At 72.2% G+C, this 89,302-nt stretch carries 87 protein-coding genes and 1 pseudogene; 35 read left to right on the top strand and 53 right to left on the bottom strand.

The genetic code is table 11. The features are described from left to right. Positions 1 to 130: 130 nt before the first annotated feature. Both ACIBUY_RS40480 and ACIBUY_RS40475 read right to left on the bottom strand, forming a co-directional pair. A complete protein-coding gene (locus ACIBUY_RS40480; RefSeq protein WP_365571180.1) occupies positions 131 to 1,363 on the bottom strand; it encodes a PLP-dependent aminotransferase family protein in 1,233 nt (410 codons plus the stop codon). A 92-nt stretch (positions 1,364 to 1,455) separates the two neighbouring features. Then, positions 1,456 to 2,778, bottom strand: a complete 1,323-nt coding sequence (locus ACIBUY_RS40475) for a helix-turn-helix domain-containing protein (protein WP_399155351.1) — start codon at positions 2,776 to 2,778, stop codon at positions 1,456 to 1,458. Between the two features lie 186 nt (positions 2,779 to 2,964). On the opposite strand from ACIBUY_RS40475, the gene ACIBUY_RS40470 reads away from it, so the two are divergent. The 3 genes from ACIBUY_RS40470 (at position 2,965) to ACIBUY_RS40460 (ending at position 5,427) form a co-directional block, all read left to right on the top strand. Next, positions 2,965 to 3,711: a DUF4232 domain-containing protein gene (locus ACIBUY_RS40470; protein WP_399155350.1), complete on the top strand. Its 747-nt coding sequence runs from the start codon at positions 2,965 to 2,967 to the stop codon at positions 3,709 to 3,711. A gap of 74 nt (positions 3,712 to 3,785) precedes the next feature. Beyond that, positions 3,786 to 4,721 carry an NAD(P)-dependent oxidoreductase gene (locus tag ACIBUY_RS40465; RefSeq protein WP_399155349.1) on the top strand — a complete coding sequence of 312 codons (936 nt, stop codon included), beginning with the start codon at positions 3,786 to 3,788 and terminating at the stop codon, positions 4,719 to 4,721. Between the two features lie 13 nt (positions 4,722 to 4,734). Continuing rightward, positions 4,735 to 5,427 carry a nucleoside/nucleotide kinase family protein gene (locus tag ACIBUY_RS40460; RefSeq protein WP_365571168.1) on the top strand — a complete coding sequence of 231 codons (693 nt, stop codon included), beginning with the start codon at positions 4,735 to 4,737 and terminating at the stop codon, positions 5,425 to 5,427. Here ACIBUY_RS40460 and ACIBUY_RS40455 read toward each other — a convergent pair. After that, positions 5,399 to 6,049 (bottom strand): TetR/AcrR family transcriptional regulator, encoded by a 651-nt coding sequence (locus tag ACIBUY_RS40455; RefSeq protein ID WP_399155348.1) that lies wholly within the window; start codon positions 6,047 to 6,049, stop codon positions 5,399 to 5,401. The two genes, ACIBUY_RS40460 and ACIBUY_RS40455, sit on opposite strands and share 29 nt — an antisense overlap. A 164-nt stretch (positions 6,050 to 6,213) precedes the next feature. On the opposite strand from ACIBUY_RS40455, the gene ACIBUY_RS40450 reads away from it, so the two are divergent. Further along, positions 6,214 to 7,659 carry an MFS transporter gene (locus ACIBUY_RS40450; protein ID WP_399155347.1) on the top strand — a complete coding sequence of 482 codons (1,446 nt, stop codon included), beginning with the start codon at positions 6,214 to 6,216 and terminating at the stop codon, positions 7,657 to 7,659. Here the strand turns inward: ACIBUY_RS40450 and ACIBUY_RS40445 are convergent. Continuing rightward, on the bottom strand, positions 7,589 to 8,026 hold the full coding sequence (locus tag ACIBUY_RS40445; RefSeq protein WP_399155346.1) for an ATP-binding protein: 438 nt from the start codon (positions 8,024 to 8,026) through the stop codon (positions 7,589 to 7,591). The two genes, ACIBUY_RS40450 and ACIBUY_RS40445, sit on opposite strands and share 71 nt — an antisense overlap. Between ACIBUY_RS40445 and ACIBUY_RS40440 the strand changes: the two are divergent. Beyond that, positions 8,001 to 8,324, top strand: a pseudogene (locus tag ACIBUY_RS40440) (helix-turn-helix domain-containing protein); the annotation flags it as partial. The gene ACIBUY_RS40445 and the pseudogene ACIBUY_RS40440 sit on opposite strands and share 26 nt — an antisense overlap. Before the next feature lie 215 nt (positions 8,325 to 8,539). On the opposite strand, the gene ACIBUY_RS40435 reads toward ACIBUY_RS40440, so the two are convergent. Continuing rightward, positions 8,540 to 10,126 (bottom strand): FadD3 family acyl-CoA ligase, encoded by a 1,587-nt coding sequence (locus ACIBUY_RS40435; RefSeq protein ID WP_399155345.1) that lies wholly within the window; start codon positions 10,124 to 10,126, stop codon positions 8,540 to 8,542. Between the two features lie 100 nt (positions 10,127 to 10,226). Between ACIBUY_RS40435 and ACIBUY_RS40430 the strand changes: the two genes are divergently transcribed. From ACIBUY_RS40430 to ACIBUY_RS40420, 3 genes are all read left to right on the top strand, one after another. After that, the gene (locus tag ACIBUY_RS40430; protein WP_365571153.1) at positions 10,227 to 11,375 is read left to right on the top strand and encodes a lipid-transfer protein; all 1,149 of its coding nucleotides are present in this window, start codon (positions 10,227 to 10,229) and stop codon (positions 11,373 to 11,375) included. A gap of 61 nt (positions 11,376 to 11,436) precedes the next feature. Beyond that, a complete protein-coding gene (locus ACIBUY_RS40425) occupies positions 11,437 to 11,901 on the top strand; it encodes a Zn-ribbon domain-containing OB-fold protein (protein ID WP_399155344.1) in 465 nt (154 codons plus the stop codon). After that, the gene (locus ACIBUY_RS40420; protein ID WP_399155343.1) at positions 11,898 to 12,671 is read left to right on the top strand and encodes an enoyl-CoA hydratase/isomerase family protein; all 774 of its coding nucleotides are present in this window, start codon (positions 11,898 to 11,900) and stop codon (positions 12,669 to 12,671) included. The genes ACIBUY_RS40425 and ACIBUY_RS40420 overlap by 4 nt, the downstream gene beginning before the upstream one ends. A gap of 7 nt (positions 12,672 to 12,678) precedes the next feature. Here the strand turns inward: ACIBUY_RS40420 and ACIBUY_RS40415 are convergent, their stop codons facing one another. Then, positions 12,679 to 13,254 carry a hypothetical protein gene (locus ACIBUY_RS40415; protein ID WP_365571314.1) on the bottom strand — a complete coding sequence of 192 codons (576 nt, stop codon included), beginning with the start codon at positions 13,252 to 13,254 and terminating at the stop codon, positions 12,679 to 12,681. Between the two features lie 13 nt (positions 13,255 to 13,267). Beyond that, positions 13,268 to 13,408 carry a hypothetical protein gene (locus tag ACIBUY_RS40410; RefSeq protein ID WP_399155342.1) on the bottom strand — a complete coding sequence of 47 codons (141 nt, stop codon included), beginning with the start codon at positions 13,406 to 13,408 and terminating at the stop codon, positions 13,268 to 13,270. Between the two features lie 377 nt (positions 13,409 to 13,785). Here ACIBUY_RS40410 and ACIBUY_RS40405 point away from each other — a divergent pair, with 377 nt between their 5' ends. Continuing rightward, positions 13,786 to 14,325 carry a hypothetical protein gene (locus tag ACIBUY_RS40405; protein WP_399155341.1) on the top strand — a complete coding sequence of 180 codons (540 nt, stop codon included), beginning with the start codon at positions 13,786 to 13,788 and terminating at the stop codon, positions 14,323 to 14,325. On the opposite strand, the gene ACIBUY_RS40400 is transcribed toward ACIBUY_RS40405, so the two are convergent. Together ACIBUY_RS40400 and ACIBUY_RS40395 are read right to left on the bottom strand one after the other, a co-directional pair. Then, positions 14,322 to 16,703 (bottom strand): PQQ-binding-like beta-propeller repeat protein, encoded by a 2,382-nt coding sequence (locus ACIBUY_RS40400; protein ID WP_399155340.1) that lies wholly within the window; start codon positions 16,701 to 16,703, stop codon positions 14,322 to 14,324. The two genes, ACIBUY_RS40405 and ACIBUY_RS40400, sit on opposite strands and share 4 nt — an antisense overlap. 139 nt (positions 16,704 to 16,842) lie before the next feature. After that, the gene (locus ACIBUY_RS40395) at positions 16,843 to 17,658 is read right to left on the bottom strand and encodes a VOC family protein (protein WP_365571135.1); all 816 of its coding nucleotides are present in this window, start codon (positions 17,656 to 17,658) and stop codon (positions 16,843 to 16,845) included. 162 nt (positions 17,659 to 17,820) lie between these two features. On the opposite strand from ACIBUY_RS40395, the gene ACIBUY_RS40390 reads away from it, so the two are divergent. Beyond that, complete coding sequence (locus tag ACIBUY_RS40390) at positions 17,821 to 18,468, top strand: TetR family transcriptional regulator (protein ID WP_399155339.1); 648 nt, start codon at positions 17,821 to 17,823, stop codon at positions 18,466 to 18,468. Between the two features lie 79 nt (positions 18,469 to 18,547). Here ACIBUY_RS40390 and ACIBUY_RS40385 read toward each other — a convergent pair whose 3' ends face one another. From ACIBUY_RS40385 to ACIBUY_RS40375, 3 genes are all read right to left on the bottom strand, one after another. Beyond that, positions 18,548 to 19,027, bottom strand: coding sequence for a nitroreductase family deazaflavin-dependent oxidoreductase (locus tag ACIBUY_RS40385; RefSeq protein WP_399155338.1), 480 nt, complete (start codon positions 19,025 to 19,027; stop codon positions 18,548 to 18,550). After that, positions 19,027 to 20,223, bottom strand: a complete 1,197-nt coding sequence (locus ACIBUY_RS40380; protein ID WP_365571128.1) for an acyl-CoA dehydrogenase family protein — start codon at positions 20,221 to 20,223, stop codon at positions 19,027 to 19,029. Before ACIBUY_RS40380 ends, ACIBUY_RS40385 begins: the two co-directional genes overlap by 1 nt. A 76-nt stretch (positions 20,224 to 20,299) precedes the next feature. Further along, complete coding sequence (locus ACIBUY_RS40375; RefSeq protein ID WP_399155337.1) at positions 20,300 to 21,766, bottom strand: hypothetical protein; 1,467 nt, start codon at positions 21,764 to 21,766, stop codon at positions 20,300 to 20,302. 105 nt (positions 21,767 to 21,871) lie between these two features. On the opposite strand from ACIBUY_RS40375, the gene ACIBUY_RS40370 reads away from it, so the two are divergent. Both ACIBUY_RS40370 and ACIBUY_RS40365 read left to right on the top strand, forming a co-directional pair. Next, complete coding sequence (locus ACIBUY_RS40370; RefSeq protein WP_399155336.1) at positions 21,872 to 23,041, top strand: thiolase C-terminal domain-containing protein; 1,170 nt, start codon at positions 21,872 to 21,874, stop codon at positions 23,039 to 23,041. Between the two features lie 181 nt (positions 23,042 to 23,222). Continuing rightward, the gene (locus ACIBUY_RS40365; RefSeq protein WP_399155335.1) at positions 23,223 to 23,615 is read left to right on the top strand and encodes a hypothetical protein; all 393 of its coding nucleotides are present in this window, start codon (positions 23,223 to 23,225) and stop codon (positions 23,613 to 23,615) included. 18 nt (positions 23,616 to 23,633) lie between these two features. Here ACIBUY_RS40365 and ACIBUY_RS40360 read toward each other — a convergent pair whose 3' ends face one another. Next, positions 23,634 to 24,197 carry an NADPH-dependent FMN reductase gene (locus tag ACIBUY_RS40360; RefSeq protein WP_399155334.1) on the bottom strand — a complete coding sequence of 188 codons (564 nt, stop codon included), beginning with the start codon at positions 24,195 to 24,197 and terminating at the stop codon, positions 23,634 to 23,636. Between the two features lie 131 nt (positions 24,198 to 24,328). Between ACIBUY_RS40360 and ACIBUY_RS40355 the strand changes: the two genes are divergently transcribed. Continuing rightward, a complete protein-coding gene (locus tag ACIBUY_RS40355) occupies positions 24,329 to 25,027 on the top strand; it encodes a pyridoxal 5'-phosphate synthase (protein ID WP_399155333.1) in 699 nt (232 codons plus the stop codon). Here the strand turns inward: ACIBUY_RS40355 and ACIBUY_RS40350 are convergent. From ACIBUY_RS40350 to ACIBUY_RS40340, 3 genes are read right to left on the bottom strand one after another with little or no spacing between them, the layout of a single operon-like run. Then, complete coding sequence (locus ACIBUY_RS40350) at positions 25,005 to 25,940, bottom strand: GNAT family N-acetyltransferase (RefSeq protein ID WP_399155332.1); 936 nt, start codon at positions 25,938 to 25,940, stop codon at positions 25,005 to 25,007. The genes ACIBUY_RS40355 and ACIBUY_RS40350 overlap by 23 nt on opposite strands. Before the next feature lie 42 nt (positions 25,941 to 25,982). Continuing rightward, positions 25,983 to 26,435, bottom strand: coding sequence for a Zn-ribbon domain-containing OB-fold protein (locus tag ACIBUY_RS40345; protein ID WP_365571105.1), 453 nt, complete (start codon positions 26,433 to 26,435; stop codon positions 25,983 to 25,985). Then, on the bottom strand, positions 26,435 to 26,884 hold the full coding sequence (locus tag ACIBUY_RS40340) for a DoxX family protein (RefSeq protein WP_399155331.1): 450 nt from the start codon (positions 26,882 to 26,884) through the stop codon (positions 26,435 to 26,437). Before ACIBUY_RS40340 ends, ACIBUY_RS40345 begins: the two co-directional genes overlap by 1 nt. Positions 26,885 to 27,032: 148 nt before the next feature. Between ACIBUY_RS40340 and ACIBUY_RS40335 the strand changes: the two genes are divergently transcribed. Both ACIBUY_RS40335 and ACIBUY_RS40330 read left to right on the top strand, forming a co-directional pair. After that, positions 27,033 to 28,202 (top strand): NAD(P)/FAD-dependent oxidoreductase, encoded by a 1,170-nt coding sequence (locus ACIBUY_RS40335; RefSeq protein ID WP_365571099.1) that lies wholly within the window; start codon positions 27,033 to 27,035, stop codon positions 28,200 to 28,202. A 142-nt stretch (positions 28,203 to 28,344) separates the two neighbouring features. Continuing rightward, positions 28,345 to 29,880 carry a flavin monoamine oxidase family protein gene (locus ACIBUY_RS40330; protein WP_399155330.1) on the top strand — a complete coding sequence of 512 codons (1,536 nt, stop codon included), beginning with the start codon at positions 28,345 to 28,347 and terminating at the stop codon, positions 29,878 to 29,880. 73 nt (positions 29,881 to 29,953) lie between these two features. Here ACIBUY_RS40330 and ACIBUY_RS40325 read toward each other — a convergent pair whose 3' ends face one another. Further along, positions 29,954 to 30,874, bottom strand: a complete 921-nt coding sequence (locus tag ACIBUY_RS40325) for a zinc-binding dehydrogenase (RefSeq protein WP_399155329.1) — start codon at positions 30,872 to 30,874, stop codon at positions 29,954 to 29,956. 129 nt (positions 30,875 to 31,003) lie between these two features. On the opposite strand from ACIBUY_RS40325, the gene ACIBUY_RS40320 reads away from it, so the two are divergent. Continuing rightward, positions 31,004 to 31,591 carry a TetR/AcrR family transcriptional regulator gene (locus ACIBUY_RS40320; protein ID WP_399155328.1) on the top strand — a complete coding sequence of 196 codons (588 nt, stop codon included), beginning with the start codon at positions 31,004 to 31,006 and terminating at the stop codon, positions 31,589 to 31,591. A 4-nt stretch (positions 31,592 to 31,595) separates the two neighbouring features. Here ACIBUY_RS40320 and ACIBUY_RS40315 read toward each other — a convergent pair whose 3' ends face one another. From ACIBUY_RS40315 to ACIBUY_RS40300, 4 genes are all read right to left on the bottom strand, one after another. After that, positions 31,596 to 32,297: a hypothetical protein gene (locus tag ACIBUY_RS40315; RefSeq protein WP_365571087.1), complete on the bottom strand. Its 702-nt coding sequence runs from the start codon at positions 32,295 to 32,297 to the stop codon at positions 31,596 to 31,598. Continuing rightward, the gene (locus ACIBUY_RS40310) at positions 32,290 to 32,865 is read right to left on the bottom strand and encodes a SigE family RNA polymerase sigma factor (RefSeq protein WP_365571084.1); all 576 of its coding nucleotides are present in this window, start codon (positions 32,863 to 32,865) and stop codon (positions 32,290 to 32,292) included. Before ACIBUY_RS40310 ends, ACIBUY_RS40315 begins: the two co-directional genes overlap by 8 nt. Before the next feature lie 131 nt (positions 32,866 to 32,996). Beyond that, on the bottom strand, positions 32,997 to 33,596 hold the full coding sequence (locus tag ACIBUY_RS40305; protein WP_365571081.1) for a hypothetical protein: 600 nt from the start codon (positions 33,594 to 33,596) through the stop codon (positions 32,997 to 32,999). A gap of 235 nt (positions 33,597 to 33,831) precedes the next feature. After that, positions 33,832 to 34,212 (bottom strand): hypothetical protein, encoded by a 381-nt coding sequence (locus ACIBUY_RS40300; RefSeq protein WP_399155327.1) that lies wholly within the window; start codon positions 34,210 to 34,212, stop codon positions 33,832 to 33,834. A gap of 90 nt (positions 34,213 to 34,302) precedes the next feature. Here ACIBUY_RS40300 and ACIBUY_RS40295 point away from each other — a divergent pair, with 90 nt between their 5' ends. The 3 genes from ACIBUY_RS40295 to ACIBUY_RS40285 all read left to right on the top strand — a co-directional run bounded on the left by ACIBUY_RS40295 (position 34,303) and on the right by ACIBUY_RS40285 (position 38,087). After that, a complete protein-coding gene (locus ACIBUY_RS40295) occupies positions 34,303 to 34,836 on the top strand; it encodes a hypothetical protein (protein WP_399155326.1) in 534 nt (177 codons plus the stop codon). 50 nt (positions 34,837 to 34,886) lie between these two features. Further along, positions 34,887 to 37,127: an acetate--CoA ligase family protein gene (locus tag ACIBUY_RS40290; protein ID WP_365571072.1), complete on the top strand. Its 2,241-nt coding sequence runs from the start codon at positions 34,887 to 34,889 to the stop codon at positions 37,125 to 37,127. 153 nt (positions 37,128 to 37,280) lie between these two features. Beyond that, positions 37,281 to 38,087: an enoyl-CoA hydratase/isomerase family protein gene (locus ACIBUY_RS40285; RefSeq protein ID WP_399155325.1), complete on the top strand. Its 807-nt coding sequence runs from the start codon at positions 37,281 to 37,283 to the stop codon at positions 38,085 to 38,087. 9 nt (positions 38,088 to 38,096) lie between these two features. On the opposite strand, the gene ACIBUY_RS40280 is transcribed toward ACIBUY_RS40285, so the two are convergent. Further along, positions 38,097 to 38,942, bottom strand: a complete 846-nt coding sequence (locus ACIBUY_RS40280) for a hypothetical protein (protein WP_399155324.1) — start codon at positions 38,940 to 38,942, stop codon at positions 38,097 to 38,099. 143 nt (positions 38,943 to 39,085) lie between these two features. On the opposite strand from ACIBUY_RS40280, the gene ACIBUY_RS40275 reads away from it, so the two are divergent. Next, positions 39,086 to 39,715 carry a flavin reductase family protein gene (locus tag ACIBUY_RS40275; RefSeq protein WP_365571063.1) on the top strand — a complete coding sequence of 210 codons (630 nt, stop codon included), beginning with the start codon at positions 39,086 to 39,088 and terminating at the stop codon, positions 39,713 to 39,715. Between the two features lie 235 nt (positions 39,716 to 39,950). Here the strand turns inward: ACIBUY_RS40275 and ACIBUY_RS40270 are convergent, their stop codons facing one another. Further along, entirely contained in the window at positions 39,951 to 41,270 is a 1,320-nt protein-coding gene (locus ACIBUY_RS40270) for an MFS transporter (protein WP_365571061.1), read from the bottom strand. Between the two features lie 71 nt (positions 41,271 to 41,341). On the opposite strand from ACIBUY_RS40270, the gene ACIBUY_RS40265 reads away from it, so the two are divergent. After that, a complete protein-coding gene (locus ACIBUY_RS40265; RefSeq protein WP_399155323.1) occupies positions 41,342 to 42,331 on the top strand; it encodes a GlxA family transcriptional regulator in 990 nt (329 codons plus the stop codon). Between the two features lies 1 nt (position 42,332). On the opposite strand, the gene ACIBUY_RS40260 is transcribed toward ACIBUY_RS40265, so the two are convergent. From ACIBUY_RS40260 to ACIBUY_RS40240, 5 genes are all read right to left on the bottom strand, one after another. Then, positions 42,333 to 43,553 carry an MFS transporter gene (locus ACIBUY_RS40260; RefSeq protein ID WP_399155322.1) on the bottom strand — a complete coding sequence of 407 codons (1,221 nt, stop codon included), beginning with the start codon at positions 43,551 to 43,553 and terminating at the stop codon, positions 42,333 to 42,335. A gap of 32 nt (positions 43,554 to 43,585) precedes the next feature. Then, complete coding sequence (locus ACIBUY_RS40255) at positions 43,586 to 44,236, bottom strand: SnoaL-like polyketide cyclase (protein WP_399155321.1); 651 nt, start codon at positions 44,234 to 44,236, stop codon at positions 43,586 to 43,588. Between the two features lie 217 nt (positions 44,237 to 44,453). After that, positions 44,454 to 45,503, bottom strand: coding sequence for a Zn-dependent alcohol dehydrogenase (locus ACIBUY_RS40250; RefSeq protein ID WP_365571052.1), 1,050 nt, complete (start codon positions 45,501 to 45,503; stop codon positions 44,454 to 44,456). Further along, positions 45,500 to 46,702, bottom strand: a complete 1,203-nt coding sequence (locus tag ACIBUY_RS40245; protein WP_365571049.1) for an acyl-CoA dehydrogenase family protein — start codon at positions 46,700 to 46,702, stop codon at positions 45,500 to 45,502. Before ACIBUY_RS40245 ends, ACIBUY_RS40250 begins: the two co-directional genes overlap by 4 nt. Before the next feature lie 33 nt (positions 46,703 to 46,735). Beyond that, on the bottom strand, positions 46,736 to 47,650 hold the full coding sequence (locus tag ACIBUY_RS40240) for an SDR family oxidoreductase (RefSeq protein ID WP_365571046.1): 915 nt from the start codon (positions 47,648 to 47,650) through the stop codon (positions 46,736 to 46,738). 101 nt (positions 47,651 to 47,751) lie between these two features. On the opposite strand from ACIBUY_RS40240, the gene ACIBUY_RS40235 reads away from it, so the two are divergent. Continuing rightward, complete coding sequence (locus ACIBUY_RS40235; RefSeq protein ID WP_365571043.1) at positions 47,752 to 48,678, top strand: cyclase family protein; 927 nt, start codon at positions 47,752 to 47,754, stop codon at positions 48,676 to 48,678. Positions 48,679 to 48,840: 162 nt separating this feature from the next. Here ACIBUY_RS40235 and ACIBUY_RS40230 read toward each other — a convergent pair whose 3' ends face one another. The 4 genes from ACIBUY_RS40230 to ACIBUY_RS40215 form a co-directional block, all read right to left on the bottom strand. Further along, complete coding sequence (locus ACIBUY_RS40230) at positions 48,841 to 49,338, bottom strand: ATP-binding protein (RefSeq protein WP_365571040.1); 498 nt, start codon at positions 49,336 to 49,338, stop codon at positions 48,841 to 48,843. A gap of 476 nt (positions 49,339 to 49,814) precedes the next feature. Then, positions 49,815 to 50,675 carry an acyl-CoA dehydrogenase family protein gene (locus tag ACIBUY_RS40225; protein WP_365571037.1) on the bottom strand — a complete coding sequence of 287 codons (861 nt, stop codon included), beginning with the start codon at positions 50,673 to 50,675 and terminating at the stop codon, positions 49,815 to 49,817. Positions 50,676 to 50,677: 2 nt separating this feature from the next. Continuing rightward, positions 50,678 to 51,826, bottom strand: coding sequence for an acyl-CoA dehydrogenase family protein (locus ACIBUY_RS40220; RefSeq protein ID WP_365571035.1), 1,149 nt, complete (start codon positions 51,824 to 51,826; stop codon positions 50,678 to 50,680). A 10-nt stretch (positions 51,827 to 51,836) separates the two neighbouring features. Continuing rightward, positions 51,837 to 53,039, bottom strand: a complete 1,203-nt coding sequence (locus ACIBUY_RS40215; protein WP_365571032.1) for an amidohydrolase family protein — start codon at positions 53,037 to 53,039, stop codon at positions 51,837 to 51,839. 138 nt (positions 53,040 to 53,177) lie between these two features. On the opposite strand from ACIBUY_RS40215, the gene ACIBUY_RS40210 reads away from it, so the two are divergent. Next, positions 53,178 to 54,710 (top strand): class I adenylate-forming enzyme family protein, encoded by a 1,533-nt coding sequence (locus ACIBUY_RS40210; RefSeq protein WP_399155320.1) that lies wholly within the window; start codon positions 53,178 to 53,180, stop codon positions 54,708 to 54,710. Positions 54,711 to 54,786: 76 nt separating this feature from the next. Here the strand turns inward: ACIBUY_RS40210 and ACIBUY_RS40205 are convergent, their stop codons facing one another. Then, on the bottom strand, positions 54,787 to 55,284 hold the full coding sequence (locus ACIBUY_RS40205) for an EF-hand domain-containing protein (RefSeq protein WP_365571027.1): 498 nt from the start codon (positions 55,282 to 55,284) through the stop codon (positions 54,787 to 54,789). 157 nt (positions 55,285 to 55,441) lie between these two features. Next, entirely contained in the window at positions 55,442 to 55,816 is a 375-nt protein-coding gene (locus tag ACIBUY_RS40200; RefSeq protein ID WP_365571024.1) for an STAS domain-containing protein, read from the bottom strand. 350 nt (positions 55,817 to 56,166) lie between these two features. Between ACIBUY_RS40200 and ACIBUY_RS40195 the strand changes: the two genes are divergently transcribed. Next, positions 56,167 to 56,739 (top strand): sigma-70 family RNA polymerase sigma factor, encoded by a 573-nt coding sequence (locus ACIBUY_RS40195; RefSeq protein WP_365571021.1) that lies wholly within the window; start codon positions 56,167 to 56,169, stop codon positions 56,737 to 56,739. Continuing rightward, the gene (locus tag ACIBUY_RS40190) at positions 56,736 to 58,025 is read left to right on the top strand and encodes a zf-HC2 domain-containing protein (protein WP_399155319.1); all 1,290 of its coding nucleotides are present in this window, start codon (positions 56,736 to 56,738) and stop codon (positions 58,023 to 58,025) included. Before ACIBUY_RS40195 ends, ACIBUY_RS40190 begins: the two co-directional genes overlap by 4 nt. 174 nt (positions 58,026 to 58,199) lie before the next feature. Here the strand turns inward: ACIBUY_RS40190 and purU are convergent, their stop codons facing one another. After that, complete coding sequence (purU, locus tag ACIBUY_RS40185) at positions 58,200 to 59,078, bottom strand: formyltetrahydrofolate deformylase (protein WP_365571015.1); 879 nt, start codon at positions 59,076 to 59,078, stop codon at positions 58,200 to 58,202. 79 nt (positions 59,079 to 59,157) lie between these two features. Then, entirely contained in the window at positions 59,158 to 59,658 is a 501-nt protein-coding gene (locus tag ACIBUY_RS40180; protein ID WP_365571012.1) for a hypothetical protein, read from the bottom strand. A 117-nt stretch (positions 59,659 to 59,775) separates the two neighbouring features. On the opposite strand from ACIBUY_RS40180, the gene ACIBUY_RS40175 reads away from it, so the two are divergent. Continuing rightward, the gene (locus tag ACIBUY_RS40175; RefSeq protein WP_399155318.1) at positions 59,776 to 61,047 is read left to right on the top strand and encodes an ABC transporter substrate-binding protein; all 1,272 of its coding nucleotides are present in this window, start codon (positions 59,776 to 59,778) and stop codon (positions 61,045 to 61,047) included. 25 nt (positions 61,048 to 61,072) lie between these two features. On the opposite strand, the gene ACIBUY_RS40170 is transcribed toward ACIBUY_RS40175, so the two are convergent. Further along, positions 61,073 to 62,536, bottom strand: a complete 1,464-nt coding sequence (locus ACIBUY_RS40170; RefSeq protein ID WP_399155317.1) for a hypothetical protein — start codon at positions 62,534 to 62,536, stop codon at positions 61,073 to 61,075. A 186-nt stretch (positions 62,537 to 62,722) separates the two neighbouring features. Further along, positions 62,723 to 64,114: a transcriptional regulator gene (locus tag ACIBUY_RS40165; RefSeq protein WP_365571006.1), complete on the bottom strand. Its 1,392-nt coding sequence runs from the start codon at positions 64,112 to 64,114 to the stop codon at positions 62,723 to 62,725. 319 nt (positions 64,115 to 64,433) lie between these two features. Here ACIBUY_RS40165 and ACIBUY_RS40160 point away from each other — a divergent pair, with 319 nt between their 5' ends. From ACIBUY_RS40160 to ACIBUY_RS40150, 3 genes are all read left to right on the top strand, one after another. Beyond that, a complete protein-coding gene (locus ACIBUY_RS40160; protein WP_365571003.1) occupies positions 64,434 to 65,120 on the top strand; it encodes a bifunctional DNA primase/polymerase in 687 nt (228 codons plus the stop codon). Positions 65,121 to 65,200: 80 nt separating this feature from the next. Then, entirely contained in the window at positions 65,201 to 66,004 is an 804-nt protein-coding gene (locus ACIBUY_RS40155; protein WP_365571001.1) for an ABC transporter ATP-binding protein, read from the top strand. Further along, positions 66,001 to 67,599: a transporter gene (locus ACIBUY_RS40150; protein WP_399155316.1), complete on the top strand. Its 1,599-nt coding sequence runs from the start codon at positions 66,001 to 66,003 to the stop codon at positions 67,597 to 67,599. Before ACIBUY_RS40155 ends, ACIBUY_RS40150 begins: the two co-directional genes overlap by 4 nt. On the opposite strand, the gene ACIBUY_RS40145 is transcribed toward ACIBUY_RS40150, so the two are convergent. Beyond that, positions 67,596 to 68,156, bottom strand: a complete 561-nt coding sequence (locus tag ACIBUY_RS40145) for a TetR/AcrR family transcriptional regulator (protein ID WP_399155315.1) — start codon at positions 68,154 to 68,156, stop codon at positions 67,596 to 67,598. The two genes, ACIBUY_RS40150 and ACIBUY_RS40145, sit on opposite strands and share 4 nt — an antisense overlap. 61 nt (positions 68,157 to 68,217) lie before the next feature. Here ACIBUY_RS40145 and ACIBUY_RS40140 point away from each other — a divergent pair, with 61 nt between their 5' ends. After that, positions 68,218 to 68,559 carry a hypothetical protein gene (locus ACIBUY_RS40140; protein ID WP_399155314.1) on the top strand — a complete coding sequence of 114 codons (342 nt, stop codon included), beginning with the start codon at positions 68,218 to 68,220 and terminating at the stop codon, positions 68,557 to 68,559. A gap of 287 nt (positions 68,560 to 68,846) precedes the next feature. Here ACIBUY_RS40140 and ACIBUY_RS40135 read toward each other — a convergent pair whose 3' ends face one another. Further along, positions 68,847 to 69,383: a DinB family protein gene (locus ACIBUY_RS40135; RefSeq protein ID WP_365570989.1), complete on the bottom strand. Its 537-nt coding sequence runs from the start codon at positions 69,381 to 69,383 to the stop codon at positions 68,847 to 68,849. Between the two features lie 140 nt (positions 69,384 to 69,523). On the opposite strand from ACIBUY_RS40135, the gene ACIBUY_RS40130 reads away from it, so the two are divergent. Then, positions 69,524 to 70,921 (top strand): PAS domain-containing protein, encoded by a 1,398-nt coding sequence (locus tag ACIBUY_RS40130; protein ID WP_365570986.1) that lies wholly within the window; start codon positions 69,524 to 69,526, stop codon positions 70,919 to 70,921. A 19-nt stretch (positions 70,922 to 70,940) separates the two neighbouring features. Here ACIBUY_RS40130 and ACIBUY_RS40125 read toward each other — a convergent pair whose 3' ends face one another. Next, on the bottom strand, positions 70,941 to 71,705 hold the full coding sequence (locus ACIBUY_RS40125) for an SIS domain-containing protein (RefSeq protein ID WP_399155313.1): 765 nt from the start codon (positions 71,703 to 71,705) through the stop codon (positions 70,941 to 70,943). Between the two features lie 248 nt (positions 71,706 to 71,953). Between ACIBUY_RS40125 and ACIBUY_RS40120 the strand changes: the two genes are divergently transcribed. Next, entirely contained in the window at positions 71,954 to 72,646 is a 693-nt protein-coding gene (locus ACIBUY_RS40120; protein ID WP_365570980.1) for a metal-dependent transcriptional regulator, read from the top strand. A gap of 472 nt (positions 72,647 to 73,118) precedes the next feature. Further along, positions 73,119 to 73,982 (top strand): alpha/beta fold hydrolase, encoded by an 864-nt coding sequence (locus ACIBUY_RS40115; protein ID WP_399155312.1) that lies wholly within the window; start codon positions 73,119 to 73,121, stop codon positions 73,980 to 73,982. A gap of 116 nt (positions 73,983 to 74,098) precedes the next feature. Here the strand turns inward: ACIBUY_RS40115 and pdxH are convergent, their stop codons facing one another. Continuing rightward, a complete protein-coding gene (pdxH, locus tag ACIBUY_RS40110; protein WP_399155352.1) occupies positions 74,099 to 74,737 on the bottom strand; it encodes a pyridoxamine 5'-phosphate oxidase in 639 nt (212 codons plus the stop codon). 273 nt (positions 74,738 to 75,010) lie between these two features. Here pdxH and ACIBUY_RS40105 point away from each other — a divergent pair, with 273 nt between their 5' ends. Then, a complete protein-coding gene (locus tag ACIBUY_RS40105) occupies positions 75,011 to 76,111 on the top strand; it encodes a citrate synthase 2 (protein ID WP_365570972.1) in 1,101 nt (366 codons plus the stop codon). Positions 76,112 to 76,328: 217 nt separating this feature from the next. Here ACIBUY_RS40105 and ACIBUY_RS40100 read toward each other — a convergent pair whose 3' ends face one another. The 10 genes from ACIBUY_RS40100 to ACIBUY_RS40055 form a co-directional block, all read right to left on the bottom strand. Next, on the bottom strand, positions 76,329 to 76,931 hold the full coding sequence (locus ACIBUY_RS40100) for a TetR/AcrR family transcriptional regulator (RefSeq protein WP_365580460.1): 603 nt from the start codon (positions 76,929 to 76,931) through the stop codon (positions 76,329 to 76,331). Further along, positions 76,919 to 77,662 carry an enoyl-CoA hydratase family protein gene (locus ACIBUY_RS40095; RefSeq protein WP_399155311.1) on the bottom strand — a complete coding sequence of 248 codons (744 nt, stop codon included), beginning with the start codon at positions 77,660 to 77,662 and terminating at the stop codon, positions 76,919 to 76,921. The genes ACIBUY_RS40100 and ACIBUY_RS40095 overlap by 13 nt, the downstream gene beginning before the upstream one ends. Before the next feature lie 9 nt (positions 77,663 to 77,671). Further along, entirely contained in the window at positions 77,672 to 79,237 is a 1,566-nt protein-coding gene (locus tag ACIBUY_RS40090) for a 4-coumarate--CoA ligase family protein (RefSeq protein ID WP_399155310.1), read from the bottom strand. A 77-nt stretch (positions 79,238 to 79,314) separates the two neighbouring features. Then, the gene (locus ACIBUY_RS40085) at positions 79,315 to 80,481 is read right to left on the bottom strand and encodes an acyl-CoA dehydrogenase family protein (RefSeq protein ID WP_399155309.1); all 1,167 of its coding nucleotides are present in this window, start codon (positions 80,479 to 80,481) and stop codon (positions 79,315 to 79,317) included. Next, positions 80,478 to 82,373 carry a biotin carboxylase N-terminal domain-containing protein gene (locus ACIBUY_RS40080; protein ID WP_399155308.1) on the bottom strand — a complete coding sequence of 632 codons (1,896 nt, stop codon included), beginning with the start codon at positions 82,371 to 82,373 and terminating at the stop codon, positions 80,478 to 80,480. The genes ACIBUY_RS40085 and ACIBUY_RS40080 overlap by 4 nt, the downstream gene beginning before the upstream one ends. Before the next feature lie 8 nt (positions 82,374 to 82,381). Then, positions 82,382 to 83,989: an acyl-CoA carboxylase subunit beta gene (locus tag ACIBUY_RS40075; protein ID WP_399155307.1), complete on the bottom strand. Its 1,608-nt coding sequence runs from the start codon at positions 83,987 to 83,989 to the stop codon at positions 82,382 to 82,384. Then, positions 83,986 to 85,698 carry an acyclic terpene utilization AtuA family protein gene (locus tag ACIBUY_RS40070; protein ID WP_399155306.1) on the bottom strand — a complete coding sequence of 571 codons (1,713 nt, stop codon included), beginning with the start codon at positions 85,696 to 85,698 and terminating at the stop codon, positions 83,986 to 83,988. Before ACIBUY_RS40070 ends, ACIBUY_RS40075 begins: the two co-directional genes overlap by 4 nt. After that, the gene (locus tag ACIBUY_RS40065) at positions 85,695 to 86,495 is read right to left on the bottom strand and encodes a TIGR03084 family metal-binding protein (protein WP_399155305.1); all 801 of its coding nucleotides are present in this window, start codon (positions 86,493 to 86,495) and stop codon (positions 85,695 to 85,697) included. Before ACIBUY_RS40065 ends, ACIBUY_RS40070 begins: the two co-directional genes overlap by 4 nt. Positions 86,496 to 86,631: 136 nt before the next feature. Beyond that, entirely contained in the window at positions 86,632 to 87,303 is a 672-nt protein-coding gene (locus tag ACIBUY_RS40060; RefSeq protein WP_399155304.1) for a VOC family protein, read from the bottom strand. A 38-nt stretch (positions 87,304 to 87,341) separates the two neighbouring features. Continuing rightward, the gene (locus ACIBUY_RS40055) at positions 87,342 to 87,701 is read right to left on the bottom strand and encodes a MerR family transcriptional regulator (RefSeq protein ID WP_365580441.1); all 360 of its coding nucleotides are present in this window, start codon (positions 87,699 to 87,701) and stop codon (positions 87,342 to 87,344) included. Positions 87,702 to 87,823: 122 nt separating this feature from the next. On the opposite strand from ACIBUY_RS40055, the gene ACIBUY_RS40050 reads away from it, so the two are divergent. Then, positions 87,824 to 88,270, top strand: coding sequence for a hypothetical protein (locus tag ACIBUY_RS40050; RefSeq protein WP_399155303.1), 447 nt, complete (start codon positions 87,824 to 87,826; stop codon positions 88,268 to 88,270). Positions 88,271 to 88,277: 7 nt separating this feature from the next. On the opposite strand, the gene ACIBUY_RS40045 is transcribed toward ACIBUY_RS40050, so the two are convergent. Further along, positions 88,278 to 89,144 (bottom strand): GNAT family N-acetyltransferase, encoded by an 867-nt coding sequence (locus ACIBUY_RS40045; RefSeq protein ID WP_365580436.1) that lies wholly within the window; start codon positions 89,142 to 89,144, stop codon positions 88,278 to 88,280. Between the last annotated feature and the right edge of the window lie 158 nt (positions 89,145 to 89,302).

Genomic DNA, 89,302 nt, shown 5'->3' with positions numbered 1-89,302 from the left:
CGAAGGGGGCACCTCCCTGCTCGAGGTTGTTCGAGAGCTTGGGGGCGCGTGCCAGACGTCGTGAGGCTGGGGGCACCTCCCAGCGTTAGCTGGGGGAGGGAGTTTGAAGACACGCCCTAGCCGCCGGCCGCTAGCCGTTCAGGGCGCGACCGAGGCGCCTGAGGCCCTCCGCGATTCCCTGCGGTGTCTGCGTCACGAAGCAGAGCCGCAGGGTCGTGGGGTCGGGGGCCGCGGCGTAGAACGGGGCGCCGGGGACGTACGCGACTTTGTGCTCAACCGCCTTGCTCAGCAGGGCGGTTGAGTCGTTTCCGGGGGCGTCGGGGCCGTCGGGGCCGTCGGGGAGCTTCACCCACAGGAACATGCCGCCCTCGGGGCGCGTCCACGTGGAGCCTTCCGGCAGGGCGTCGGGCAGTCCGGCGAGCAGGGCGTCGCGGCGCGTGCCGTACTCCTTGGCGACGCGGGCGACGTGCGCGTCGAGGTCGACGGTCGCCAAGTACCGTGCCGCGGCGAGCTGGTTGACGGTGGGGGTGTGCAGGTCGGCGGCCTGCTTGGCGACGGCGCAGGCGCGCAGCAGTTCCCGGGGTGCGCGCAGCCAGCCGAGGCGCAGGCCCGGGGCCATGACCTTGGAGAAGGTGCCGAGCAGGACGGTGCGGTCGCGGGCGCCTTCGTAGGTCGCGATCCAGGGCACGCGTGCGCCCTCGAAGCGGAGTTCGCCGTACGGGTCGTCCTCGACGATCCACAGTCCGCGGCGGGCCGCGATCCCGGCGATGGCCGCGCGGCGCTCGGCCGGCAGGGTGCGCCCGGTCGGGTTCTGGAAGGTGGGGACGGTGTAGAGCAGCTTGGGCCGGTGCTCGGCGACGAGCGCGTCCAGGGCGTCCGGGTCGATGCCGTGCTCGTCGCAGGGGACGCCGACGATCCGGGCGCCGGTGGCACCGAAGGCCTGAAGTGCCCCCAGGAATCCGGGAGTTTCCGCCAGGACGACGTCACCGGCGTCGAGCAGTGCGGCGGCGAGCAGCGAGAAGCCCTGCTGTGAGCCGGTGGTGATCAGCAGGTCGTCGGCGTCGGTCGGCAGCCCGCGGACCGTGTTCCGCGCGGCGAGCGCCTCGCGCAGGTTCGGTTCGCCCTCGGTGGTGGCGTACTGCAGGGCCCGCTGTGCGTCGTGCGTCAGGACGTGGTCGAACGCGGCCGCGATGCCTTCGGTGTCGAAGAGTTCGGGCGCGGGCAGGCCGCCGGCGAAGTTGATGAACTCGGGCCGGGCCGTCACCGCCAGGATGTCCCGGATGGGCGAGCCGCCGGTGGTGGTGGCGCGGGCGGCCAGGGGCGGGGTGGGCGCGGTGACGGCTGTGCTCACGGCTGTGCTCACGGGGCGGCTCCTTCGAGGCGGGCGGGCAGTTGCGGTGACCCTAGGAAGGTCGGTGCCCTCTGCACACACCATTTCGCCATCCGGACAGTGGGCTACTGCTCCTCCCGCTTGATCCATTCGCTGCCGCCCAGCGGGTAGTCGTAGCCGGGGCGGTCCGTGTTCGCGCTGGTGCGGAACGGGGTGCCGTCGTTGTTGATCCGCACCGTGCCGTGGCGGTCGCCGCTGGTCCACTCCAGGCTCAGGTTCCAGCGGACGTCGCGCCCGGTGGTGTGCGCGTTGACGTAGAAGACCTCCGGGTCGGACTCGCTGACCTTGTACGGGAAGTCGCGCTGGCCGTTCTTGGCGGTGACGGTGGGCCTGCCGTTGTCCAGGTCGACGTCGAACGACTTGGTGCCGACGCCGCCGCCGCAGCCGACGCCCATCGAGTAGTCGTTCCAGGCGAGCGGGGCGCCGGTGCTGACGACGTTGACGTACAGCTTGGTGAGGACGACGGTCTCCTTCCCCGTGCCCTGCACGGTGAGGGCGACGCGCTGCTCCCCGGAGGAGACGGCCCCGTACGAGGCGGCCCAGCGCGGTGCGTCCTGTTCGGTGGGGGCGGGCGGGCCGACCTGTCCCGGTTCGCTGTCGACGAGGAAGTGCTGGCTGCACGGGTTGTCGTAGACGTAGGGGCGGGTGGAGACGGTGAGGGGCGTGGCCGCGGCGTCGCCCGACCCGGTGGAGGGCGCGGCGGGGCCGGTGGTCGTGCCCCGCTTCGGCGCGGAGGTGGAGGGCGCGGCGGAGGCGGACCTCTTGGCGCCGGAGGCGGACGGCGACGCGGTGGCACCGTGGGTGCGGCCCGCCGGCCCCGAGGTGCGCGCTGTCGCCCCGACCGCCTTCTGGTCGTCGGCGTCGCCGCCCCCGGTGTGCAGGTTCACGGCGAGCGCGACGGCGCCGAGCACGGCCGCCGCGGCGATGGACGCGATCAGCGCGGTGCGCCTGCGGCGGGACCGGGGCCGGGGCCTGGGTTCGGGAACCCCGGGCAGATCGGTGGCGACCGAGGGCTCCTCGGGTGCCTCCACCACGGCGGGCTCGGTCACGGCGGGCTCCGTCACGGCAGCCTCGGTCACTGCGGGCTCCACCACGGCGGGCTCCACCACGGCGGGCTCGGTCACGGCGGCCTCGGCAGTAGCCCTGCGCCCCCGCGCCGCGTCCGCCAGGATCCACCGCCGGTGCAGCTCCACCAGCTCCTGCGGGGACGCCTTGCACAGTCGGGCCAGGCGCTCCACGGGCGCGTAGTCCGTGGGCACCGCCGTGCCGTTGCAGTAGCGGTGCAGCGTCGACGTGCTCATGTGCAGTCGCTTGGCGAGCGTCCCGTAGCTGAGCCCGGAGCGGTCCTTCAACTCCCGCAGCAGCGCCGCGAAATCGTCCCCGGCCACTGTTCCTCCATCCCCCCGCGTCCCGGCAAAGCATTCCAGGGCACGTGCGTTTCACCTGGTCAGAGCCCGTTTCGGCGTTCCAGCGTCCCCAACTGCCCGGCGATCGTGGCGACTGGGACGGATCACCCCACAAGCTCCAGTCATCCAAGCACCACACCGACCCGGACTTCGAAGGGGCTCAACGACATGACCGGCGTCCGCACCTCCCGCATCCGCACCTCCCGCATCCGCCGCACCCGCCTCGCCACCGCCGCCGCGACCGTCGCGATCGCCGCGTTCTCCCTGACCGCGTGCAACGACGGTTCGGGCGTCAAGGACGAGGGCCCGTCGGTATCGGCGCCCGCGTCCGACTCCCCGTCCCACTCCCCGTCCACGCCCCCGTCGGCCTCGGCCTCGGCGTCCGCCTCCCCCGCGTCCGACGGCAAGCCCGCCCCGGCCACGTCGCAGCCCGGCACCGCCAAGCCGAAGCCCAGGCCGACGACGCCCTCCGACGCCACCGCCGGGCGCCGCGTCTGCGACGGCTCCCACACCAGGACGACCGCGGCCCCGGTCAACCGCCCCGTGAACCACATGCTCCTCACGGTCACCAACACCGGCTCGACCGGCTGCGACCTCTACTACTACCCGGCGGTCAGGTTCGGCGAGGCCCAGTCCGTGCCCCCGGTCATCGAGGAGTCCCAGCCGCAGGCCGTGGTCTCGCTCGAGCCCGGCCAGTCCGCCTACGCGGGGGTCGCCCTGTCCGCGACGGACGGCAGCGGCTCCAACGGCTACACCGCCAAGACCCTCACCGTCTCCTTCGCGGGCCGGGACGGCCTCGCCGACTACGACGGCCCGGCGGCGCGGCCCGCGCTCCCCGCCAAGGGCGTCTACGTCGACGACTCGATCAAGGTCACGTACTGGCAGTCGTCGATGGACAACGCGCTGACCTGGTGACTTACCTTCTGGTCAGCACCCCACCAATTAGTGGGTACTTGTGGGCAATTGGGGCACGCCGAAGGATGACACCCATGACCACTCCCATGACGACTCCCATGACAACACCCGCCACAGCGCCCCTGAAGAACCACCGGTCCACCGCGTCCACCGCGTCCACCGCGTCCGTCCTGGGCCTCGGAATGATGGGCTCCGCCCTCGCCGCGGCCCTGCTCGAGGCGGGTCACGCGACGACCGTGTGGAACCGCACCGCCGCCAAGGCGGACCCGCTCGTCGCGCGGGGCGCCACCGCGGCCGGGTCCGTCGAGGAGGCCGTCGCCGCGAGTCCGCTGCTCATCGTCTGCCTGACGACGTACGACGACGTGGCCAGGCTCCTCCACGACACCGACCTGACCGGCAAGGCCGTGGTGAACCTGACCAACGGAACCCCGGACCAGGCAAGGGAGTTCGCGGCCCGCGCGAAGGCCGCCGGGGCCGCGTACGTCGACGGCGGCATCATGGCCGTACCGCAGATGATCGCGACGGACGCCGCGTACGTCTTCTACAGCGGGGACGAGGCGGCGTACGAGGAGCACCGTCCGACGCTCGCGGCGTTCGGCGGCACGCGCTGGACGGGGACGGACCCCGGCCTGGCGGCGCTCTGGGACCTGTCCCTGCTGACCGGCATGTACGGGATGGTGGCGGGCGCGCTGCAGGCGTTCGCGCTGATCGGGTCCGCGGGGGTGGCGGCGGCGGAGTTCACGCCGCTGCTGACGGGCTGGGTCGAGGCCATGCTGCGGGGCTTCGTGCCCGGCACGGCCGCGGCGGTCGACTCCGGGCAGCACCTGACGGACGTCTCCAGCCTGGCCGTGAACCAGGCCGCGTTCCCGAACCTGCTCGCCGCGTACGGGGCGGCGGGCGTCTCCACCGAGCTGTTCGCCCCGTTCCAGGACCTCCTGGACCGTTCGATCGAGGCGGGGCACAGCGCGGACGGCATGTCCCGCCTGGTGGAGCTGCTGAAGCAGAGCTGACAGGCTGCGGCCCATGGAGCCGTTGGTGTCGTACGTCGATGAACTGGCCGCCCGCGCAAGGACCCTGGCCACCCCGGGCGGCCCCCGCCGCGTCATCGGGATCGCGGGCCCGCCCGGCGCGGGCAAGTCCACGCTCGCCAGCGCCGTGGTGGAGGCGCTCGGCGGCCTGGCGGTACTGGTCCCCATGGACGGCTTCCACCTGGCCGATGCCGAACTGGCCCGCCTGGGCCGGGCCGACCGGAAGGGGGCGCCCGACACGTTCGACGCGTACGGGTATGCGGCGCTGCTCGCCAGGATCCGTTCCCCGCGCGAGGGCGAGACGGTCTACGCGCCGTGTTTCGAGCGGGAGTTGGAGGAGCCGGTGGCGGGTGCGCTGCCCGTGCCGCCCGGCGTCCCGCTCGTCGTGACCGAGGGGAACTACCTGCTGCTCGACGAGGAGCCGTGGTCGAGTGCGGTGCGCCCGCTGCTCGACGAGGTGTGGTGGGTGGCCGTGGACGACGGCGTGCGCGTCGACCGGCTGATCGCCCGGCACGTGGAGTTCGGCAAGTCCCCCTCCTTCGCCCGCGACTGGGTGCTGCGCTCGGACGAGGCGAACGCCCGCCGGGTCGCCCCGGGACGCGAACGGGCGGACGTGGTCGTGGAATTGAACACCGACACCGGCACCGGCAGGCTCGCCCTCACGCCAGGTCGGGCCAGCCGCGCTTGAAGTACGTGAACGCGGCGGCCAGGGAGTCGCGCGGCGCCGGGTCGCCGGCGACGAGGTCCGGCAGCTCCAGGACGTAGCGGGCGAGGAGGCGCAGGCCGACGTCGTCCGGGCTCTTGCCCGACTCCTCGGCGATGACCTCGGCCAGCGGCGCCTCGCAGTTCACCCACAGGGTGCGGGCGTAGCGGCGCAGCGCGGGCGTGCTGACGACGAGGTCGAGGCGGCGCCGGAACTCGTTGTCGAGGTCGTCGGCGAACATGCCGCGCCCGGCCAGGAACGTGCGCAGCGCGTCGAGCACCGACACCCCGTCCCCGCGCTCGCGCACGGCCGCCTTCAGTGACGCCTCGCGCTCCTCGCTGTCGCCGAGGACCAGCGCTTCCTTTCCGCCGGGGAAGTGGGCGAACAGGGTGGTCAGGGCGGTGTCGGCGGCGGCCGCGATCTCGGCGACCTTGACGTTGTCGTACCCGCGCTCCAGGAAGAGCCGCAGGGCCGCGTCGGAGAGCGCCTTGCGGGTGGCGGCCTTCTTGCGCTCGCGCCGCCCGGGTTCCGGCGCCTTCTGAGCCGTCGCTTTCTGAGCCGTCGCCTTCTGAGCCGTCGCCTTCTGCTCCTGAGTCTTCTGCGTCATGCCTCCACCTTACCCGGCACTCCCCTAGTCACTTCAAAGTCGTAGCGATTGCGTTTTCATAGTCGCTATGGTTTTCTGAAATGGAGGCAGCCACAGTCACCTCACTCACCCGAGCGCAGCTGCTCAGCCGCTCAGACGCTCAGACGCTCAGAAGGGAGCCCGCCATGACGTCCACATCCACATCGACATCCATCAGCCCAGCGGAGAAGACGGGGGCGGGAGCCCTCTCCAAGGCCGCGTTCTGGGTGATCCTGGCGCTGGTCCTGCTGGCCGACGCGCTCGACATGATCGACTCGACGGTCACCAACATCGCGGCGCCGACGATCGTCCACGACATCGGCGGCGGCGAGGCCCTCGTCAAGTGGCTCGGCTCCGCCTACGCCCTCGCGATGGGCATCCTGCTCGTCATCGGCGGCCGGCTCGGCGACAAGTTCGGCCGGCGCCGCCTGTTCCTGATCGGCATGACGGGCTTCACGCTCGCCTCCGCGGTCTGCGGCCTGTCCCCCGACCCGGCGCTGCTGATCGTGGCCCGCGTCCTGCAGGGCGCGTTCGGTGCGCTGCTGATCCCGCAGGGCATGGCGATCATGACGCGGAACTTCTCGAAGGAGCAGATGGGCAAGGCGTTCGCGCTGTTCGGCCCGCTGCTCGGCATCTCCTCGGTCGGCGGCCCGATCCTCGCCGGTTTCCTGATCGACGCGGACATCGCGGGCCTGTCGTGGCGCCCGATCTTCCTGATCAACCTGATCCTCGGCACGATCGGCGTCTTCGCCGCCGCCAAGCTCCTCCCGCGCGACGAGGGCGACCGCTCGCTCACGGTCGACGGCCGCGGCTCGGCCCTGCTCGCCGCCACCATGTTCGGCCTGATGCTGGGCCTGATCGAGGGTTCCAGCAGCGGCTGGAACGCCCTGGCGATCGGCTCCCTGGCCGTGGGCCTGCTCTTCCTGGTCCTGTTCTTCCGCCGCCAGCGCGCAGCCGCCGAGCCCCTTATCAAGGCGTCCCTGCTGAAGAACAAGGGCTTCACGTCGGCCCTGATCCTCGGCCTGCTCTTCTTCGCGGCCACCTCGGGCCTGATCTACGTGATCTCGCTGTTCATGCAGCAGGGCCTGGGCGCGGACCCGTCCGCCGCGGCGCTCGGCCTGCTCCCGCTCACGCTCGGCATCATCGCCGCCGCGTTCGCGACGATGGGCGGCCTGACGAAGAAGCTCGGCCGCGACGTCATCCCGCTCGGCCTGCTCCTCACCCTCGCGGGCGGCGGCTACCTGCTCGCCCTCGTCCTCGCTCAGGGCACGTCACTGTCCCTGTGGGCGACGGCCCCGGCGGTCTTCCTCACCGGGCTCGGCATGGGCTGCTGCTTCGGTACGGTCTTCGAGTTCGCCCTCGGTGACGTCACCGCCGAGGAGGCGGGCAGCGCGTCCGGCTCCCTGACCGCGATCCAGCAACTGGCCAACGGCATCGGCTCCGCGCTCGTCACCACGGTCTACTTCCACGCGGGCGCCCCGGCCCACGCGATGACGGTCTCCCTGATCGTCGTCCTCGCGGTCACCGCGCTCTGCCTCCCGGTCTCGCGCCTGCTCCCGCGCCGGGCGCCCGAGGACCCGCACGGCCACTGACACCCCGAACGCGAACTCGGCCCAGACCGCCTTCCCCGGGTTCCGCTCCCCCACCCCCACCGATCCGCACAGGCGGCGACGAGCAACAGGCCCGGCCTCCCACCCCGTCGCCGCCCTTCCGCATCCGCGGGGTACCGGGCCCACTGTCCTGCACCTCTACTCTCAACACGCCTCCCCCGTACGAGAGTTGGAGCCGGTAGCCGCGCCCGGGCGGCACGCCGTGCAGCAGGGCATTGGTCGCCGGTTCACTCACACACAGGAGTACGTCGTCGCTCCGCTCATGCGCGGCGAGGCCCCAGCCGGCCAGCGCCTGGCGTGCGCACCGGCGCGCGGCGGGGACGATGAAGACGGTCGGCCGCCAGCTCAAGACGGCCCGCCAGGCCGCGGGTCACACCCAGGCCCAGCTCGCCGACCTTGTCCGCATGGACGAGGAGACGATCGCCTCGATCGAGCAGGGGAGACGAGCGCTGCAACCGGACTTGGCGGAGGCGCTGGACGAACTCCTCGACACCAAGGGGACGTTGGCGGCCGGTGTGGCCAACATGCCGGAGGTGGACCAGTTCCCGCTGTGGGCGGAGGAGTACATGCGGCAGGAGCGGGAGGCCATCGCCCTCTCGTTCTACGCGAACCAGGTGCTGCCCGGCCTTCTCCAGACCGAGGCGTACACCCGGGCCGTGCTCCAGGAGCGTGTCCCGGCGTACGACGAGGAGGAGATCGATCGGCGGCAGGTGAATGGAAGATCCGCACCGCCCCACCGTCGCGAAGCGACGGACCTCCACCCCCACCGGCCAGGTGAGCCGGCCACGAAACCCCAACCAGGGCACCCGCGTAACCGCCAGCTGAAACTTGGGCCCCATGCGCTTCATGACAGCGACGGTGGTCAGGCGCCCCGCAGTTCCCCCTTCACCACCTTGCCGGAGGCGTTGCGCGGCAGTTCCGCCACGAACGCGACCTCCCGCGGCACCTTGAAGTTCGCCATCTCCCGCCGCGCCCACGCGATCAGGTCGTCGGCGGTCAGGACGGACCCGCGCCGCCGCACCACGTACGCCTTGCCGACCTCGCCGAGCCGCCCGTCCGGCACCCCGACGACCGCGACGTCGGCGACGTCCGGGTGCAGGCCGAGCAGCTGCTCTATCTCCGCCGGGTACGCGTTGAAGCCGCCCACGATGAACATGTCCTTGATCCGGTCGGTGATCCGCAGATAGCCCTCCGCGTCCATCACCCCGACGTCGCCCGTGCGCAGCCAGCCGTCCGGCGAGACCGCCTCGGCCGTCGCGGCCGGGTCCTCGAAGTACTCGCGCATGACGTTGAACCCGCGGACCAGGACCTCGCCGGGCTCGCCGGGGGCCGCCGAGTCGACCCGCACCTCGGTACCCGGGATGGCCCGCCCCGACGTCGCCGCGATCCGCTCGGCCGGGTCCCCGCGCCGGCACATGGTGACGATGCCGCTGGCCTCGGTCAGGCCGTACGCGGTGAGCACGGCCTCGATGTGCAGCTCCCCGTGCAGCCGCTCGACCAGGCGCAGCGGCACCACGGCGGCGCCGGTCACGACGAGCCGCAGCGCCGACAGGTCGTGGGCGTCACGGCCGGGGTGGTCGAGCAGGGACTGGTGGAGCGTGGGCGGTCCCGGCAGGACCGAGATGCGTTCGGCCGCGATGTTGGCGAGGGCCGTGTCCACGTTGAAGACGGGCTGCGGGACCATCGTCGCGCCGCGCATCAGGCAGGCGATGATCCCGGCCTTGTAGCCGAAGGTGTGGAAGAAGGGGTTGATGATCAGGTAGCGGTCGCCCTCGCGCAGCCCGGCAAGATCCGCCCAGATCTCGTACCCGCGCAGCGTCTGCGCGTGCGTGATGACAGCGCCCTTGGGCCGCCCGGTGGTGCCCGAGGTGAAGATGATGTCCGACGGTGAGGACGGTGCGACGAGGGCCGCGCGCTCGCGCACCTCCTCCCCCGTGACCTTGTCCCCGGCCGCCAGGAACTCCTTCCAGGTACGGAACCCGGCCGCCTCCGGCGCACTGTCGGCGAGCACCACCACCTGTTCCAGGTGCGGGAGTTGGGCTCCTGCCTCCTGTGCGCGGCGCAGCGAGGCCACGTACGACGTACCGAGGAAGGTGCCGGTGACGAAGAGGAGCCGGGACCTGGAGCGGGCCAGGATGTCGGCGGCCTCGGCGCCCTTGAAGCGGGTGTTCAGGGGGATCAGGACCGCGCCCGCGCTGACCGCGCCGAGCGCCGAGACGATCCAGTCCAGGGTGTTGGGCGCCCAGATGGCGACCCGGTCGCCCGGTTCGATGCCGGTGGCGAGGCAGGCGGCCGCGGCCCGCTCGACCCGCTCGCCGAGCTCCGCGAACGTGATCCTGGTGCGCCCCTCGACGACCGCCTCAAGGCCGCCGAAACCCTCGGCCGCGTCCCACACCAGCTCCGGGATCGTTCCCCACCCTCGATCCGTCTCGCCATCCGTCGTACGCATCGAACGACCTCCCACCACGCCGTAGCTGACTATCCGTCAGATTAGCTGTAGCCTGACGCGCTGTCAGCACAGAGATCCAGGTGTCCAGGTGGGGGTACCCATGGCGGGACTGAAGGACGCGACGGCGATCGTCGGCATAGGCCAGACGGCGTTCGCGAAGCAACTCCCCGAATCCGAGAAGACGTTGGCCTGCCGCGCGATCCTCGCCGCGCTCGACGACGCGGGGATCGCGCCGTCCGAGGTCGACGCGTTCTCCTCGTACACGATGGAGGAGACCGACGAGGTCGAGGTCGCGAAGGCCGTCGGCGCGGGCGACGTCACCTTCTTCTCCAAGATCGGCTACGGCGGCGGCGGTTCGTGCGCGACCGTCGCGCACCTGGCCGCCGCGGTCGCGACGGGCCAGGCGAGTGTGGGCGTGGCGTGGCGCTCCCGCAAACGGGGCAGCGGGCCGCGCCCCTGGAAGAACACCACCGTCCAACTCCCCACGCCCGCCCAGTGGACGCGCCCCTACGGCCTGCTGCGCCCCGCGGACGAGATCGGCATGCTGGCCCGCCGCCACATGCACGAGTACGGGACGACCCGCGACCACCTCTTCAACGTCGCCCTCGCCTGCCGCAACCGCGCCAACCAGAACCCGGCCGCGATGATGTACGAGCGCCCCCTCACCCGGGACATGTACATGAACTCCCGCTGGATCAGCGAGCCGCTCTGTCTCTTCGACAACTGCCTCGAGACAGACGGTGCGTTGGCGTGCGTCATCGTCTCCGCCGAGCGCGCCCGCGACTGCCGCCAGAAGCCGGTGTACGTCCACTCCGCCGCCCAGGGCCTGCCCGCCCAGCACCACGGCATGGTCAACTACTGGAACGACGACCCGCTCACCGGCCCCGCCTGGACGGCGGCCCGCCACCTGTGGAAGAACTCCGACGTCACCCCCGAGGACGTCGACGTCGCCCAGATCTACGACGCGTTCACCCCACTCATCCCGCTGTCCCTCGAGGGCTACGGCTTCTGCGGACGCGGCGAGGGCGGCTCCTTCACCGAGGGCGGCGCCCTGGAGATCGGCGGCCGCCTGCCGATCAACACCGGGGGCGGCGGCCTGTCCGAGGCGTACGTCCACGGCTTCAACCTCATCAACGAGGGCGTGAAACAGCTGAGGGGCGTCAGCACGGCCCAAGTGCCGGGAGCGGAAACGTGTTTGGTGACGGCGGGCGAAGGAGTGCCCACCTCTGCGCTCCTGCTGAAGTCATAGGGGGCGCGAGGAACTGCGCGCCCAGCCACGACGAAAGCCGCACCCCGAAGGGATCAGCAACATGGCAGACGCGACCGACAACACATCAACAGGTCTCCTGACTCCGACCCCGGACGACGACGGCGCCCCCTTCTGGGACTACGCCGCCCAACACGAACTCCGCGTACAGGCCTGCGCCAACCCGGAGTGCGGCCGACTCCGGTTCCCCCCAAGGCCCTGCTGCCCCCACTGCCAGTCCTTCGACTCGGAGTGGCGGCAGATGAGCGGCCACGGAAGGATCTGGTCGTACGTCGTCCCGCACCCGCCCCTGCTCCCGGCGTACGCCGCGTTCGCCCCCTACAACGCGATCATCGTCGAGCTCGCGGACGCACCCCACATCCGCCTCGTCGGCAACCTGGTCACCTCGGCCGACGCGCCCCTCAACTCCATCGACCCGGACCGCATCCGGATCGGCGCCAGGGTCCAGGTCGTCTTCACCGAGGTCGACGGCATCACCCTCCCCCGCTGGGTCCTGGAGCGGCCATGACGCTGCGCACGGAGACCGACAAGGAGACCGGGGTGGCCGTGGTCACCCTGGACCGCCCGCACCGCCTCAACGCCATCGACGCGCAGACGGCGGCCGAACTGGCCGCCACCTGGCGGGAGTTCAGGTTCGACGACGACGTACGGGCGATCGTGCTCACCGGCTCAGGCGACCGGGCCTTCTGCACGGGCATCGACCGGGACACGGACGTGCCCCAGCCGGACTCCCCGTACTCGATGGACGATCCGCTGCTCACGATCGGCCCGAAGGCGAACGACCTGTGGAAGCCGGTGATCGCCGCGGTGCGGGGGATGGCGTGCGGCGGCGCGTTCTACCTGCTCGGCGAGGCGGAGTTCCTGATCGCGGACGAGACGGCGACGTTCTTCGACCCGCACACCACGTACGGCATGGTCAGCGCGTACGAGACTGGCTATCTGGCGCAGCGCATGCCGCCGGGCGAGGTGGCGCGGCTCGCGCTGATGGGCGCGGCCGAGCGGATGTCGGCCCGGCGCGCGTACGAGACGGGCCTGGTCTCCGAACTCACGTCGCCCGGCGGCGCGTTGGAGGCGGCCGTCCGCTGCGCGACGACCGTCGCCGGACATCCGTCGGCCGCGGTGCAGGGCACGGTGCGGGCGCTGTGGGCGGCCACGGAGACGGCGCGGGCCCACGCCTTCGCGCAGGCCCCGCACCTGATCACCCTCGGAAATCTCCCCGCGGACCGCCAGGCGGAACTCTTCAACTCCCGTACGCCGCAGGGGTTCCGCACCCGCTGACCGCGACTCAGTAGTGCACCAGCGCCTCGGGGTCGACCTCGCAGCGGTCCACGACGGCGTCCGGGTCGTCACCGCCGACCGGCACCTTGGTGGTCACCTTGCCCTTCGCGGGCACCTTGACCTCGTGGAACAGCGCGTTCACGGTGCTGCCGTCCGCGGCCACGAAGGAGACGTGGACGTCGAACCGCACGCTCTTGCCGTTGGGGTTGGAGACCTCGACGGTGGCGTACCGCTTCTTCGCGTCCGCGCACGTGATCAGGCGCGCCGTGCCCTCGCGCGTCGACGACCCGCTCCCCGTCGCGGAGGAGCTCGGCGTGGACCGGTACCCGGGCCGCCGGGTGTAGCCGCTGCCCCCGGACGACGTGTACGAGTCGTCGTCATCGTCGTCGTACGTGGACCCGGAACTACCGCCTGAGGTAGACGAGTTGGACGATCCGGACGAACTGTCGTGGTTCTGCGACGAGCTGCTGCACCCGCCGCCCCCGCCGCTGCTGTGTCCGCGTCCGTGCCGCCCGGTGGTGAACCCCGTCAGGGCGAGCCCCAGGAGCACCGCGACGGCCGTCAGTCTGATTCCCCGTTTCATCACGCGGGGGACCTTACCCGCCCCGCAGCTCCTTGATTCTGGGCGCCCGGCTCTTCACCGGGTCGAGGACGGTGCCGCGCGCGTCGCCCAACTGCTCGCGGATGTACGTCTCCACGTCGTACTCCCACAGCCCGACGACGCGCCCCCGGTCCACGACGAGGTACGCGGGGCCTTGAAGCCGGCGTACTCGGCATGGGGAGTTCGGCCGGCAGGAGCAGGCCGTCGCCGACGTCCACCAGGTCGAGCTCGGCCAGTGCCTTCTTCGCCACGGCCGCCGTGACCCCGGAGAACCAGCGGAAGTGCGCGAGCGGGGCGGGCGCCGCCCACGCGAAGTAGCGGCGGGCGAGCTCGACGGGTGCGGCCTACGGGTGCGGTCTGCCCCGCGTCCCCCGTCGCCTTCTTGATGCCCGCGGGATCGAGCGGGACGTCGCCGAGCGCCGCGACGACCGTCCCGCGCGGGGCCAGTCTGCCGCGTGGCAGGGGTCCCGGACCCGGCGTAGCGTCGAAGGGCGAGAGCAAGGAGGAGTCCGGATGACCGCGCGCAATGTCGTCGGGTCGGTGCTCGCTCTCCTCGGAGCGACGGCCGCCGTCTCCAGCCCCTTCCGTGCCTGGTACGACGGCCGTCACGGACGCGACTACCGCCTCGGGGACCTCTTCTCGGGCAGCGGCGTCACGGACGTACGGGCCGAACTCTTCGGCTCCCTGTTCCTGCCGTTCGTCGTGGCCGCGCTCCTCACGCTGGTCGGCGTCGTCCTGCGCTCCCGCCTGACGGTCGCCTTCGCCGGGGTCGTCGTACTCGGCTTCACCGTCCTGTGGATGGTGCGGGTGGCCCAGGCCGAGGGCGAGCTGGTCCTCACGGCCAACGGGAACGGGATCGGTGACGGGGTCGCCAACGCGCTCGGCGGCGGGGTTCTGCTCCTCGTGGCCGCGCTGGTGATGAAGGGCCGGGGCAATCAGGGGCGCGGGGCTGTTCCGATCAGCGGCTCCGCCGCGGGGCGCGACCGGCCCACCACGTGGGAGAGCGTCGAGCCGAACCCCGACAAGGCAGACGGGACCGACGCTCCTGCTTAGCGGCTCGTCCCGGTCCCCTTCTCCGCGTCCAGGGCGTACACACAGCGGTCCTTGCTGCAGGCGTACACCACACCGTCCCGCACGACCGGCGTACCCGTGATCTCCCCGCCGGTCGCCAGCTTCCAGCGGAGCCGCCCGTCGTCCGCCTTCAGCGTGTACAGCAGATGGTCCGTCGACCCGAAGTGGATCCGCCCGTCGGCGACGACCGGTGAGCCGACGATGTCGCCGCCGGACTGGAAGCGCCACTTCGGGGTGCCGGTCACCGCGTCCAGGGTGTAGAGCCCCTGGCCGCTGCCGACGTGGACGTGGCCGTGCGCGACGAGGACCGGGTCGATGGACGCGGGCCTGGCCTCGGTCGCGATGCGCCAGCGGTCGCGGCCGTCCGTCGCGTCGAGGGCGTAGACGGTGCCGAGGTGGTCGGCGAGGTAGACGCCGCCGCCGGTGACGGCCGGGCCCGGCGCGAACGCGGGCGGGCACAGGAACACCGCGGGCGCCTCGAAGTGCCAGCGCACATGGCCCGAGCCGGTCTCGATGGCGAGGACGCGGGTGCCGGCCGCGACGTACACGTAGCCGTCGGCGGCGGGGGTGAGCCGGACCGGGACGCCGCCGCAGGACGCCGCGTCGCCGATCGGGTACGACCAGCGCTCCTCGCCGGTGCGGGCCTCCAGGGCGCGCAGGCGGGCGTCCTGCCAGACGAACACGGTGCCGTCGTGGACGACGGGGCCCGCCTCGGGCGCCTCGAAGTCGGTCTGGCAGCCGGTGATCTCCCACAGCATGTCGCCGTTGACGGCCTCGCGGGCCTGGACGCCGCCGCCGCGGGTGCCGGTGACGACGGTGCCGCGGTCGGCCTGGAGCGCGTACACCCAGGAGTCGGTCTGCAGGCGCCACAGGTCGGCGCCCTCGCGGGCGTCGAGGGCCCACAGGGTCGGGCCGTCGGAGGCGTGGATGCGGCCGTCGGCGACGGCCATGGACCAGGCGACGTCGCGGGTCTTGAAGCGGCGCCGGCCGGTGGCCACGTCGAGGGCGTGGACCTCGAAGGACGTGACGTAGACCTGGTCGCCCGCGACCGTCGGCGTCCCCCACACGTCGTTCGACATGCGGAACCGCCACGGCCGCCAGGCGGCGCCGCTCTCGGCGGCGGGCGCGGGCACGACGGGCGCGGCGGGCGCGACAGGTCCGGTCGGGTCCGCCGTGCCGTTGACCGCGGGCCTGGCCGCGCGGGACCAGGACGCGGCGAGGACGGACTCGGCGGGCGGCGCCTTGACGGCGGCGGCGCGCGCGTCGGCGACCCGCGGCCCGGGCCCGATCGGCACCTGCGCCCCGGCCAGGTGGACGGGCCCGTCGGCGGCGAAGCCGGTGCCCGACGCGACCGGCGTGGGCCGCCAGCCGTCGCCGGAGGCGGGCCCCGGCGGCTGCGGCGGCATCGCGGGCACGGGCGCGCCGTGGCCCGGGGTGCGGCCGGTCGGCGGCTTCACCGTGGGGCGGCCGCCGCGGCGGGACTCGATGAGGGCGACGGACCGCTCGGGCAGCCAGGCGGACGCGGTGCCGCTGTCGTCGCTGCCGGAGCCGAAGAGGTGCGGCGCGAGCTGGGCCTGGAGGTCGGCGGGAGACGGCCGCATCGCCGCCTCCATGTGCATGCACGTCTCGATGAGGGGGCGCAGCTCCGCCGGGAGCCCTTCGAGGTCGGGGCCCTCGCGCAGCAGCATGAAGACGGTCTCGACGGGGTTCGCGCCGTGGAAGGGGGCGTGCCCGGTGGCGGCGAAGACGAGGGTGGAGCCGAGCGAGAAGACGTCGCTCGCACCCGTCACGCTGCGCGAGTCCTTCGCCTGCTCGGGCGACATGTACGCGGGCGTGCCCACCGCCACGTTCGTCATGGTCAGGCGAGTGTTGGAGACGCCGGACGCGATGCCGAAGTCGATGACGCGGGGCCCGTCCTCGACGACGAGGACGTTCGACGGCTTCAGGTCGCGGTGGACCAGGCCCGCGCCGTGGATCGACTGGAGGGCTTCCGCGACGCCCGCCGCCAGCCAGCGCACCGCCTGGGCCGGGAGCGGCCCGCACTCATTCACTATTTCTTCGAGGGAGGGCGCGGGCACGTACGCGGTGGCGAGCCACGGCACGGCCGCACGCGGGTCGGCGTCGACGACGGCGGCCGTGTAGAAGCCGGACACCGCCCGGGCCGCCTCGACCTCGCGCGTGAAACGCACCCGGAACAGCTGGTCCTCGGCGAGTTCCGTACGCACCGTCTTGATCGCCACGCGCCGGCCGGACGCCGAGCGTGCCAGATAGACCAGACCCATGCCGCCCGCGCCGAGCCGTCCCAGGACCTCGAACGGACCGATCCGCCTCGGATCGTGCTGCGTCAGCTGATCCACCACTTGCCTGCCACCTCCCCGTACGGGCCACCGCAGTCACGGCCCCCGTCAGCGTCTCACCACCGAAGCGCCACGGCGGCACGCACCCCGATTGTTCCTGTCGGAGGCGCCCGTGGCGAACCCGGGGGCAAAACGGGGTGTCTCAGGCGCGAAGCGGCGCCCCCGCGGCCTCCCACAGGGCGAATTCCGCGCCCTGGTCGTCGCGGAGGACCGCGATCCGGCCGTACGGGCTGTTGCGCGGCGCCACCAGGACGTGTCCGCCGAGCCGGGCGGCCTCGGCGCAGGCCGCTTCCGCGGCGGTGACGCCGAAGTGCAGCAGGAAGCGCGGGGCCTCGCCGGGCGTGTGCAGGCGGGTCAGGCCCGGGGGGCCGGTGCGCGGCGCCTGGCCCTCGGGCGCGGACGGCCGCCAGTGCCGCAGGCCGGGCTCGGGGACGTCTGCGTCGTGACCGGCCGCGTCATCCACTCCATGACCGGCCGCGTAACCGAAAACGGCTTCGTAGAAGGGGTCGCTGTCCGCCGTGTCCGGTGTCCGCAGCTGTACGTGGCTCAGCGCGCCCGGGGCGCGGGTCCGCTCGAACCCCTGGTGACTGCCCGCCTGCCACAGCCCGAAGGCCGCGCCCTCGGGCCCGGTGGCACGGGCGACGGTGGCCACGGCCCCGTCGGACACCGGGCCCGCGACCACGCGTCCGCCCGCCGCGGTGACGCGCTCGACGGCTGCGTAGGCGTCCCGCACCGCGAAATGGACGCTCCAGGCGGCCTCCCCGGGTGCCTCCCCGGGGGCGAGGGCGCCCACCGCGCGGTCCTCGCCGTACGCCGCCGTGTAATAGCCGCGCTCGGCGCCCGCGCCCTCGTCGAAAGTCCACCCGAAGAGGTCTCCGTAGAAGCGCTTGCCCGCCTCGACGTCGGGGAGGCGGGCGTCGGCCCAGCACGGGGCGCCCTCGGGGAAGTCCGGGTACATGGAGCAACGCTAGCCAGGACCGTCGAGGGGCCGTGACCTTGATTCGAACGTCTGGCCAGTTTCCGCCGGTCCCGGCGGGTCATTTGACCGGAGGTCACCGCGGCCAACCCCATTTGCAGTCGGCCAGATCGCGCTCCGATCACCCCTCGGTAAGCTGACGGCATGACAGGACAAGTACGTACCGTCGACGGCCGTGTCGCCGGACGGCGTGGTCAGGCAACACGTCAGAAGCTGCTCGACTGCCTCGGCGAGATGCTCAGCTCCTCGCCTTATCGGGACGTCAAAGTCATCGATGTGGCACGAAAGGCGGGCACTTCGCCCGCGACGTTCTACCAGTACTTCCCGGACGTCGAAGGCGCCGTCCTGGAGATCGCCGAGCAAATGGCCACCGAGGGCGCGGGGTTGACCGAACTGGTCGCCGACCGCTCGTGGATCGGCAAGGCCGGCTGGGGCACCGCCCAGGAACTCGTGGACGGTTTCCTGGAGTTCTGGCGCAAGAACGACGCGATCCTGCGCGTCGTCGACCTCGGTGCCGCCGAGGGAGACAAGCGCTTCTACAGGATCCGCATGAAGATCCTGAACTCGGTGAACAACTCCCTTGCCGACGCGGTCAAGGACCTCCAGGACAAGGGCAAGGTCGACAAGGACGTCAGCCCGGCGGCCGTGGCCGGTTCGCTGGTCGCGATGCTCGCGGCGGTCGCCTCGCACCAGAAGGGCTTCCAGAGCTGGGGCGTCAAGCAGGCCGAACTGAAGCCGAACCTGGCGCTGTTGGTCCATCTGGGCGTGACCGGAAAGAAGCCCACGAAGTAGTACGACCCGTACTCTCTTCTCCCTGGTCCTGTCGTGCGGCGGCGGTTCACGTGGTCATCGTGAACCGCCGCCGTTGCAGTTACCCGCGCCTGTCCAGGCGGAACAGCCTGATCTCCCGTTCCACGCGCGCCTGATAGGCCGCGTACGGCGGCCAGAACTTCAGCGCCGCCGCCCAAGCCTCCTCCCGCTCACGGGAGTTGAGCAGCCGGGCCGTGACGGGAATGTCCCTGCCCTTCCAGCTGATGCTCGCCTCGGGGTGCGCCAGCAGGTTCGCCGTCCAGGCCGGATGTCCCGGGCGCCCGAAGTTCGACCCGATCAGCAGCCAGGTGCCGGTCTCCTCCTCGGGCATGCAGGCGAGCGGGGTGCGCCGCTCGATCCCGCTCTTCGCGCCCCGCACGGTCAGGATCACCCCGGGCAGCATCTGCGCGCTGAGCAGCACCTTGCCCCGGGTGAGGCGGTGCACGGCGCGGTCGAGGGCGGGGATGACGTGCGGGGCGACGCGGGCGAAGCCCTTGGTGGAGGACACCTTCTGTACGAGCTTCACGCCGGGCGGCGGCATCAGGCCGTCACCTCGAACAGCTCGGCCGCCTGCGCCGCGCGGGCCCGCAGCAGGTGGACGGGCCCGAAGAGCAGCTCGTCCCCCGCGGCCCGCTTCAGGTACAGATGGGCGTCGTGCTCCCAGGTGAAGCCGATGCCGCCGTGCAGCTGGACGGCCTCGCCCGCGGCGGTGCGCAGCGCTTCCAGCGCCTGGGCGAGCGCGAGCCCGCCAACTCGTTCCTGGGAGCCGTCACTTGCCGCCCACGCGGCGTAGTACGCAGCCGAACGCGCCGCCTGCACCTGGACGTACACATCGGCGAGCCGGTGCTTGACCGCCTGGAAGGAACCGACGGGCCGCCCGAACTGCTCGCGCTCCTTGACGTACTCGACGGTCCGCTCAAGGGCCCGGTCGGCGGCGCCGACGGCCTCGGCCGCGAGCAGCGTGGCGACGGTGTCCCCGGCGGCGGCGAGCGCCCCCGGCACGTCGGCGTCCTCGGCGCCCAGCAACTCGGCGTCCACGTCGCGCAGTTCGATGCGCGCCTGCGGCCGCGTCTCGTCGAGCGACGTCTGCCGCGTCCGTACGAGTCCGGTGGCGTCCTCGCGCACGAGGAACAGGAGGGTGCGGGAGCGGGCGAAACCGCCGGTGTGCGCGGCGACGAGGAGCAGCCCGGCGCTGTGCCCGTCGAGCACCTGCTCGGCCTGCCCGTACAGCCGCCAGCCGTCCCCTTCTTCGGCCTCCGCGGCGCGGGTGGCCTGCACGCCGCCCGCGCGGCCGCCGCCCGCCCAGTCGCCCGCGTTGTCGGCGACGAGGCCGAGGGCGGTGGCGAGGCCGGTGCCGGGCACGGCGAGCGCAGCGGTCAGGGTGCCGTCGGCGATGCGCGGCAGCAGCGCCGCCCGCTGCTCCTCGCTGCCCAGGGCGGCGATCAGTGGAGCGGCGAGGCCACTGGTGGCGAACAGCGGGCTGGGTGCGAGGACCCGGCCCAACTCCTCGACAGCCAGCGCGAGTTCGACGGCACCGGCGCCGACGCCCCCGCGGTCCTCCGGCAGCGCGAGCCCCGGCAGCCCGAGCTCGCTGCTGAGGGTGCCCCACAGGGCACGGTCGTGCCCCGCCGGGGTGCGCCCCGCAGCCTTGACGTCGTCCGGGGTACAGCGTTTGGTGGTGAGTTCGCGCAGGGTGCGACGGATCTCCTGCTGCTCCTCGGTGAACCTGGCGTCCATGCGAGCCCCTTTCTGACGGGGCGTCATATTAGGGCGGGGGCCGACGGATGGACAGCCCCGCGCACCGTCGATCCCCTCACGCACGCGACTTCCCGCGCCGCCCGAACCAGCCGCGACGCGTCTTGTGCCGGGCGGGGGGTGCGGCGGGCGGCGCCGGTGGCGGGGACTGCGCCTCGGCCTCGGCCCCGAGCCGCTCCGCCAGCGACGAGCGTCCGGCCCGGTCCAGCTCCCGCACCAGGGCCTCGCCCTCACCGCGCGCCCTGACCTGCGCGAACAACCCCAGGGCCAGCGCGCGGGCGACGCCCGGGTAGCCCGCGGAGTACGAGCTCTCCAGCCGGTCGAGGATCGCGGCGATCTCCGGCACGGTCCTGGCGGCGGCATGGGCGACGAAGGCGTCCCCGGCCCGGCCGGCCACGGCACCGCTGTCGGTGTCGGCCTCCAGCGCGACGTCCCAGCACGCCTGCCAGAAGGCCACCGCGACGTGGGCGACGCGGCGGGGGCCGTCCAGCGCGACGGCCGCGTTCACCCGCTCCACCGCCTCTTCGTCCCCGCCCTGCTGCAGGAGCAGCAGCAGCCGGCCCGGGTCGAGCCGTCCGCCGGGTGCGCGCACCGTCGCGGCGAGGAACTCCCGTGCCTGCGCGCCGTGTCCGGCCTCTTCGAGCAGCTTCAGCAGGCGCAGCAGCGTCGGTGCGGTGAGGCTCTCCGCGGCCTCGACGAGCCGGTCGAGGTGCGCGCCTTCGCCCTCGGGCCTGAGCGCCGCCACCACGGCCCGCAGGATGTTGTCCCGCAACTCGAACTCGGCCTCGGCCCGGCCCTCTTCGACGTGGCTCACCCATTGCTGGAGGGAGAAGCGGATGACGTCGTACGCGTCCTCGGCCCTGCCGCGCGGGGAGAAGAAGTCCGCGAGCTGCGCGGCGCCCATGAGCCGTACGGCGCCGGTCCCCAGCAGACTCTTGGCGAGTGCGTCGTGCCCGAGCCGCCTGAGGTCCGCGAGGTACCCCACGGCGTCGAACTCCGGCGTGTCCCACAACGCCGCGAGCACCACGCGCCCGTCGCCGGACGGCCCCAGGGCGTTGAGCACCGCGGCCACCTCCGCCACCGGCCGCCGGACCGTGGCCCGCAGCACGGCCCGCGCCTCGTCCGTCCGGCCGTCACCCTTCAACTCCTCACTGACGACGACGAGTTGCCGCGCCGGAAGATCCGCCACCTGCGCCACGAGGACGGCGAGCCACTCGCCCCCGGACCCCCCACCCAGGCCCTGCAGTTCCCGTACGACCGCCAGCACGAACCGCGGCTCCTGCCAGGCGGCGCCGTGCAGTTCCTCGGCCACCGCGGCGGGGTCGAGCTCCGCGAGCCGCCGCACGAGGTCACGGGCGTACTGCACGGGCGTCACCCCGGCCCGCGGCGCGGCGCTGTGCAGATGCACCTCGCCGATCGAATGGGCCTGCACCAGGTGCTGGTGGCTGCCGCCCTCGACGCGGTTGCTCACCTCCGCCGCCCGCTCCCCGCCCCCGGCCTCCGGCTCGCGCTCCTGCCCGGCCATCCGCGCCCCCTCGCTCCCAGCTGCCCGCCCCTCGAACTGCGTACAGGGCCGCCATGGTGCCGCATCCCTGGTGCTCCACGGGGCATCTGACATACCGTCAGATGCATGACTGGTAGCCCTCACAAGGTCGCGATAGCGGGCATCGCCCTCTCCGACTGCGGCCGCGTAGACGAAGCCACCCCCTACGCCCTGCACGCCCAGGCCGCCCGCAGGGCACTGGCCGACGCGGGCCTGCCGCCCTCCGTGATCGACGGTTTCGCGAGCGCCGGCCTCGGCACGCTCGCCCCCGTCGAGGTCGCCGAGTACCTGGGCCTGAAGCCGACCTGGGTCGACTCGACCTCGGTCGGCGGCTCCACCTGGGAGGTGATGGCGGCGCACGCGGCCGACGCCATCGCGGCGGGGCACGCCCGCGCGGTCCTCCTGGTGTACGGCTCGACGGCCCGCGCGGACATCAAGGCGAAGCGGCGCACGTCCAACCTGTCGTTCGGCGCCCGCGGCCCGCTGCAGTTCGAAGTCCCGTACGGGCACACGCTCATCGCCAAGTACGCGATGGCCGCGCGTCGCCACATGCACGAGTACGGCACGACGCTCGAGCAGCTCGCCGAAGTGGCCGTACAGGCCCGGCAGAACGCCGCCGCGAACCCCGACGCCATGTTCCGCGACCCGATCACGGTCGAGGACGTCCTCGACGGGCCGATGATCGCGGACCCGTTCACGAAGCTGCACTGCTGCATCCGCTCCGACGGCGGCGCGGCGGTTCTCCTGGTCGCCGAGGAGCTCCTCAAGGATTGCGCCAAGTCCCCGGTCTGGGTGCTGGGTTCGGGCGAGCACGTGTCGCACACGACGATGTCGGAGTGGGACGACTTCACGGTCTCCCCTGCCGCGGTGAGCGGGCGCCTGGCCTTCGAACGGGCGGGGGTCACGCCCGCCGAGATCGACATCGCGGAGATCTACGACGCGTTCACCTACATGACGCTCGTGACACTGGAGGACCTGGGGTTCTGCGCGAAGGGCGAGGGCGGCGCGTTCGTGGAGAAGGGACGCCTGCTGCGAGACGGCGAACTCCCCACGAACACGGACGGCGGCGGAATGTCCGCCCAACACCCGGGCATGCGGGGCCTGTTCCTGCTCGTGGAGGCGGTACGGCAACTGCGCGGCGAGGCGGGCGCCCATCAAGTCCGCCGCCCGGACGGCTCGTTGCCCGCACTGGCGGTGGCCTCGGGGACGGGAGGCTGGTTCTGCTCGGCGGGGACGGTGGTGTTGGGGCGGGACTGACGCCCCAGCACTGCGGAGACAACTCGGTTTCGCGCCACACCTGTTGCTACGGGAGATTCGATCGGCGCCGCGCAGTTGCAACCTGTTCCACTACTGTCTCCAGGGATCACCGGGGCGACCGTGTCCATGCACGACGAATCCCGCCGCCGGTGACGCCTCCATGCCAACGGGGAGCAGGAACATGAGATTCAAGCGCAGCGCTGCCATCACGTTCGGAATCGCGGCAGCCGTGTCGCTCGGCTTCGGCCCGCAGGCCCAGGCTTCGCAGAACAGCGGCTGGGTCTACACGAGCACCCGCAGCGGAAACGTCTACTTCGATGCCGACCTGAACGGCCAGCCCGGCATCGAGAAGGTCACGGTCTGCGACAACAAGTCCGACGGTCGTGGCATCGAGGTCCATCTGACTCGAGACGACGCCTCGAGCGTCCTCTATCTCCGCGACCCGTCCAACGACGGACACTGCGTGTCACTCAGCGGCAACTTCTACAAAGAAGAGTCGTACGTCCGGATCCACGTCTACGAGTACTGGGGCAACAACGAGGCGAACATCGGAGAAGGCTCGGCCATCGCCTGACAGATGGGCCGGCCCCGGTCAGGACCGGCGCTGCGGGGCGAGCGCTTCCGTCAGGGTGATCACTTCGGTGAGCACCTGCTGGAGCGCGGCCTCGTGGCGTTCGGCGGGCGCGAACGTCCTGAACTCCTCGAAGTCGGTGTGCAGCGACAGATGGACCTGGGAGTGCACGGCCGCCAGCTGGACCGCCCCGGCGATGTGCCGCAGGTGGTCGAGGGCGCGGGCGCCGCTGACGTTGCTGCCGTAACCGACGAAGCCCGCGGCCTTGTTGTTCCACTCGTTGTAGACGAAGTCGATGGCGTTCTTCAGGGCGGCCGGGATCGACCGGTTGTACTCGGGCGTGACGAAGACGAACCCGTCGAGCTCGTCGATCTTGGCGGCCCAGGCGCGGGTGTGGTCGTGCGCGTAGTCGCCCATGCGCGGAGAGCGCGGCTCGTCGAACAGCGGCAGGTTGTAGTCGGCGATGTCGACGAGCTCGAAGTCCGCGTCCTGGCGCGTACCGGCCGTCTTCTCGACCCACTGCGCGATCTGCGGCCCCATGCGGCCGGGCCGGGTCGAGCCGAGGATGATGCCTATGGTCGTCACGAGCTTCTCCTGAATGCGAAGGGGCGGGGCGGGGGCGGGGCGGGTGGGCCGACCGGGTCGGTGCGACGCGGGTGAGGGCGATCATTCAAGCATCCGCGGCCGCCGAGACCGCCGCCCGCGACAATCACCTCATGAACCAGGTGAACCCCTCCCCCGGCGCACCCGAGCCCGGCCTCCAGGCCCTCCTGAGATCCCTGCGCGTCTGGGACACCGAGCTGCCCGCGTTCGACCCGGCGGCGACGCCCGACACCCCGCTGCCCCTCTTCACGCAGTGGTTCGCGCAGGCCGTGGCCGCCGGGCAGCGCGAGCCGCACACCCCGTCGCTCGCGACCACCGACGCGGACGGCCGCGCCGACGTCCGTACGGTGATGCTGCACGGCGCCGACGAGGACCACGGCTGGCACTTCGCCTCGCACGCGGGCAGCGCCAAGGGCCGCCAGCTCGCCGCGCACCCGTACGCCGCGCTCGGCTTCTACTGGCCGGTGCAGGCCCGCCAGGTCCGCCTCCGCGGCCCCGTCCGCCCCGCGCCCGCCGAGGTCGCGCACGCCGATCTGCACGCCCGCTCGACCGGCGCCCTCGCCTCGGCCCTCGTCGGCCGCCAGAGCGAACTCCTGCCCTCCTACGAGGAGTTGGAGCGCGCGTCCGACGCCGCCTGGGAGCGGGCGCAGCGCGAGCCCGACGCGGTCGTCGCCTCCTGGACGGTGTACGAGCTGGTGCCCGACGAGGTCGAGTTCTTCCAGGGCGATGCCCGGCGACAGCACATCAGGCTCAAGTACCGCCGTCAGGAGGGGAGTTCGAGCGGCTGGGTCAAGGAGCTGCTGTGGCCGTGACCCCCGCACCGGCAGCGGCGGTGAAGGTCAGCACCGAGAAGTCGCGCACGGGCCGGTAGCCGAGCCGCTGGTACAGGGCGTTGCTCGTCGCGTTCGCGAGGTCGGTGAAGAGCACCACCGCATCGGCCCCCGCGGCGAGCGCCGCCCGGCTCACCTCGAAGGTCGCGGCCCCGCCGTAGCCGCGCCCGCGCAGTTCCTTCGGCGTGTACACGGGGGCGACGCGCAGACTGCCGCCGACGAGCCGGGTGACCCCGGCCAGCGCGACGGGCGTACCGTCGGGCGCTTCCCAGAGCGTCACTCCGCCGTACGCGATCCGGGAGTCGGCCCAGGCCAGGGCCTGCTCGTCGGTGACGCCGTCCTCGATGCCGCCCGCGGCCTCGTCGCTGAACTCCTTGAACCAGCGGGCCACCAGCTCCCGATCCCCGGGCTCGGCCACCCGCGCCCGGCCCGCCGGTGCGGGCCCGGGCGGCGCCAACTCCCCCAACCGGTAGAGCCGTTGCGCCATGCCCTCGGTGACGGAGGCGCCCGGGTGGCGGCGCAGCCAGGCGTCGGCGACGGCGCGGGTGGCCTCGACCGTGCCGTTGACCCCGCCGGGAGCGTCCGCCGCGTCCCCGTCGAGGGCGTCGATCAGCGCCTCGGCCGCCTCGGGCCCGACCGGGCTCACGTACGGCGCGAACGGCGGCGTCCAGAGGAAGGCACCCGTCACACGGTCGCCCTCCGCCTCGCTCCACACCCCGAACCGCGCGCTCACACCGTCGAACCGCACATCACCGGCGAGCAGCCCGGCCAGCACGCTCAACGGCACCGTGTGCAGCGCGGGATCGGCCCGCAGGAAGGCACCGGCCCGCCGCTCGAACTCCCGCGGGTCACCGGTGAGGCACCACGCACCAGAACGCTTCTCCGTGTCCACCATCCGCCCATGCTGCCCAAAGGCACGGCCGCCACGCAGCCCGATTTACGCCGCGCCACTCCCCGCCACTCCCCGCTGCTCCGCGGCCGGCCGGAACACCGGCACACCCTCACGAAAGGCGACCACAAGCTCCATCCCCACCCGCAGCAGCGCCTCCTCGCACTCCACGACCTCGGTCATCATCCGGGGCCCCTCGGCGAGGTCGACGACGGCGGCGACGTAGGGCGTGCGCGTCCCGAAGGGCGGCAGGTCGTTGCGGTGCACGACCGACCACGTGTACAGCGAGGCCCGCCCGCCGGCCTCCCGCCACGCGACGTCCTCGCTCCAGCAGTACGGGCAGAACTCCCGCGGGTAGTGGTGCGTGCGCCCGCACGCCGCGCAGTGCCGCAGCAGCAGCCGCCCCTCGGCGGCCGCGTCCCAGTACGGCTGGGTGAAGGCATCGGGCTCGGGCCGGTCGAACCGCACGGCGCCGGCCTGAGTGGTGGTCGTGTCTGCCATCAGAACCATCCGATCGCGTGGTCGAGTGACCAGGCCTGCCAGGACATGGCGAACAGCGCGACGAGCGAGATGAGCCCCATCATCGCGTTCTGCCCCTGCTCGGCCCAGTCGTGGATCATGAGCACGAAGTACAGAAGATTGAGCAGCAGCCCGCCGACCAGGGCGATCGGCGTCAGGAATCCCACCACCAGACCGAGTCCCAGGGCGAGTTCGGCGTACACGACGACGTACGCCATCGTCTTCGGCCGCGGCTTGACGACGACGTCGAACCCGCTGCGCACGGCGTTCCACTTGTGCTTGGCGGCGACGTCGGCGGCCCACGCGATCCCGGTCCCGCGCTCGAACCAGCCCTTCTTGTCCTTGTGCCGCCAGCTCTCCAGCCACCACACACCGAGTCCGATGCGCAGCACGGCGAGCCATTCGGCGCCACTGAGCCCTATCGCGTCCATGTCCGGTCCCTCGCTCAGTTTCTGACGGTACGTCAGTTCAGCGCATCCGGCGCCGCCTCCGCAAGAGCCCGTACGCCGTGATCAATTCGCAACCGGTTTCGTGATTGACCGGTCCCGATCAACCGACGGCGTCATTACGCTCCCGCTCATGACCGAGCCCACCTCCGCACCGGCCCGCAGCCACGAGCGCCCGCCGGTGTACGTCGTCGGCGGCGGCCCCGGCGGACTCGCCGCGGCCGCCCGCCTGAAGGCGCACGGCGTCCGGGCCGTCGTCCTGGAGAAGTCCGACCGGGTCGGCGCCTCCTGGCGGGGCCACTACGACCGCCTCCACCTGCACACCACCCGGCGCCTCTCGGCCCTGCCCGGCCTGCCGATCCCGCGCCGCTTCGGCCGCTGGGTCGCCCGCGACGACGTCATCCGCTACCTCGACAAGTACGCCGAGTTCCACGACCTGGAAGTCGTCACCGGAGTCGAGGTCACCCGCATCGACCGCGCACCCGACGGCGGCACCGGCTGGCTGCTGCACGCCACGGGCGGCCGGGAGCTGACGGCGGCCGCGGTCGTCGTGGCCACCGGCTACAACCACACGCCGCGCCTGCCGGACTGGCCGGGCGCGTCCTCGTACACCGGGAAGCTGCTGCACGCGAGCGAGTACCGCAACCCCGCGCCCTTCGCCGGCCAGGACGTCCTCGTCGTCGGCGTCGGCAACACCGGCGCCGAGATCGCCGTCGACCTCGCCGAGGGCGGCGCCTCCCGGGTCCGCCTCGCCGTGCGCACCGCCCCGCACATCGTGCGCCGCTCGCAACTGGGCTGGCCCGCACAGCTCACCGGCATCCTCTGCCGCCGCCTCCCGGTACGCCTGGTCGACAAACTGGCGGGCCCCCTGGGCAAGTTGAGCGTCCCCGACCTCTCGGCCCACGGCCTCCCGCGCCCCGACACGGGCCTGTACTCACGGGTGCGCGAGGGATCCATCCCGGTCCAGGACGTCGGCTTGATCGACGCGGTGCGGTCGGGCAAGGTCCAGCCGGTCGCGGCGGTGGAATCCTTCGAGGACGCGGAGGTGATCCTCGCCGACGGTACGCGGGTGACGCCGGACGTGGTGATCGCGGCGACGGGGTATCGGCAGGGCCTTGAGCCCCTGGTCGGCCACCTTGACGTGCTGGACCCGGCGACGGGGCGGCCGCGGGTGCACGGGGGCAGGACGGCGGACTCGGCGCCGGGCCTCTATTTCCAGGGCTACACCAACCCGATCTCTGGAATGTTCAGGGAGATGGCCCTGGACGCGGACCGGATCGGAAAGACCCTGGCGAAGGGATGACCCCGCCAGGACGCGGGGCGGTGTCAATGTGCGGCTGCGCCGCGTGCGCGCGCCCGGCCACGACGAGACGTGAAGGCACCCACAAACACCCACCCCCTACGGCGAGTTGACCAGTCCACCAAGGCGAGACGGAGTACGACGCATGCCACGCGAAAGACACCCGCTCAACCTCAACCCGCTCAGCAGAAACACCAGCCTGACCCGGCGCCGAGCCCTCTTGGGCGGCGCCGCAGCAACCGCCCTGGCGGCCACCGGCACGACTCAGGCCCAAGCCGCCGAGGCCGCTCAGGCAGAGCGCGACGTGGACGTCGCGATAGTGGGCGCGGGCCTCGCCGGCCTCACCGCGGCCCGCGACCTCGCGGCGGCGGGCAAGAAGGTCCTGGTCCTGGAGGCGAGGAACCGGGTCGGCGGCCGCGTCCTGAACCTCAGCCTCCCCGGCGGTGGGATCACCGAAGGCGGCGGCGAGTTCATCGGCCCGACCCAGGACCGCATCAAGGCCCTCGCCGACTCCCTCGGCGTCGCGACCTTCACCACGTACAACACGGGCAAGAACGTCCTGTTCAAGGACGGCAAGCGCACCCCGTACGCCACCGACGGCCTCCTCGGCTCCGTCCCGCCCATCGACGCGGCGGGCCTCGCCAACGCCGCCGTGGTCCAGGGACTCCTCGACGACATGGCGAAGAAGGTCCCGGTGGACGCGCCGTGGACGGCGGAGAAGGCGGAGGAGTGGGACCGCCAGACGTTCGAGACGTGGCTGCGGGCGAACGCCGTGATCCCGTCGGCCCGCTTCCTGATGGAGGTGGCCTGCACGTCCATCTTCTCGGCGGAGCCGCGTGAACTCTCGCTCCTCTTCGTCCTGTTCTACATAGCGAGCGCCGGGAACGAGTCGACCCCCGGCACCTTGGAACGCCTCACGGAGACCGCGGACGGCGCGCAGGCCACGCGTTTCGTGGGCGGTTCGCAGCAGGTGCCGCTGAAGCTGGCGGCGCAGCTCGGCGCGGACCGGGTCCAACTCTCCGCGCCTGTACGCCGGATAGCACGCCGCTCCGACGGCCGCTACACGGTCACCGCCGACGGCATCACGGTCACCGCGTCCCACGTCGTGGTCGCGGTCCCGCCGCCGCTCGCGGCCCGCATCGACTTCGACCCGCTGCTCCCGGCCGCCCGCGACCAGCTCTCGCAGCGCCTCCCGATGGGCTCGATCGGCAAGGCGATCGCGGTGTACGCGACCCCGTTCTGGCGGGCCGACGGCCTCAACGGCCAGGTCGTCTCCGACACCGGCGTCGTCCGCTCCACCTTCGACAACTCGCCGCCCGACGCGTCGTACGGCGCCCTGATGGGCTTCATCGAGGCGGACGAGATGCGTGCGTACGACGGCGCGAGCGAGTCCGAGGTGAAGGCCGAGGTCCTCAAGGACTACGTCCGCTACTTCGGCGACAAGGCGGCCACCCCCACCGCGTTCGTCCTGCAACGCTGGAACAACGAGGGCTTCTCCCGAGGCGGCCCCGTCGCCTACGCCCCGCCCGGCGTCCTCACCCAGTACGGCAAGGCGCTGCGCACGCCCGTGGGCGGGATCCACTGGGCGGGCACGGAGAGCTCCGCGTACTGGAACGGGTACATGGACGGGGCGGTGCGGTCCGGGGAACGGGTGGCGCGGGAGGTCGTCGCCGCGTTGTAGGCCGGGCCCGGGCAGTGGAGAACCGGTCGCTGTCGGCTGTGTCAGTCAGTCAGCCAGTCGCTCACTCACTCAGTCAGTCGGCCGCCGCCGGCTCCACGTCCAGGACCGCCTTGCCCGCGATGCGCCGGTCCAGCAGCGCTTGACCGGCCTCGGCGACGCGCTCCCAGGAACCGCGCCAGTCGACCTCCGGGGACAGTCTCCCCGTTGCCATGAACTCCAGCAGGGTCGCCAGGTCCGGGCCGACCTCACGGACGTCGCCGAACGTGGTCATCGTCTTGGACGGCCCGATGGAGGACAGCGAGTAGGGCGCGAACACCGCTGGTTCGCCGGAAGCCCAGCCGATGTTCTGCACGCCCCCGCCCGGCGCGAGGAGTTCCCAGGCCGCCGCCAATTGTGGGCCGCCGACGTTGTCGAGGATGAGGTCCACCGGCCGGTCGATGCCTTCCAGGCCGACCACCACCTGGTGGGCGCCCAGCCCGGCCAGGCCATCGGCACGCGCCGGCGATCCCACCGAGGCGATCACCTGGGCACCGCCCAGGGCCGCGAGCTGGACCGCGTAGCGGCCGACACCGCCGGCAGCGCCGGTGATCAGTACGCGTCGCCCCAGGATGGAGCGGGAGCGCAGCGTGCGTAGCGCGGTGATGCCGGCCATCGGCAGCGCGGCGGCGTCGGCGAGATCGACCCGGGCGGGAACTTCGGCCACCGCGGTGGTGTCCACGGCCATCCGCTGGGCCCACGCGCCGGTCCCGAACGCCGCGACCCTGGCTCCTACGGACGGCCCGGTGCCGTCCGCCGCCGCCCGCACGACGACACCGGCGGCGTCATAACCGTGCACGGTCCCGGCCGGAAGCCGCCCGGCGAACGCCACCTCGCCGCGGTTGAGCGAGAGGTGCCGGACATCGACCACCAGTTGATGCGGTGCCGCCTGGGGTTCCGCGACCGTCCCGAGGCGCAGGGATCCGGGAGCGTCGGGATCTACGACGAGCGCGCGCATGGCGATGAGGCCTCTCTGTAGGGAGCGACTATACGGACCAGCAGTCCGCTTAACGCACGCTATTATGCGGACCAACAGTCCGTCTAGCCGTCCGTCTAGTTGTCCGTCTAGCTGAGAGACGCCGAGCCAATGCCTGAACAGCGGGCCGAACGCGCCGACGCGGCCCGTAACCGCCACGCCGTCCTCCGCGCGACCGAGCAACTCCTGGCCGAGGGCGGCGGGGACCACGTGTCGCTCGACCGCGTCGCCGCACTTGCCGGAGTCGGCAAAGGCACCGTCTTCCGGCGCTTCGGCAACCGCGCCGGACTGCTGCAGGCGCTTCTGGAGGAAAGGTCCCGCGAACTGCGCGACGCGGTCAGGAACGGACCCCCGCCCCTGGGCCCCGGAGCGCCCGCACCGGAACGGCTGCTCGCCTTCCTGGACGCGCTCGGCGCGATCGCCGAAGGCAACGCCACCTTGCTGTCCGCGCACGGGCAAGCCTGCGCCGAGGACAAGTACGACGACCCCAGCTACCAGCTCTGGCACCACCACCTGAGCACCTTGTTCACCGACGGACGCCCTGCCCTCGGCGCCGCCCCCGACGCCGACTTCCTGGCCCACGCCGTACTCGCGGTCTTCGACGGCGACCTGATCCGCCGCATGACGCCCCCCGACGACCCGCGCCGCTTCACCCGCGCCACCCAACAGATGGCCATGGCACTGCTCCACCGCGCCTGAGGCATCAGCCGCCGGACGGAACCCCGGACTGCTCCTGCACGACCCGGATCCACTTCCACCCGTGCTCGACCCACACCGTCAGACCGGGCCGGGCGGGGTCCGAGCCCTTGAAGACCTGGGAGGGCTCGGCGCCCGCGGCCTCCCCCGCAGACAGCCCGCACTCGGTCAGGGCGTCGATCAGATCGGAGAGGTCGGACATGCGGTCATAGGGCGTCGTGTACTCCAGGTACACCTGCCGGGCCACCGCCCCGCCGGTCCCGGTGTAGTCCCAACTGCCGCCCTGGTGATCCAGAGTTGACGCCGGGGCCACTTCGCAGGCAGCCGGGCCGAAGCCCACCCGCGCCGGCGGCCAGGCGTCCTCCGTCGCGCCCTGGGCCTTCGGAACCCAGTGCCAACTCCCGTACCGGGGAAGGTCCTTGGCGGGGCCGAGCTGAATGGTGCCGTCCTTCTTGTACGGAGTCGTCCTCGGGAAGTCCTCCGCCGCGCTCGCCGACGCCGCGGGGCCCACCTCCCGCCCCTCCCCCTGCCCCTGCCCCTGGCCGGGATCCGGCAAGCCCCACAGCACCCCGGCCAGCACCGCCGCGGCGACGCCCCCGGCCCCCAGAATCCTGCGGCGGGTGGTGCGGCGTGCGCCGCGTGCGCGGACGGTGGCCGCGTCGGGCAGGGTCAGTGTCACGTCATCGAGCAGTTCATCGACCTCAGGCATGATGCGTGGCCTCCTTCACGGCGATGTTCGGGGACGGCGGCGGCGCGATGTCGCCCAGGCGCTCGCCGAGGAGCTTGCGGGCGCGGCTGAGGCGGGTGCGTACGGCACCGCTGGAGGCGCCCGTCTCGCGGGACACCTGTTCGACCGGCAGGTCGAGGAGATGGTGCAGCACGATCACCTGACGCTGCTGCGGGGTCAGCTCGCGCAGCGCTTCGATCAACGCGACGCGGTCCGCGGAGAGTTCGGGCAGGTCGGCCTGCGGCCCGTGTCTGCGATGCGCGAGCAGCCGGCCCCGCGCTCTGCGCCACGTACTGATCGCGAGCCGCGACGCCACGGTACGCACCCACGGCAGCGGGTCGCCTTCGCGCACCAGCCGGTCCCAGCGCTGCCAGGCCCTGACGTACGCCTCCTGCACGGCGTCCTCCGCCTCGGCCAGGTCGCCGGTCATGGCGTACACCGTGGACACGAGGCGTTTGGCGGTGGCGGCGTAAAAGGCGTCGAAGCCACCGGCGCCCCGCTGCGGCCCCGCATCATCACCGCCCGGGCCGCGGTTGTCGTCCGTCGTCATACGTCCCCCATGAGCGTCTCGTCTCGCCTCCGGTTGTGGTTCTCTTTCCCTTCAACACGCGTGGCGGGGCGAGGATGTTACGCAGGGATTCGGCGCGAGCCCGCGTGCCTGGTCATGACTGCGGGGGCCGGTCAGTGCAGGACCGGGCCCGGAACTGAGTTCTTGGTCATGGTGGTCCAGCACTCCTCCACGCTCCGGGTACCGCGGACGTGTTCCGGCTGCAGCGGGCGTGGGGCATCCGCCACTGTCACGGGCTGCCCGAGAGCGGGGGACATTCGCGTGCCGACCTTGCCCCCGAAGGGGAAGTAGAGGCGGTTGTAGCCGTCTTGGTGGCCGGAGAAGACATACATCCCGCCCTCGCGCGGTACGACGGCTCCACCCTTGTCGGTGAGAGTGCCGTCGTCGTTGACGTAGGCGGTGGTGCTGACTGCGACCGTGCCTGAAGCGGTGCCTTTGAAGGTCTTGTCGACGCGGACCCGCCACAACTGCCCGACCTCGCCCGGCTGGTCGGTGCGCGCCTGAGACGCGAGGGCGACGATCACGCCGTGGAAGATGTCGGTCGAGGCGTGGGCAAGGTACTCGTCCTTCGACACGTCGTGCGCGAGGAGCCCCTGCTCCGTCGAAGCCGTCTGCACGGTGTCGCTGTTCAGCGCGGTGGTGACGGTATATGCCGCCGCACCGAGGACGACGGCGGCTGCCGCCACGATGACCGTCTTGCGAAAGCGCTCCATCAATTCCCCCAAATCCTGTGGTGGTCGCCGCGGTCCCGGCGCGCAGGCGCTTGTCCGTAGGCGTGCTCGATGACGGCCGTTATGAGTGTGTCGCCGCCGTGGTCGGGGTCCTTGTGGCAGAGCCCCAGCGCGTCACCGAATCAGTGGGACTGCGCGCCGCCCCACCAAGCACCGTGACGCGCTCGCCCCAACGGGGGACGCAGTCGCGCATCCCCCGCCTCATGCCCCTCACGGGTCAGTGGTCGGAGTGGTCGGAGTGGTCGGAGTGGTCCTCAGGAGTCTCGCCGAGCGTCTCGTCGTCGCTGTCGGGTACGAGCAGACGGGCACCGCGGCTGTGGGCAATGCGTTTCACGTCGTGCAGCGACTCGGTCAACCTGGCGGCGAAGAAGCGGAGTTGAGGCATCGTGGCCGCCCTGCCCCCGAGGAGGTCGGCCGCGTGATCGAGCAGATCACCTGCCATGCTCAGCTGGACAGACTCGACGTTGTCGGCGATGCGGGACAGGTGGCTTGTGCCGGTCTCGTCGGTGACCGGGTAGCACGGGTTGCCTTCCAGGTTCGACCAGGGGAGCAGCCGAGGCCGGCTGACTCCAGCCGCGTCGCGGCTCCAGTGGATCACGCCGCCACCTCGACGCCATGGATACGACGCGGGCCTACGTCGACACCGTGCACGGCGAGCCAGAGGGGCGCGGCGGCGAGCGCGCTGGCGATGCGCCTCCGCGCGACGGTAAAGCTCGGCGCGGCGCTCGTGAGCGAGGACGTAGGGGCGGCCGTGGCGGCTATGGATCGGGCGGAGTCGCAGGGCAAGATCTTCGGCTCGTACGACCCTTCGTCCCTCAACTACCAGATCAGCCAGGTGCGTTACGAGCTTGGCGACACCCACGGCGCCGTGGAAGCACTCCAGCAGTCGGACCGCCTACTGGACGGCGTCTACCGCCGCACGCGAGTTCGCCAGCGCACCTACCTTGCCGAGCGGCAACTCGCGATCGGCCACCTGGAAGCCGCCTGCGCCACCTGGCACCAGGCCCTCGACGACTACCCCCAGGTCCAGTCCGGCCGCGCCGAAGACCGCATCAGAACGATGTTCACGGCCCTGCGCCCTCACCTAAAGAACCGTGCCGCCCGCGAACTCCACGAACGCGCCCGGCTGCTCACCCCCGTCGCACTCCAGGCGCGAGAGAGAACCACCTCCATCCCACTCTTTCCATGCAGCCCTGTTCCTGACGGAGCGTCAGTTCAGTAATCTGACTACGCGTCAGTTAATTCTGGAGGCCTACAGGAGCGGGCGGACCGATGCTTGGATCGACGTACGGCACCCTGACCACCGACTCCCGCCGGGCCCGCGTGATCGCCTGCGGTGAGCAGCCCGGTCCTGCTGTCCACGGCAGGACCGGCGGGGCAGCCGGGACCAGTACCGATGAAGTGGACGTCAGCGGGCGGCCGTTGCACGCCGACGTGCCGGACCTGGACCGGTTCTTCCGGCCCGAGTCCGTCGCCGTCGTCGGTGCGTCGGACGCCGAGGGGCGGCCCAACACCGGCATCACGCGGCAGCTCATGAACTGGGCGGAGCGGGTCGGCGCCCGCCTGTATCCCGTGCACCCGACGCGCGAGACCGTCTTCGGAGTGCCGTGCTCGGCCTCCGTCGCCGACCTGCCGGAACAGGTCGACCTGGCCGTGCTCCTCGTCGGCGACCCGGTGCCCGTCATCGAGCAACTCGCCGATACGAAGGTGAAGTTCGCGGTGGCCTTCGCCTCCGGGTTCGCCGAGACCGGCGAGGAGGGGGCCCACGCCCAGGCGCGGCTCGCGGCCGCCGTGGAGCGTTCGGGGCTGCGCCTGCTCGGACCGAACACCAACCTGAACGCCTTCGAGAAGTTCCGGGACGACCTCGACGGGCCCGCGATCGCGCTCATCACCCAGTCAGGACACCAGGGCCGGCCCGTCTTCACGATGCAGGAGCTGGGCGTACGGCTCTCGCACTGGGCGCCGACCGGCAACGAGGCCGACCTGGAGACCGCGGACTTCATCTCGTACTTCTCGCAGCGGCCGGAAGTCGGTGCCATCGCCTGCTACGTGGAGGGGCTGAAGGACGGACGGTCCTTCCTCCTCGCCGCCGACCGGGCCGCGCGCGAGGGCGTACCCGTCGTCGCGGTGAAGGTGGGGCGGACCGAGACCGGCGCGCGCACCGCCGCCTCGCACACCGGCAAACTGACCGGCGCCGACACGGTCGTGGACGCGGCGATGCGACAGTTCGGCGTGATCCGGGTCGACGGGCTCGACGAACTCCAGGACACCGCCGCCCTGTTGGCGCGGGCCAAGCGGCCCCAGGCCGACGGCGTCGTCGTCTACTCCATATCCGGCGGCACCGGCGCCCACTTCTCCGACCTGGCGACGGCGGCGGGCCTGACCCTGCCCACCCTCTCCGAGGCCAAGCAGAGCGAACTGCACCAGTGGATCCCCGAGTACCTGAACGTCGCCAACCCCGTCGACAACGGCGGGCACCCCGTCGGCGACTGGCGCGGGCGCAAGATCATCGACGCGATCCTCGCCGACCCCTCCGTCGGCGTCCTCATCTGTCCGATCACCGGCCCCTTCCCGCCCATGAGCGACAAGCTCGCGCAGGACCTGGTGGACGCGGCCGAGCAGAGCGACAAGCTGGTGTGCGTGGTGTGGGGGTCGCCGGTCGGCACCGAGGACGCGTACCGCACGACGCTCCTCGGATCCTCCCGCGTCGCGACCTTCCGCACCTTCTCCAACTGCATCGGCGCCGTCCGCGCCTACCTCGACCACCACCGCTTCACCGCCGACTACCGCTCCCCCTTCGAGGAGGCGCCGCGCACCCCGTCGCCCTCCTTCCGCAAGGCGCAGGCCCTGATGCGCCCCGGCAAGCAGCTGAGCGAGCACGCGGCGAAGCAGCTCCTGCGGGCGTACGGCATCCGCGTACCGCGCGAGCAGCTGGTGACGAGCGCGGCCGCCGCCGTGCGCGCCGCCTCCCTCGTCGGCTACCCGGTCGTCATGAAGGCGTCCGCGCCACAGCTCGCCCACAAGTCCGAACTGGGCTTGGTCAAGGTCGAGTTGACCTCGGCGAGTCAGGTGCGGGACGCGTACCGCGAGCTCACCGACATCGCCCGTTACGAGAACATCGACCTCGACGGCGTCCTCGTCTGCCAGATGGTCGAGCGGGGCGTGGAGATGGTCGTCGGGGTCACGCAGGACGACCTGTTCGGCCCGACCGTCACCGTCGGCCTCGGCGGCGTCCTCGTCGAAGTCCTCCGCGACACCGCCGTGTGCGTACCCCCCTTCGGCGAGGACCAGGCCCGCGCCGCCCTCGACCAACTCCGCGGCCGGCCCCTGCTCGACGGGGTCAGGGGGGCGCCCCCGGCGGACATCGACGCGCTCGTCGAGGTCGTCCTGCGCGTCCAGCGCATGGCCCTCGAACTCGGCGACGAACTGGCCGAGTTGGACATCAACCCGTTGATGGTGCTGCCCCGTGGCCAGGGGGCGGTGGCACTGGACGCGCTTGCCGTGTGCCGGTGACGGACCCGCGCCCCTGAGATGGCGCACGGAGTGCGCATTTCAGGGGCGCGGGGAACTGCGCGAGAAGCCCCACGTACCCGCACCCGGCCACGTACCCCCACCCGGCAGACGCTCCCCCGCCCACCAACCCCGAGACCCCCGAAACGGAACCCCATGACCGACACCCCCCTCGACCGGCAGGTCCTCCACACCACCGAGAAGGGCGTCTCCTGGATCACCCTGAACCGCCCCGACGCCATGAACGCCGTCACCTGGGACCAACGCGAACGCGTCATGGCCCTGCTCGCCGACGCCTCCGCCGACCCGGACGTACGCGCCGTCGTCCTCACCGCCACCGGCAAGGGCTTCTGCGCGGGCGCCGACCTGCGCGGCGGGCCCGCGGCCCGGGAGGAGAAGGTGGCGGGTGACGTCTCCCGTACGATCCGGCGCGGCGCCCAGCGCCTGATCGCCGCGGTCCTCGACTGCGAGAAGCCGGTGATCGCGGCCGTCAACGGCACCGCGGCCGGCATCGGCGCCCACCTCGCCCTCGCCTGCGACCTGGTGCTGGCCGCCGAGTCGGCCCGGTTCATCGAGGTGTTCGTCCGCCGCGGCCTGGTGCCCGACGGCGGCGGCGCCTATCTGCTCCCCCGGCTGATCGGCCCGCAGCGCGCCAAGGAGCTGATGTTCTTCGGCGACGCCCTGTCCGCCGCCGACGCGGAGCGGCTCGGCCTGGTCAACCGGGTCGTCCCTGACGGGGAGTTGGCCAAGACGGCCCGCGACTGGGCCGAACGCCTCGCCACGGGACCGACCCGCGCCCTGGCCCTCACCAAGCACCTGGTGAACGCCTCGCTCGACTCCGACCGGGCCACGGCCTTCGCCGCGGAGGCCACGGCGCAGGAGCTGAACATGACGACGTACGACGCGAACGAAGGGGTGGCCAGTTTCGTCGAGCGGCGGCATCCGGAGTTCAAGGGGCGCTGACGACGGGGTTCAGCGGCGCAGGATGCGCACATCCGGGGTGTCGAGGTCCCCGAACGGGACGTACAGCTCGGGGTGTTCCGCAGTGCCGCCGACGGTCCAGATCACGCCATCGCCGCACGAGGAGACCTCCACCTCGACGCCCTGCTCGAGGCGACCGCCGCCGCCGCTCGTGCCGGGCAGCCATATCCCGCTGCCGTCGCACCGTTCGACCTCGTCGCGCTCCCATACGTACGCGTACGGGACGTCCGACAGCTCCGCCCGCCTGTCGGCGGTCAACCGCAGCTCGGCCCCGTCACCGCGCCACACCCCGACGAGCTGGGCGTTCGTGAGCTTCGGCGGCTCGTACTCCCGCAGGAGCCCGGTCACCGAGGCGCCGATCAGACCGCCGAGGGCCAAGGCGGCGAGTCCCGCACCGCCGAGCACCGAACGCAGCCACAGGCCGCGCCGCCCGTACGGTTTCCGGCGTCCTCTCACTGCGCCCAGCGCGGGCAGCACGCCGATCGCCGTACACATCAGGGCGCTCGTGGCGTACGACCACAGGTGCAGCGCGGTCGGGAGGACCGCCCACACCAGGCCCACGCCCAGGAGGGCGAGCCCCCGCCACATCCACACCGGGCCCCGCATGCGCCGCCGCGCCAGGTCGGCGAGGGCGAGCGCGGGCCGTACCTGCGCCGCCGCCTGGAGCCGGCCCAGCAGCACGAAGACCGGCGGCGAGAACACCAGCACGCACAGCAGCCCGACCGCCGCGAGGCCGCCCCCGAGGGTCTGCCCGTAGTCGTTCTCGGTGGTCGTCTTCACCACCCATGCGGTCAGCCCGATGGCGGGCCACTGCGCGGCGCCGACCGCCGCCGCCACCTCGGACTCCCCGATCGATCTTCGACTGCCCTGATCTGCGCTTTCCCGCTTTCCCCACCCCATGGCGCAGAAGATAGACGAGCCCGCGCAGGACCTGCCCCGCACCCCTTCCAATCTGACACCCCGTCAGCTCTACTGGAGTCATGATGGGACACGCAGGGATGGCGGCCACCGTCGTCCAGTACCTCAGGTCGGTCGGTGCGCCCACGACGCAGGGGCCCCGGTCCGGGACAGTGGCTCTGCCCCGCCCCGAGTTGCGTGCCGTCGGCGACGACGAGCGCGCGCCACTGGACCCCGCCGAGTTCCGCCGGGTCCTCGGCACCTTCGCGACCGGCGTCACCGTCGTCACCGCCCCGGGCGCGGAGCCCGGCGAGGGTCCGGCCGGGTTCGCCTGCCAGTCGTTCTCGTCGCTCTCCCTCGACCCGCCGCTGGTGGTGTTCATGGTGGCGCGTACGTCGACGACGTGGCCGCGGATCGCGCGCGCGGGCGTGTTCTGCGTGAACGTACTGGGCGCGGACCAGGACGAGTTGTGCCGTGCCTTCGCCGTCAGCGGGGCCGACAAGTTCGCCGGGGTCGCCTACGAGGCGGCGCCGGTGTCCGGTGCGCCGCGGCTCGAGGGCGCCGCGGCGTGGGTCGACTGCGCCATCCACGCCGTGCACACCGGGGGTGACCACCTGATCGTGGTGGGGCGGGTGACGGCACTCGGCGCGGACGGCTCCGCCGCGGGGCCGCTCATATTCCACCGGGGTCGTTTCGCGAGCCTGGGGGATTAAGGGGGTTCGTCGTCGGCTGACGGCCGGTGGGGGCTGGTCGCGCCCCGCGGCGGAGCCGCTGATCGATACAGCCCCGCGCCCCTGAGATGCGCACTTCGTGCGGCATCTCATCGGGGAAGGCTGCGCGCAGCGCATGCCTTCAGGGGCGCGGGGCTGTGTCATCAGCGGCTCCGCCGCGGGGCGCGAGAAGCCCCACCGGCCCGCACCCGGCAACGCCACCCGAGCCCCGCAGACGCTAAGCCGCCGCCACCCGCAACGGCGCCACCCCACGTCGCCGGATCACCAGAGCCATCAGCGCCGCCACCGCGCACAGCGCCCCCGCCGCGTACCAGATCAGGTCGTACGAGCCGGTCGCGTCGCGCACCACGCCGCCCAGGAACGCGACGACCGCGGCGCCCACCTGGTGCGAGGCCAGGACCCAGCCGAAGACGATCGCGCTGTCCTCCCCGTAGTGCTCGCGGCACAGGGCGATGGTCGGCGGGACCGTGGCCACCCAGTCGAGGCCGTAGAAGACGATGAAGAAGAGCATCGGCGGGTGCACGTTCGGCGCGAGCAGCATCGGCAGGAACAGCAGGGAGATGCCGCGCAGCGCGTAGTAGACGGCCAGCAGGCGGCGCGCCTCGAAGCGGTCCGTGAACCAGCCGGAGGCGATCGTGCCGACCACGTCGAAGACGCCGATGACCGCGAGCAGGGAGGCGGCGGCCGGGACCGGCATGCCGTGGTCGTGGGCGGCGGGCACGAAGTGCGTCTTGACGAGGCCGTTGGTGGAGGCGCCGCAGATCGCGAACGTCCCGGCGAGCAGCCAGAAGGGGCCCGTCTTCGCCGCCTTGAAGAGAACCGTGACCGCACGGCGGCCCGCACCCGTCACCGGCGCCGGCTTCGGCACGAACTCCTCGGACCCGTAGGGCTTGACGCCCACGTCGGCCGGGTGGTCGCGCAGCAGCAGCCACACGAACGGGACGACGGCGAACGCGGCCAGGGCGACCGTGACCGCCGCGGGCCGCCAGTTGTGGTGGTCGACGATCCAGGCGAGCAGCGGCAGGAAGACCAGTTGACCCGAGGCGCCGGCCGCGGTGAGCAGGCCCGTGACCAGGCCGCGCCGGGCGACGAACCAGCGGTTGGTGACGGTCGCCGCGAAGGCCAGGGCCATCGAGCCGCTGCCGAGGCCGACCAACACGCCCCAATACAGGACGAGTTGCCAGGCGGCCGTCATCCACACGGTGAGCAGCGAACCCACCGAGATGACCATGAGGGCGAGGGCGACGACCTTGCGTATGCCGAAGCGGTCCATGAGCGCGGCGGCGAACGGCGCGGTGATGCCGTACAGCGCGAGGTTCACCGACACGGCGAACCCGATGGTGCCGCGCGACCAGCCGAAGCCCGTCTGCGGGTCGTGCAGCGGCTCGATGAGGAGTCCGGGCAGAGAAGCGAAGGCGGCGGCGCCGATGATCGTCACGAAGGTCACCGCGGCGACGGCCCAGGCCCGGTGCGGGCGTCGTCTGCCGCGGTCGGCCGGTCCGGTGCGGGGTGCGGGGTGCTGCGTCTGCGTCGTCACGCCTCACAGAATCCGGCAAGCGGCCCGCCCGAACGAGTGGCCCGAATGACAGTATTCGCTAGGATCGGGCCATGACGTCCGCGCCCCAGTCCGCCCCGCACCGGGTCACCGTGCTCGCCCTCGACGGCGTGATCCCCTTCGAACTGGGCATCCCCCAGCGGATCTTCGGCCGCGCGCGGGACGCGGCGGGGCGCCCGCTGTACGAGGTGACGACCTGCTCGGCCCGCGGTCCGGGCCGGGTCGGGACCGACGCCGACTTCTCGATCCTCGTCGAGCACGGCCCCCGGGCACTCGCCACCGCCGACACCGTGATCGTTCCGGCGTCGTACGAACTCGGCCCGGTCTACGAGCACGGCCGCCTCACCCCCGACCTCGAGGCCGCCTTCGCCCGGATCCGGCCCGGTACGCGCCTGGTCTCCATCTGCACCGGAAGCTGGGTGCTCGCCGCCGCCGGGTACCTCGACGGCCGGCCCGCGACCACGCACTGGGCGGATGCGGACGCCTTCCAGCGGATGTTCCCCGCCGTACGCGTCGACGCGGAGGTCCTGTTCATCGACGACGGCGACGTGCTGACCTCCGCCGGGGTCGCCGCCGGGATCGACCTGTGCCTGCACATCGTGCGCCGCGACCACGGCGCGGCCGTCGCCAACGACGTGGCCCGCCGCACGGTCGTGCCCCCGCACCGGGACGGCGGACAGTCCCAGTACATCCAACGCCCCGTCCCCGAGGCCCAGTTGGCGACCACCACGGCCGCCAGGGCCTGGGCCCTCGCCCGGCTCCACGAGCCGATCCAGCTGCGCGACATGGCCGAGCAGGAGTCCATGTCCGTCCGCACCTTCACGCGCCGCTTCCGTGAGGAGGTCGGCATCAGCCCCGGCCAGTGGCTGACCCAGCAGCGGGTCGAGCGGGCCCGCTGTCTGCTGGAGTCCTCCGTGCTCTCCATCGACCAGGTGGCGCAGGACGCGGGGTTCGGCACGGCCCAGTCGATGCGGCAGCACCTGCAGGCGGCGCTCGGGGTGACGCCGACGGCGTACCGCCGCACGTTCCGCGCCGCGGGATGAGTCACTGCTGCTGATCGACGCGGCGCTGCCCGGACCCTCGCTCGCCGGGCGCCGCCGGCGGTGCCACGGCGCTGCGATCCGCCCCCTGGTACACCGCCCCGACCACGGCCAGGACCACCGTCACCCCCACCCCCGCAAGCACCGCCCCCTGAGCGGACACCACCCGCAACAGCCCTCCCGCCAGCGCCCCGCTGCCCGCGTAGCCGGCCCCCACCGCCGCGTACATCACGGAGTAGCCCGCCGCGAGGGCCCCCTCCGGGAGGATCTCCCGCAGGGCCAGGTTGCGGGTCAGCATCGCGCCCGCCTGGAAGAATCCGGCCACCGCGAGCGCCACCGCGATCACCGCGGCCGACGGCACGAGCGCCACCACCGCCACGCACCCGGCGACGGTGAGCAGCAGCACGAGCCCCTGGGTCGCGAGCCGCCCCGGCCACGACCTGAGCCCGTACACGAACGCCCCGACCGACGATCCCACGGAGAACCCGGCGAGCAGCGGACCCGCCAACCCGACGCCCAGGCCGCGCTGTTCGAGCAGGGCGGGCAGGATCAGCTCGGCCATCGCGAGCAGCGACAGGCTCGCGGCCCCGGTGACATAGACCGGCCAGGCCCGCAGCAACACCCGTGCGCCCGCCCGCGGTTCGCCCGCGCCGGCCGACCAGCCCGCCGGCAGCAGCCAGAGCCCGGGCACCGCCACCGCCATGAGCCCGGCCGCGAGGAGCAGCGGCACCCGCGGGGCGACGGACAGCGCGAGGCCCGCCGTCGCCGCGGGTGAGAGCGCCCACACCCCGAAGGTCAGCACCGACTCGAAGGACAGCGCCTGCGCGACGGCCCGCTTCGGGACGAGGCCGGTGAGCAGCGCCCGAAGCCCGCCGGGCGCGGCCGCCGGGGCTCCCCCGGCGAGGCACGCGAAGAGCGCGAGCAGCGGCACGGGCGCCGCGGGCAGGGCGCCGAGCGCACCGAACCCGACGGCTCCCACGGCGAGCCCGACGGCCAGCTGCGGCCGCGCCCGCTCGGCCCGTATCCGCATGCCGAGCAGGGGTGCGCCGACGATCTCGCCGACGACGTACGCGGCGGCGAGCAGAGCGCCCAGCGTGTATCCGCCGGGCCGCTCGCGTACGAGGAAGACGAGGGCCAGGGGCGCCATGGCGACGGGCATCCGCGCCCCGACGGCGACCCCGGCCCAGGCCAGGACGGACTTGCGGGCGAGGGCGCGATAGCTCATCCCCCGAAGCCTAGAACTCGTGTCAAAAGCCCTCAGTGCGCGACCGGGCAGCCCCCGGTGAGCTTGCCCAGGAAGGCGTTCGGGTCGTAGAAGTGCTCGACCTCGAGGAGCTTGAGGTCCTCGTCGACCTTGGCGATGCTCACGCCGAACATCTCGATCTTCTCGCCGGTCGCCCCGAATCCCTTGTACGAGCCCTCGAAGGCGCCCCAGTGCCGCCACTTGAAGGCGATGACGGGCGGCCCGGACAGCACCTCGGTGACCTCCCAGAAGAACCCGCCGGGGAAGGCGGTGTGGAAGACGTGGTGGGAGGACTCGAAGGACTCGGAGCCCTGTGCGTAGAAGATGCTGTCCCCGATGAGGATGTTGTAGCTGCCGCGCTCCGCGATGTCGGCGGAGTCGGCCCACGGCCCGCCGTTGACCCGCGTACGGAACTTCTCCGCGACCATCGACACCCAGGTCGCCGGGTCGTGCTTGTGCGAGACCTCCATCTCGAAGACCTGCACGACGCCCTCGACGATCGCTTCGAGGGAGCCGGGGGCGTGCTCGGTGGTGCGCTGTCCCGGCATCACCGTGTGGGAGAGGTGGTAGTCGGGGGCGCCCTCGCGCCAGTCGGCCGGGTCCGCGGCGTCGATGACCGCGGACCGGCCCTGGAGCCACAGCGGGGGCAGAGCTGCTTCCGGCATGGGTGTGCACCCTTCAAGGAGGTGAGCGCGAAACGAACAGGTTCGGTCGCCATGAGGCAGGCATGCGACAGGCATGCGATCGACATGCGACAGAAAGACGACCGAGCACATACTGATTCGCTCACACTTTCTACACAACCCGTCCGCGCTCAATCCACAGCCGTAACTCCCCACTGTTTACTGGCACTTAACAGCCCACGCCCTCCCCACGCACCGCTCAGAACGTGAGCACCCCGCGCGCCACCCGCCCCGCCTCCGCGTCCTCGACCGCCTTCCCGAAGTCCTCGACGGGGTAGGTCCGCGTCACCAACTCGTCGAGCAGCAGGCGCCCTTCGGCGTACAGGTCCGCGTAGAGCCGGATGTCGCGCTGCGGCCGCGAGGAGCCGTACCGGCAGCCGAGCACCGACTTGTCCAGGAACAGCTGGGCCGGGACGAACGACGCCTCCGCGTCGGCCGCCGGCATGCCGAGGAGCACGGCCTGGCCGTGCCGGTCGAGCAGGTCGATCGCGGCCCGCACCAGCTCCACCCGGCCGACGCACTCGAAGACGTGGTCGGCCCCGTCCGGCAGCACGCTGCGCACCTCGGCGACGTCCGTGAGGAACTCGGTCGCCCCGAACTGCCGCGCGACCTCCTCCTTCGCCGGGTTGTTGTCCACCGCGACGATCCTCAACGCCCCAGCGATACGGGCCCCTTGGAGCACGTTGAGCCCTACGCCGCCGGTGCCGATGACGACGACCGAGTCGCCGCGGTCGACCCGGGCCCGGTTGAGGACGGCGCCCACTCCGGTGAGCACGCCGCAGCCGATCAGGGCCGCGGAGGTCAGCGGGATCTCCTTCGGGATCTTCACCGCCTGGACGGCCTTGACGACGGTCCGCTCGGCGAACGCGGAGTTCGACGCGAACTGGTAGATCGGCTTCCCGCCCCGCGAGAACGGCTGCCCCGGCATCCCGATCGCCTTGCGGCACATGGTCGGCCGACCCCGGTCGCACTCGGCGCAGGCCCCGCAGTTGGCGAGCGTCGACAGCGACACGTGGTCGCCCGGCACCACGTGCGTGACCCCGGCGCCGATCGCCTCGACGACACCGGCGCCCTCGTGCCCGAGCACGACGGGCCGCGGGAACGGGATCGTCCCGTCGATCACCGACAGGTCGGAGTGACAGAGCCCGGCCGCGGCGACGGCGACGAGCACCTCCCCGGGTCCCGGCTCGCGTATCTCCAAGTCGTCCACGACCACGGCCTGTTGGCCGTCGAACAGAACACCCCTCATGACGCCGGTTCCTCCCTGGGCAGGCCGAGCACCCGCTCGGCGATGATGGTGCGCTGGATCTCGTCCGAGCCGCCGTAGATGGTGTCGGCCCGGCTGAACAGGAACAGCCTTTGCTGCTCGTCGAGTTCGTAAGGAGCGTCGGCCGACCAGTCGCCGGGCCCGACCGCGGCGGCGGGCCCGCGCACCCGCAGCGCGAGCTCTCCGAGCCGCTGGTGCCAGCCGCCCCACAGCAGCTTGGCGACGCTCGGCGCACCGCCCGCGCCCGCTTCGTCGGATCCGCCGAGCGTGCGCAGCGCGTTCCACCGCATGGCCTTCAACTCGGCCCACAGCCGTACGATCCGCTCGGCGATCACCGGATCGCCCACGGCCCCCGACTTCACGGCATCGCGCACGACACCCCGCAACTCCTCCTCGAATCCCACCTGTTGGGCCAGGGTCGAGACTCCCCGCTCGAAGGCGAGCAGCCCCATGGCGACCCGCCATCCCTGCCCCACGTCACCGACGACCTCCTCGGCGACGGCCCCGTCGAAGAAGACCTCGTTGAACTCGCTCGTGCCGGTCAGCTGCCGGATCGGCCGCACCTCGATGCGCCCCGGCTGGTCCATCGGCACCAGCAGGAACGAAAGGCCACGGTGGCGCCGCGAACCGGCCTCGGTCCTGGCGAGCACGAAGCACCAGTCGGCCTCGTGGGCCAGCGACGTCCACACCTTCTGCCCGCTGACCCGCCACCGCCCGTCGCCGTCCCGCTCGGCGGCGGTGCGCAGGGATGCCAGGTCGGAGCCGGCGCCGGGCTCGCTGTACCCCTGGCACCACAGCTCCTCGCCGCGCGCGATCGGCGGCAGGAACCGCCGCTTCTGCTCCTCGCTCCCGTACGCGAGGAGGGTGGGGGCCAGCAGGTTCTCGCCGATGTGCCCGTAGCGTCCCGGCGCCCGCACCCGCGCGTACTCCTCGGCCCACACGACCTGCTGGGTCAGCGTGGCGACACGATTGCCGTACGAGCCGTCGCCCCACCCGAGTCCGATCCAGCCGCCGCTGCCCAACTCCTGTTCCCAGGCGCGTCGTTCGGCGGCGCCTTCGTGCTCACTGCCGGGCCCGCCCCGCCCCACGGCGCCCGCGAACCGCCCGACGAGATGCCCCTCGAGCCACTGCCTGGCCTCCCGCCGGAAGGCACCGTCCTCAGCCCCGAACCCGAACTCCACGCGCCCACCGCCTAGTTGAAGGACCGCACGCGGTCACTGATTGGGCCGTTCCTTGGCGGCGGCGGCCCGCGCCATCTCCTCGAGCACCGCCAGCATCGGCATCGGGTCGGTCCCGACGGTCCCCGGCAGGAAGTCCGCGATCTTCTCGGGCGTCCAGGACCCGCCCTCCGCGTACCCGGCGCGCAGCTCACGCGGCTGCGCCCACACGGCGATCTTCGGCCCGGCGACGGTGTAGACCTGCCCGGTGATCTTCTCCTCGCGGGCGCGGTCGCTCAGCAGATAGACGACCAGGGCCGCGACGTCCTCCGGCTCCCCGATCTCCTTCAGCTCCATCGGCACGTTGGCCGACATGCGCGTACGGGCGACGGGCGCCACCGCGTTGGCCGTGACGCCGTACTTGTTGAGCCCCAGCGCGGCGCTGCGCACCAGCGAGATGATCCCGCCCTTGGCGGCGCTGTAGTTGGCCTGCGCGACGGACCCCTGGTGGTTGCCGCTGGTGAACCCGATGAGCGTCCCGGTCCCCTGCTTGCGCATCACGGCAGAGGCGGCACGAAAAACAGTGAACGTGCCCTTCAGATGGGTGGCGACGACGGGGTCCCACTCCTCCTCGGACATGTTGAAGAGCATCCGCTCGCGCAGGATCCCGGCGACGCACACGACCCCGTCGATCCGGCCGAACTCCTCGACGGCCGTGTCCACGATCCGCTGCCCGCCCGCCATGCTGGACACGTCGTCGGCGACGGCGACGGCGGAACCACCGGCCGCTTCTATCTCCTTGACGACGCCGAGCGCCACGTCGGACGTCGGCTCGCCGCCCTCGATGGATACGCCGTAGTCGTTGACGACGACCTTCGCGCCCTCGGCGGCGCAGGCGAGCGCGACGGCCCGCCCGATGCCGCGCCCCGCCCCCGTCACGGCGATGACCTTGCCTGCCAAGAAGTTCCCCACGTCCGGCCCCTTCCCGCGGTTTCTGACGACCCGTTAGATTTCCCTCGGGTTCGGATTCTACGACCCGTCAGATACCGGAACACAAGACCCGGGAGGACCCGATGCCCCTGCCCGCCGAGTTCCACGACATCGCCAAACGCGTGAACAACTGGGGGCGTTGGGGGGATGCGGACGAGATCGGCACCCTGAACCTGATCTCGGACGAGGTCGTGCGGGAGGCCGCCGCGGAGGTCCGCACGGGCCGCCGCGTCCCGCTCGCGCTGCCCCTCAAGGAGGACGGCGTCCAGTCCGGGATGATCCCCGGCCGCATCAATCCGCTCCACTCCATGGTCCAGATCAACCAGGAGATCTTCGGCCCCGGCACGGTGGCCTGCAGCGACGACGCGGTGACGATGGGCCTGCAGGCGGCCACGCACTGGGACGCCCTCACCCACGTCTCGCACTCGGGCAAGCTCTACAACGGCCGCCCGGCGGACACCATCACGGCGCACGGCGGCGCCCGGTTCAGCGGCATCGACAAGGCCCCGTACGTCGTCTCGCGCGGCGTCCTGCTCGACGTGGCGGCGGCCAAGGGCCTGGACCGGCTGCCCGGCGACCACGCGGTGACGCCCCAAGACCTGGACGAGGCAGCGGAGTTCGGCCGCGTCGAGGTCCGCGCGGGCGACATCGTCCTGGTCCGCACGGGCCAGATCCAGGTGTACCTGGCCGGCGACAAGCACGCGTACGGCTACCCGTCACCGGGCCTGTCCGTGCGCACCCCCGAGTGGTTCCACGCCCGCGACGTCGCGGCGGTCGCGAACGACACCCTGACCTTCGAGATCTTCCCGCCGGAGATCGAGAACCTCTGGCTGCCGGTGCACGCCCTCGACCTGGTCGAGATGGGCATGCTCCAGGGCCAGAACTGGAACCTGGAATCTCTGTCCACAGCCTGTGGAGAGATCGGCCGCCACAGCTTCCTGCTGTCGGCGATGCCGGAGCCCTTCCAGGGAGGGACGGGAACCCCGGTGGCGCCGGTGGCGGTCTTCTAGGCCGGGAGCACGGCGAACCGCGACCCGATATTTCGCCGAGGGCCCCCGTCACAAGGGCCCTCGACAATCCCCTCGCAGCGCGAATCGCTGACCACAAGCGTGATCAAACGGACACGCGGCGTCAACACCCTTCCGGGTATTTGCGGTTAATGCGCAGAATGTTCAGGCGCTCACAGAAGCATTGGGCAGGAGTGAACCCGGCGCACTCACGCCGGAGGCCCAGCCGCCCCCGGCGGCACCGGCGGCAGCGCACCGGTCGATCTCGCACCAGATCGTCTTGCCCGCGCCCTCGGGCCGCCAGCCCCAGCGGTCGGCGAGCCCGTCGACGAGCTCCAGGCCGCGCCCGTTCGTCTCGTCGCGGTCCGCGTGCCGGGGTGCCGGGGGCCTGGCGCAGGAGTCGGCGACCTCCACGCGCACGGTCCCGAGACACGCCTCCCGGACGTCGGAACCGTCGGGCAGCACCATGCGCAGCACGGCCGGATTCCCGGTGTGCACCACGGCGTTCGTCACGAGTTCGGAGACGATCAGGATCAGCGTCTCGGCGATCGGCTCATCGGGCTCTATCCCCGAGCCGGCGAGCCGCGAACGCGCCCACCTGCGGGCCCGACCCACCTCTGCGGGGTCGGCCCCGACCTCCAGCTGAACCTGAAGCACCTGCACCGCTCACACCATCCGAATCCGGCGGGACCGTTGGAGTTCTGCCTCGCGCCACTGACCATCCTGGCCACCGAGTGGGATCACGGTCCGTGATCTCCTTGCTGCACAGCATGGTTGACGTACAGTCACCACAACAAGCGCTTCGGGCATATTCCAGCGCGAAGGAGTACGCGTGCGGCATACTGTGCGACGCGTCTCGCGGGGGGTCGAACAGGCGGGCGCGATACGCCGCCCTGCCCTGTGAGCGGCGCGCATCCCGGCCCCCGGAGCCGCCTCGGAGGCAACACCGGAACCTTCGCTCGGGTTCAGCACCACTCGCATCTGCCACAAGGTACCGGAGCCGGAGGCCGACTCCGCGCCGTGACGAGCCCCGCGAAGGACACAACCCGATATCGACGCACCGTCACTGTGCGTGCACCATTCGCTAGAGCCCGGATCCAGAACTGCCGCAGCCGCTCTACGAAGTGGCTGCGCAGCCGCTAGAGAGCTGCCGCGAGAACCTCCTCCGCGGCCCGTGCGCTGCCCCCCAACTCGGCCCGCACCCAGGCCCGCTTCAGATGCAGATGGACATCGGCTTCCCAGGTGAAGCCCATGCCGCCGTGCACCTGGAGGCAGTCGCGTGCGCCCTGCACGGCGGCCTCGTCGGCGAGGAGTTCGGCCGCGGCGATCTCCACCGGGTCCCGGGTGACGGCCGCGGCGTAGACCGCGGCGCGGGCCACTTCCACGCGCACCAGCATCTCGGCACAGAGGTGTTTCACGGCCTGGAAGGCGCCGACAGGTTGCCCGAACTGCTCGCGCTCCCGGGCGTGTTGGACCGCCATGTCGAGGGTGCGGCCCGCCGAGCCGAGCTGTTCGGCGGCGTACAGCAGGGTGGCCTCTGGCGGGGGTGCGACCGGTTCGCCCGGCACCCGGTGCAGCGGGGTGAGCGGGTCGACCGAGGTGAGCGGGACGGCGCCCGTCACCGCGCCGCGCACCGCGTCGGCCTCGTCGAGCCAGGGCACGAGCCCGCCGTACGGCCGCGTCACGACCGCCTCGCCCGTAGCCGCGCCGGCCACCTCGCCGGCCGCGAGGAACGTGGCGACGAGCGGCCCCGGCACCAGCGCCCGCCCGCACTCCTCGAAGACCACGACGGCCTCCGGCAGGCCGAGTCCGACCCCGCCGTCGGCCTCCGGCAGGCACAGCGAGAACAGCCCGGCGGCGCCGAGCTCGCGCCACAGGGCCCGGTCCACCACGGGCCGCTCCACGGCGTCCCGCAGCGCGTCCCGGCCGAACCGCCCGGCGAGCAGGTCCCGCGTGCCGTCCTTCAATGCCCGCTGTTCCACGCTCAGTTGGAAGTGCACGGTCAGCGGCCCCCCTTCGGTCCCTTGGGCAGGCCGAGGATGCGCTCGGCGACGATGTTGCGCTGGATCTGCGACGTACCGGCCGCGATCGTGTACGACAGCGACGACAGCCGGTCGAGGGTCCACTCCTGGTCCACGTCCAGGGCGCCCGCGCCGCCGAGCACCCGGGCCGCGACGTCGTAGAGCCGCTGGCGCGCGTGCGAGTACCGCAGCTTGAAGACGGAGCCGCCGACGCCGGGGACGCCGCCACTGGCCTGCGACTCGCTCACGTTCCACTGGGTGAGCCGCCACAGGGCGCCGAACTCGGCGCTCAGCAGCGCGAGTTCGCGGCGCAGCACCGCGTCGTCCCAGCGGCCGCTCTTCCTGGCGTGTGCGGCCAGCTCGCCGAGCGTGCGCCGACAGGCGACGACCTCCCCGACGAAGGCCGTGCCGCGCTCGAACGACAGGGTCACCATGGTCACGCGCCAGCCGTCGTTCTCCTCCCCGACCCGGTTGCCGACCGGCACCCGCACCTCGTCGAGGAACATCTCGGCGAACTCCGTCGAACCGGCGAGCGTGCGCAGCGGCCTGACCGTGATGCCCGGTGCGTCCATCGGCATGGCGAGCCAGGTGATGCCGCGGTGCTTGGCGGCGGACGGGTCGGTACGCACGAGCAGTTCGCACCAGTCGGCGACCTCGGCGTGCGAGGTCCAGATCTTCGAGCCGGTGATCACGTACTCGTCGCCGTCGCGCACGGCCCGCGTGCGCAGGGCGGCCAGATCCGATCCGGCGTCCGGCTCGCTGAAGCCCTGGCACCACACCTCGTCGCCGCGCAGCACCGGCTCCAGCCAGCGCGCCCGCTGCCGCTCGCTGCCCTCGGCGGCGATGGTGGGCCCCGCGTGCAGCAGCCCCACGAAGTTGGCTCCCACGTACGGGGCGCCCGCCTTCTCCGTCTCCTCCAGGAAGATCAGCCGGGTGGTCGGCGAGGCGTCCCAGTGCACGCCCCCGTACCCGGCGTCGTACAGCCTGCGCTGCCAGCCCGTGTCGTAGGCGCGCCGCCCCGGCCAGTCGCCGGGCGACGGCTTCGGCGGGAGCGTGGGCAGCACACCGCCCAGCCACTCCCGCAGCCGCGCCCGGAACTCCTCTTCCTCGTCCGTGTACGTGAGGTCCATGGAGGGCGGCCTACTTGCCGTGCTTGTCTAGGTCCAGGCCGAGCATGCGGATGGCGTTGCCGCGCATCAGCTTGTAGACCGTCTCGTCGTCGAGGCCCTTCACGTGGTCGAGGGCGACCTCCTTGGTGTTCGGGAAGGTCGAGTCGACGTGCGGATAGTCGGTCTCGAAGGTCGCGTTGTCCCGCCCGACGACGTCCAGCGAGGCGACGCCGTGCTTGTCGCGGAAGAAGCAGCAGAACATCTGCCGGTAGTAGTACGTCGACGGCGGCTCGGGGATCAGGTCGCGGACGCCGCCCCACGCGCGGTGCTCCTCCCACACGTCGTCGGCGCGCTCGAGGGCGTACGGGATCCAGCCCATCTGCCCCTCGCTGTACGCGAGTTTGAGCTGCGGGAACTTCACGAGCACACCGCTGAAGAGGAAGTCCATCATCGAGGCCATGGCGTTGTTGAAGCTGAGCGAGGCCTGCACGGCGGGCGGCGCGTCGGGGGACGCGGCGGGCATCTGGCTGGACGACCCGATGTGCATGTTCACCACCGTGCCGGTCTCCTGGCACACCGCGAAGAACGGGTCCCAGTACCCGGAGTGGATGGACGGCAGCCCGAGATAGGTGGGGATCTCCGAGAAGGTGACCGCGCGGACGCCCCGGGCGGCGTTGCGCCGGATCTCGGCGACGGCGAGGTCGATGTCCCACAGCGGGATGATGCACAGCGGGATGAGCCGGCCGCCGCTGTCGCCGCACCACTCCTCGACCATCCAGTCGTTGTACGCGCGCACGCAGGCCAGGGCGACTTCCTTGTCGTGCGCCTCGGCGAAGGTCTGGCCGCAGAAGCGGGGGAAGGTGGGGAAGCAGAGCGAGGCCTCGACGTGGTTGAGGTCCATGTCCGCGAGCCGCGCCTTGGGGTCCCAGCACCCGCGCCGCATCTCGGCACGCGTGATGCCCTCCAGCGTCATGTCGTCGCGGTCGAAGCCGACGGCGGCGATGTTGCGCTTGTACGGGAACTTCAGGTCCTCGTAGATCCACCAGTCCGTGGGCGGCCCGTCCGGGTCCATCGTGATCTGGTACTTCCCCGCCACATAGGCGAGTTCACCGATTCCCGCGGTCAGCGCCTTGGGACCGCGGTCCCGGTACTTCGCCGGCAGCCAGGTCTCGAAGAGATGGGCCGGTTCGATCACGTGGTCGTCGACGCTGACGATGCGCGGCAGTTCCGTCATGAGCACCCCTAGTTTTCTGATGGCCCGTCAGATTCCAGGCTAGCCGCGCGCCTCTGGACCGACAAGAAGTGCGGGCTTACGCTCTGAGCCATATCTGACGAACCGTCAGTTCGCTTACGTCTGTTGGGGGTCACGGCAATGACGGACACCGCGCACGCCCTCGGAGCCGCACGCACGCTCTGGGAACTGGTCGAACGCCGCGCCGCCCTCACTCCCGACCGCCCGGTCCTGCTGCAGGGCGAACGGACGCTGACCTTCGGTGAGTTGCGCGACCGCGGCGAGCGGGTGGCGGCGGGCCTGCACGAGAGGGGCGTCCGCCCGGGAACAGTGGTGGCCTGGCAACTGCCCACCCGCATCGAGACGGCCCTGCTCGCCTTCGCCCTGGCCCGCATCGGCGCGGTCCAGACGCCGATCATCCCGTTCTACCGGGACAAGGAAGTCGGCTTCGCGCTGCGGGAGTCGAAGGCGGAGTTCTTCGCGACGCCGGGCACCTGGCGGGGCTTCGACCACACCGCGATGGCCCGCGGGCTCGGCGCCCGCGGCATCTTCGAGGCGTACGAGAACCTGCCCGAGGGCGACCCCGCGGTCCTGCCGCCGCCGCCCGCCGACGGCACGACGGTGCGCTTCATCTACTGGACCTCGGGCACGACCTCGGACCCCAAGGGCGTGCTGCACACGGACCGTTCCCTGATAGCGGGCGGCTCGTGCCTGGCCCACGCCCTGCACCTGTCCGCCACGGACGTCGGCTCGATGGCGTTCCCCTACGCGCACATCGCGGGCCCCGACTACACGGTGATGCTGCTCCTGTACGGCTTCCCGGCCGTGATGTTCGAGCAGTTCGCGCTGCCGGACGCGCTCGACGAGTACCGGCGGCACGGGGTCACCGTGGCGGGCGGCTCGACGGCGTTCTACTCGATGTTCCTGGCCGAGCAGCGCAAGGACCCGACGCGCAAGGTGATCCCCACCCTGCGCCTGCTCGCGGGCGGCGGAGCGCCGAAGCCTCCCGAGATCTACCACGCGGTGGTCCGCGAGATGGACGTCCAACTCACCCACGGATACGGCATGTCCGAGGTCCCGATGATCACGATGGGCGCCCCGGACGACACACCGCAGATGCTGGCGACGACGGAGGGCCGCCCGCCCGAGGGCATGGAGATCTGCATCGTCGACGCGGACGGCAAGCAGGTCCCGGCGGGCGTCGACGGCGAGGTCCGGCTGCGCGGCGAGGCCGTCTGCCAGGGCTACCTGGACCCGAAGCAGACCGCGGAGGCCTTCGACGCGGACGGCTTCCTGATCACCGGCGACCTCGGCCACCTGCTCCCCACCGGACACCTGGTCCTGACCGGCCGCGCCAAGGACATCATCATCCGCAAGGGCGAGAACATCTCGGCGAAGGAGATCGAGGACCTGCTGCACGAACACCCCGCGGTCCAGGACGCGGCGGTGATCGGCCTGCCGGACGCGGAGCGGGGCGAACGGGTGTGCGCGGTGCTCGAACTGCACGACGGGGCCGAGGAGTTGACCCTGGACACGGTGACGGCGTACCTGCGCGGCCAGGGCCTGTCGACGTTCAAGCTGCCCGAGCAGGTGGAGGTCGTGGCGGCGCTGCCGCGCAACGAGACGCTGCGCAAGGTGCTCAAGTACCGGCTCAGGGAGCGTTATTCGGCGTAGCGGGAGCAGTCGGCGCAGCGGGAGCAGGTGGTGGGCGTAGCGGGATTCGGTGGAGCGGGGCGGGGCCCCGCTCGCTTCACTCGGGCACGGTGAAGTACAGCGCGAAGCCCCGTACGACCTCTTCCTCCGAGATCCGCCCGTCCCCGTCCGCATCCAGCGCCGCGACGGCGCCCGCGGCGACCTGGGCCTCGACGCCCAGGATGCCCAGGACCCGCCGGGCCGCGTCCGCGCCGACCCCGGGGCCCTCGGGGTCGGCCACGGCGATGGCCGCCCGCAGGAACGGGCGGGCGATCTCGGCGAACCGCTCCGGGCTGTCCCGCAGCCGCTTCACGGCCCCGGTCACGAACTCCTCCCGGGTCACCCGCTGGTCCCCGTCCACATCGGCGATCCCGGCCATGCCCTGCCAGAACGCCTCGGCTCCCGCGAACAGCGCCTGCCCCTTGTCGCAGCGGGCCGGCGTCTCGAACTCGGCGAGCAGCGCCTTGGCCGCGACATAGAAGTCCTCGCGGTCGATGTATCCGTTGCCGTCCTGGTCGAAGCCGGCGAACCGGGTCGCGATCCTCCGCTCGTCCATGCTCATGGGCCGCCTCTCGCATCGGGCTCTCGCATCGGGTGGGTGCTCCGCGTCGGAGCGTACGTCGGACTCGGCCACGGGCGCCCGGAACCGCGGCGTTTGTGTCAGGACCAGCGGAATTCCGGTACAAGGCTGTGCCACCGCGGGGTCGGACGGGTCAGGCCGACATCGGCTCCGCGTCCTCGATGACGGCCGCCGCGACATCCGGGTACACGTCGAAGAGGCGCCGCACGCCGAGCGCGCCGAGCACCCGGTTCACGTGCGAGCCGTCGACCGCGCCCTGGGCGGGCAGGATCAGCCGGAGCCTGCCCTGGCAGGAACGCATCAGCCGCCGGGCCGCGATCAGCACGCCGACCCCGCTGGAGTCGCAGAACAGCACGTCGGACAGGTCGAGCACGACGCTGTGCCGGCCGTCCGCGACCGCGTCGTGCACCCGCTGGCGCAGCGCGGGCGACGTCACCAGGTCCATCTCGCCGGTCACCCGCACGACGGCCCAGTCGCCCCGCACTCCTTGCGTCACTTCGAGTGCCACGCGCCACGCCTCCCGCGTTGATCCGGAACCACTTCCTACGTTTCGTCTGCCACGCGGCTGCCCTGCCGCATCACGCTGAAACACCTCCGCACACTTATCACATATGGCCTGATTAAGACTGGGGTGGTCCGGGCTGATCGACTTGAACCGCTCTTCAGTCGAAATCGTTCAGATCTCGGGAGTCGGGTCCGGCGGCATCCTCGGGGCCACCCCTGATGAGGCCCCCTTATCACTCACCACCGCACAGGACGAACAATGCGGCAAAGGGTCGTGCTCGGTCGGCGTCGCGGACTACATTCGGTAAGAAAGCGCAACGACACGGCAGTTCGGGCAGTCGGTGAGGGGGCCCCATGCCCAAGGACACTCCGTCCCGCTGGGACCGGAGGATGCAGCAGCGGCTCGCCCACGGCGAGGCCGCCGCTCTCGGTGAGCTGTACGACCGCTTCGCGTCCCTCGTGCACGGTCTGGCCCACCGCGTCCTGGACGACGAGAGCGCCGCCGACCAGATCACCCGCGAGGTCTTCACCCAGATCTGGGAGAACCCCGAGGCGTACGACCCCAAGCAGGGCCCCCTGCGCTCCTTCGTCGCCACGCTCGCCCACCACCAGGCCGTCCAGCGGCTGCGCCAGACCGAGTCCGCCGCCCTCGTGCGCACCGGCCTCGGCAGCACGGAGGAGCTGGAGCGCAAGGTCCGCCGCGCCTCCGCCGCCGCCCGCGCCGACTACATCGTGACGTCCATGCCCGCCCCGCTGCGCGCCGCCCTCGAACTCGCCTACTTCCAGCGCCGGGACTACCGCCAGACCGCCGCCGACCTCGGCGTCACCGAGGACGAGGCACGCCGCCGCCTGCGCCTGGGCCTGCAACTGCTGTCCACGGCGAACGACAGCGGCACGACACCGGGCCGCTACGGGAGCACGGCGTGAGCGGGGCACAGGGGCCCGGCCGCTTCGACCCGTACGACCCCGACAGCCGGGGCGGCCGGGGCGGCACGGGACCCGAGGGCGGGCAGCACAGCGAATCGGCGCCGCGGATACCGACACCGCGCAGCTCCGTCGAGGACACCGCCGGCGCCCTGCCCGACACCCGGGTGGCACCGCCCATGCCCCTCATCCTGGAACACCGCGTCCTCAAGTCCCTGCTCGGCGCCTGGGCCCTCGCGGCCTGCTCGCCCGAGGAGACCACCGCCGTCGAGGACCACCTGGGCCACTGCGGCTCCTGCGCCGAGGAGGCACTGCGGCTGCGCGACGCCGTCGGCCTGCTGCACGCCGAGGACTCCCTCGACCTCGACCCGCTGCTGCGCTCCCGCGTCCTCGAGAGCTGCCTGGGCCGCCGCCCGGCCCGCATCCCGGTGCCCGCCTGGGCCGCGCCGTACGACGCCGAGGCCGCCCGGCTCGACGCGCTCCTGAAGGACTTCGGCGACGGCGAATGGCACGCGCCGGTGCGCCTTCGCTGGTACGAGGGAGAGGAACAGGTCAGCCGCCGCACGACCGTCGCCGGGGTGATCGCCCACCTCACCAGCGTCGACGGCCTGGTCGCCCGCGCCCTCGGACTCGACGACCCGCTCGGGGTGCCCGCCCGGGACGGCCGCGGCCCGACCGCGCGCACGGAGGCGTACTGGCAGGCGTCCCACTTCCCGCCGACCCGCGCCGTCCGCACGCCCTGGCGCGAGCAGTCGCACGCCCTGATCCGCACGGTCTCCTTCACGGGCTCCGACCCCTCCGACACGGACGGCTCGGGTCAGCTCCCCGTCTCGTACGGCGACTTCGAACTCGCCCTGCGGGACGCGATGATCGACCGGGCCTTCGAGTGCTGGATCCACGCGGGCGACATCGCCGACGCGGTCGACTACCCGTACGAGCCGCCGCCCCCGCGCCACCTCAACCGCATGATCGACCTCGCCGCCCGAATGCTCCCCGCCTCCCTCGCCGAGCGCCGCCGCGCCGGCCTCGCGGCCCCGGCCCGGGCGAGTGCCTCCGGCCGGACGCTGCGGCTCGAGGTCGAGGGTGCCGGGGGCGGCGAGTGGCTGATCGCCCTCGACGACACCGGCTCCGCCTCGGAACAGGTGGCTCATGTCGCCCTGGACGGCGTCGAGTTCTGCCGCCTCGCCGCGGGCCATGTGTCACCGGACGAGGCGGCGGCGGGCCAGGTGGGCGACAGGGAGGCGATCAGGGACGTGCTGTCGGCGACGGCGGCGCTGAGCCGTATGTAGGTCGGACGGCCACGCGTCTGCCGAGTTGCTGTCCGTTGCCGAGCGCGGCTCTCGTCGTGGCTGGTCGCGCAGTTCCCCGCGCCCCTTCAGGGGCGCGGGGAACTGCGCGAAGCAGGACCACGGCCCGCAGTCGGCAGCGGACAGTCACCCGGCAGACGAGGAGCCGAATCGGCCTCAGGCGAAGACGACCGTGCGCCGCCCGTTCAGCAGGATGCGCCGCTCCGCATGCCACTTGACGGCCCGCGCCAGCGCCTGGCACTCGACGTCGCGGCCGATCGCCACCAGCTGATCAGGCGTGACGTCGTGCCCGACCCGCTCGACCTCCTGCTCGATGATCGGCCCCTCGTCGAGGTCCGCGGTCACATAGTGCGCGGTGGCCCCGATGAGCTTGACGCCTCTGGCGTGCGCCTGGTGGTACGGCTTCGCGCCCTTGAAGCTCGGCAGGAACGAGTGGTGGATGTTGATGATCCGCCCGCTCAGCTGCTTGCACAGGTCGTCCGAGAGCACCTGCATGTACCGGGCGAGCACGACGAGCTCGACGCCCTCGGCCCGCACCAGCTCGAGCACCTGCGCCTCGGCGTCGGCCTTGGTCTCCTTCGTCACCGGAATGTGGTGGAAGGGGATGTCGTACGAGCCCACGAGCTCGGCGAAGTCCGTGTGGTTGGAGACGACGGCGGCGATGTCGACGGGCAGCGCCCCGATCCGTGCCCGGAAGAGCAGGTCGTTCAGGCAGTGGCCGAACTTGCTCACCATCAGCACGATCCTCATCCGGTCCGAGGCCCGGTGGATCTGCCAGTCCATCTGGAACGAGTCCCCGATCGCGGCGAAGCTGGCCCGCAGCTTCTCCGCGGTGACGGGGGCGTCCGCGCTGAAGTGGACGCGCATGAAGAACAGCCCCGTGTCGTGGTCACCGAACTGCTGGCTGTCCTCGATGTTGCAGCCGGTCATGAAGAGATAGCTCGACACGGCGTGCACGATGCCCTGCTTGTCGGGGCAGGAGAGGGTGAGGACGTACTGCTCGGAGCCGGTGGCGACAGGTGCGGGCGCGTTCATGCAGAAAAGGTTCGCACACTACGGGCCGGCGCGATCCGGCGTCCCGAGGTGCGGACTGCCGGGGCCCGCCCGGCAGGGACTATGCCGCCCGCGTCATGATCCGCAGCACTTCCAGCGTCTGCGGTGCCGCCGAGGGATCGTCGCCGTCGCTGGTGGCGAGCCTCACGTGCGCGTCCCGGGCCGCCCGCACCGCCTCGTCCCACGCGGGGTGGTCCATGTACGCGGACACGGGGGCGTCGGGCCCGACCTGGTGCATGATCCGCAGCACCCGCAGCACCGCCGAGTCGACGAGCGCGGCCTCCTGCGAGTCACGGAAGATCGTGCCGACGTACTTCTCGGCCGACCAGTTGTCCAGCCAGGTGTCCTCGACGAGGCGGTAGACGGCGTCGGTCACATCCCCGTACCCGGGCGTACCGGCGAGCCAGACGTCCCGCTGGAACCCGGGGTCGGAGAGCATGTGCAGCGCGGAGCGCACATTGCTGCGCCAGCGCCACCACGGCATGTCGTTGAGTGGCATGCCGCCCATTTTCGTGGAGCGACGGCCGCGGCGGGAAGAGTTCTCCGAGCTTTGCACGGTCATCGATCGTACGTCCCGCCCTCCGGGGCCTCACCGGGCCCCCGTAATTCACCTCCGCGTCACCACATGTTGACCACGGGTCACACAGGGGTTAGGGATGCGGCGGAATCGTGCAGGTCCATGACCGGCCGGCGCCACACCACGCTCAAGCACACCGTCCGTATTGCCGCTGCCACCGTCACCGGCGCGAGCCTGGTGACCGGCTGCGGGCTGATCCCCGGGGCCACGGGGGGCTCCGGGGCCCAGCCCGTCACGGTGATGACCTGGGCACCCGAGGGGACGTACGCGACGAACATGCCGGGCATGCCCGCCATGGCGCAGGCGTACGGGCGCTGGGTCAACGCCCACGGCGGCATCGCCGGTCACCGGGTGAAGGTCGTCACCTGCAACGACCACAACGACACCGTCGGCGCCGCGCGGTGCGCGCGGGCCGCCGTGGACCAGCACGTCGTGGCCGTCGTCGGCTCCTACAGCCAGCACGGCCGGGCGTTCCTGTCACCGCTGGAGTCCGCGGGCATTCCGTACATCGGCGGCTACGGCGTCAGCGACGCGGAGTTCACCAGCCCGCTGTCCTACCCGGTCAACGGCGGCCAGGCCGCCCTCCTCGCGGGCAACGGCGAACAGCTCGCCGACTCCTGCGACCGCACCGTCCTGGTCCGCCCCGACACCATCGCGGGCGACGAGCTCCCGCCCCTGCTCAACACCGGCCTCTCGCTGCGCCACCGGCACGCCGCCACCGACCTGCGGGCCGCCGAGGACGCCACCGACTACGAGCGCCAGGCCCAGCAGGCCCTGACCGCGGCCGCCGCGGACCCACAGATCCGGGGCTGCGTCGCGGCCGTGCTCGGAGACCGTACGGATACGTTCATGGACTCGTTCCGGCGGCTGCGCTCGGACTATCCCTCGGTGCGCACGGCGACCGTCCTCGGCAGCGTCGACCAGTCCGTCATCAACCGCACCGGCGGCGCGAACAGCCCGTACGAAGGGGCGTCCGTCACCGGCTGGTACCCGGCGGCCGGCGACGGACGCTGGAAGCCGATGCGCAAGGCCATCAACGAGGAGGCCTTCGACGACAACCGGATCGACCCGGCGGACACGGGCGTGCAGACGACCTGGATCGCGTACACCGTGCTGAAGCAGGTCATCGAGTCGCTCGGCGACGGCGAGGTGAGCGCGCACTCCGTGCGCATCGCCCTCGACAAGGGCATGAAGGTGACGACGGGCGGCCTCACGCCCGACCTGCGCTGGGACTACGACCACCTGTCCGCGGCCGGTGACTTCCCCCGCCTGGTCAACGCCCGCGTCGCCTTCCAGAGGGTGGAGGGCGGCCGCCTGGTGTCCACCCGCAGGGGCCTGGTGGACGTGACGGACACCCTGGCGAAGGCTCCCTAGCCCCAGCCCCTGCCTACCTGCCTACCTACAGCTGCACGCTGGAGCGCTGCGTCAGTCCGTACTTCGACGCGATCGCGTTCCACAGCTTCGACGCCTGCGCCTTCTGCTTGGAGGCCGTGACGCTGGACCTGTCGCCGGCGTGCCGCTGCGGCGTCACCTTGGCGCGCCCCTTGTTGCAGCCCTTCTTCCCGGCGACCTGGTCGCCCCACGACGCGTAGTGGCTGTCCGCCGACGCGGACGCCTTCCACGCCTGGGTCAGGGCCGAGGTCAGCGCCGCGTGGTCGGGGAGCTTGTCCACCGTCAGGGCGTTGAGCTTCGTCACGAGGTCGTTGCGCTGGGTCGCCGCGTCCCGCAGGTCCTTGGAGGACTGGGCGAGGACCTTGCAGCCGCCGATGTTGGCGACGGCCGTCACCACGGCGTGCCGGCTGTTGCCCGACTCGGCGAGCAGCTTGTCGAGCGCGACGGCCTGGTCCTTGGCCGGGTCGGCGGCCGGGGTCGACGGTCCTGACGAGGCCGCGGGCGAGGAGTCGGAGACCGTCTTGGTCTGGTCCGCCTTCTTGTCGTCGTCACCGCCACTGCTGAGGAGCGCGCCCGCGCCGATGCCGACGATCAGGATGCCGACGCCGATCGCCGCGATCAGCGGCACCTTCGACCCGCTGCGACCGCCGCGCCGCGACGGCTCCGGCTCGTCGTACGCCGGCCGCTGCGGCAGCAGGGGCTGCTGCTGCGGCGCCTGCTGGGAGTGCTGGGCGTGCTGGCCGTACGAGGCGGGCTGCTGGTGCGGGATCTGCTGCGCGTGCGGGTCGAAGCGCGGCATCTGCTGCGTGGCCGCCGACGAACCAGCCGCACCCTCCGGCTCCGTACGGAACAGGGCGTCGAACTCCGCGGGCGGCTGCCGGTCCTCCGGTGCGCCGGGGCGCACGCCGTAGGGCGCGGCCTGCGGCTGGGCGGGCACCGGCGGTATGTACTGGGTCGCCTGGTTGTCCGGCATGCCCTGCACCGCGTCGGGCAGCGCGCCCGGCATCGGCTGCTGCTGCACCCGGCCCAGGTACTGCGTGGCGTCGGCGGCGGGCGCCTCGGGCGGCAGCGGGGCCGCGGGCTGCTGCCCGAGGGGCGCGATGTACTGCGTGGCGTCACCGTCGAACCCGGCCTGGTAGCCGCCCGGCGCGGCGGGCGGCAGCGGGGCCGCGGCCTGCTGCTGCGGGGGCAGCGCCTGGGCCTGCTGCTGCGGAGGCAGGGGCGCGGCCGCCTGCTGCGGCGCGGCCGACTGGCCCCACTCGTACGTCGGCATCGGCCCCGCGGCCTGCGCCTGCTGCGACTCGGGCCCCCACGGCTGGCCCCACGGGGCGGCGCCGGTGGGCCCCGCCTGGTCGCCGAACGTGCCCGGCAACAGGGGCTCTCCGCCGTCGGCGGGCAGCACGACGCCTTCGTGCGCCTGCCGTTCCGCCGGGAGGTGCGGATCTTCGCCCTGTCCGCTCTGCTGCGCCACCGGGACTCCTACGTATGGGGGGCCGTTATCGACTGCGGAATCGTCGGCTCACGCTACCGGGTCCTCGCACGCGCTTGCTACGCACCTCAATTCACGGAAGGGGCCCGGAAGCTTCCCCCGTGACGGGAGTAACAAAACCGGGCCCCTGCACGCTGTTGTACTTCTGCCTCTCCGTTTCCTCTCCGGCTACGCGGCCGCCTGCAGCTCCATCCGCGCCCCGAACTCCCGCACCACGGCCTCCTCGCGGAACGGATCGAGCCGGTCCTTGAAGTCCTCCAGGTACTCCGCGCCACGGTTGGACCGCAGCGTGCCGAGCAGTTCGACGGCCCGAAGTCCCGTGTGACAGGCCTGTTCCACCTCGCGCTGCTGCACCTGGGCCGTGGCGAGGAGCACGAGTCCGATGGCCCGGCGGCGCACCCGCGACTCGGGGTGCCCGTCCAACGACTCCTGCGCGCACCGCGCCGCGTCCCGCGCCTGCCCCAAGTCCCGGTGGCAGTGGGCGAGTTCATCGGCGAGATAGGCGTGGTCGAAGTGCGCGATCCAGACCGGGTCGTCACCGGAGCCGGTGCGCCCGTCGGCCTGCTCCATGGCGGCGACGGCCTTGCCTCCCGCGGCCTGCGCGGACCTGGCGTCCCCGAGCAGCGCATGGCCGCGCGCTTCGGCGGCGTGGAACATCGCCTCCGCGCGCGGCGTCACGCGCCCGCGCGCCCCCTCCTGAGCCGCGCGGGCGAGCTGGGCGATCTCGCGCGGGTTGCCGAGCTGCGCCGCGAGATGGCTCATGGACGCGGCCAGCACGTACCCGCCGTAACCGCGGTCCCCCGCCGCCTGGGCCAGCCTGAGTGCCTGGATGTAGTAGCGCTGGGCGAGACCCGGCTGCCCGGTGTCGACCGCCATGTACCCGGCGAGCTCGGTCAACCGGGCGACCGCGGCGAACAGTTCACGCCCCACGGCCTCCCGGTACGAGCCGGCGAGCAGCCCGCTCACCACACTGTTCAGGTAGTGCACGACGACCGGCCGCACGTGCCCGCTGCCGTACTGGTGGTCGAGGTCGGTCAGCGCCTGCGTCATCGCCCGCACCGCGGCCACGTCCGAGGGCCCCACCCGCGGCCCGGCACTGCGCGCCACCTGCGAATCGGGGACCGAGATCAGCCAGTCGCGGCTCGGCTCGACGAGCGCGGAGGACGCGACGGACGACCCGGACAGGAAGTCCCTGCGCCCCACGTCACTGCGCCACAGCTCACACACCTGCTCGATGGCGCCGAGCACGGTCGGCGAGAACTGCAGTCCGACGCCGGACGCCAGGTTCTTCCCGTTGGCCATCCCGATCTCGTCGATGGTGACCGTGCGGCCCAGCTTGCGGCCCAGCGCCTCGGCGATGATGCCGGGCGCCCGCCCGCGCGGCTGCTGCCCGCGCAGCCAACGGGCCACGGACGTCTTGTCGTAGCGCAGATCGAGCCCGTGCTCCGCCCCGCACATGTTGACCCGGCGGGCCAGGCCCGCGTTCGAGCAGCCCGCTTCCTGGATGAGCGCCTGCAACCGTTCGTTGGGCTGTCGCGCGACGAGTGGCCGTGCGGCCATGGCGTACCCCCTGCTGTGCCCGTCCGGGTGTCCTACGGATCGGTGACCGGTGGACCGGTGACCTGCGGATCAGTGACCAATGGATCAATGCCCAGCAGACAAAAGGAAGATGCATCCCAAACAGGTACGGAAAACGTGATCTCCGCATCTCGCCCAGGTGACTCCCCCTCGTCCACAGAGGTGGCTACCCGCGCCCCGCTGCCGCCTCCCGTGCGCGCCCCCACCCATGCACCCATGCGCCCCACATGCGGGAACGATGCTCCCGCCCCGCCCGTACGTGCGCCCGTAACCCCACATGACGGCGGGAGTTGAGAACTCCGTGGAAGAGACCATCGCAGGCACCTCGGACGTCACCTCACCCGCCACCGCTGCCGGCCAGATCCCGCAGCAGCGCGGCGAATCCCTCCTCGACACGGCCGTGCGCTACGCGGAAGAGCGGCACTGGGACGTGTTCCCCGGCACCTGGCTGGAGTTCGACGAGGGCGTCCAGCGCTGCTCGTGCGGCGACCTCCAGTGCGCGGCACCCGGCGCCCACCCCGCGCGCCCCGACTGGGCCACGCAGGCCACCGGCAGCGCCACGGTCGCCCGCCGCCTGTGGTCCAAGCAGCCCAAGTCCTCGATCCTGCTGCCCACGGGCCGTACGTTCGACGCGATCGACGTGCCGGAGACCGCCGGGTTCCTCGCGCTCGCCCGCATGGAGCGCATGGAGCTCACGCTCGGCCCGGTCACCTGCACCCCGGACCGCCGCATGCAGTTCTTCGTGCTGCCCGGCGCCACCCTCAAAGTTCCCGACCTCGTGCGCAAATTGGGCTGGCCCCCGGCCTCCCTGGACCTGGTCGCGCTCGGCGAGGGCGGCTACGTCGCGGCGCCCCCGACCCGCTTCGGCAGCCAGGGCGCCGTCCAGTGGGCCTGCCGCCCGACCGCCGCGAACCGCTGGCTGCCCGACGCGGAGGAACTGATCTCCCCGCTGGCGTACGCGTGCGGGCGCGAGGGACGCCGCAAGTAGCGCCTCTGGGGCGCCTCCTGAGGACGATGCCCCGGCCGACGTAGGGTTCCGCTCACGGACGGACGAAGGGCGGACCCCAGGTGACCGAGGCAGCGGCAACAGCAGCCGTACGCGTGCACGACCTCTGGAAGTCCTTCGGACAGCAGCCCCCCAACTACGCGGTCGCCGGGATCGAACTCACCCTGCCCGCGGGCAAGTTCATCGGACTCGTCGGGCCGAACGGGGCGGGCAAGACCACCACCCTCTCCATGGTCACCGGACTGCTGCGGCCCGACCGCGGCACGGTGCACGTGGCGGGCCACGACGTCTGGGCCGACCCCGCCAAGGTCAAGGCCCGCATCGGCGTGCTCCCCGAGGGCCTGCGCCTCTTCGAGCGTCTTTCGGGGCGCGAACTCCTCGCGTACACGGGCAGGTTGCGCGGCCTGCCCGGCGCGGAGGTCGACCAGCGCGCCGCCCAGCTCCTCGACGTGCTGGACCTGGCGGGGGCCCAGCACAAACTCGTCGTCGACTACTCGACCGGCATGCGCAAGAAGATCGGCCTCGCCGCGGCCCTCCTCCACAACCCCGAAGTCCTGTTCCTGGACGAGCCGTTCGAAGGCGTCGACCCGGTCTCCGCCCAGACGATCCGCGGCGTCCTGGAACGCTTCACCCGCTCCGGGGCGACGGTCGTCTTCTCCTCGCACGTCATGGAACTCGTCGAGTCGCTGTGCGACTGGGTCGCGGTGATGGCGGCGGGCCGCATCCGCGCGCAGGGACCGCTGGCGGACGTGAAGGGGGGCGCAGGGTCGTTGCAGGAGGCGTTCCTGGAACTGGTGGGGGCCAACGAACGGAGCGGCGAGGGCACCCTGGACTGGCTGGGCGGCAACCCCGAGGCCTCGGCATGACGGGCGGCGCCCCGTCCCTCACCGGGACCCTCATCCGCCTCAAACTGGCCCTGCTCCGCAACGGCCTCCGGCAGTCCTCCGGTCGCCGCGCCGCCTACGTCGCCTCGGTCGCCGTCGTCCTCCTGATCGCCGCCCTCCAACTGCTCGGCCTGATCCTGCTCCACGGCAACGACCACGCGGCCACCGTCGGCACCGTCCTCACCGCCGTCCTCGCCCTCGGCTGGGCCGTGCTCCCCCTGTTCTTCCCGAGCGGCGACGAGACCCTCGACCCGACGCGCCTCGTGATGCTGCCGCTGCGCCCCGACCCGCTCGTCCGGGGCCTGCTGGTGTCGTCACTCATCGGCATCGGGCCCCTCTTCACGCTCTGCCTGGCGCTCGGCGCGGCGTACGCGGTCGCCCGCACCGGAGCGGCCGCGGCCGTCGCCGTGCTCGCCGTCCCGCTCACCGTCCTCACCTGCGTCGCCCTCGCCCGCGCCGTCGCCGCCGCCAACATCCGCCTGCTCACCAGCCGCAAGGGCCGCGACCTCGCCGTCCTCAGCGGCCTCGTCGTCGCGATCGGCGCACAGCTGGTCAACTTCGGGGCGCAGCGGCTCGGTTCGGCGGGCGGGGTCGCCGCGCTCGACCCGGTCGCGGACGTGCTGCGCTGGGTGCCACCGGCGTCGGCGATCGCCGCGGTGGACGCGACGGCCACGGGCGCCTACGCCACGGCCGTGGCCCAACTGGCGCTCTGTGCGGCGGGTTTGGCGGGCCTCCTCGTCATCTGGCGACGTGCCCTGACGCGCCTGATGACGAGCCCGGACGGCTCGACGCTCCAGGCCGCGGAACCCTCCCGCCGCACGCGCCGCACCACCGGCGCCCTTCGCCTGCTCCCCTCCGGCCGCACCGGCACGGTCATGGAACGCAGCCTGCGCTACGTGTGGCGCGACCCGAAGACGAAGGCGGCCTGGATCACGTCCCTCGCGATCGGCCTGATCGTCCCGGTCTTCAACGCCCTCCAGGGCACGGGCTCCGTCTACTTCGCGTGCTTCGCCGCCGGGATGCTCGGCATCCAGATGTACAACCAGTTCGGCCAGGACACGTCGGCGTTCTGGATGGTGGCGATGACGATCGCGTCACGGCGGGACGCGTACGAGGAACTGCGCGCCCGAGCCCTGGCACTGCTGGTGATCACCCTCCCGTACGCGGCTCTGGTCACCCTCGTCACGACGGCGATGCTCGGCGCGTGGAGCGACCTCCCCGAGGTCCTCGGCCTGTCCTTCGCCCTCCTCGGGGCGATGCTCGCGACGGGCGCCTGGTCATCGGCGCGCTTCCCGTACTCGATCCCGCAGGAGGGCTACAAGAACGTCGCCCCCGGGCAGGCGGGCCTCGCCTGGATCTCGATCTTCGGCGGCATGGTGGCGGCGGCCCTGCTCTGCGCCCCGTTCCTGGCCCTGACGATCACCCTGCACGCGACGGGCGCGGACGCCTGGACCTGGATCCTGCTGCCCGTCGGCACGGCGTACGGGGCGGCGGTGACGCTGCTCGGCCTGCGCCTGGCGGCGCCGCGCACGGCGGCCCGGCTGCCGGAGATCCTGGCGGCGGTCAGCAAGGGCTAGGTCGTGTCCGCAAAGCCCCTGGGAACGGGCAGCCCGCGCAGCAACGTATCGACGTAGACCTCGAACGCCGGCTCGTCCGGGCCTTCACCGGCCGCCGCCAGCCAGCGCACCACACCGGGTCCGAACACGTCCCAGCTCGCCTCGGCCCGCTCCTCGTCGGCGCCCGCGGCGCGGAACGCGGCGATCGCCCGGCCCCGAAGCCGCGCGAAGGACTCCGCGTGACGGCGGTGCGGACGGGCGACGTGGGCGGCGTACCCGGGCACGGCCAGGAACTCCTCGCGCATCGACCAGGCGAGGCGCGCCAGCCAGTCCCGCCAGTCGTCGGGCCCGGGCTCGCCCTCGGGCAGCACCCGCTCGACCATCACCTCACTGACCAGGTCGAGCACGCCGTCGCGATCGGGCACCCACCGGTACAGGGACGAGTGCGACACCCCGAGCCGCGCCGCCAACTCCCGCATGGTGAGCGTCTGCACGCCCCCTTCGAGGACGGCGTCGACGATCCGCTCACGACTCAGCCGCGGCGGCCGCCCGGGCCCGTTCTTTCCGGTGCTGTTCATCGCGGCAAGGTTATGCGACCAATTAACGACCGCTGGTCACTAATGACGCTAGGCTCAGCCCATGGACGTACGAGAGATAGATGCGGCCCGACTTCCCATGCCCGAGGCCCAGGACCTGATCCTGCGGGAACTGCGCGAACTCACCGACAGCGCGGCCCCGTTCGCCGCCGTCCTCCTCATGCCCGCGCCGGCGGAGCGCCCCACCGGCGCCCCCGCCACGGACCGGGTCCGCACCCTCAAGGAACTCCGCCCCGCTCTCACGGCCCACTGCCGCGGCCTGGCCTTCGTGGCCCGGCGGCCCGAGGCGATCCACAGCGGCGAGACCCTCTGGGGCTGCCCGACGACGGCCACGCAGGACGCGGCGGCGGCACGCGCATGGGCGCGGGACCGCATGGGCCACTGAAACGCAGACGACCCGCGAGCCATGGTTCCTCCCGTACGAGACGGTCGGAAGCCGGCCGGACGTACCGGCGGCTCGCGGGTCGGGTGACTGCTTGGGAATGGGGCCGACTGCACGCACATCACACGTGCTGGTCCGGCGCCGAATCCGAGATGCGACGTCGGGCCGTCAGCCCGCAGTCACCTCACGCGTCCGGAATGCATACATCTGCCGAACCACCTCCCTTCTTGTGTACGCCACAGCCTAAAAAGACGCCCCCCACGGTTCAACCGGTTTTTCGAGAACGTGCCCTACGCCCCCGCCACCCCGTCGATCGCCTCCCTCAGGAGATCCGCGTGGCCGTTGTGGCGGGCGTACTCCTCGATCATGTGCGTGAGGATCCAGCGGAGTGAGACGTGGGGGTCGCCCGTGTAGGACGCCTCCTGGGGGGAGAGCGTGCCGAGGGTGTCGAGGGGGGTGTCCGCCGTGAGTTCGCGGGCGCGGGTGATCTGGGTGCGCCATTGGGTCAGGGCCGCGGGGAGGTCGTGGTCGGGGGTGAGGGTGAAGCCGTCGGGGCCTGCCGAGGGGGTCACCAGGGGGGCCTGTTCGCCGGCCAACACCCGTTGGAACCAGTTGCGTTCGACCTCCGCCAGGTGCTGGACCAGGCCGAGGAGCGTGAGGGCGGTGGAGGGGATCGGGGCCTGGCGGGCCTGGGCGTCCGTCAGGTCGGACACCTTCAGGGCGAGCGTTTCGCGGTGGAAGTCCAACCAGGCTTCCAGGGTGGTGCGTTCGTCGGCGTGCGGGGGCGGAACGGGGCGGCCGTCGGGGAGAGTTGTCGTGGGCTGCATGCTGGGCATGTGTACTCAACAGATTCGTTGAAGTTGACCGAACTCCGTGTGGGATGCGTCACGTTCGAGTTGAATGATCTGAAGCAGTACGAGGACTGCGCGGTATTCGTAGCGCCGACACAGCCTGCAGGGGGTGCCAGGTGAGTGCTTCCCGGCGTAGTGGGACCACCGATGCGCTCGGGCCCGAAGAGCCCGAGGAGCCTGAGGGAACCGAAGGGGCCGAAGGGCCGGACGGGGCCGATCTGTTGGCCGCGTTGCTGGACGGGATGGACGCCGCGCTGTGTGCCTTCGATGCCGACGGGGTCGTGACCCATTGGAACCGGGAGGCGGAGCGGATCCTGGGCTGGTCCGCGGCGGAGGCCGTGGGGCGGCAGGGGTTCGCCGGCTGGGCGGTGCGGTCCGCCGACGCGGACGAGGTGCAGGGGCGGCTGCTGGCCGCCATGCACGCGCCCGGGCGGCAGGTGCACGAGTTCGCCCTGGTGACCAAGGACGGCGGGCGCGTTCTCGTACGTACGCAGTCCGCTGCCGTGCGCGGCGGGGACGGGAAGCCCGCCGGGGTGTACTGCGCCTTCAGTGAGGTGCACGCACAGATCGACCTGGAGCGGTCCATCGCGTTGAGCGAGGCGCTGTTCCAGGACGCGGCGTGGGGTGTGGTGCTGGTCGACGCCGATCTGCGGCCCGCCGTCGTCAACGCGCATGCCGCGCGGGCCCTCGGGTCGGGCCGGACCGCCGTACTCGGGCGTCCGCTGGGCGAGTTGGTGTCCCAGGGCGTGGAGGAGCTGGAGAGCGCGCTGTCGCACGTGCTGGCCGAGGGTGCGCCGCCCGCGCCCATGGAGGTGTGGGTGACGCTGCGGCTGCCCGGCGAGGGGGGCGCCAAGCAGGAGCGGCGGTGCTGGCGGAGCGGGTTCGTGCGGCTCGCCTCGCCGCTCGCGGAGGAGCCGGTGCCGCTCGGCGTCGCCTGGCTGTTCCTCGATGTCACCGAGGCGAAGCAGACGGAGCAGGAGGCCTCTCAACTCCGTTTCCGGGCCCACCAGTTGCACCGGGCCGCGCGGGCCGCCGCCGAGTGCGAGGATCCCGGCGAGGCGGCGACGGTGCACCTGGACTTCTCGCTGGCCGGGTTCGCCGATCACGCGCTGATCGACCTGGTGGCGAACGAGGAGCCGCTGCGTCTGGTGCGGGCGGCGGCGACGCCGGCGGGGGCGCCGGGGCCGAGTCTGCTCGTGACGCGGGGCGCGGTGCCCGTGCGGTACGGGGAGGGGCATCCGGCGCTGCAGTGCGCGGAGCGGACCGGGTCGGTGCGGGCCGGTGCGCCGGTGACCGCGCGCGCCGGGGAGTGGGCGGCGGCCCGGCAGTGGCCCGAGGGGTCCGTGTACGCGCTGTGTGCGGTGCTGCGCAGCCGGGGGCGGACGCTCGGGGTGGTGACGTTCCTGCGGGGGACGAGCCGGGCGCGGTTCGAGCAGGGGGACGCGATGTACGCGGAGAGCGTGGCGGTCCGGATCGCTGCCGCGGTGGATCTGGCCTTGATGGGGGCCGGGTAGGGGCTTCCGGGCGGGGTGCTCAGTGCTGGTAGAAGATGCGGTCCCGGTACTCGGCGAAGACCCGGCCGTTCCAGTCGTGGCCGCCGTCCACGTTGCCGGAGCGGAGCAGGGGCGGCTGGATGCCGCGGTCGGCGAGTGAGGTGGCGCAGGTGGCCAGCGTGGCCTGCATCAGGGCGCTGGTGGTGACGGTGGACGCGGAGGCGAAGGGGGCGTCGACGCCTTCGTAGGTGAGTTCCGCGTCGCCGATCTGGATCTTCGAGTCCAGGACGACGTCGCAGTGGTCACGCAGGTACGTGCCCGAGACGTGCCGGGATTTCGGGGCGTCGGGCCCGGTGGCGTAGGCGAGGGAGGTCACGCCGATGACCTTCAGGCCGAGCGCGCGGGCGTTCATCGCCATCTCGACGGGCAGGGCGTTGCGTCCGGAGAGGGAGATGATCACCAGGGCGTCGCCGGCCTTGGCGGGGCTGGTGTCGAGGACGGCCGCGGCGAGGCCGTCGACCCGCTCCAGGGCGGAGCCGAGGGTGGCGGGCATGACGTCGACGCCGACGGCGCCGGGGACGGCCAGCAGGTTCATCAGGGCGAGGCTGCCCGCGCGGTAGACGACGTCCTGCGCGGCGAGCGAGGAGTGTCCGGCGCCGAAGGCGAACAGGCGGCCGCCCCCGGCGACGGTGTCGGCGAGCAGGGTGCCGGCCGCCGCGATGTTCCCGGCCTCTTCGTCGCGGACCCGCTGCAGCAGGCCGATCGCGGCATCGAGGTACTGCGTGGCCGGCTTGCTGTCGCTCATCGGCGTAGCCCCTTGCGTCGTCGTACGTCTCTGCGTGTGCCGCGGATCACGGTGCGGTCTGGACCAGCCCCCTGTCAATACGCCCTGAGGGGCCTGTCGCGGCCCTGCCGGGGCCCTGCCGGGCCGCTGTTTCCCTGGCGCGGCACGGTTGTCAGCGGTATGCGTCAGAATTGGGGGCAGGGCCAGCACGAGCGACGCGGCGAGCCAGTGGGGCCGTCGCGGAGCACAGAGCTACACGAGGGGCACGTATGTCCGGACTGATCGACACCACGGAGATGTACCTCCGCACCATCCTCGAGCTCGAAGAGGAAGGTGTGGTCCCCATGCGCGCCCGGATCGCCGAGCGGCTCGACCAGAGCGGCCCGACGGTCAGCCAGACCGTGGCCCGTATGGAGCGTGACGGCCTGGTGGCCGTGGCCGCGGACCGGCACCTGGAGCTGACCGACGAGGGGCGCCGGCTCGCGACCCGCGTCATGCGCAAGCACCGGCTGGCCGAGTGCCTCCTCGTCGATGTGATCGGCCTGGAGTGGGAGCAGGTGCACGCGGAGGCCTGCCGCTGGGAGCACGTGATGAGCGAGGCCGTGGAGCGGCGCGTCCTGGAGCTGCTGCGCCACCCGACGGAGTCGCCGTACGGGAACCCGATCCCGGGTCTTGAGGAGCTGGGCGAGAAGGACGGGGCGGACCCGTTCCTGGACGAGGGCATGGTCTCGCTCGCGGACCTGGACGCGGGCACGGACGGCAAGACGGTGGTCGTGCGCCGCATCGGTGAGCCGATCCAGACGGACGCGCAGCTGATGTACACGCTGCGGCGGGCGGGCGTGCAGCCCGGTTCGGTGGTCAGCGTGACGCAGTCGCCGGGCGGGGTACTCGTGGGCAGCAGCGGTGAGGCGGCGGAGCTGGAGGCGGACATCGCCTCGCACGTCTTCGTGGCCAAGCGCTGAGCATTCGTCGCATGGTCAACTGGCCCCGAGGGGACGGGAGTTGACCACACCTGCCGGATTTCCCCCCGCTCACCTGGGCGGGACGGATTCTCTGCGCAGAATCGCAGCAACCATCCCCATTGCGTGCCAGGCTGTCCCCCGAGGCATATGACGCGGCGGGCGGCGCGGCGGCGGGAGGGTACCCATGGGGGCGCTTATCCGGACAGAGGGCCCCGGCGCCTTGCGGCGCCGGGGCCTGTCCTCCCCTGTGCTGACCCGGAGCCCCGAGCTCCCAGGGTCATCCCCTTCGGACCGATTTCCCCGAGCGGTCCGCCTCCCGAGGAAGAGATCCCCTCGGCGGCGCGTGTCATTCCTTGAGCGCTGTCACTCAAACGAGGGGTGTTGCCGGAGAGCGCCACGCTTTCGAAAAAGAGTTCGATAGCGTGCGCGGGTACGCGACTGCAGGCGCGACCACGAGGGGGTGCCAGGGCCAATGGCGCGGCGCATCGACGTGACCGGCGCGGGCGGGATCCGCCTGGCCGCCTGGGAGTTCGCCGACCCGCCCAAGACGGGCGAGGTCGGGCGCACGCCCGGAGTCCTGTTACTGCACGGCCTGATGGGCCGGGCGTCCCATTGGGCCGGCACCGCGCGCTGGCTGGCCGAGCGGCACCGTGCGGTCGCCCTGGACCAGCGCGGGCACGGGCAGAGCGACAAGCCGCCGCAGGGCCCGTTCGACCGCGAGGCGTACGTGCTGGACGCGGAGGCGGCACTCGTACAGCTGGGGCTCGAGCCCGCGGTGCTGATCGGCCACTCGATGGGCGCGCTGACCGCCTGGCAGCTGGCCGCGCGGCGGCCCGATCTCGTCCGGGGCCTCGTCATCTGCGACATGCGGGCATCGGCGCTCGGGGCCGCCTCCCAGCGGGAGTGGGAGGACTGGTTCAAGGCGTGGCCGCTGCCGTTCGCGACGCTGGCGGACGTACGGAAGTGGTTCGGGGAGGACGACCCCTGGGTGGAGCGGCCCAATCCGGCGCGCGGGGAGTTCTACGCGGAGGTGATGACCGAGTCGGCGGACGGCTGGCGGCCGGTGTTCTCGCGCCGCCAGATGCTCGAGGCGCGGTCGACGTGGGTGTACGACGCGCACTGGGAGGAGCTGGCCGCCGTGCAGTGCCCCGCGCTCGTGCTGCGCGGGCTCGACGGGGAGTTGGGGCGGGCGGAGGCCCAGGAGATGGTCCGGGTCCTGCCCAGGGGGGTGTACGCGGAGGTGGCCGATGCGGGTCACCTCGTGCACTACGACCAGCCGGAGTCCTGGCGGGCGGCGATCGAGCCATTTCTGGACGGGGTGTTGGCTGAGCTGTGAATCGCCGTGGCTCTGCCGGTACGCATGCCGGCTGACGGCTGGTGGGGGCTTCTCGCGCAGTTCCCACGCACCCGCAGTCGCGCACCCGCGTCAAACCCCGAGCTGCTGGGCGGCGCCTACGGGCTCAGCCTCTCCACCCGCCAGGCGCTCGGGCCCGTCGACACGAACCGCAGCCTGTCGTGGAGGCGGTTCTCGCGGCCCTGCCAGAATTCCACCGTGTCCGGAGTGATCCGGAAGCCGCCCCAGTGCGGGGGCACCGGGACCGCCGAACCCGCCGGGTAGCGGCGGGCCAACTCCTCGTACCCCGCGTCGAGTTCGCCCCGCGAGGTGAGGACGGACGACTGGGCGCTGGCCCACGCGCCGAGTTGGGAGCCGTGCGGCCGGGAGTGGAAGTACGCCTCGGTCTCCTCCCGGGAGGTGCGCACCGCCGTGCCGGTGACCAGGACCTGCCGGCTGAGCGGGTGCCAGGGGAACAGCAGCGCGACGTGCGGGTTCGCGTCGAGGTCCCGGGCCTTGCGGGAGCCGTAGTTGGTGTAGAAGACGAAGCCCTCGTCGTCGTACGACTTCAGCAGGACCGTACGGGAGCTGGGGCGCCCGGCGGCGTCGGCGGTGGAGACGACCATCGCGTTCGGCTCGACGAGCGGTGAACCGGGGGCCGCGGCCTGCTGGAACCAGCGCGTGAACTGTTCCATGGGGTGCGCGGCGAGGTCGGTCTCGAGGAGGCCGCCGCCGCGCGGGTGGTACTGCTCGCGCATCGCGGCGGGGTCGGGGGTGTGGTCGCTCACGGCGTCATCCTGCCGGACAAACGGCCCTGAGCGCGCGCAGGGTGAAACATGGCACTCAGTGCCGTGAAGTCTCGCCAACTGTGGCACCGAGGGCTATCTTCCAAGAGCCGAAACGGTTGAGCAGGATGCCGTACGGGGCATCACGGGTGTGACCGCCCCGGAGCGCGAGTGGTGGACGAACCGCCGCGTATCCGATGCCTTCAGTCCCATCAGTACAGTCCACGCCTCAAGAGGAGCCGCCTGATGTCCGACTTCGTGCCCGGCCTTGAAGGAGTCGTCGCGTTCGAGACGGAGATCGCCGAACCGGACAAGGAAGGCGGCGCCCTGCGGTACCGGGGCGTCGACATCGAGGATCTGGTGGGCCACGTGTCGTTCGGGAACGTGTGGGGGCTGCTGGTCGACGGCGCCTTCAACCCCGGACTGCCGCCCGCGGAGCCGTTCCCCATCCCCGTCCACTCCGGCGACATCCGCGTCGACGTGCAGTCCGCGCTCGCCATGCTCGCCCCCGTGTGGGGCCTGAAACCGCTGCTCGACATCGACGAGAAGAGGGCCCGCGACGACCTGGCGCGGGCCGCCGTCATGGCCCTGTCGTACGTCGCCCAGTCCGCCCGGGGCCAGGGCCTGCCGATGGTGCCGCAGAGCGAGATCGACAAGGCCTCGTCCGTCGTCGAGCGGTTCATGATCCGCTGGCGCGGGGAGCCCGACCCCAAGCACGTCGCGGCCGTCGACGCGTACTGGACGTCCGCCGCCGAGCACGGCATGAACGCCTCGACGTTCACCGCCCGGGTCATCGCCTCGACCGGCGCCGATGTCGCCGCCGCGCTGTCCGGTGCGGTCGGTGCCATGTCCGGGCCACTGCACGGCGGTGCCCCCTCGCGCGTCCTCGGCATGATCGAGGAGATCGAGCGGACCGGGGACGCGGAGGCGTTCGTCCGCAAGGCCCTCGACAAGGGTGAGCGGCTGATGGGCTTCGGGCACCGGGTGTACCGCGCGGAGGACCCGCGGGCCCGCGTACTGCGGCGTACGGCACGGGAGTTGGGCGCTCCGCGGTTCGAGGTCGCCGAGGCGCTGGAGAAGGCGGCCCTGACCGAGCTGCACGCCCGCCGGCCCGACCGGGTGCTCGCCACGAACGTGGAGTTCTGGGCGGCGATCGTGCTGGACTTCGCCGAGGTGCCGGCGCACATGTTCACGTCGATGTTCACGTGTGCGCGTACCGCCGGTTGGAGCGCGCACATTCTTGAGCAGAAGCGAACGGGGAGGCTTGTTCGCCCTTCGGCCCGGTATGTGGGGCCGGGGACGCGCCCGCCGCGCGAGATCGAGGGCTTCGCGGATATCGCCCAGTAGCTCGGGGGCTTCTGCCGTCGCGCGACCGCGGCGCCGTTGTGGTTGCGCGCGCAGTTCCCCGCGCCCCTGAAATGCAGGCGCTGCGCGCCGCATTTCCCCGATGAGATGCCGCACCGAAGGTGCGCATCTCAGGGGCGCGGGGCTGTGTCATCAGCGGCTCCGCCGCGGGGCGCGAGAAGCCCCACCGGACCCGCACCCGGCAACCGGACCACCGAAGCTACGGCGCGCTGCCGAGCACCCGGTCCACCACCCCGGCCCACTCGGAGACGACCCGTTCGCGCCGCGCCCCGTCGTCCGTCAGCAGGTTCGCGAGACCAAGACCCCGGGCCATGTCCAACAACCCCTGCACCGTCTCCCGCACCCCGGGAACGGACTCGTCCGCGCCGAGCAGCTCGACCGCCATCCGATGCGTCTCGCGGCCGACCCGCGCCTCCAACTCCGTGACCCGCGTGCCCAGTTGGGGTTCGTTCGACGCGGCGACCCACAGGTGCAGGGCCGCCCGGAACAGCGGGCCCGTGTACAGGTCGACCAGGGCCGCGACCGCCTCCGCCCGCCCCTGCGGACGCAGGGCCCGCAGTGCCACCGACCGTTCCTCCGCGACGTACTCGACGGCCGCCGTGAACAGGTCCTCCCGGGTCGGGAAGTGGTGCTGGGCGGCGCCGCGCGAGACTCCGGCGTGCTCGGCGACGACCGAGACCGTGGATCCCGACCAGCCGCGTTCGGCGAGGCACGCCACCGCGGACTCCAGGAGTCGGCGGCGCGTCGCGCGCGAGCGGTCCTGTTTGGGCTGGGCCGCGGCGCGTGGGGTCACAACACCCATGAGGGGTCCCGTCGTTCGAGGAAGGCCGTCATCCCCTCCCGGGCCTGGTCGGAGGCGAACAGTCGCGCCGACAGTGCCGCCAGCGCCTCCGCGTCCCGGTCGAGGGCTTGAAGGACCTTAACCGTGAGCAGCGCCTTCGTCTCGGCCAGCCCCTGCGGCGAGGACCGCCGCAGCCCGTCGAGGACAGGAGAAAGGGCCGTGTCCACGTCGTCGGCGTGCGCCGTGACGAGCCCCAGCCGCACTGCCTCCGCCGCGTCGAACCGCTCCCCCGTCAGGTAGTAGCGGGCCGCCTGCCGTGGGTCGAGGCGCGGCAGCATCGGCAGGGAGATGACGGCGGGCGCGACCCCGATCCGCACCTCGGTGAAGGCGAAGGAGGCGCGGGCGGAGGACGCCGCGATGTCGCAGGCGCCGACGACCCCGAGACCGCCCGCCCGTACGTGGCCGTCGATCCGGGCCACCACCGGCTTGCGCAGGGTCACGATCCGGCGGAGCAGGCCGACCAGTGCGGCGGGCTCCGGCGGATCGCGCAGGTCGGCGCCCGAGCAGAACGTGGTGCCGGTGTGGCCGAGCACCACCGCGCGGGTGTCGGCGTCCTTGTCGGCCCGGCCGAGGCGTTCGGCGAGTTCGCCGACGAGGGCCGAGGAGAGCGCGTTGCGGTTGGCGGGCGAGTCCAGGGTGAGGGTGGTGATGCCGCGCGTGTGGGCGTACTGGACGAGGTTTCCGGCTGGCATGGACTCCCTTTAGCTTTCCCTGAGTTGGCGGCGCAGGATCTTGCCCGACGCCGCGCGCGGCACCCCGTCGATGAACGCGACGCGGCGGACCTTCTTGTACGGGGCGACGCGTTCGGCGACGTACGCCATGACGTCCGCCTCGCTCAGGTCGGGGTCGGTGCGGACGACGAAGGCCTTCGGGATCTCGTTGCCGTCGTCGTCCGTGACGCCGATGACGGCCGCGTCGGCGATGCCGTCGTGGGTGAGCAGCAGGGCCTCCAGGTCCGCGGGGGCCACCTGGAAGCCCTTGTACTTGATGAGTTCCTTCACCCGGTCCACGACGAACAGCCAGCCGTCGTCGTCGACCTGGCCGACGTCGCCGGTGTGCACCCAGCCGTCCCGGTCGATCATCTCGACGGTGGCCTGGGGGCGGCCGAGGTAGCCCTTCATGACCTGCGGGCCGCGGATGAGGACCTCGCCGGGTTCGCCGGGGGCGGCGTCCTTGGCCGGGTCGTCGAGGGACAGGAGCCGCATCTGCGTGGAGGCGATGAGCTTGCCGACGGCGCCCGGCGGCGGGTTCTTCGCGGCGAGCGGGACGACGTGGGTGCCGGGTGAGAGTTCCGTCATGCCGTACGCCTGGCCGACGGGCGGCAGGCCGAGGCGGCGCGAGCAGGCCTGGGCGAGCTCGGCGTCCAGGGGGGCTGCGGCGCTGATGACGTAGCGCAGCGAGGAGAGGTCGTAGCCCTCGACGGCCGGGTGTTTGGCGAGGGCGAGGACGATGGGCGGCGCCACGTACAGGGCGTTGATGCGGTGCTTCTCGATCGCGGCGAGGAACGTGTCGAGGTCGAAGCGGGGCAGCACGACGACGGTGGCGCCCTGCCGCAGCGGGGCGTTCATCAGCGCGGTCAGGCCGTAGATGTGGAAGAAGGGGAGGACCGCGAGGAGGCGGTCGCCGGGGCCCATCGGGATCAGGGGTTCGAGCTGGGCGAGGTTCGTGGCGATGTTGCGGTGGGTGAGCATGACGCCCTTGGGGACGCCGGTGGTGCCGGAGGAGTACGGCAGTGCGGCGACGTCCTCGGCCGGGTCGATCGTCACCGCCGGATCGGGTGCCGTCGTGGCGAGCATGTCGAGGAGGGAGCGGTGGCCTGACTCCCCCGCGGGGTCGCAGACGAATATCTCCCTTATGCCGCCCGCGAGTTCGGCCGCGGCGCGCGCGGCCGCGAGCAGCGGCGTGACGGTCACGATCCAGCTCGCGGCGGAGTCCCGCAGCTGCTTGCCGAACTCCTCGGGCGTGGCCAGCGGGTGCACGGTCGTCACGGAGGCGCCCGCGCGGGTGGCGCCGTAGAACGCCACCGGGTACGCGATCGTGTTCGGGCTGTGCAGGGCGACGACGTCGCCCTTGCGCACGCCCGCCTCGGCCAGACCCGCGGCCACCTTCCGGTGGAACTGGTCGAGTTGGACGTACGAGAGGGTCGTCCCGGCCACTCCGTCGACGAGGGCGGGGGCGTCGCCGCGTGCGGCCGCACCCCCGAGCACGGCGTCGTGGATGGGCTCGTCGACGACGGCTACGTCCCCGTACTCACTCACGTACACCATGCTGAACTCCTCATCGGTGCGGGCGGGTTGGCTCGGCTCAGAACATCTCAGAACAGCTCGGAACGGCTCGGAACGGTTCAGTACGACTTCGGCAGTCCCAGGGTCTGGTGGGACACGTAGTTGAGGATCATTTCCCGGCTCACCGGGGCGATGCGCGCCACCCGCGACCCGGTGATGAGGGAGGCGAGGCCGAACTCGCGGGTCAGGCCGTTGCCGCCGAGGGTGTGCACGGCCTGGTCGACGGCGCGGACGCAGGCCTCGGCGGCGGCGTACTTGGCCATGTTGGCGGCCTCGCCGGCCCCGATGTCGTCGCCCGCGTCGTACAGCCGGGCCGCCTTCTGCATCATCAGGCGGGCCAGTTCGAGCTCGATGTGGACCTGGGCGAGCGGGTGGGCGACGGCCTGGTGCGCGCCGATCGGGGTCTGCCACACGGTGCGGTCGCGGGCGTACTCGACGGCGCGGGCGAGCGCGTAGCGCCCCATGCCGATCGCGAACGCGGCCGTCATCACGCGCTCCGGGTTGAGCCCGGCGAAGAGCTGCAGCAGTCCGGCGTCCTCGTCACCCACCAGAGCGTCGGCGGGCAGGCGCACCTCGTCAAGGGTCAGCTCGAACTGCTTCTCCGGGGCCTGGAGTTCCATGTCGATCCGGTGGCGGGTGAACCCCGGGGTGTCGCGCGGGACGATGAAGAGGCAGGGCTTGAGCTTTCCGGTGCGCGCGTCCGACGTACGGCCCACGATGAGGGTCGCGTCGGCGATGTCGACGCCGGAGATGAACACCTTGCGGCCGGTGAGGACCCAGGATCCGTCGTCCTCGCGGCGGGCGGTGGTGGTGATGCGGTGCGAGTTCGACCCGGCGTCGGGTTCGGTGATGCCGAAGGCCATGGTGCGGCTGCCGTCGGCGAGCCCCGGCAGCCAGGCCCGCTTCTGCTCGTCGGTGCCGAACCGGGAGATCACGGTGCCGCAGATCGCGGGCGACACGACCATCATGAGGAGCGGCGACCCGGCTGCCCCCAACTCCTCCAGGACTATGGAGAGTTCGCTGATGCCGCCGCCTCCACCGCCGTACTCCTCGGGCAGGTTCACGCCGAGGTAGCCGAGCTTGGCGGCCTCGGCCCACAGCTCCTCGGGGTGGCCCTGGGCGGCGGTCACCCGGGTCATGTAGTCGCGGCCGAACCGTTTGCCGAGCGCGGCGACGGCGGCGCGCAGCGCCTGGTGCTCTTCGGATTCGAGGACGGGACTGTTCACGACTGTTCCTCCTGGACTACGGCGAGCAGGGCGCCGACCTCGACCTGGCGGCCGACGGCGGCGTGCAGAGCGGTGAGCGTTCCGGAGGCGGGAGAGGAGATGCGGTGCTCCATCTTCATGGCCTCCAGCCAGATCAGGGGCTGTCCTGCGGTGACGGCGGCGCCCTCGGCGAGCCCTTCGGCGACACGGACGACGGTGCCGGGCATGGGGGCGAGCAGGGAGCCGGGGGCGCGCTGCTCGCTCGGGTCGGTGAAGCGGGGCAGGGCGGTGAGGGTGACGTCGTTGACGTACACCCGGTCTCCGTGGGTGGCCAACTCGAACTTCCTTTGCACACCGCCCACTTCGAGCACGACGCGGCCAGGGGTCGCCCGTACGACGCGTACGCCGTCGGCCGCGAGGCCCTCGCGGGTGTGCCGGTAACGGACCTCGTGCTCGGTGCCGTCGGGTTCGCTGCGGTAGCGCCTGGTCTGCGGCTGGGAGTGGAGGTTGCGGAAGCCGCCGAAGCGGTGACGGCCCGCCTGGGCCAGGGCTGCGGCCAGGGGGGCGTACGGGTCGGGGGCCGGGGTCGTCAGCTCGGCGAGGTGCCGCTCGTAGAACCCGGTGTCCATCCCGCCGCCGGTGAACTCGGGGTGCCGCAGCGACCGTACGAGCAGGTCGCGGTTGGTGACGGGCCCGTGCACCGCGGCCCGCTCCAGGGCTCCGGCGAGCGCGCGGACGGCGGCGCTGCGGGTGGGTGCGTGGGCGACGACCTTGGCGATCATGGCGTCGTAGTGCACGCCGATGGAGTCGCCGTCGGTGTACCCGGTGTCGAGCCTACAGCTTCCATCAGCCGCTCCGCGGCGGGTGCCCGGTACGGACAGCCGGTGCAGGGTGCCGGTCTGCGGGGCGAAGGCGGCGGCCGGGTCCTCGGCGTACAGGCGGGCCTCGACGGCGTGCCCGCGCGGCGTCGGGGGTTCGGGGTCGAGGGCCTCGCCCTCCGCGACGCGCAGTTGCAGGGCGACGAGGTCGATGCCGAACACGGCCTCGGTGACGGGGTGTTCGACCTGGAGGCGGGTGTTCATCTCCAGGAAGTGCGCGGTGCCGCCGTCGGCGCTGTCGCCGTCGGTGACGAGGAACTCGACGGTGCCCGCGCCGACGTAACCGGTGGCGCGGCAGGCCCGCTCCGCCGCCTCGTACAGGAGATCCGATACGCCGGATACGAGCCCGGGCGCCGGGGCCTCCTCGATCACCTTCTGGTGGCGCCGCTGCAGCGAGCAGTCGCGCGTGCCGAGCACCCACACGGTGCCGTGCGCATCGGCGAGCACCTGCACCTCGACGTGCCGCCCGCCCTCGACGTACGGCTCGACGAACACCTCCCCGTCCCCGAACGCGGACAGCGCCTCGGCGCGGGCCGCCACCAACTCCGCCTCCAGCTGGGCGAGTTCCCGTACGACGCGCATGCCGCGCCCGCCACCGCCGGCGGCGGCCTTCACGAGCACGGGCAGGTCGGCCTCGGTGACGTCGCCGAGGGGCGCGATGCCCATCAGTTCCTTGGCCCGGGTCTTGGACGCCATCGCCTCGATGGCCTCGGGCGGCGGCCCGATCCACAGCAGGCCCGCGTCGGTGACGGCCCGCGCGAAGTCGGGGTTCTCGGACAGGAAGCCGTACCCGGGGTGCACGGCGTCGGCGCCCGCGTCGAGGGCGGCCTTCACGACGAGGTCGGCGCGGAGGTAGGTCTCGGCGGGGGTGGCGCCCGGGAGCCGCACGGCGAGGTCGGCCTCGCGGACGTGCAGGGCCTCCGCGTCCGGGTCCGAGTGCAGGGCAACCGTCCGTATCCCCAGCTCGCGGCAGGTGCGGAAGACGCGGCAGGCGATCTCGCCGCGATTGGCGACGAGCACACTGGTGATGGTCATCGGGTCTCTCACATCCTGAAGACGCCGAAGCCGCCGCGGGCGCCCTCGTACGGTGCGGTGTGGATGGCGGACAGGCAGATGCCGAGGACGGTGCGGGTGTCGCGCGGGTCGATGACGCCGTCGTCGTAGAGCCGCCCGGACAGGAACATCGGCAGGGACTCGGACTCGATCTGCTGCTCGACCATGGCGCGCAGCCCCGCGTCGGCCTCTTCGTCGTACGGCAGTCCCTTCGCGGCGGCGGACTGCCGGGCGACGATGGACAGCACACCGGCGAGCTGCTGCGGGCCCATGACGGCGGCCTTGGCGCTGGGCCAGGCGAACAGGAAGCGGGGGTCGTAGGCGCGCCCGCACATGCCGTAGTGCCCGGCGCCGTACGAGGCGCCCATGAGCACGGACAGATGGGGGACGCGGGAGTTCGAGACCGCGTTGATCATCATCGAGCCGTGCTTGATGATGCCGCCCTGCTCGTACTCCTTGCCGACCATGTAGCCGGTGGTGTTGTGCAGGAAGAGCAGCGGGATGTCGCGCTGGTTCGCCAACTGGATGAACTGGGCGGCCTTCTGGGACTCCTCGCTGAAGAGGACGCCCTGGGCGTTGGCGAGGATGCCGACGGGATAGCCGTGGAGTTCGGCCCATCCGGTGACGAGGGAGGTTCCGTACAGCGGCTTGAACTCGTCGAAGTCGGAGCCGTCGACGAGCCGGGCGATGACCTCGCGCGGGTCGAAGGGCACCTTGAGGTCGTCGGGCACGATGCCGAGCAGTTCGTCCGGGTCGTACTTCGGCGGGTCCACAGCCTGTGGAAACTCCGAATCCGCGTACGCCTTGCGGTGGTTGAGGCGGCGCACGACGCGGCGGGCCTGCCGGATCGCGTCCTGCTCGTCGAGCGCGAAGTAGTCGGCGAGCCCGGAGGTGCGGGCGTGCATCTCGGCGCCGCCGAGCGACTCGTCGTCGCTCTCCTCGCCGGTCGCCATCTTCACGAGCGGCGGCCCGCCGAGGAACACCTTGGCGCGCTCCTTGACCATGATCACGTGGTCGGACATGCCGGGGATGTAGGCGCCGCCGGCCGTGGAGTTGCCGAAGACGACGGCGACGGTGGGGATCCCGGCGGCGGACAGCCGCGTGATGTCGCGGAAGATCGCGCCGCCGGGGATGAAGATCTCCTTCTGGGACGGCAGGTCGGCGCCGCCGGACTCGACGAGCGAGATGCAGGGCAGCCGGTTGGCGAAGGCGATCTCGTTCGCCCGCAGGGCCTTCTTCAGGGACCACGGGTTGCTGGCGCCGCCGCGCACGGTCGGGTCGTTGGCGGTGATCAGGCACTCCACGCCCTCCACCACGCCGATGCCGGTGACGAGGGAGGCGCCGACGGTGTAGTCGCTGCCCCAGGCGGCGAGCGGCGACAGCTCGAGGAACGGGGTGTCCGGGTCGAGCAGCAGCTCGATGCGCTCGCGGGCGAGCAACTTCCCCCGTTTCCGGTGCCGTTGTACGTACTTCTCGCCGCCGCCGTTCAGCGCCTTCGCCTGCTCGGTGTCGAGCGCGGCGAGCTTGTCGAGGAGGGCGGCGCGGTGGGCGGCGTAGTCGTCGGACCGGGTGTCCAGGGCGCTGGCCAGGACGGTCACAGCAGTGCCTCCGGTATGTCGAGGTGGCGGGAGCGCAGCCATTCGCCGAGCCCCTTGGCCTGCGGGTCGAATCGGGCCTGCGCGGCGACGCCCTCGCCGAGGATGCGCTCGACGGTGAAGTTCAGGGCGCGGAGGTGGGGCAGGACGTGCCGGGTGACGGTCAAGTCGGCGGTCTCCGGAAGGAGTTGGCGGAGCCGGTCGACGGTGAGGGTGTGGGCGAGCCACGGCCAGGACTCGGCGCCGAGCGCCCATACGCCGATGTTGGCGTCGCCGCCCTTGTCGCCGCTGCGGGCCCCGGCGACGAGGCCGAGGGGTGCGCGGCGGGTGGGACAGTCCCCGGTGGGCTCGGGCACGGCGGGCTCGTCGACGGGGGCGAGGGCGCGGGTGGGCCCGTCGTACGGCGGCACGTCGACCCGTTCCCCGTCGGGCAGCACGGCGATGTGCGGGACGTCCGCGCGCGGCACGTGGGCGGCCTCGAAGACCCCGTACGGGGAGCCCTTGCCGGGTGGGGCGGTGACGTGGAACCCGGGGTAGGACCCGAGCGCCAGCTCCACCGCGGCCCCGCTCAGCGCTCTCCCCACGGCGTCCTGGTCCTGGTCGCGTACGACGAGACGCAGCAGGGCACTGGCGGTCTCCTCGGTGTCGGCGTCGACGCGATCGGTCCTGGCGAGCTCCCAACGCACGTGTGCGGGGCGGGACTTGGCGCGGGCGAAGGCGTCGTCCATCTGCCGCCGGACGAGCTCGGCCTTGGCCTCGATGTCGAGTCCGGTGAGGACGAAGACCACCTCGTTGCGGAACCCGCCGAGCCGGTTGAGGCCGACCTTGAGGGTGGGCGGCGGCGCTTCGCCGCGCACGCCGTGGATGCGTACGCGGTCCTCGCCGTCCTGCTCGAGGCGAACGGTGTCGAGCCGGACGGTGACGTCGGGTCCGGCGTACCGGGCGCCCCCGGTCTCGTACAGGAGTTGGGCGGTGACGGTGCCGACGTCGACGAGGCCGCCGGTGCCGGGGTGCTTCGTGACGACGGCGGTCCCGTCCTCGTGGATCTCGGCGAGGGGGAAGCCGGGCCGCCCCAATTGCCGTATGTGCGAGGCGAACGGGGCGTAGTTCCCACCGGTGGCCTGGGTCCCGCACTCCAGGACGTGCCCGGCGACGACGGCCCCGGCGAGCCGGTCGTACGCGGCCTGCCCCTGGCTCGCCCAGCCGAAGTGCCAGGCGGCGGGCCCACTGACGAGTGCGGCGTCGGTGACGCGACCGGTCACCACGATGTCCGCACCGGCGTCGAGGCAGGCGGCGATGCCGGAGCCGCCGAGATAGGCGTGGGCGGTGAGGGCGCCGGGGAAACGGCCGGTGGCGAGCAGGTCGTCGCCCTCGACGTGGGCGACCCGCACGGGTATGCGGAGCCGGTCCGCCAACTCCCTTACGGCAGTGGCGAGTCCGGCTGGGTTGAGCCCACCAGCGTTCGTCACGACCTTGACGCCCCGGTCGACGGCGAGCCCGAGGCACTCCTCCAACTGCCGCAGGAAGGTGCGGGCGTAGCCGCGCCCGGGGTCCTTCATCCGGTCACGGCCGAGGATCAGCATGGTCAGCTCGGCGAGGTAGTCCCCGGTGAGGACGTCCAGCGGCCCGTCGCTGAGCATCTCCTTCATGGCGTCGAACCGGTCGCCGTAGAAGCCGGACGCGTTGCCGATGCGCAGGGGCGACCGGGTCACGGCCGGGTCCCCTTGGGCGAGCGCCCCTGTCCCGGCGGCCCGGCGAAGGCCTGCGCGATGTCGAGCCAGCGGTCGGCGTCGGCTCCTTCGGCGCGGACGGCGAGGTCGTCGCGGTGGGCGCGCTGGGTGACGAGGAGGCAGAAGTCGAGGGCGGGCCCGGTGACGCGCTGGGCGGCGTCCTCGGGCCCGTACGTCCACAACTGCCCACCGGGCGCCAGGAGTTCGACGCGGAATTCGCCCCCGTCGGGCGCGGGCAGCCCCTGCACGGCGAACGCGAAGTCACGGGCGCGGATGCCGATGCGGGCGATGTGCCGCAGCCGGTCCGACGGCTCCCGTACGACGCCGAGGGCGTCGGCGACGTCCTGTCCGTGCGCCCAGGTCTCCATGAGCCGGCCGGTCGCCATGGAGGCGGCGGACATGGGCGGCCCGTACCAGGGGAACTTCGTCCTGGTCTCGGCGGCGCTGCGCAGCACCTTCTGCAACTCGGCCCGCCCGTCCCGCCATTGGGCGAGCAGCACGGCGGGCTCCAGGGCGGCCCCGGCCTCGGCCCCGTCGTCGACGAACGAGTCAGGCGCGGCCAGGGCCTTCTCCACCTCCCCGGCGAACGCGTCCGGGTCGCCCATGGCGAGCAGCGCCGCGCGATCGGTCCAGGCGAGATGGGCGATCTGGTGGGCCACGGTCCAGCGGGGCGCAGGGGTGGGCGTGGACCACGCCTCGGCCTCCAAGTCCCGTACAAGAAGATCGAGTTGCTCACTCTCGGTCCGCAAGTCGTCGAAGACAGCCAGCGGTTCGGACACGGTGCGCTCCCCTCCGGGGCACGGCAATGTGCGGTGTGGTCTGGAGCATGGCAGCGGGCCGGGAAACAATCAAGCGTGCTTGCATGAAAATTGGCGAGGCGGGCGGGCAGGCGCCCCAGAGGCCCGGGACGGGTGCTCAGTCCCGGCCCTGGGCCGTGCACACGCACACGCGGTTGCCCTCGGGGTCGGCGAGCACGGTGAACGACGGTGCGCAGGAGTCGTCCACGAGGACCCCTCCCGCGGCGAGGGCGGCCTCGATGCGGGGTGCGGCTTCCTCGGGGGCGAGCCACAGGTCGGGGTGCCAGCGCTGGCGCGGCGTCTCGTGAGCGTCGGTGCGCTGGAACCACACGTTGGGGACGCGCTGGTCGGGGTCCATGACGTCGTCGCGGACGACGTGGTCCGGGGAGCCGGTGAGGAGGGCGGACCAGAACGGGCCGACGAGCTCGAAGTCGGTGGCGTCGAGGCCGAGTTCGAGCTGGGTGAGGTCGGAGGGAGTGGCGCGCAGGCCGTGCTTGCGGGCGATGCCGCTGATGGAGTGGGCGAGGTGGAGATCGGCGGCGGTGACCCAGCGCCCGCCGTCACCGTCCACGGTGCAGAGCGCGACCTCGACGAATCCGGCCCCGAGCCGCATGTCGGGCTCCCGCCCCGTGGCCTCCGCCACCTCGGCGACGGCGGCCGCGAAGGCCGTGGCCTCCGCGAGGCCGGAGACGCGATAGCGGGCGACGAGCGGCTGGGCGAGTTTGCGCCAGTCGCCGAGGCGGTCGGCGACTGCGGAGAGGATCTCGGGGTTGCCGAGCTTGTCATCCATACGCTGATCCTGCCGCATCCACCCCGGTCATGTGCGGGCTACGCGCCTGCCACCCGCAACGGGCACCCGGTGTCGACGCGCTCCACCAACTCGGCCCGCAGCGCGGCGAGTTCGGCCATGCGCGCATCGACGATCCGGATCTTCTCGGCGAACAACGCGGACAGCGCCTGGGCCGTGTCCGCCGCTCCGCGCAGTTGCTCGCCGATGCGCGCGATCTCCGCGAGGGAGAAGCCGAGGGCCTGCGCGGTGCGCACGTACTGCAGCCAGGGCACGGCCTCGGCCGGAAAGTCCCGGTACCCGTTGGCGAGCCGCTCGCCCTCGACGAGCCCGACCTTCTCGTAGAACCGGATGGCATCCCTGCTGAGCCCTGTCCGCGTGGCCAACTCACCGATGCGCATGGCGTGTTCTGTCCCCCTCCGACCCCTCCGAACCTCCGGATGCCTTGACCTTGGACCGTACTCCAGGGTCGAGCATGAGCCGCGGAACCGACCACCGCCCCCGGCCCGAGGAGCACCCAGCCATGTCCGTCACCGGCCCGCGCTACCTGCGCACCGTCCGCGCCAGCGCCTGGTACGACCTCGTGGTCACGGCGGGCTTCGCCACGCCCTGGACGTACGCACTCGTCCACGACGCCCTCGCGGCCCTGTCCACCACGCTCGGCGGCCCCGCCTTCCCCGCGCCCGACCCGATGCAGACGCTGTACGCGAACCTGATGGGCTCGGTGGTCCTCGTCTGGGCCGCGCTGCGCCTCCTGCGCCCGCTCCCCCTGCACGGCCTGTACGACGGTGCGGCGCGGGTCCTGTTCACGATGTGGCAGGGGTATGCGCTGGTGCAGGGGGCGCCGCGGGTGCTGTGGCTGTTCCTGGTGGTGGAACTGGCAGGCGCGGTGGTGCAGTTGACGCCTTGGGTGCGCCTCCGCGTGCGCGGCAATGCCCGGGCTGGGGATGGGGCCAGGGCCGCCGGCTGAAGACTTCTCAGGCGGCCCGGACGACGTCCAGGCGTTCGGGCGACGGCTCGTATCCGGCCGCCCGGTAGGTGGCGACGGCCGCGGTGTTCGAGCTCGGGGTGGCGACGAGGGCGCTCGACGCACCCATCTCGCGCAGCGCCGCCGCGGCGGCGACGCTGATCGCCGTCCCGTGGCCGTGACCACGGTGGTCGGCGTGGACGCCCATCGGCTCCAGCAGGCCGGGCCTGCCGGGCCCGGCCGACCAGACCGTCGCCGCGGCCACCGCGTTGTCCTGGTCGTCGTAGCCGATCAGACAGCGGGCGTCGGCGTAGACCGGCCCGGCCGCCAGGACGTGCCAGACCTCCTCGGTGAACTTCGGGCTGTCGAACGCCGAGCGGTGCACCGCGGCCCGCGTGCCCGCCGTCCGCGGACCGGCCACTTCGATCCGCAGGCCGGAGTCCTCCACCGGCTCGGCGAGGTCGCGGCGCAGGGGCGTCCACGGCTCGTCCAGGTTCCAGCCGGCTTCCACGAGGACCTCGCGGAGCAGGGCGCCGTCGGGGATCTCGAGACCGACCTGCCCGGGCGGCAGGACCCCGCGCCCCGGATCGTCGAGGTCCGCCAGGAGCTGACGCGCCAGGGCCTCGTCCTGGCGCAGGTCCGGCGCGGTCGTCAGGCGCAGTACGTCGGGACCGTCCAGATAGCCGACGGCGATGATCCGCCCGTCCGCGGTCCAGGTGCGGACGTCGGCGGCCAGCCGCTCGGCACCCAGCGCCCAGGCCCAGCCGAGGTCTCCCGGATGCAGTTGCAGCGGCGTCCGGTCGTCCTGCCAGGTGCGGAGCGCGTCCACGGCCCCGGTCAGGCCGTCGACGCCGGGCTCGTTCAAAACGATCGTCATGACCCGCATCCCACACCATCGCGGCAACCGGCCGCATCCGGTTTTCGATCCGGTCCAGGCCGATCTAGGGCGTGTCTTCAAACTCCCTCCCCCAGCTAACGCTGGGAGGTGCCCCCAGCCTCACGACGCCTGGCACGCGCCCCCAAGCTCTCGAACAA

It is taken from the genome of Streptomyces sp. NPDC050085, assembly GCF_044460595.1.
GTDB lineage: Bacteria > Actinomycetota > Actinomycetes > Streptomycetales > Streptomycetaceae > Streptomyces.
Note: the sequence above shows the minus strand (reverse complement) of the source record. Positions and strands in the feature narration are given on the sequence as shown.

Bases quoted from the DNA above. Each gene is read 5' to 3' on its own strand.
- ACIBUY_RS40470 (WP_399155350.1), top strand. From the start codon at position 2,965: ATGACCGGCGTCCGCACCTCCCGCATCCGCACCTCCCGCATCCGCCGC.
- ACIBUY_RS40465 (WP_399155349.1), top strand. From the start codon at position 3,786: ATGACCACTCCCATGACGACTCCCATGACAACACCCGCCACAGCGCCC.
- ACIBUY_RS40460 (WP_365571168.1), top strand. From the start codon at position 4,735: ATGGAGCCGTTGGTGTCGTACGTCGATGAACTGGCCGCCCGCGCAAGG.
- ACIBUY_RS40455 (WP_399155348.1), bottom strand. From the start codon at position 6,049: ATGACGCAGAAGACTCAGGAGCAGAAGGCGACGGCTCAGAAGGCGACG.
- ACIBUY_RS40450 (WP_399155347.1), top strand. From the start codon at position 6,214: ATGACGTCCACATCCACATCGACATCCATCAGCCCAGCGGAGAAGACG.
- ACIBUY_RS40435 (WP_399155345.1), bottom strand. From the start codon at position 10,126: ATGCGTACGACGGATGGCGAGACGGATCGAGGGTGGGGAACGATCCCG.
- ACIBUY_RS40430 (WP_365571153.1), top strand. From the start codon at position 10,227: ATGGCGGGACTGAAGGACGCGACGGCGATCGTCGGCATAGGCCAGACG.
- ACIBUY_RS40425 (WP_399155344.1), top strand. From the start codon at position 11,437: ATGGCAGACGCGACCGACAACACATCAACAGGTCTCCTGACTCCGACC.
- ACIBUY_RS40420 (WP_399155343.1), top strand. From the start codon at position 11,898: ATGACGCTGCGCACGGAGACCGACAAGGAGACCGGGGTGGCCGTGGTC.
- ACIBUY_RS40415 (WP_365571314.1), bottom strand. From the start codon at position 13,254: ATGAAACGGGGAATCAGACTGACGGCCGTCGCGGTGCTCCTGGGGCTC.
- ACIBUY_RS40405 (WP_399155341.1), top strand. From the start codon at position 13,786: ATGACCGCGCGCAATGTCGTCGGGTCGGTGCTCGCTCTCCTCGGAGCG.
- ACIBUY_RS40395 (WP_365571135.1), bottom strand. From the start codon at position 17,658: ATGTACCCGGACTTCCCCGAGGGCGCCCCGTGCTGGGCCGACGCCCGC.
- ACIBUY_RS40390 (WP_399155339.1), top strand. From the start codon at position 17,821: ATGACAGGACAAGTACGTACCGTCGACGGCCGTGTCGCCGGACGGCGT.
- ACIBUY_RS40385 (WP_399155338.1), bottom strand. From the start codon at position 19,027: ATGCCGCCGCCCGGCGTGAAGCTCGTACAGAAGGTGTCCTCCACCAAG.
- ACIBUY_RS40380 (WP_365571128.1), bottom strand. From the start codon at position 20,223: ATGGACGCCAGGTTCACCGAGGAGCAGCAGGAGATCCGTCGCACCCTG.
- ACIBUY_RS40375 (WP_399155337.1), bottom strand. From the start codon at position 21,766: ATGGCCGGGCAGGAGCGCGAGCCGGAGGCCGGGGGCGGGGAGCGGGCG.
- ACIBUY_RS40370 (WP_399155336.1), top strand. From the start codon at position 21,872: ATGACTGGTAGCCCTCACAAGGTCGCGATAGCGGGCATCGCCCTCTCC.
- ACIBUY_RS40365 (WP_399155335.1), top strand. From the start codon at position 23,223: ATGAGATTCAAGCGCAGCGCTGCCATCACGTTCGGAATCGCGGCAGCC.
- ACIBUY_RS40355 (WP_399155333.1), top strand. From the start codon at position 24,329: ATGAACCAGGTGAACCCCTCCCCCGGCGCACCCGAGCCCGGCCTCCAG.
- ACIBUY_RS40350 (WP_399155332.1), bottom strand. From the start codon at position 25,940: ATGGTGGACACGGAGAAGCGTTCTGGTGCGTGGTGCCTCACCGGTGAC.
- ACIBUY_RS40345 (WP_365571105.1), bottom strand. From the start codon at position 26,435: ATGGCAGACACGACCACCACTCAGGCCGGCGCCGTGCGGTTCGACCGG.
- ACIBUY_RS40340 (WP_399155331.1), bottom strand. From the start codon at position 26,884: ATGGACGCGATAGGGCTCAGTGGCGCCGAATGGCTCGCCGTGCTGCGC.
- ACIBUY_RS40335 (WP_365571099.1), top strand. From the start codon at position 27,033: ATGACCGAGCCCACCTCCGCACCGGCCCGCAGCCACGAGCGCCCGCCG.
- ACIBUY_RS40330 (WP_399155330.1), top strand. From the start codon at position 28,345: ATGCCACGCGAAAGACACCCGCTCAACCTCAACCCGCTCAGCAGAAAC.
- ACIBUY_RS40325 (WP_399155329.1), bottom strand. From the start codon at position 30,874: ATGCGCGCGCTCGTCGTAGATCCCGACGCTCCCGGATCCCTGCGCCTC.
- ACIBUY_RS40320 (WP_399155328.1), top strand. From the start codon at position 31,004: ATGCCTGAACAGCGGGCCGAACGCGCCGACGCGGCCCGTAACCGCCAC.
- ACIBUY_RS40315 (WP_365571087.1), bottom strand. From the start codon at position 32,297: ATGCCTGAGGTCGATGAACTGCTCGATGACGTGACACTGACCCTGCCC.
- ACIBUY_RS40310 (WP_365571084.1), bottom strand. From the start codon at position 32,865: ATGACGACGGACGACAACCGCGGCCCGGGCGGTGATGATGCGGGGCCG.
- ACIBUY_RS40305 (WP_365571081.1), bottom strand. From the start codon at position 33,596: ATGGAGCGCTTTCGCAAGACGGTCATCGTGGCGGCAGCCGCCGTCGTC.
- ACIBUY_RS40295 (WP_399155326.1), top strand. From the start codon at position 34,303: ATGCGCCTCCGCGCGACGGTAAAGCTCGGCGCGGCGCTCGTGAGCGAG.
- ACIBUY_RS40290 (WP_365571072.1), top strand. From the start codon at position 34,887: ATGCTTGGATCGACGTACGGCACCCTGACCACCGACTCCCGCCGGGCC.
- ACIBUY_RS40285 (WP_399155325.1), top strand. From the start codon at position 37,281: ATGACCGACACCCCCCTCGACCGGCAGGTCCTCCACACCACCGAGAAG.
- ACIBUY_RS40275 (WP_365571063.1), top strand. From the start codon at position 39,086: ATGATGGGACACGCAGGGATGGCGGCCACCGTCGTCCAGTACCTCAGG.
- ACIBUY_RS40265 (WP_399155323.1), top strand. From the start codon at position 41,342: ATGACGTCCGCGCCCCAGTCCGCCCCGCACCGGGTCACCGTGCTCGCC.
- ACIBUY_RS40260 (WP_399155322.1), bottom strand. From the start codon at position 43,553: ATGAGCTATCGCGCCCTCGCCCGCAAGTCCGTCCTGGCCTGGGCCGGG.
- ACIBUY_RS40255 (WP_399155321.1), bottom strand. From the start codon at position 44,236: ATGCCGGAAGCAGCTCTGCCCCCGCTGTGGCTCCAGGGCCGGTCCGCG.
- ACIBUY_RS40250 (WP_365571052.1), bottom strand. From the start codon at position 45,503: ATGAGGGGTGTTCTGTTCGACGGCCAACAGGCCGTGGTCGTGGACGAC.
- ACIBUY_RS40235 (WP_365571043.1), top strand. From the start codon at position 47,752: ATGCCCCTGCCCGCCGAGTTCCACGACATCGCCAAACGCGTGAACAAC.
- ACIBUY_RS40220 (WP_365571035.1), bottom strand. From the start codon at position 51,826: ATGGACCTCACGTACACGGACGAGGAAGAGGAGTTCCGGGCGCGGCTG.
- ACIBUY_RS40215 (WP_365571032.1), bottom strand. From the start codon at position 53,039: ATGACGGAACTGCCGCGCATCGTCAGCGTCGACGACCACGTGATCGAA.
- ACIBUY_RS40210 (WP_399155320.1), top strand. From the start codon at position 53,178: ATGACGGACACCGCGCACGCCCTCGGAGCCGCACGCACGCTCTGGGAA.
- ACIBUY_RS40205 (WP_365571027.1), bottom strand. From the start codon at position 55,284: ATGGACGAGCGGAGGATCGCGACCCGGTTCGCCGGCTTCGACCAGGAC.
- ACIBUY_RS40195 (WP_365571021.1), top strand. From the start codon at position 56,167: ATGCCCAAGGACACTCCGTCCCGCTGGGACCGGAGGATGCAGCAGCGG.
- purU (WP_365571015.1), bottom strand. From the start codon at position 59,078: ATGAACGCGCCCGCACCTGTCGCCACCGGCTCCGAGCAGTACGTCCTC.
- ACIBUY_RS40180 (WP_365571012.1), bottom strand. From the start codon at position 59,658: ATGACCGTGCAAAGCTCGGAGAACTCTTCCCGCCGCGGCCGTCGCTCC.
- ACIBUY_RS40175 (WP_399155318.1), top strand. From the start codon at position 59,776: ATGACCGGCCGGCGCCACACCACGCTCAAGCACACCGTCCGTATTGCC.
- ACIBUY_RS40165 (WP_365571006.1), bottom strand. From the start codon at position 64,114: ATGGCCGCACGGCCACTCGTCGCGCGACAGCCCAACGAACGGTTGCAG.
- ACIBUY_RS40150 (WP_399155316.1), top strand. From the start codon at position 66,001: ATGACGGGCGGCGCCCCGTCCCTCACCGGGACCCTCATCCGCCTCAAA.
- ACIBUY_RS40145 (WP_399155315.1), bottom strand. From the start codon at position 68,156: ATGAACAGCACCGGAAAGAACGGGCCCGGGCGGCCGCCGCGGCTGAGT.
- ACIBUY_RS40140 (WP_399155314.1), top strand. From the start codon at position 68,218: ATGGACGTACGAGAGATAGATGCGGCCCGACTTCCCATGCCCGAGGCC.
- ACIBUY_RS40135 (WP_365570989.1), bottom strand. From the start codon at position 69,383: ATGCAGCCCACGACAACTCTCCCCGACGGCCGCCCCGTTCCGCCCCCG.
- ACIBUY_RS40125 (WP_399155313.1), bottom strand. From the start codon at position 71,705: ATGAGCGACAGCAAGCCGGCCACGCAGTACCTCGATGCCGCGATCGGC.
- ACIBUY_RS40120 (WP_365570980.1), top strand. From the start codon at position 71,954: ATGTCCGGACTGATCGACACCACGGAGATGTACCTCCGCACCATCCTC.
- ACIBUY_RS40115 (WP_399155312.1), top strand. From the start codon at position 73,119: ATGGCGCGGCGCATCGACGTGACCGGCGCGGGCGGGATCCGCCTGGCC.
- pdxH (WP_399155352.1), bottom strand. From the start codon at position 74,737: ATGCGCGAGCAGTACCACCCGCGCGGCGGCGGCCTCCTCGAGACCGAC.
- ACIBUY_RS40105 (WP_365570972.1), top strand. From the start codon at position 75,011: ATGTCCGACTTCGTGCCCGGCCTTGAAGGAGTCGTCGCGTTCGAGACG.
- ACIBUY_RS40100 (WP_365580460.1), bottom strand. From the start codon at position 76,931: ATGGGTGTTGTGACCCCACGCGCCGCGGCCCAGCCCAAACAGGACCGC.
- ACIBUY_RS40095 (WP_399155311.1), bottom strand. From the start codon at position 77,662: ATGCCAGCCGGAAACCTCGTCCAGTACGCCCACACGCGCGGCATCACC.
- ACIBUY_RS40090 (WP_399155310.1), bottom strand. From the start codon at position 79,237: ATGGTGTACGTGAGTGAGTACGGGGACGTAGCCGTCGTCGACGAGCCC.
- ACIBUY_RS40080 (WP_399155308.1), bottom strand. From the start codon at position 82,373: ATGACCATCACCAGTGTGCTCGTCGCCAATCGCGGCGAGATCGCCTGC.
- ACIBUY_RS40060 (WP_399155304.1), bottom strand. From the start codon at position 87,303: ATGGATGACAAGCTCGGCAACCCCGAGATCCTCTCCGCAGTCGCCGAC.
- ACIBUY_RS40055 (WP_365580441.1), bottom strand. From the start codon at position 87,701: ATGCGCATCGGTGAGTTGGCCACGCGGACAGGGCTCAGCAGGGATGCC.
- ACIBUY_RS40050 (WP_399155303.1), top strand. From the start codon at position 87,824: ATGTCCGTCACCGGCCCGCGCTACCTGCGCACCGTCCGCGCCAGCGCC.
- ACIBUY_RS40045 (WP_365580436.1), bottom strand. From the start codon at position 89,144: ATGACGATCGTTTTGAACGAGCCCGGCGTCGACGGCCTGACCGGGGCC.